Source organism: Haloplanus salinarum, assembly GCF_009762275.1.
In the GTDB taxonomy this organism is placed as follows: Archaea; Halobacteriota; Halobacteria; order Halobacteriales; family Haloferacaceae; genus Haloplanus; species Haloplanus salinarum.
Window position 1 is genome coordinate 1,283,071 of the sequence record NZ_CP034345.1, and the last position, 115,343, is coordinate 1,398,413.

Sequence of the window (115,343 nt, forward strand, 5' to 3'; positions counted from 1 at the left end):
CTGCCATCGCGTTCGGTCTTCCCGCTGGCGGGTGGGCCGTGTCATCGCGTTTTTATACTCGTAGTTGGCGGTTACTTAAACCCTTGGTCGGTGACGGATGGTAGCGTTGCGATAAGGAACGAGGCGGTCAAAGATGTGAGTGATCTATGCTCTCGTTCGACCGCCTCAGTGGCGATAGCGGTTGCATCGAGTTAGAATTTCTGGAGCGAGAAGCGACACCCGAGCCGGCGATGAAGCTCGGTATCCGACTCCACTTGGCTGGACTATCACTTTCGGATACCGTCTCGATTCTTGAGAGGTTGGGTGTCGAACGCCATCGAAGCACCGTGCATCGATGGGTGCAGAAGGCCGATTTACAGCCGACAGACGGTGCTGACCCGAATCACGTTGCGGTCGATGAAACCGTGATTCAACTCAACGATGAGCGATATTGGCTGTATGCTGCTGTCGATCCCGATACCAATCGCCTGCTCCATGTTCGACTCTATCCGACGAGAACCACCGCGATCACCTCGATGTTTCTCTCCGAACTTCGCGAGAAACATCAGGTAGACGACGCAGTCTTTCTCGTCGACGGTGCACCGTGGTTGCAGGCGGCCTGTCACCGACACGGGCTCCGATTCCAGCATGTTACACATGGGAATCGGAATGCCGTCGAACGTGTCTTTCGTGAAGTAAAACGGCGAACTAACCAGTTTTCAAATACGTTTAGTCACGTCGACCCCAGTACCGCTGAAAACTGGTTACAAGCGTTTGCCTTCGCATGGAACCAGCTTATCTAGACACTACCTGACGGATGGCGACCGAACGGCCGCCACGACCCGGTCGTGGCCCTCCAGCGGGCCGGTACGGCCGTCACTCCTCGGCGTATCGGTCGAGCACGGACGCGCGACACCGAAGGAGCGTCGGAAGGTGATCGGCACCCTCGATGACGGTCAGATCGGCGGTCGGGAGGCGATCACACAGGCGTCTCGCGCCCGCGATGGGCGCGTTCGCGTCCCGGTCCCCGTGTCGGCAGTGGACCGGCACGTCGACGTCGTCGAGGGGCAGGTCCCACTCCCGGGCGAGCAAGGCGAGTTCGGTGACTGCGCCCCGCCGGTGGGCGTCGAGGGCGGTCACGAAGTCCCGGTGGACGCGCTCGGCGACGCCCGGTGGCAGGTCGCTCGGATCCGTCGTATACTGCGAGACGACGATCCGTGGCGGGAGCCGGTCCGCGGCCCACGCCTGCACGCCGAGGAGGCCGTGGAGGAATCGGGGCGAGACGCGGGCGAGGGCGCTCAGGAGTCGCTGTGGTGCCGGCGGGGGAGACGCCAGAGAGGGCGGCGGCGCCCCCGCGACCACGTCGACGGCGTCGACGCGGTCCGGGTGGGTTGCCGCGAGGGCGAGGGCGTGGGGGCCGCCACCCGAGAAGCCGACCACGCCGGCCGTCTCGACGCCGGCGTCGTCGAGGACGGGCGTGAGGAAGGCGCCGGTGTCGGCCAGGGTCCGCGTCGGCCACGGCGTCGAGCGAGCGTGGCCGGGACGGTCGGGGGCGAGAAGGCGGACTCCCGCCCGCTCCGCCGACGCGGCCAGGAGGCCACCGAGAACGTGCGATCCCGGCGTGCCGTGGAGGAACAGGACCGGAACGCCGTCGGAATCGCCGTACTCGGCGTACGAAACGTGTCGGTCGGGATCCGTCCGGACGGTTCGGAGGGTAGCGTCGTCGTCGGGGACCATGGCCGAGGCTGGTCACGAGGGTCGGAAATAGGTGCCGGACCGACGGTCGAGGGCGCGGACCGTCGGGGCCCGGACGGAACGAATCGCATTTGAGTGGGTCGTCCGAAGTGGGCCCGATGCCGACCATCGACTGTGACCCCGAGACGGCGCGCAGCCGGCTGGAGGAGGCCGGCGTCGCCGTCGAGGCGGGGAACACCGACCACGAGCGCTGGCGGGCCGAACGCGGCGACGCGGTGGCCGTCGCCTACGACGACAGCGTCGTCGTCCAGGGGGCCCGGCCAACCGACCTGACCGCGCTGCTCTCGACGGCCGGCGGCCGGGCGCACGTCTACTTCGACGGGGCGAGCCGCGGCAACCCCGGACCGGCCGCCGTCGGGTGGGTCATCGTCTCGGGGGACGGAATCGTCGACGAGGGCGGCGAGACCATCGGCGAGACGACGAACAACCGCGCCGAGTACGAGGCGCTGATCCGCGCGCTGGAGGTGGCCCGGGACCACGGCTTCGAGGCGGTCGACGTCCGCGGCGACTCGGAGTTGATCGTCAAGCAGGTGCGGGGGGAGTGGGACGCGAACGACCCCGGCCTCCGGGAGCGGCGGGTGACGGTCCGGGAGTTGCTCGCCGGGTTCGACCGCTGGTCGCTGGAACACGTTCCGCGGGAGATAAACGACCGGGCCGACCGACTGGCGAACGAGGCACTCGACGATGACTGATCTGCCACGGGAGGTACGCGACGAAGCCGAACGGCTCACCCGCCTGGCCCGCCGGGCGGTCGACGAGAACGAGGCGGCCGCCTACGAGCGCGACCGGGACGAGCGTCTCGCGGCGTTCGACTACACCGCCCGCGTCCGGGAGGACGACGACACGCTCGTCCTCCACCCTTCCGAGTGGCTGGAGGGTGAGACGGCGCGGATAGAGCGCATCGAGGACACCGACCGCGCGGTCGAGATTCCGCTGTCCGGGAGCGGCGACGCCTCGGAGTGGGAGTCGGTGGAGCGCCACAACGCCGAGGTAGTCGAGCGCGTGCGCGAGCGGGCGGACGAAGTACACGCGGCCAACGCGAGGGCGTTCGCCGATTTCATGGGCAACCACTACGCCCGACGGGTGGAGACGGCGACGGCGGCGGAGCTACGGGAGTTCCTGACGGAGTATTTCCCGCGGAACGCGTGGCCGAGCGACGAGCAACGCGACGCAGTGGAGCGGTCGCTCGAACACGTTTACGCCGTGACGGAAACCGAGATGCCCGAGTTCAGTTCTGCGCGTCGATGAGGTCACGGACCGAGTCCGCCCGGTCCTCGTCCGTGACGAATTTCGAGAGCACCCAGTCCATCCGGGTCAGGACCGCCTCGTGGCCCTCCTCGGTCAGTTCGTACTGGTTCGTCCGCTTGTCGAGTTCGCTCTTCTCGACCAGGTCCATCTCGACGAGGTTGTCGAGGTTGGGGTAGAGACGCCCGTGGTTCACTTCGGTCCCGTAGTAATCCTCGAGCTGGCGCTTGATCGCCAGCCCGTACATGGGTTCCTCGGAGAGGATGACGAGGATGTTGTGCTGAAACGCAGTCAGATCACGAACGATACCGGGGCTGCTACTTACTGCTTGTGCCTCTGACATACTTGAAGACATGTCACGGAGATATTTAACCCTTCTCAACTCGTTCTTGAATGTGAGAATTAGGGCTCGTAGCGCCGGAATCCGACATTACCGATTTAGGACATGTGTCTAATCGAACATGTAAGTGTTCGACCGCCTCGTGACGGCGACTGCCCGGTCGCCGTCGGTCGCACGTCGTTGCCCGGAGAGATACGAACGGATCGGGACTGCGTCGACCGCTCGCACCTGTCACGTGGACTCGGTGATGGCCGTTCATGTACTTTTTCATTCGTGTTGCCGTGTGTCGTCCCGAAAGGCCTATTTGGCGGTTCGGCCGTCGTATCACTATGGTAAACCTGTGGGAAGACCTGGAACCCGGCCCGAACCCGCCCGAGACGATCACCGCCGTCGTCGAGTGTCTCAAGGGCGAGCGGAACAAGTACGAGTACGACAAGGACGTGCCCGGCGTCGTCCTCGACCGAGTCCTCCACAGCAACGTCCACTACCCGAGCGACTACGGGTTCATTCCCCAGTCGTACTACGACGACGAGGACCCCTTCGACGTCCTCGTCCTCGTCGAGGACGGAACGTTCCCCGGGTGCATCGTCGAAGCGCGGCCCATCGCCCTCATGAAGATGGACGACGACGGCGAACAGGACGACAAGGTCATCGCCGTCCCGACCGAGGACCCGCGGTTCGACCACTACCGGGACCTCGACGACATCCCCCAGCAGACCCTCGACGAGATCGACGAGTTCTTCTCGACCTACAAGAACCTCGAGGAGGGCAAGGAAGTCGAGACGCTGGGCTGGGAGGACAAGGCCGCCGCGAAAGACGCCATCGAACACGCCATCGACCTCTACGACGAGAAGTTCGCCTGAACTGATTCCCGTCGGTTATCCACCCAGTCCCGCGCATGAATTATGCGCATGGGTAATCTTTTGGGCACGAGTCCCGTACGGACTCGTATGAGCGACACCAGCCATCCCGGGCTCAGTCACGTGACCGTCGTGCCGTCGAACTACGACGGGGACGACGACGCCCAGTCGGCGTCGCGTCGGCCGGACGACGCGACGCACTGAGCACCCCGCGACCGGATCGGCGACCGCCCCCATTTTTATCGACCCCGCCACTACGCAGGGGTAATGGCTCAGTGCGACGAGTGCGGCAGTCACGAGAACCTGCCGTACCAGTGTCGGCGCTGTGGCGGGACGTTCTGCTCGGAACACCGACTCCCGGAGAACCACGACTGTCCCGGGTTGGACGAGTGGAACGACCCGGACGGTGTGTTCGATAGCGGCTTCGACGACAGCGTTCGAGCCGAGAGCGGGGGGAGCGGGAGCGTCCTCGACAGGCTTCCCAGCCTCGACGGGTCGGTGACGGGCACCGGCGGCCTGCTCGGTTACTTCCGGGGGAACGTGGCGTACCTGTTTCTCGCGCTCATGTGGGTCACCTTCGCGCTCCAGTTGCTGATCGGGGGCGTGTTCGGCCGGGAGGTGATGGCGTCGTTGTTCGTCCTCCGGTCGGACCACCTCGCCTACGTCTGGACGTGGATCACTTCCGTCTTCGCCCACGGTGGCCTCTATCACATCGCCGGCAACAGCATCGTGCTGTACTTCTTCGGCCCGCTCGTCGAGCGGTACGCCGGGTCGAAACGCTTCGCCGCCCTGTTCCTGCTCAGCGGCGCCCTCGCCGGGCTCGGGTTCGTCGGGGTCAGCATCCTCCTCGGCTCGCTCGGCCCGACGGGCGTCGTGAGCGTCGTCGGAGCCAGTGGCGCCATTTTCGCCGTCCTCGGGGTTCTCACGGTGCTCAACCCCGGGCTGCGGATCTACCTCTATTTCATCATCCCCATCCCGCTGTGGCTGTTCACGGCCGGGTTCGCCGTCATCTCCGTGCTCTTTTTCCTCTCGCCGCAGTCCGCGTCGTCGGTCGGGCAGGGCAACGTCGCCCACCTCGCACACCTGATCGGCCTCGTGATCGGACTCGCCTACGGCAAGCGACTCAAACGCCCGCGGAACGTCCCCGATCAGTTGACCTTCGGGGGCGGACGAGGGCCCGGTGGCCCCGGCGGACCGGGCGGCCCCGGCGGTCCGGGCGGCCCCGGCGGTCCGGGACGGCGGTGACGCGGCCGTGACCCCCGTCCGCCCCGAGTTCGTCCCCGACCCCTCGCAGTCCCGTGCGGAGATGGAGGCGCTCCAGCGGCGTGTCGCGGACGCGGCGCGGTTCGCGGACGACCTGGAGTTCGATCCGGCGGCCGTCTCGCTCGCGGACGACGCGACCCTCGCCGGCGACCGGCCCGTGGTCGCCGGGGTGGATCAGGCCTTTCTCGACGACCGGGCGGTCAGCGCCGTCGTCTGTCTCCGGGGCGGGACAGTGGTCGAACGCGTCCACGCGGTGACCGACCTGTCGGTGCCGTACGTCCCGGGACTGCTCTCCTTCCGCGAGGGCGGCCCGATACTCGCGGCGTTCGAGCGGCTGGAGGCGACTCCCGACGTCGTCCTTTTCGACGGGAGCGGACGCATCCACTACCGGCAGGCCGGCCTCGCGACGCATCTCGGCGTCGTCCTCGACGTGCCGAGCGTCGGCGTCGCGAAGAACCTGCTCTGTGGCCGGATCGAGGCCGACGTGGACGGGCGACCGGCGGGCTGGCGGGCGCCGGTCGTCGCCGACGCCGACCTCGACGCGCCGGACGGGACCGTCGTCGGCTACGCCTACCAGTCGCGGCAGTACGACTCGAACCCGGTCATCAACCCGCTGTACGTGAGCCCGGGCCACCGCGTGAGCGCGGGGACGGCCGTCGACCTCGTCGCGGCGCTCTGTGACGGCTACAAGCTCCCGGAGCCGACGCGGTTGGCCGACGCGTACGCCGAGGAGTGCAAGGCCGAACACGGGTAGTCGCCGACGCTCCGCACGTTTTAAGCCGTATCTCCGTCACCTCCCGGTAATGAGCGACGATCAGGAACTCGGGATCACCGAGTCGAAGGAACACAGCACCGGCGAGTGGTACGCCGAGGTGGTGCGCAAGGCGGGCCTGGCGAACTACGGCCCCGAGGGCATGAGCGGCTTCATCGTGACGCGCCCGCGCGGGTACGCGCTCTGGGAGTCCATCCGGAACGAACTCGACGCCCGCTTCAAGGCGACCGGCGTGCAGAACGCCTACTTCCCGATGTTGATCCCCGAGTCGTACCTCGAACGCGAGAAGGACGTGGTCGAGGGGTTCGACCCCGAGGTGGCGTGGGTCACACAGGGCGGCTACGAGGAACTGGAGGAACGGCTCGCCGTCCGGCCGACGAGCGAGAGCATCATCGCGCCGTATCTGAGTCAGTGGATCCGGAGCTACCGGGACCTCCCCATGCGCGTCAACCAGTGGTGTAGCGTGATCCGGTGGGAGGCCACCGAGACGAAGCCGTTCTTCCGCACCAAGGAGTTCCTCTGGCAGGAGGGCCACACCGCCCACGCAACCGAGGAGAGCGCCTGGTCCGAGACGATCACCCGCCTCGACCAGTACGAGGAGGTGTACGAGGACGTCCTCGCGATGCCGGTCCTCCGCGGGAAGAAGCCCGAACACGACAAGTTCCCCGGGGCGGACACCACGACGACCGTCGAGGCGCTGATGCCGGACGGCAAGTCGGTCCAGGGCGCGACCAGCCACTACCTCGGTCAGAGCTTCGCCGAGGCGTTCGACATCACGTTCACCGACGAGAACGAGGACGAGCGGGTCGCCCACACCACCTCGTGGGGGCTGTCCTGGCGGGCGCTCGGGGCGCTCGTCATGACCCACAGCGACGACCAGGGGCTCGTCCTGCCGCCCGCGATGTCGCCGGAACAGGTCGTGATCGTTCCCATCTGGCAGGAGGAGACGAAAGACGACGTGCTGGCGTACGCCGAGGGCATCGCCGACGACCTCCGAGCGGCGGGCGTCCGCGTCGAACTCGACGACCGCGACGAGCACAACCCCGGCTTCAAGTTCAACGAGTGGGAGCTGAAGGGAGTCCCGGTACGGATCGAAATCGGTCCCAACGAGGTCGAGGAGGGGACGACGACCCTCGTCCACCGACCGGACGGCGAGTCCGCCGAGGCCGACCGGGAGGGCATCGTGGGTACCGTTCGGGACCACCTCGACACCGTCCACGCCAAGCTCTACGCCGCCGCCGAGGAGAACCTGACCGAGAACGTCCGCGAGGCGTCCGACCGGGCCGAAATCCTCGGTACGATCGGCCAGCACGGCGGGTACGTCAAGGCGCCGTGGTGTGGCGACGAGGACTGCGAGGCGAAGATCAAAGAGCAGGTGGCCGCCGAAATCGTCCTCGTGCCCTTCGAGGGCAGCGAGAGCGACACCGACCCGATCCACGACGGCGAGACCTGCGCGCTCTGTGACGACGACGCCGTCGAAACCGCCTACTTCGCCCGCTCGTACTGATATCGCCGGCTAACCGTTTCGAGGCCGGGACGGCGACCATCCTGATCGACGTCCGCCCGTGCGTGTGACGTCCGCGGTGAGTTTCGGCCAGGGAGTATCGACCACGATCGTTCGTTATTTTTATCCGCTTAGGTATACAGTGGAATTAATATGGTATATATTACCTTGTATGTGACTAATGAAGCCTTACACTAACAGGAACAGGCTAATAAGTTGGAACGTGGTATGTGTCGTATGACCAAGCCGCGGAGAGACGCCCACGCCGATCAGCGGGGGCTGGCGAACCCCACGGACGAGCGATCGAACTGTGGTGTAGGCGTCGTCCTCGATTTGGAGGATGGCGACTCCCACCAGACGGTCGCCGACGGCATCGACCTGCTCATCAACCTCGAACACCGCGGGACGACCGGGGCGGAGGAGGCAACGGGCGACGGCGCCGGCATCATGATCCAGCGACCGGACGAGTTCTTCGAGGCCGTCGTCGACGCCGACCTGTCCGATCCCTACGCGGTCGGGTCGGTGTTCATGCCCCAGGACGGGGCGGCCCGGCAGGGGCTGATGACCATCTTCGAGCGGACGCTCGCCGAACACGGCCTGGAGGTGTTCCACTGGCGTGACGTCCCGACCGACAATCACGAACTCGGACAGACGGCCCTCGACTCCGAGCCCTACGTCCAGCAGCCGTTCGTCCGCCCGACCGAGGGGATGGACGAAGACGCGTTCGACCGCACGCTCTACGTGGCCCGACGCGCCGTCGAGAACGCCATCGAGGAACTCGACTCGGCAGGCGCCGGCCGGTTCTACATCTGCTCGCTCGACCGCGAGACGCTGGTCTACAAGGGACTGCTCAAGGCCACACAGCTCCCGACGTACTACCCGGATCTCGTCGACGAGCGCGTCAAATCCACGCTGGTACTCGTCCACGCCCGGTTCTCGACGAACACGCTCGGCGCGTGGCACCTCGCACACCCCTACCGGAACATCATCCACAACGGCGAGTTCAACACCATCCGGGGGAACATCAACTGGATGCGCGCCCGGGAGACGGACCTCGAACACCCGGACTTCGGCGAGGATCTCGAGACGCTGAAGCCGATCATCAACGATCCCAACCAGAGCGACACCGCCTCCGTCGACAACGCCCTCGAACTGCTCGTGCAGGGCGGGCGCGACCTGCCCCACGCGCTCCGGATGCTCATCCCCGAGGCGTTCCGCAAGGACGAGGAGATGAGCCAGGAGCGCAAGGACTTCTACGACTACCACGCGAGCCTCGTCGAGCCGTGGGACGGTCCGGCGCTGGTCGTCGGCACCGACGGTGACCGGATCGCCGCCGCCCTCGACCGCAACGGGCTCCGCCCCTGCCGATACGACGTGACCGAGGACGGGCGCCTCATCATGGCCAGCGAGGCCGGCGCGCTCGACATCGACCCCGCCGACATCGAGGAACGACACCGGCTCCAACCCGGGCAACTGCTCGTCGCCGACCCCGAGGAGGGGCGCGTCATCCCCGACGACGAGGTGTTCGACGACCTGACCGACGAGAAGTACGGCGAGTGGGTCGAGCGCGAACAGCGCCACCTCGCGCCGGAAGCGAACGACGACTTCGAGCCCCGCGACCGCGTCGAGTCGCTTCGCGCCCATCAGTCGGCCTTCGGTTACACGCACGACCAGTTGGACCACCTCATCGAGCCGATGGCCGAGGACGGCAAGGACCCCGTCGGCTCGATGGGCGACGACACGCCGCTGTCCGTGCTCTCGGATTTCAACCGGCCGCTGTTCACCTACTTCAAACAGCTGTTCGCGCAGGTGTCGAACCCGCCGATCGACTACATCCGCGAGGAGCTCGTGACGAGCCTGGAGTCCCGGCTGGGACCCCAGCGAAACCTGCTCGACGAGACGCCGGAACACGCCCGACAGCTGGTGGTCGACTCGCCGGTGCTGACCGACGCCCAGACCGCCGCGATCACGGACCTCGACGGGGAGTTCGACTCGGCCGTCGTCGACATGACCTACGAGGAGGGCAGCGACCTGCGGACGGCGGTCGAACGCCTGCGTCGTGACGCCCGCGAGGCCATCGAGGACGGCGCAGACATCGTCGTCCTCTCGGATCGCAACACCGGGACGGACCGCGTTCCGATCCCGAGCCTGCTCGCGACCGGCGGGGTCCACCACGCGCTGGTCCGGAACGGGCTCCGTAACCACGCCGGCCTCGTCGTCGAATCCGGCGATCCGCGGGAGGTCCATCACCTCGCGACGCTGGTCGGCTACGGCGCCGACGCCGTCAACCCCTACCTCGCCTACCAGAGCATCTCGGACATCGTCGCCGGACCAGACGGCGCCGACGAATCCGAGGCCATCGCCCACTACAAGAAGGCCCTCGAGGACGGCCTCCTGAAGACGATGGCGAAGATGGGCATCTCGACGGTCGAGAGCTACCAGGGCGCCCAGATCTTCGAGGCCGTCGGCCTCTCCTCCGATTTCGTCCGCGAGTACTTCGAGGGGACGGAGATCCGCACCGAGGGGATCGGCATCGAAGAGATCGAGGAAGACCTGGAGACGCGTCACGCTGTCGCCTTCGAGGACGACCCGGACCTCGAACGCCAGGGCGAGTACGAACACCGCTCGAACGGGATCCATCACCAGTGGAACCCGAAGACCGTGGGAACCCTCCAGCAGGCGGTCCGCTCGGGGAGCTACGAGAAGTACCAGGAGTTCGCCGAGCTGATCAACGACCAGCAGGAGAACCTCCAGACCCTGCGCGGACTCCTCGAGTTCGACAGCGACCGCGACCCGGTCCCGCTCGACGAGGTACAGCCGGTCCACGAGATCGTCGAGCGGTTCTCGACGGCCGCCATGTCGCTCGGCTCGCTCTCGCCGGAGGCCCACGAGACCAACTCCATCGCCATGAACCGCATCGGCGGGAAGTCGAACACGGGCGAGGGTGGCGAACCGCCCGAGCGGTTCGACACCGAGAAGGAGTGCAACATCAAGCAGGTCGCCTCCGGCCGCTTCGGCGTCACCTCGAACTACCTCTCGTCGGCCGATGAGCTCCAGATCAAGATGGCACAGGGGTCCAAGCCCGGCGAGGGCGGTCACCTCCCCGGCAAGAAGGTCAACGAGATGATCGCGCACGTGCGCTACTCCACGCCGGGGGTCGGGCTCATCTCGCCGCCGCCGCTACACGACATCTACTCCATCGAGGACCTCAAACAGCTGATCCACGACCTGAAGACGGCCAACCCCGAGGCCGACATCAACGTGAAACTCGTCGCCGAGGCGGGCATCGGTACCATCGCGGCCGGCGTCGCCAAGGCCAACGCCGACGTGGTCCACATCTCGGGCCACTCCGGCGGCACCGGCGCCTCGCCGAAGACGTCGATCAAGAACGCCGGTCTCCCCTGGGAGCTCGGCGTCGCCGAGGCCAACCAGATGCTCCGCGCGACGGGACTGCGCGACCGGATCCGCGTCTCGACCGACGGCGGCCTGATGACGGGCCGCGACGTCGCCGTCGCGGCGCTGCTCGGCGCCGAGGAGTACGTCTTCGGGACGGCCAGCCTCATCACGTCGGGCTGTGTGATGGCGCGGATCTGTCACACCAACAACTGCCCGACCGGCGTCGCCACGCAGGACGAGGACCTCCGGGAGCGGTTCTCCGGACAGCCGGATCACGTCATCAACTACATGGTCTTCCTCGCGGAGGAGCTGCGGGAGATCATGGCCGACCTCGGGTTCCGGACGGTCGAGGAGATGATCGGCCGGCCGGGGCTCCTCGAACAGGTCGAGAGCGACCACCCCAAGGCCAAGCATCTCGACCTCTCGGCCATCATCGCCGAACCCGAGGGTGGCGAGCGCCGGAAGACCCGCGAGCAGAAACACGCGGACGTCGAGACCCACCTCGACCGCGACCTGATCGGGGCGGCGACCGACGCCATCGAGGAGGGGGAGCCACTCCACCTGCGACGGGACATCTCGAACGGGGACCGCGCGGTGGGTGCCATGCTATCGAACCGCATCTCGCGACGCTACGGCGAGAGCGGTCTCCCCGAGGACACCATCTCCTGTACGTTCGATGGCATCGCCGGGCAGAGCTTCGGCGCCTTCCTCGCGAACGGCGTGACGATGGAACTCGTCGGCGCCGCCAACGACTACGTCGGCAAGGGCCTCTCGGGTGGCAAGGTGATCGTCCGGACGCCCGAGACGGCCACCTACGAACCCGAGGAGAACATCCTCGTCGGCAACGTCGCCCTCTACGGCGCCACGCAGGGCGAACTCTACGTCAACGGACTGGCCGGCGAGCGCTTCGCCGTCCGCAACAGCGGCGTGAAGGCCGTCGTCGAGGGCGTGGGCGACCACGGCTGTGAGTACATGACCGGCGGCGTCGTCGCCGTCCTCGGCGACACCGGGCGGAACTTTGCCGCCGGGATGTCCGGCGGCGTCGCCTACGTCTACGACCCCGAGAGCGACTTCGAGGAGCGCGCCAACACGGGCATGGTGACCATCCACCACGACCTGGAGGACGCCGACGAGGCGATGCTGCGCCGGCTCGTCGAGAACCACGCGGAGTACACCGACAGCGACCGTGCGACCGCGCTGCTCGACGACTGGGGCGTGGAGGTACGGAACTTCACGAAGGTGATGCCGGACGCCTACGCGGAGGTCATCGCCGAGGAGAGCCGCGAGGACGTGCGCAACGAACTCCCAGAACCGGCGGCGGCGGCCGGAAGCGGCGAGATCGGTGCGGGAACGGCCCAGACCGGCGACGACTGATCCGGTCGGTTACGATTCGTCGTCGTCGCTTCGCCCTTCGAGTCCGGGAATCTCCTCGCCGAGCCACTCGCGGAACCACTTCACCCGCTTGAGCCGCTGGTGGGCGATTCCCTCCGCGGCGTCGCTCTCGACGCGCCGTGCGGCGTCGCGGCCGCGTTCGAGGACGCGGTCGATCATCTCGCCGGCGTCCATATGCGTGCGCGACTCGTAACCCATGCGGAGAAGCATCAATACGGTGCCGTTGGCGCCGACTTTGTCGAGGATATCGCCCTCGATGAGACACCGCGTCTCCAGGGAGACGTCCGAAAGTGGGCCCTGATAGGAGTGTTCGCGGATCGACTGTGTCACCTGATCGACGAACGACTGGGGGTAGTCGCCGTGCGTGGCGAGATACTCGCGGGCGACGCGAGCCCCCTCGTCGGCGTGGCGCTCCTGTTCGGCTTCGAGTTTCGCGATGTCGTGAAAGAGCGCGGCGACGCGGACGACGTCGATATCGGCACCCTCGCGGTCGGCGATCTCCGTCGCCAGGTCCACCACGTTCAGCGTGTGGTTGAAGCGATACTCGGCGCTGTGCCACGGATACCACCGCATCCGCCCGCCGTCGCGCTCGTTCTCGACGCTCGCCACGAGGTAGTCCGAGACGAACTGCTTCATCTCCGCGAACTCCTCGTCGGAGACGGCCGACTCCTTGATCTCAACCCCCACGGTCCCACCTCCGTTGCGTTCGTGTGTATCTCATTGTCGAAAAAAAGACTGTTCGACTATTAGGCGTTACGACAGTCAGATCACTCCGATCGAAACCAGGACGACGAGCGCGTAGAGATAGACGAGCGAGACGAGCACGTTTCGCTTCGGCGCCCGCGGCCGCATCCCGGGGACCCTGACGATCCAGAACCCGAGCGCGGCGGCGGGCATCGTCCACAGCGGTCGGGAAGAGCCACGGAGGGCGCCGACGAACCGATTGACGACCCGAGACAGTTCGCGACCACCGGACGCCATCGTTATCCGGATCCATCCTCCGAGGAACTACCGTCCGATCCGGACGAGCCACCATCCGAGCCGCCGGACGAATCGCCGCCGCCACTTGACGAGCCACCATCCGAGCCGCCGGACGACGAGTCACTGCCGCCGGACGACGAGTCACTGCCGCCGGACGACGAGTCACTGCCGCCGGACGACGAGTCACTGCCGCCGGACGACGAGTCACTGCCGCCGGACGACGAGTCACTGCCGCCGGACGAATCGCCGCCGTCACTGGACGAGCCACCGCTCGACGAATCGCCGCTCGAGTCGCCGTCCGACGAATCACCGCTCGAGGTGTCGTCTCCACCGCTCGTCGAGTCACCGCCGTCGCTGGACGAATCCCCGCTCGTCGAGTCGCCGGAAGTGTCACCGCTGGAGTCGCCGCCGTCGTCGGTATCCGAACTCGAATCGTCACTCGACGACCCGTCGCCACCGGTGTCGGACTCGTCGCTCGACGATCCGTCGTCACTGTCGGAGTCGTCGTCGCTGTGGGAGTCGTCCGTCGAGTCACCGTCCTTGCTGTCGGAGTCGTCGTCGCTGTCGGACTCGTCCGTCGAGTCACCGTCCTCGCTATCGGAGTCGTCGTCGCTGTCGGAGTCGTCGTCGCTGTCGGACTCGTCCGTCGAGTCATCGTCTTCACTCACGGAGTCCTCGCTGTCGGAGTCCTCGCTGTCGGAGTCCTCGCTGTCGGAGTCGTCCGTCGAGTCACCGTCCTCGCTATCGGAGTCGTCGTCGCTGTCGGACTCGTCCGTCGAGTCATCGTCTTCACTCTCGGAGTCCTCGCTGTCGGAGTCCTCGCTGTCGGAGTCGTCCGTCGAATCGCTATCTTCGGTCGTCTCGTCGCTGTCGGAGTCCTCGCTGTCGGAATCCTCGCTGTCGGAGTCGTCGTCGCTGTCGGAGTCCTCGCTGTCGGGGTCCTCGCTGTCGGAGTCGTCGTCGCTGTCGGAGTCCTCGCTGTCGGTGTCCTCACTCTCGGTGTCCTCGCTGTCGGACTCGTCCGTCGAGTCATCGTCTTCACTCTCGGAGTCCTCGCTGTCGGAGCCGTCCTCACTATCGGAGTCGTCGTCGCTGTCGGACTCGTCGTCGCTGTCGGACTCGTCCTCGCTGTCGGAGTCCTCGCTGTCGGAGTCCTCGCTGTCGGAGTCCTCGCTGTCGGAGTCCTCGCTGTCGGAGTCCTCACTCTCGGAGTCCTCGCTGTCGGAGTCCTCGCTGTCGGAGTCCTCGTCCGTCGAATCACCGTCGTCGGTCTCCGACTCATCACTCGCCGACTCGTCGTTGTCCTCCGCCGAGCCATCGTCGCTCGGCGTACCGGCGTCGGTGTCGCTGTCGTCGGAACCACTCGGGGCACCGGAGCTGCCAGCTGCCCCGGTTTCGGACGTGTTGTCCGTCGGTGCGGACCCGTTCTCGGAGCCCGTCGTTGACGAGTTCTGCACGGGGTCGTTCGATCCCGTTTCGTTCGCCGTCCCGTCGGTCGGCGTCGCGTTCGCCGTCGTCCCGTTGACCGGCTCGTCGGCCGTCGTGGAGTTGACCGTGGTGTTCGTCGTCCCGTTGATCGTCGTCCCGTTCTGGACGGTGGTGGCCGGTCCGGTCGGGACGGCCACCGCGAACGGACTGAACTTGTCGGTGAACGCCGAGAAGGACAGGAGTCCGAGATCGGTCGACGAGACCGTCGTGTTGAGTTTCCACCAACCGCCGTCGTGTTTGTGCATCAGGGCGGCGTCGTCGGGCGATTGGTTCGTTCCCTCGAACAGCGACGGGCTGAGCCAGAACGTGATGCGCGCACAGGTCTCCCGCTCGGCCACCTCCTCGGAGTCGAGGACCTCGACGTTCGTTATGTCCACTTTCGAGGGATCGTCGGATCTGATAGTCGGTGAACACTGGACGGGGGTGACCTCGACCATCCCGTGTTGGACGTTGGGTTGGATCGTCACGTTCGCCGAGACGTTCTCGTCGTCGGACAACACCGTGTACGTCCCCGCGCCGGTCGCGGAGGCGACGACCACGAACATGGCGACGAGTGCGACCACGGCCGTCCAGTCGAATCCGGGTTGGTCGAGCGAAGACATGGTCAACGATCACCTCCGAACGGACCGGGCAGCAACGACTGTCGGGAGGCGTCGTCCGACGCCTCCCGGCAGTCCTCCCACCCGCCCGGCGTGCGGTCCGGGAACTCGTACTTGCAGCCGCCCAGCCCGTTGCAGAAGCTACTGCTGTCCCAGTCGCCGTCCTCGCCGGTGTCGACGTTCGTGTATTCGTTGCCGCCGGTCTGTTCGAAGGTCGCCACGGCGTCGTCGGTCCCGACCTCGACCGCCTCCTGTCCCGTGTGTTCGAAGACGTCGATGTACGTGCCGTACTTGACACCGATCCGCTCGACGTCGTCGGGGACGGTGTAGTCGTCCGTCTCGAGCAACAGGGTCCGTTCGTCGTCGCTCCGCTCGGGGGTGAACTCGCGGTCGAAGTCCGGATCGCCACAGAACGACACCCAACTGATCGCCGGCAGCCCGGCGGTCTCCACACCGCAGGTCCGATCGCAGCCCCACGGCGGTTCGACCGTCGACGGATCCATCACGTGACGTCGCTGGGTAGCGTAGAAGTCGAACTCGAACGTGGCGGAGTACTCGTCGGTGACCCCCTCCGCGGTCGTCCACTCCACGAGGAGCGCGGCGTCGCTACTCGGATCGAACTCGCCGAGAAGGACGCCGTCGACGAATCGATCCCGCGCCTCGCGGAGCGACAGGTAGCCGTCCGCGGTTCCGTCGAACCCGTCGAGCCACTCGATGGAGCCGTCGCGGTCGATCCCGAAGCGGACGGACAGTTCCTCCTCGACCGCGGTACACTCCTTGCATTTCGTCCCGAACCAGACGTACGAGGGGTTGCCGGAGAGGGCGATATCGATCCGTTGCGAGCCTTCGTTGCTCGACACCTCGAACGAGGAGTCGCTCCCATCACCGCTGGACCAGGACGTCGTCAGATCGAGCGTGCCCGCGGTTAACGTCGCTTCGAAGCGGTTGGAGTCCTTGAACACCGCGGCCGTGCCACCCCCAGTCGACGCCGCAGCTCCGACGGTCGCTGCCGCCCAGAGGAGTTGCCGGCGCGAGAGGAAGCGATCGTCGGTCACGAACCGCCACCTCCAGTCGTCGACTCGTCGGTCGACACCCGGTCGTCCTCGGTGCCGGCCGCCTCCACCGTCACCCCGCCGTCCGTCTCGGGGGAGGTGCGGTGCAGGTACAGCGCGTCGTCCCGAGCCACGTAGTACGTGTCCTCGTCCTCGTCGTAGATGACCCAGTTGTCGCGGTCGAGCGCCATCTGGACAAGCGACTCGATCGAATCCAGCGGAACCGTCGTCCGTTCGCCGATCCGTGCCGGGAGTTCGCCGTGGCGGACGATGCCGTCCGTCGATCGGGCCACCGTCGGCTTCGAGTCACTTCCCGCGCCGCGACTAGCCAGATAGATCACCAGACAGAACAGGAGCGCGATCACGGTTCCGGTCGCAGCGGTGATCGCCCACGCCTCCCGGATCGTGTACGCAACGTAGGCGCTGTACGGGGCGTACAGCACCAACAGGAGCAAGATCAGTTGGAGGCTCGAACGGGTGAGTGTGAATCCGCCGCTCTCCTCGTCGGTGTCACCGGTCGCGCCCGTTCCGACGTCGGCGCCAGCGGCCGTCGAGGACGCCGACGTGACCGACTGCTCGTCGGTCGCCGTCGTCGCGGCCGGCGTATCCGGCTCACGGACCGACTTCGCCAGCTCCCAGAGTTCCGAGAGGACGAACAACACCATCGGGGTGAGCACGAGCGCGAGGAACCCGACCTGGGTGTTCGCGAACTGGACCACGTGACCGAGAAGCGGGATCACGAAGATCACCTCGCCGACCACGCGACTGTGTGCAACGGTCCCCCTATCGGGTTCCTCGTTGGCGTCACCCTTGGTAACGTAGGCGGTGCCCTCCTCCGTCTGCTGGATCTCGATCACGCGGTGGGTCGTCGGCGTGTCGGAGCCCTCCCGCTGGAAGGTGATGACGTCCCCCGTTTCGATCTCCGACGGCGGAACTTCGCGGACGATGACCGCGTCGCCGGGACTCATCTTCGGCTCCATGCTGCCGGACAGGACGACCAGTCCGTGGTCGGCGCCGACGACGCCCGGCACCGCGTACACGATAAAGGGCACCACGACGGCGACGATGATCAGCACGCCGAGGACGTTCATCGCCATCCGGAGCGTGTTCCGATCGCTCAGCGAACGCACGTTCATCGCCGCCACCTCGCGCTCGGAACCGGGGTGTGTCGATGCGTGGCGATCATCGAAGGCACCTCCCGAAGTGACTCGATCCCCCGTCGGTCTCCCCCGTCGTGTCCATCACTACTATCCTCCCCTGTAACGGTCTTAGTTATCCGCTCGTTTGACACGACACGGGCGCGGGTAAGCCGTCCCTGAACGGAACGTAACGAAGGAGTGACCCAGCGATGGCTCGTTCCGGAGTCAGAGGCACCGAATCGACCGGCATAGCCGGTTTCGTTCACCCGCACGGACCCCGCTAATCGGTCATTAACTCCACGGATCAGCATGGTTAGCCCCCCGGGCACGGCCTCGGATCGAAGCCGAGTTGGAAGACCGCCGAATCCCCCTGGATGATGTTGCCGACGGTCTCGGGAATGTGCCACTCGAATGAGACGTACACCGTGGCGCCTGGCGAGAGACACGTCTCGCCGTCGACGGAGAGCTGGTATCCCCCCGTGTTCGCCTGCGGGTCGCCGTCCAGTTGCGAGGTGTCGACTTCCGCGAGCGTCCCCGAAGCGACGGGGTCGTCCCCGATGACCGGCAGCGTACTCAACTCACCGTCTCCTCCGAGAAGGCCGTCGTCGATCCAGACGCTGATCTCGGTGTAGTCATCGAGTTCGCCGTCGTTCGGCGAGGTGTCCCCGGCCTCACGCTCGGGGTCGTTGATGCCGTTCTCCGCCGTCTCGGTGAGTCGGTAGACCAGGTACAGCTCCGCGTCCTGGGTCTCCGTGTCCCGTTCGAGTAGCTCCGCCCGCATCGTCACCGCCCCGCTGTCGCCCGGCACCACCGCCTCGTCGACGATCAACCCCACGCCACCCGTCTCGGCCACGTCGTCCGTGGTGTCCTCCCGGACCTGGCCGTTCACCACCTCGCGCCACGAGAGCGCGATCCGCGGCGGCGCGTCCGTGAACTCGTGTTCCCGGGCGTACGTTCCGTTGACCGTCCGCTGATTCAGCTCCACCGGGTCGCCGAGGATAGCACCGGCTCTGTCGGCGCCGAGATAGAGGGCGCCAACGCCCCCGACCGCGGCGAGGAGTCGCCGCCGACTGACTGAATCGAGTGGCATCGAGGCCCGCCGGCGGAGTCGAACCGCCGGGGAGTCACCGCGTGACTCCCGCGACCGGCGCGGGTGAGGGATGGGGAGCGGGCGGTGGTTCAGGCGTCGGTTTCCGCGGGCGTGACCTCCTCGTTGTTCATGCCGCTGCCGTCGTTGTGGCGGCACTGCTCGGTGTAGAAGCCGATGTCGAAGGAGACAGCGTCGGACTGGACTTCGTTGCCGTGATTCTCCGGGAGCCACCACGAGAAGCCGAAGCACGACGTGTGTGACGACGAGAAGCACTCACGCGATGCCGCATCTTCGGGATCGTTGAGTTCGTCGAACGGCGTGTCACGATCCGCGTCAAGCGGGATGCCGCGACCGCCGTTGGCGGTGAGGGCTTCTGCCGCTTCGCCGAGCGTCCCGCTGAAGATCACCTCGTCGCACTCCTCCTGCGTCCCGCCGGCGATTCGCTGGGCGATCGCGTCGGCAGTCTCTTGAACGCTGTCCTCGTCCGCTTCGGGGTTGAACGCGGCGTTGAAGAAGAAATTCGGCTGTGCAACCGTCTGGTCGCCGTCGTCGCCGGCGATCACGTCACGCAGGAAGTCGTCGGCGCCTGAGGAGGCCTGATCGAGGCTGACCCCGGCGACGATGATCGGTATCCCGGCCTGCTGGATGGCCTCGGCGACGTCCGCGGTCTCGTCCCGCTCCGTCTGGGAACTGACGCCGTCAGCGGTGCCCGGGTACCCTTCGGACGTGTAGGTAGCTCCACTGCCCGCGAGGGGGCTTCCTTCAGCGTCCTCGACGGTGTAGGGGATCGTCGACGAACTCTCGTTAACGTAATCGGGCAGACCGTCAGCGATGAGGACGATGAGCTGGGTTGCGTTAGGTCGGCCCTGATCGTCGAGGACCTTCTTTGCCAGATCCAGGGCGTGTGGCGTCGGCGTGTTGCCGTTCCCCGTGTCCGGGAGGAACTCGCCAGTGTTGGCGTTACCGTCACCGTCCGTATCGAACTGATTGAGTGGACCAAGACCCGCACGCAGTGCCGGTCGATCGAACGTCCGCGGTTCCCCGTCCTCGCCCCCGGCGTCGCCCGGACCGTTGAACGTCAGGAGGCCAGCTCTGATCTGATCCGAATTCGGGGCGGCACTGAGTTCGTCGACGAAGGTGTTCGCACCCGCTCGGATGAGGTCGATCTCCTCTTGTTGGTCGGTGTTACTGAGGGATCCCTCGATGCTGCCGGAGGTGTCTGCCACCGCCATGATATCGACCTCCTCATCACAGGTGATGAGGTTGTCACAGTTGTTGTCGTACCAGATCGTGGTCTGGAGCTTTTCGACGAGTTCGACGACACCGTCCTCTTCGTCCGGGTCGTCGGCTTCGGGCTCCGTCACGCCGTTCTCGCTCGCGTCCAGCCCGTCCGGCATGTTCATCCAGAGGTAGCCGTCGTTGTCACAGATGTGCGTGCTGAACGTGATTTCGCCGAAGTCGCCCGGCTTCACGTCCTGCAAGTTGATGAGGGGTGCCGGCTCCTCGTTGTCGAGGCGCGTATCGTCGTTGTCCGTCCGGCCCAGCGGATCGCTGTCCGGGTCGAGCCCTTCGTCGTCGTCACCCACGTCAGCTAGGTAATTACACGGGTCCCGACCGTTCATCTCCTCGATCGGGTACTCGGCGATACCGTCGTTGTTCGCGTCGGGGTACGCTTCGATGGACGTGTTGTCCATGAAGTCGTCGACGTACGCGTTCGGCACCCAGATCAGCGGGTCCGAAGCACCTGGCGGGAACGCCCGGTACTGACCCGGGTTCTCGGGCTCGTCCATCAGCACCTCGAACTCCCCCGTACCGTCGTCATCTTCGGATTCACCGCCATCCTCCTCCTGCCGGTCCGTATTCTCGTCCGCGGACCAGTCGGAGTAGTGCTCCTCCCAGTCCATCTTCAGGTCCAGCTCGCCGGCCACGAGCCGGTTGTTCTCGAACGTTTCCTGGTCGCTGAAGTACGCACTCGTGCCGAGTCCGGCCCCTGCCGAAGCGACGCCGATCGTGCCGAGCGCGGCCAGCGCCTTCCGCCGTGAGATGTCGAATTCGCCGTCCGTCATGGTGTCACTCCCCATCCGGGGATGCCCACCGGCGGAGTCGAACCGCCGTCGGCGTCGGGGGACGCCGTCTCCGAGTGGGTCTTGGTCGCGGGCGACTACGAGGGGGGCCGGGGTCTAGGTTTCCTGATCGTCGTCCGCCTCGCCGCCGACGTCCTCGTTGTTCATGCCGCTGCCGTCGTTGTGGCGGCACTGCTCGGTGTAGAGGCCGAGCGTGAACTCCGCGGAGTCGGACTGGATCTCGTTGCCGTGATCGACGGGCACCCACCACGCGAACGCGATGGAGTGTTCGTCACCGGCGGAGAAACAGCCCCGATCGCCGGTCCCGCCGCCCTCGGCATCTGTGATGTTGCCGTTGAGACCGGTGCCGTTGGAGCCGCTGGCGAGGGGACCCTCCATGCCCAGGATATCGCGGAGGGAGCCGATCGCGATCGGCGTTTCGTCGCCGTCCTGATAGTTGTCGCCGTCGTCGACCCACACGGCCGCCTGGACGACGTCGAGGAGTTCGACGACCCCTTCCTCCTCGTCGGGGTCGTCGGCCTCGGGTTCCGTCACGCCGTTCTCGCTGGCACTCTGGAGTTCGCCGTTGACCCACACGTAGCCGGGATTGTCACAGAGCACGAAGTCGAAGGTGATCTCGCCGAAGTCACCCGGCTTCACGTCGTCGAGTGCGACTACCGGCTGCGGGGCATCGTCGGCCTGAACGTTCGCCTCGAGGGCGCCCTCGCCGTTGTCGACACACTCGACGGGGCCCTGTTCGCCGTCATCGTCCTCGGGATAGACGCCGGTCAGGGTGTTGTCGAGGAAGACGTCCGGGTCGGTGACGGCGATGAGCCACGCGTCGTTCGCCGGGAGTCCGGTGTACTCCTCGCCCGGAAGTTCGCTTTCGGTCCCCGTCTCGCCGGCCGGCCCGTCGTACATGACGACGTCGCCGACGCCCTCGCCCTCGTCGTCGGACCAGTCCGAGTAGTGGGCCGTATACCCCACGCCCATATCGAGCGTGCCGGCCACGAGCTGGTTGTTCTCGAACGTCTCCTGATCGGAGAAGTACGCGCTGGTCCCGAGCCCCGCACCGGCCGAGGCGACGCCGATCGTCCCCAAGGCCGCGAGGGCCTTCCGCCGTGAGATGTCGAATCGTTCGTCCGTCATTTTTTGTTCCCCCCGTGAGGGGATGCCCACCGACGGAGTCGAACCGTCGTCGTGAACCGGTGTGGGTGACTCACATGGATCACATACCACCCACTATCATAGCTAATCGCCAATTCGCTCACATAACGTCGGACTAACGCGAGTAAAGCCACGGTTACTGAGGCCGAACGTCCGGCGCGGGGCCACGGGAGCGCCCGTGCCCCCCTGATGGGGGCGTTAATCAGTTGTTAACGTTCTAGAGGCCCTGAAACCCCAGAATTTTCCCAGTGGTAAGGACACCTAACCGGGAATTAACGTCGTTCACAGACTCAGCCTTCGATCGATTAAGATACTGATAACTATGCCTCCCTGTTGTGTTAGTGCGAGTGAACCCGGGCGCCACCCATGAACATCGGACTACTCAAGACGGACGACGTACTTCCCGAAACGGACATCCACGACATCCTTCGGAACGACCGACGGCGAAACGTCATCAAGTGTCTACAGGATCGGGGACGCGAGGTGTCGCTTCGGGATCTGGCAGTCCACATCGCCGAGATCGAGACCGACGAATCGCCACCACCGAGTAACATCCGCGACAGCGTCTACGTCTCGCTCCACCAGACCCATCTGCCGAAACTGGACGACGCGGGCATCGTCGACTACGACAGCGACCGGAAGACGATCATCCTTCGGAAACCGGCCCGACAGGTGGACCTGTATATGGAAGTAGTCACACGCTACGGCGTCACCTGGGCGACGTACTATCGTGCCGTCGGCACGCTCTCCTTGCTCACGATCGTACTCGCGTCGACCGACACGCCCCTCGTGTCCGCCGTCGATCCGCTCCTCTGGGCGTCGTTTTTCCTCCTCGCCATCGCCGCCTCGACGCTCTACCAGTTCTGGTCCCGCCGCTGGCTCTATCTCCAACAACTCCTGTGAGATTTATAACGTTTTTCCGGGTTCAAATATCGAACGTGATAGCGAAAAGCTGAATAGATCGTATGTCAATGGGGCTCATAGAGCCGAAAAGCGAGCGAATCAACCGGAGATGGTTACCCGCGATATCACAGGTGAGAATTTCGTGGGTAAACTTATCGCCGAGTCCATCAGAGTCGGAGACGTAAATGAAAGAAACTCCCCCCACCCAAGCACAACTGCCGTCACTTCCCGAAGACGTCGAACGGTCGGCGTCCTACATGGCCGAACAGCTCTGTAACGGATTCATTCATCACGACCAGCGCCGGCGTGAAGCGTCGATCAAAGCGTTCGGCGCCGTCGACGCCCTCCAGTTTCCGGATTTGGACGAGACCGAGGCGGTTCGGGCGGCCCTCGGCTACGTGGACGCCCTCTGGGTCAAAGACGAAATCGAGGAATCCTGCCGCGTCAACGGTAGCCTGGATCCCGAACGCCTCGAAGCGGCCGACTGGTCCCCGATGGAGGACGCCTTCGAACGCCGGGCGGAGGTCGCCGACATCGATCCGCGGTACGCCGAACTGACGACGACTGCCTGGATAAACCACAAGACCGGCGAGGACTACTGGTCGCCGATGATGCAGGCCCAGATGCTCGAACTCCGTGCGGCCCTCGGGAACCCAGCCTATCCCGAGAAGCCCCGCCACGGACAGGACGGGTTCGGCCCCGAACCGACGCGCTACGCCCTCGGGGTCGAACTCCACGACATGCGCCGGTGGGACGAGGCCCGCGACGCGATGACGCCGTACTTCCAGTACATCCTCGACGAGCAGGAGTAGGGATATCCGCTCAGTCCGCGGCCATCGCCTCGGGCGAGAACTGCGCCTCGAAGACCCGCGCTTCACAGTCCTCACAGGTGGCCGCGATCACGTCGATGGAGCGACAGCAGGACTCCACCGTATCCTCGCCGAGCGTCACCGGACCGTCACAGGACGGGCAGCGCTCCAGCCACAGTCGCAGGGAGCCGAGCACCTCCGTCCGTGCGTCGAACCCGAGACGGTGCCAGCCCGCATGGCGGTCGCGGAGTTCGCCCTCCGCCGCCAGGTCGGCGAGGTAGGCCGCCCGCGACTCCCACTGGCCCACGCGCGTGTCGTCGATATAGGCCTCGTAGGCGTCGCCGTAGGACTCGACCCGCACCCGTTCGGTGTCGATGTCCAGGCCCTCGAACAGGGCGGCGATCCCCTCGTCCTCGTCGCCGCGTTCGCGGAGTCGGTGGATGCGCTCGTTCCAAGCCGTCCGGAACGCCTCCGTGAGACAGAGGTCGGTCCCGTCCCGACACTCCTCGACGGCGTCGACTTCGATGAGGAACGACTCGATGTCCGCCTCGTCGGCGATCGCCGGCGGGTCGGGGTCGTGCTTGTCGAACAGTTTCAACACGGCGTCGGGGAGGTATCGTTTCGTCAGCGTCGGCGTCCCCGGAACCAGATAGCCCCGGAGATAGATCGCAGCGACTGAGCCCGCGAACACGGCGACTGCCAGCGGCGGGGAGACCATCGCCACGAGACCACCGAGCAGGGCCGCGATAGCGAGGTTGACCACCGTGCACGGAACACAGCGGTTCTCACCGGTGTACTCTGGCTGTCGGAGGTGGTGTACTCGGTCACTGAAGGACATGAGTCGGTCGTACTCACACCACGCTCGCTCATAGATAATCGCCCGTTAACGGCCGTATGGCCGTCGTTTCTCGGCGGTGTCAGCGCTCGACGGTGGCGCGTTCCCCCGAGCTGACCATGCGCTCCGTGATTTCGACGCTCTCCTCGCCACCGCCGATCCGGTACGTGCCCGGATAGGCGACCGTCGCCTCGAAGGTCCCGTCCGTTACCGGTGCCCGGCGGACGTACTCGAAGTCGGCACCCGGAATCGACACCTCGGTGGCGAGACGGACGTCGTCCTCGCCGGTCGGTGCCGGCCCGCGGACGGTCGCGCCGGGGACGGGCCGGAACACCTTCCGCGCCCCATCGTCGGTGGCGAAGACGGCTCGGAAGTGGCCGACACCGCTGATACTGCGGATCTCGGCGCTCCCGAACCGGTCGTGGAGCGTCGACTGAACCGTCGACGAGGCGATCAGCCCGAGGTGGGGCAAGTCGCGGGTGACGACGAATCCGACACGCCCGTCGAACTCCGCGTACCAGTCGGCCTCGGTGTTCGCGTTCGAGAACAGGAAGTCCTCGTAGTGGCGTCGCGCGTAGCCGTACGACGCCGCCTCCCCGTTCACGAAGTAGTTGTAGACGCGGTTTCGCCCCCACTTGCTGAGGACGTAGCTCTCCGGATACGCGACGTCGTGGTCGTCGACGTAACCGGCAATCCACCGGGCCGCCTCGTAGGTCGCGTCGTCGATGACGAGGCGTCGGTCGATCAGCGCGGAGTAGAGCCCGCCGGCTCCGACGGCGACGCCCGCGAGGCCGCCGAGCAGTGCCACGCGCGTCCGGTCCGGGACGGCGAGGTCGGCGCCGTCACCGCCGTCGGCGGCGACGGCCGGGGAGACGGTGTCACCCTCGGTTCGCCGGGGCGCGGGTGCCCGCACGAGGTCGAACCACGACGCGAGCATCACGAACCCGACGCCGCCGAGGATGGCCGCGAAGGGCGCGAGTTCGCCGGCGAACCGCCGCTGGAGCGCCGCCAACACGCCGAAGTGAACGGTGTAGACGCCGACGACGAACCAGCTGGGTTCGAGCCGTCGCCACCCCCACGTGACCGCGAGGGGAAGCATCGGCGCGGCGAGCACGGACGCGAACCCGAGGAGGACGAGGACGCCGACCGCCCCGTAGTTGGCACCGACGCCCGTGAGTTCGGCCGCCTGCGTCGAGGAGAAGAAGGCGACACCGGACTGCAGTTCGGTCACGAGCGGCCGAGTCGACCGGACGGCGACGGCGGCGGCGACACCGAGACCCGCCTCGGCGGCCAGGAGCCACATCCACGAGCCGTCGAGTCGGCGGACGGCGACGACGATCGCCACCAGACCCACGCTCCCCAGCGCCAGCAGGTCGAGCGCGTAGACGACGGCCGCGTACTGCCAGCCGAGCAGGACGTGAACCAAGTGGGCGAGCGCCGCGCCCCCGACGAGGCCGGCGGCGACCGGCACCAGCCGCTCGGGACCCGGCCGTCGGATCTCCACCAGCGCCGCGAGTGCGAGCCCCGGAACGAGCGGGAACAGGAGGAGCGGTGCGGCCTCCCAGGAGAGCGACTGTCCCGCCACCGCGACGGCGAGGGCGGCCGCGGCGAGCCACGTGCGGCGGTCACGCTCCCCCCGCGTGAGCAGTTCGATCACGGCCAGCGCGGTCAACGCGAGCCACACGAAATCGAAGGCGTGGTGGTCGGCGACGCCGAGCGCGGTCCGGTAGGCGTGCGCCGGCGTGACGGCCAGGAGCCCGGCGGAGGCGAGGCCGACGCGGACGTCGTCGGTGAGTCGCGTGGCGGCGCCGTAGACGAAGGCCGCCGTGGCGACGGCAGCGACGACGGGGTACCACGCGACGACGAACCCCGAGCCCCACGTTCCCGCGCCGAAGGGCCACGTCGCCACCGCGAGCGTCGCGACGAGGAGCGGTTCCCCCTGGACCGCCCGGTCCGGAAGCGACGGGAGCGGGCCGTCGAGCAACGCTTGATCCGCCAGGTACCGGTACATGTAGGGATCGTTCGAGACGAGGACGACCCAGTCGTCGCGGAAGACCGCCTGGATCGTGGGCAGGCGGACGAGGACGACGAGCAGGAGGGCGAGAACGAGGGCCGTCCGGACGCGGATTCGGCGGCGGTGATCGACCGAGTCACGGCCGTCCGTCTCACTCATACACCACACCTCCCGGACGCGACCGACCGGCACCGACCGTGTGGCCGATCGAGAGACACGCGGAGACGTGTCGTCGACCGGTGGATCGATCGCTCACGATCGTGGGACATGTCACCGGAGGACCGACAAGGCGTCGGTAAAGGCCATCCACAGCTGTCGGAGGACGATACGGAGGTCGAACCAGAACGACTGGTTGCGGATGTACGCCACGTCGTAGCGCAGTTTCTCGTCGGGGTCGGTACTCGTCACGCCCTGTATCTGTGCGAGACCGGTCAGCCCCGGTTTCACGAACCACCGCTGACGCCACGAGTTGAGCTCGGATTCGATTGCGACCTCCTCCTCCACCCACGCCGCGCGCGGGCCGACCACGCTCATCCGCCCCCCGAGGATCGTCAGGAGCTGTGGGATCTCGTCGAGGTGGGTCTTTCGGAGGACCCGACCGACGCGAGTGATGCGGTCGTTCTCCTCGTCGTCGACCGGCGCCGGGGATTCGCCCTCCGGCACCATCGTCCGGAACTTGTAGACGGTGAACGTATCGCCGAATTCGGCGGTCCGCCGCTGTGCGTAGAGGATGGGACCCCCGTCGTCGATTTTGATCGCGGCAGCGATGAGGAGCATGATCGGTGCGAGAAAGAGCAGGCCTGTCAGCGCAAAGACGATATCGAACGCACGTTTGAGGACGTGGCTCCGCCACTCCCAAGGTTCGACGTCGATGTCGACCAGTTCGCCGGTTTCGAGACCCGTTGTCAGAACCGTATCGGCGTGCCGGTGGTGAACTTTGGCGTTGACGCCCATCCGGTGACACGTATCGAGCGAGCCGAAGAACTCCTCTTGATCCGGAAACTCGAAGGCGAAGACGACCGTGTCGATATCGCGTTCGACGAGCACGTCTTCAAGGCGGGCGAGGCCGCCGAGACACTCCTCTTCGGGGATGGAATCGGCACTGACGGTCCCACCGTCTGGGGTCGCGATGGGCGTCTCGCTTCCATGAGACGGATCCCGGAACCGGGAAGCGAACGAGGAGATATATCCCTCGACCGGCACCTCGGTCTCCCGAATCACCTCCGTGATGGTTTCCGGGTCGTCGCCGACGACGACCGTCCGCTCGGGGTCGACCCGTGGACTCCGGCGGATCGCGACGAACCACGCCGGCAGGACGACGCCCATGCCGATGGTCGTGAGGACGAGCGTCGTCCGCGGGAGCCGGTAGGTGTAATCGAAGTAGCCGACCGCGGCGAGGGCGACGGCGGCGAGGGCAACCCGCTTCTCGACGAGGAGGATCGTATCGAGCACGCGTCGCGGGCGCGGCTTGAACAGCGGGACGAGGGCACCGAGCACGACGAACAGCGTCGTCGCGATGGCGAGCGAGAGGTCGCCGTTGGAGAGTGTCGTCGACGGCAAGCGGTCGAACACCGGAACCACCACCGCCAGTCGCTGCGCGATCGGGTGGTTCGCGGCGGCGACACTCCCCGCCGCGAGCGCCGTGGCCCCAACCCCACTGACGAGCCGGTATCGCCACCCGGAGAGCATTACCAGTGGCGTGGACGCACATCTATTTGATTAGTTACTTGTTAATACATCACACCCGAGGGGGCGGCCGATCCACCCGAGAAGGTAATCCGGTCCTACCGGGCTACAGGGTGTGCGTTCCGACCCCTCGACGGCGCTTAACCGACGGTTAAACGGCCAGGCCACCGAGGATGGCCAACCCGCCGAGCCCGACACAGAGTATCCAGACGGGCACGTGGCGGACCACCCGCATCAACAGGTCGATGGTCGCGTAGCCGACGACGGCGGCGACGGCGAGTGCGACGAGCCCCGCCGTGGGAGAGACGCCCACGCCGCCCGTGCGGACGACGCCGACGCCGCCGCCGATGAGGGCGGCGGGAATGCTGAGGAGGAAGGACAGCCGGAAGGCGGCCGCGCCCTCGTGTCCCCGGAGGAGGAGCGCGCTCGTGGTCGTCCCCGACCGGGAGACGCCGGGGAGGATGGCGAGTCCCTGCAGGCCGCCGACGAGGACGGCGTCGACAGCGTCGGGGGTGGACCGGGTCGCCAGGGCGTAGGCACCGGCGAACCGCTGGAGTAACCCGGTCGCGACGAGCAACGCGCCGACGAGGGCGACGAAGGCGCCGCCGGTGAGTTCGGAGACGACGGCGTCGAGGACGGCGAGGGCGACGAGGCCGACGGCGGACGCGGCGGCGGTGGCGAGGACGACGAACGAGAGCGTCGCCGTCTCGCCGTCGAACGCGTCGCCGACTCGGACGTCGGACCACGACGCCAGCGCCGTCCGCACCTCCTCCCGGTAGTACACCGTCGCCGAGACGGCCGTCCCGAGGTGGAGAAAGAGGGCGTAGGAGACGGCGACGTCCGGACGTTCGCCGAGCGCGGTCAACGCGATGGCGACGTTCCCTTCGCTGGAGATGGGGAGCCACTCGAACACCCCCTGAAGGATGCCCACGACGACGGCCACCAGATGTGGATCCATACGGGGGACAAACTGTCAGCCCATATAGAACGTCGGAATCCGGAACGCCACGAACGGTGACGAGCGCACCGCGGTGTCACACGCGGTGGCTGCGCCCGAGGTGGCCGGCAGCGAGAAGGAGGCCGACGACCGGAGCGACGGGGTGGAGGAGGGCGAGCGCCGAGACGACGGCAAGGACCACGGGAAGGGAACCGCTCGTGGCGTGGTCGACGAGACGATCACAGCGGGGACGCGTGCGGGGTGACGTGTGGTGCATCTGCGGGGAGCGAGTGGGCCGAAGCGTGTGTCGCACGGACCACGGGGGAGGGGGTCCGGCGTCGGTGCGGTGGAGTGAGCCGTCTATTCTGTTTGTTCGGCTCATTCCGAACGAACAGACCGAACAGTTTAATACTTACGGTTCGTCACGTACGGCCGTGAACGAACGGTGGACCGACCCCCCAGCCGGCGGGGGGCGACGATGAGCGGGGACGGGTCGGCGGCCGCTCGGGAGGAAGTCATCGAGTCGATGGAGCGGTCGGCCGAGGTGTACGGACTGAGTCGGAGCGCGGGACGGGTGTACGGCGTCCTCTATTTCGCGGCCGAACCGCTTTCGATCCCGGGGCTGGTCGAGGAGACGGGGTACGCGAAGTCGACGATCAGCAACGTGACCCGGCGACTCACGCGGATCGGGCTGATCCGCCGACGCTCCTCGGGCGGCGGGGGACGGCGCGTCCGGTTCGAACCCGAGACGGATCTGTGGTTCGTCGTCCGGGACGTCCTCCAGCAACACGTCGCCCGGGAGATGGGGTCGACGCGACGGACGCTCGACCGGTCCCTGTCCCGCGTCGACGACGGCGACACGGCGACACGCGCACACATCGAGGACCTGGCGACCACCTACGACGAGTTCGAGACGCTTCTCGAACTCGCGATGGACCACTCGGTCGAGGAGCTGATCGACGCCATCGAGGCCTACGAGCGCGACTGACTACCAGGACACGGTGAAGACACAGGCGTCGTCGCCGTCGCGGCGACACCGGTCGCCCCGTTCCTCGACGAAGACGAACGACTCGACGGGGGCGTGGTTCCGGGCGACGGCACGGATCAATCCTCGGTCGAACGGGCAGGGGTAGGGGTTCCGGCAGGTAACCTCGGCCTCCCGGTCGCCGACCGCCTCGAACCGATAGGATCCGATGTCGCCGCCGCGGTGATTCCGGCGGTAGGCGTCGTCGATGGCGCGGAGTCCCTCGGGGACCGAACCGGGGTCGTCCGGCCACTCGGCCACGTCGGGGATCTGTTCGCCGACGCGGTCGAGGATGTGCGGTTCCAGCTCCGACGCGATGACCTCGAACGTGTCCAACCAGGCCTGCTGTGGGTACCACTCGTCCGGCGACGGATCGTCGATGCCGTGTTCCGCGAGGGCGTCGCGTGCCGCCCCCCGATAGGACTCGGCGAACCGGGCGAGCGCGTCGTCGACGACGCTGAGGATCGTCCGTCCGTGGACTTCCACGTTCTCGTCGAAGGCCTCGTAGGGAGCCATCCCCTGAGCCTGCGCGTGGCGCCGGGATATAGGTTGGTGGGACGGGGCGACGCGGGGTTTTCAACCCTGATACTCGCATCCGAACGGTTATTCGCCCGTTCGTCGTACGGCCGCCGATGAGCTGGGACCCCCCCGATCCCGTTCGCGTCCTGCACGTCGACGACGACCCCGATTTCGCCGAACTGACCGCGACGTTTCTGGAACGCGAGAGCGACCGACTGACCGTCGAGACGGCGGACGACGTCGACGAGGCCCTCGAACGGCTCCGGGCGGGCGCGTACGACTGTGTGGTCTCGGATTACGACATGCCTGGCCGGAACGGGATCGAGTTCCTGGAGACCGTCCGCGAGACCGACCCCTCGCTTCCGTTCGTCCTCTTTACGGGCAAGGGCAGCGAGGAGGTCGCGAGCGACGCCATCTCCGCGGGCGTGACCGACTACCTCCAGAAGGAGGCGGGCACCGACCAGTACGCCGTCCTGGCCAACCGGATCGTCAACGCCGTCGGACACGACCGCTCGCAGCGACTGGTCGAGCGCAGCGAACGCCGCCTGCGGGAGATCGTCGACTCGCTGCCGCACTTCCTGTTCGTCGTGGACCGCGGGGGGACGTACCTGCTCGCGAACGAGACCCTCGCGGCGTTTCACGACACCACGGTGGACGAAATCGAGGGCGCCACCGTCGACGAGGTCCTCGGCGCGGAGGCGGCCGAACGGGTTCGGGGCGACGTCGAGGAGGTCCTGCGGACGGGGGAACCGAAGCGCGTGACCGACGTCGAACTCCCCGACGCCGCGGGGCGGACGCGCGTCCTCGAACCCCGACTGTTGCCGTACGACCTCACGGACGGCGACGAGGGGGCGGTCCTCGGTATCGCGGTCGACGTCACCGAACGCGAGCAGCGAAAGCACGAACTCGAACGGGCACGGGAGCGGATGCAACTCGCACTCGACCGGACGCAGTCGGTCGTCTTCGAGATCGACCTCGACACCGGGGACGTCGTCCGCCACGGCGCGTACGAGCAGTTCTTCGACCACCGACCCGCGGAGGTGCCGACGTGGGAGGACCACTGCGAGACCGTCGTCCATCCGGAAGACCGGGCCGCGTTCCGGCGTTTCCATCGGGAGTTGATCGACGGGGATCGGGAGCGTGGCGAGATCGAATACCGGACGACGCCCGACCCCGAGACTGGCGGCCACCGCTGGCTCAGGGCCACCGTCGACACCGACGGGGCACCGGACCGGCGGGCGGTCGGCATCTCCCGGGACATCACCGCGTACAAGGAACGCGAGGCGGAACTCGAACGCAAGGAGCGACGGTACAGGGCGGTCTTCGAGGATCCGAACATCCTCGTCGGGCTACTCGACACCGACGGGACGGTGCTCGACATCAACCGGACGGCGCTGGCCTACGTGGACGCCGACCGCGCCGACGTGGTCGGGCGGCGCTTCTCGCGGACGCCGTGGTTCGACGAGGGGGGCAACACCGCGTCGCGGATCGAGGAGTGGATCGGCCGCGCCGCCGCCGGGGAGTACGTCGAGTTCGACCTCGAACTCACGGGACCGAACGGCAACCCGTACTCGATCACGGGCGTCTTCCGCCCCGTCACGGACGACGACGGCGAGGTGGTGTCGATCATCATCTCGACACGCGAGACCAGCGAGCGCAAGCGCAACCGGCGGGCGCTGGAACGGACGAACACCCTCCTCTCGGCACTCGTCGACACGCTCCCGGTCGGCGTGCTCGCGGAGGACGAGAACCGCAACGTCCTGAAGACCAACGAACAGCTGTTCGATCTGTTCGGGATGCAGGGGACGCCCGCCGAGGCGGTCGGCGAGGACTGCGAGCGACTCGCGGAGGCGGTCAGCGCCATGTTCGAGGACTCCGAGGGGTTCGTCGACGGCATCGAGGCGGCGGTGACGGGCGATGACGACGCCCGCGACGAGTCGCTCACCCTCCGTGACGGCCGGACGTTCGCCCGGAACTACCGGCGGATCGGCCTGCCCGACGGCGACGGCCACCTCTGGGTGTATCGGGACGTCACCGAGAGCGCCCGGCGCGAGCGCCGACTCGAAGCCCTGAACGAGACGACGCGGGAGCTGATGGCCGCCGAGACGCGGGAACGGATCGCCGAGGTCGGCGTCGAGACCGCACGGGACATCCTCGGACTCGACGCGAACTCGGTCCACCTCCTCGACGACGAGGCGGGGCTCGTCCCCATCGCGTACACGGACGCCCTCGGCGAGATCATCGGCGAGCCGCCGACGTTCGCCGCGGGCGAGAGCATCGCGTGGCGCAGCTACGAGCGGGGGGAGGCGTTCGCGGTCGACGACGTCCACGACGACCCGGACGTCTACGACTCCGACTCCACGCTCCGGAGCGAACTCTACCTGCCACTCGGCGAGGACGGCATCCTGATCGCGGGTTCGACGACTGCCGGCGCCTTCGACCAGCGGGATCTGGTCCTCGGGAAGATCCTGGCTAGTAGCCTCACCACGGCGCTCGAACAGGTGTACCGCCGGGAACAGCTCCGTGCCCGCGAGCGGGAACTCGCCAGGCGGAACGACCACCTGGAGTCCTTCGCGAGCGTCCTCTCACACGACCTCCGGAGCCCACTGAACGTGGCCACGGGCCAACTCGAACTCCTGGCCGAGGACTGTGACAGCGAGCGTCTGCCGCCAGTCCGGCGGTCGCTCGAACGGATGGAGACGCTGATCGAGGACCTCCTGACGCTCGCCCGGGAGGGCACCGAAGTCGGGGAGATGGAACCCATCGACCTGGCGACGCTGGTCCGAACCTGCTGGGAGACCGTCGAGACGGACGCCGCCACCCTCGACGTCCGGACCGACGGGAAGATCGTCGCCGACCGCAGTCGCCTCCGGCAACTGATCGAGAACCTGATCCGGAACTCCGTCGAGCATGGCTCCACGAGCAGTCGACCGAAGGCCGACGACAGCGTGGAACACGGTTCCACGAGCAGTCGACCGAAGGCCGACGACAGCGTGGAACACGGTTCCACGAGCAGCCGGACGCAGTCCGGAGACCGCGAGGGATCTCCGATCCCTCGAGAAGCCGACGACAGCGAGCCACACGACGCCACGGTCACCGTCACCGTCGGCGACTGCGAGGGTGGGTTCTACGTCGCGGACGACGGTCCTGGGATCCCGGAAGCGGACCACGAGGCGGTGTTCGAGGCGGGCTACTCGACGTCACACGACGGGACGGGACTCGGCCTCCGGATCGTCGAGGGCATCGCCACCGCACACGGCTGGAGCGTCTCGGTCACGGAGGGTGCCGACGGCGGGGCCCGCTTCGAGATCACCGGCGTCGAGCACACGTCGAAGACGCCGGTGGACTGACCGCGCCCGGACGGATCGCGGGACCGCCGGCTTCAGCGACCCGGCGGTTCGTCCCGCGCCACGACGAGTTCGGTCGCCTCGACGTCCTCGAAGGCCGCGGCCTGGCCGCCGACGGCGACGTCGCCGTCGTCGGTGCGGACCGTGAGCGACGCGGTCATCCGGCTGCGGTCGCCGGCGACGTCGACGATCCGGCCTTCGACGGTCCGTGGCTCGCCCGTCTCCACGTCGCGACCCCGGACCGTGACGTGGTGGGGACCGTTCCGGTCGCCGAGGTCGTTGACACAGCGCCGGAGCGAGGCGTACCGCCGCGGGGAGGGGCGGTCGTCGGTCCGTTCGACCAGCGTCGTGGCCGACCCCCAGACGACGGTGTTCAGGAATCCCGACACCAGCGACCCCAGCTCCGAGCGGTTGAACACGACGCCGTACCCCGCCGGGCCGGATCCGACCGCCTCGCGCGCAGTGTAGATTGAGTACTCGCCGTCGGCGACGGCGGCGACCGGCGTCGTCACGCCCCGTCGGGCGCGGACGCTCGACGCCACGTCCGTGTAGTCGTACGCGTCGGCCCCGGGAACCTCGGCGGCCGGCGAGAGCAGGAGGTCGACGGCGACGCCCTCGGCGCGTCGCTCGGCGAGTGCGTCCTCGAACCGCGAGAAGAGGTCGGGCGTCAGCGAGACCAGCAGTTCGTACTCCGCGGCCGTGATCACGTCCTCCAGATACCGGAGGATCGTCGGCCGGGACTTGACGAGCGACGCCGCCTCGGTGCCGCGGCTGGGGGCGGTGTACCGGCGTTCGAGCGCCTCCACCAGGTCGGCGAGGGTCGTCCGCACGTCGTCGAACGCCTCCGTCGGGTCGACCGCCACGATCCGCATCGGCCGGGACTCGTGTACCTCCACGAAGCCGTGATCGGCCAGGCTCCGCACGGTGTCGTAGACGCGTGGCTGGGGGATGTCGGTCCGCTCGGCGACCTCGGCCGCCGTCAACTGCCCGTGTTCGAGCACCGTCACGTACGCCTCGATCTCGTACTCCCCGAGGTCGAACGTCTCCCCCACGGCGGCGAGCGTCCGGCGCAGGTCGTCGTCCGTCACGGCAACCACCCCGGCGCGTCGCGAGCCAGTCGGTCCACGACCGACGACGGTCCGGTCATGTGTCGTCGCCGACGCGGATCGCCTGCACCAGCGAGTAGACCGGTACGCCGTCGATGGCGTCGGTCCCCTGCTTGTCGACGAGGACGACGCAGGCCACCGGTTCGCCGCCCCGTTCGCGGATCGCCTCGACCGTCTCGGTCATGGTCGTCCCGCTGGTGATGGTGTCGTCGACGACGTAACACGCCCGGTCGCGGATGTCCGCGAAGTTCCGGGAGAACGTTCCCTCGAACTCCCCGAGGTCGCCTTCCTCCCACTGGTGTTTCCGGGGGGCGTACGCCGCGACGTCCGTGTCGAGTTCCTGGGCGACGACCGTCGCCAGCGGGCCGCCGGCCTTCTCGATACCGACCGTCAGGTCGACCGCGTCGCCCTGCTTCGAGAGGAGGTCGGCCATCGCCTTCGCGACGTAGGTCAGCCGGGCCGAGTCGCGCCCGATGGCGCTCCAGTCGACGTGGATGTCGTGTGGGCCGCCGGCGTCGGTGGGCGCCGGCGGCGCCGACGGGCCGGCGCCGCCCGTCCGCTCGACGAGCCACCTGGCCGTCTCCCGGGAGACGTTCAACTCGTCGGCGATTTCGCCCTTCGAGAAACCGCGCTCGGACAGTTCCCCCGCGCTCTCGATGAGGTCGTCGACGTTCTTCATACGGTATCGAACTCCACGGCCGCCTTTATCGTCGTGTCGGGACCGAACGCCGCCTCGAACCGATCGACCGGCACGAGGTCGGTCACGTACCGATCGAAGAACCACGCGGGGAGCGTCTCGAGCCGGTCGACGGCCGCGTGGAAATGGGTGGGGCCGGCGTTGACGCTCCCGACGACCGCCTTGTTGTGCATCACGAGGTCCTCGTGGAACCGCCCGGCGTCGACGGTGAGTTCCTGGGAGCCGGGGAGACCGAGCAGCGCGGCGACGCCGTTGGGGGCGAGCGCGTCGACCGACTCGACCGCGTGTCGTGGCGCGCCCGTCGCTTCGACGACCAGGTCGACCGGCTCGTGAGCGGTCGGCACCTTCCCGACCGGCGTCTCGCGGGCGTCGACGTAGGTCGCGTCCAGCGACTCGAGGAGGTCGATCGTCGGATCGGGACGGTCGCGCCGGCCCAAACAGTAGACGTCCATCTCGGGGGCGAGGAGGGCGACCGCCAGCAGGCCGAGCGCGCCGTTGCCGAGCACCAGCGCCGTCTCGGGCTCCCAGGTGAACGACGACCGGGACGCCCGCGCCAGGTCGAGTGCCTTCTCCAGAACGCTGATCGGCTCGGCCAGAAAGCCCCACGCCGCGTGGGCCTCGGGGACCGGAATCAGGAACGGCGCGGGACTCGTGAAGTACTCGCTCATGAAGCCGTGTGCGCCGTCGATCCCCCGCTCGACACACGCCGACGGCGGGGCCATGTCGGGTTCGGCGCGCTCGAAGTAGGCGTTGGTTCCGCCGGGCGAGGGCCGACGCACCATCGGGGTCACGACGTCGCCGCGCTCGAAGTCGGTGGTGGTGGGATCCACGACGACGCCGACCGCCTCGTGCCCGAGGACGAGTCGCTCCTCGTCGGCGGGGAAGCCGCCGTGATCGCCGGCGATCACCTCGTGGTCGGTCCCGTCGACGCCGACCCGGAGCGTCCGAACGAGCACCTCGCCCGGCGCCGGCTCCGGGCGGTCCACGTCGAACAGTCGCGGTCGGTCGCCGCCGGACTCGATGCCGATGGCTCGCATGCTCGTCCCCTGGGTTGCTGTCGAAAAAGATTTATCGGTTTTCGAGTTAATACCTCGACGGAGTACGCGGCGCCGATTCGGCCCGACGCGATCCGACCAAGCCATGGAACGCTACGACCAACTGTACCGGCTGTACGAGGAGTTCGACACGGAGCGACTGCGCAGTTACCGGGAGTTCGTCGACCTGTTTCCCCCGGTCGACTCGCCGGTCGCCCTCGAACACTGGCGGAGCGCCGCGGAGGAGCTCCGTGCGATGCGGGAGGAGATCAGGTCCGCGTACGCGGCCGGCGGGGAGACGTTCGCGGAACTGGCGAGCCTCGCGACCCGGGAGCAGGCCTTCACCGGCCTCGACCTCCACTCGGCGTACGGGCGGGCGGTGAACGTCCTCGTCCTCGACGTCGACGAGACGCTCCGCTCGGCCGGCCGCACCGACAACGAGATTCCGCGGGAGACGCTCCACCTCCTCACCCGGTTTCACGACGCGGGCGTCCCCATCGTCATCTGCACGGGCCAGACCCTGGAGAACGTCAAGGGCTTTCTCATCCAGGGGTTGGGGAACGAACTCGTCCACTCTGGGTCGGTGAGCGTCGTCTACGAGGCCGGGACGGGCGTGTTCACGCCCGGGCACGGCGCCCGGACGAAGCGATTGCTCTACGAGGAACTCGACGACGACATCCAAACGACGTTCCGGGAGATCCGATCCCGGGTCCTCTCGGCGGCCCCCGAACGCCTCCGCCACGGCTGTCACCTCCAGGGCAACGAGTTCAACGTCACGCTCAAGCCGAACTTCGAGACCGGAAGCGACCGGGCCCGCGAGGTGATCGACGAGGGACTGGTCTACCTCCTCGACCTGCTGGAGGAGGCCGTCGCGAACGTCGCCGACGTGGACGTCGAGCCGAACGGGTGGGCGCGGGTCCACTACGCCGCGGCGGACCCGGAGATCGATCGGGTGCTCGCGGCGAGCGACGCACGACCCGACGCGGACGCGACGGCCGTCCCGGGGCCGCTGTCGGCGCTCTTCGAGCGGATCGACGTGGCCTACTACGAGGCCGACGCGGCCGAGGTCGGCAGTCGCGAACTCAACAAGGTCGTCGGCGTCGAGGCCGCGCTCGACGTCCTCGGCGTCGACGACCCGTTCGCGCTCGTGATGGGCGACAGCAAGAGCGATCTGCGGGTGATGGAGTGGGTCGACGAACACGACGCGGGCGTCGCCGCCGCGCCGGACCACGCCTCGGCCGACGTGCTCGATCACGTCCGCTCGACCGACGACCTCGTGTTCGACCGCGGCGACGCCGCCGAGATGCTCCGGACGGTCCTCGCGCTCGACCGCATCGCCGAACTCGAGTGAGCGGTAGTGTTCGGAGACGTAAGTGAGGGTAGGAACACCCCGAACGCCCCGAGTCGCTGGAGTCCGGGGTAGCGAGGTGGTCACAGTCGTACCGTTCGATCCGGACAGTACCCGAGTGAGCGGTCGGCGTCTTTTTTACGGGGCCGGACCGAACGGGGCGTATGACGGACTCAGCGCCGAATCCGGGGACGGGAGACCCGCTCGACCTTCGTGGCGTCGTCCCGCCGACGGTGACGGCCTTCGACGACGACGGGGCCGTGGATCACGACGCGACCGCCGCACACGCACGGTTCGTCGTCGACGGCGGGGCCCGCGCGGTCTTTCCCCTGGGGACGAACGGCGAGTTCCCGCTGTTGACCGGCGACGAGCGTCGGGCCGTCGTCGAGACGGTAGTGGACGCCGTCGACGTGCCCGTCATCGCGGGCGTGGGCGCCGAGAGCACACGGGAGACGGTCGCCAACGCCGAGCACGCGGCGGCGACCGGCGCCGACGGCGTCGTCGTCGTCACGCCGTACTACTACCCGCTGGACGGCGACGCCGCGGTCGAGCATTACCGGGCGGTCGCCGAGGCGGTCGACGTCCCGGTGTACGTCTACCACATCCCGAGCAAGACGGGCAACGAACTGTCGCTCGCGACCCTCGGCCGCCTCGCGACCCTCGACGGCGTCGCCGGCGTCAAGGACTCCTCGAAGGACGTCCCCTGGCTCGCACAGGCCATCGATGCCCACCCAGAGTTGACCTTCCTCGCGGGGTCGGATTCGCTTCTGTTCACGGGACTTGCGGTCGGCTGTGCGGGGATGGTGAGCGCCGTCGCCAACGTCTTCCCCGAACTCGTCGTCGACCTGTACGACGCCTACGACGCGGGCAGGGAGTCGGAGGCACGACGCCTCCAGTCGCGGGTGTTCGCCGTCAGGTCGGCGCTGAAACGCGGGCCGTACATGGCCGGGGTGAAGACCGCGCTGTCGCTGCGTGACCTCGAGTTCGACGTCGGCGGCCTCCGGGCCCCGCTCCGGACGATGGACGACGACGAGCGGGCGGCGCTCCGGTCCGAACTCCGCGAACTCGACGTGCTGTAGGCCGGGGGCGGAACCACCGGTATTAACCCCCACAGGGGTTTGCAACCGTGTATGTCGGAACTCGTCACGTTCGGCGAAACGATGCTGCGTCTCACGCCGCCCCGGGGCCACCGGCTCTCGCGTGTCGACCGCCTCGACGTCCACGTCGGCGGCGCCGAGAGCAACGTCGCGGTGGGGGCCGCCAACCTCGGCGTCGAGGCGGCGTGGGCGTCGCTGTTGCCCGCGACCGACCTGGGCGAGCGAATCGCCTACGCGCTCCGCGGCGAGGGGGTCGAACCCCTGGTCACGTGGACGGAGACGGGTCGCGTCGGCACCTACTACTTCGAGCGCGGGGGGATGCCCCGCGGCCGCGACGTCATCTACGACCGCGAGGGGGCGCCGATCAGGGAGGCCACGCCCGCCGACGCGCCCCTCGACCGGATCCGCGACGCCGAGGTGTTTTTCACCACGGGCATCACGCCGGCGCTCTCCGAGGGTCTGGCCGAAACGACCGGCACCCTCCTCGAGACGGCGCGGGACGCCGGCGTCACGACCGCCTTCGACGTCAACCACCGGGACAAACTGTGGACCCCGGAGACGGCCCGGGAGACGCTCGCCGGCCTGTTCCCGTCGGTCGACGTCCTGTTCGTCGCCGAACGTGACGCCCGCGAGGTGCTCGCGCTCGACGGCGACGCCGAGCGGATGGCCCGCGACCTGGCCGCCGAGTACGGCTTCGAGACGGTGGTCGTCACGCTCGGCGAGGAGGGCGCCATCGCCGTCCACGACGGGACCGTCAGCCGGCAGGGGACGTTCCCGGCCGACACCGTCGACCCGCTCGGCTCCGGCGACGCCTTCGCCAGCGGCTTCCTCGCCGAACGGCTGGACGGCACTCCCGTCCCCGACGCGATGGCCTACGGGGCGGCGACCGCCGCCCTGAAGCGGACCGTCGAGGGCGACATGGCCCGCGTCTCGCCGGCGGAGGTTCGCGCCCTCGTCGAGGAGGGCGGGAAGACGGACATCGAACGCTGACGGAACCGGGGGCCACAGTCGAGCCTACACACTTTTTGCCACCGACGCTAGAGGAGTTGGTAATGAATCACGCGAAGGGACCACTGCTCAGCATCGACGTCGGAACACAGGAGGCGACGGCCGTCGACGTCACGACGGAACTGTCGTCGTTCGTCGGGGGACGGGGACTCTGTACGAAACTGGCACACGACCGGATCCCGTTCGACGCCGACCCGTTCGGGCCGGAGAACCGGATCTACTTCGCGACCGGCCCGCTCCAGCAGTCGGGGATGTCGTTCACCGGACGGATGAACTGCACGGGCCTCTCGCCGCTGACCGACGGCCTCCTGTCGACGAACGCCGGGGGGTACCTCTCGCGGAACTTCGTCGCGACTGGCCATCCGGCCGTCGAGATCACCGGCGCGTCCGACGAACTCCTCGTCCTCCACGTGACCGACGAGGGCGTCGAGTTCGTCGAAGCGCCGGAGCTGGCGGGTGCGACGGTACCCGAAGTGACCGAATACGTCAAGCGCGAGCGGGACCTCGACGCCGAGAACATCGCCTGCATCGGCCCGGCGGGGGAGAACCGCGTCCGCTTCGCCTGCGTGATGACCTACGAGAGTCGCGCGTTCGGTCGGGGCGGGATGGGGGCGGTCCTCGGCTCGAAGAACCTCAAGGCCATCACCTTCGAGGGGGACAGCGAACCCGACGTGGCCCTGCCGGAGGACGTCCAGCAGGAGGTCCACAGCGCGGCGGCCACCTCCGACGACCTGATGCGCCGGCAGGGAACCACCGGCGGCACGGAGTTCATCAACGACAACTTCTCCTTGCCGACGCGGTACTTCGAGAAGTACCACTTCGAGGACGCCGACAAGATCGGCGGCGACGCCGTCGAGGAGAAGAAGTACAAGAAGGGGTCGTGTTCGATGTGTGCCTTCGCCTGCAAGCTCCCGACCCGCGACGAGGCGACGGGGCTGGAGACGGAGGGCCCCGAGTTCGAGACGGTGTTCTCCTTCGGGAGCAACTGCGAAGTCGGCGACATCGTCGACGTGATGCAGTCGAACGAGCTCTGTGACGTCTACGGGCTGGACACCATCTCCTGTGGCAACGCCGTCGCCGCGTACCTCGCCGCCGAGGACGAGTTCGGCAACGCCGACCTGATCCACGAGACGATCGAACGGATCGCCACCCGCGAGGGGGTCGGCGACCTCCTCGCCGAAGGCGTCTCCCGCGCGGCCGACGAACTCGGCGTCCGGAACTACACGGTCAAGGACATGGAGTTCGCCGCCCACGACGGCCGCGTCCTCTACGGGCAGGCGCTCAGCTACGCCGTCGCGAACCGCGGCGGCGACCACATGTACTCCACCACCCTCCGCGTGGAGTACGACGGCGAGGTCGACCCCGAGACCCTGGAAGGCAAGCCGGAGCTCGTGATGCGCCGCGAGAACCACGCCGCCTTCCGCGACTCGGGAATCGTCTGTGCGTTCGCCGGCGGCACCGACCACGTGACCGAGGAGACACTGGAGGCGCTCTTCGAGTGCGACTACGAGGAACTCCAGGAGGTCGGCGCCCGGACGGTCGAACTCGAACGACACTTCAACAACGAGCGCGGGATGGACCGCGAGGCCGACACCCTCCCCTACGACATCCCCGGGATGGAGGAGGCGGTCGGGAAGTATTACGACCTCCGCGGCTGGAACCCGGACGGCACCGTCTCCGACGACGTCGTCGCCGAGTACGCCGCCACCCGGTCGTCGACGGCGGACTAACCCCCGACGACCGGCGGCGCGAGCCGCACCACGGCGCCGTCCGAAAGGACCGTCCCGTCGCCGTCCAGTTGCCGGACGTTCCGGCCGTCGACGGTCACCGTCGCCCGCCGGGAGCCGTCCGTCGCCCGGAGGTAGTCGTCCAGTCCGTCGAACGACTCGCGGAGCGATTCCAGCGCCGCGCCGACGGTCGGCGCCTCGTCGAACGTGCGGGTGACGCGCTTGCGGCCGACGGCCTCCCGCATCGGGCCGAAGAAGTCGAAGTGAACCTCCATCGTCGGCACCACGCCCCGAGCCGTCTTGTAGGTGTCCCCGTCGCCGGACGACTTTTGTCCGCCGAGTGCACAGCCCGAGCCATGCGCGTCGACGTCCGGTGTTACGGCGAGGTGGCGGCGGCGGTCGACGACGGCGACGGCCCGCGTACCCTCGATGGGGGCGCGACGGTCGCCGACCTGCTCGCGGCCCTCGATATCGGCGACGCGTCGTCGTTCACCGGCGGGCTGGTCGTGCTGGTGAACGGGAGCCACGCCGACGCGGACGCGACGCTCTCCGACGGGGACACCGTCGCGCTGTCGCAGTCGCCGATGCGGGAGTGAGCCGGCGGACGGAAGGTATCTCCGTCGCGGCCCCGAAGTCCACCCATGCGAGAGACGAACCGACGGTGGCACCTGGCGAAGCGACCCGCGGGCGAACCGGACGCCGACTGTTTCGACCTGCGGGAGGGCGAGCGACCGACGCCGAACCCCGGCGAGCTCCTGGTGCGCGTGCGCTACCTCTCGGTCGATCCGTACATGCGCGGCCGGATGCGTGACACGGCGTCGTACGCGGAGCCGTGGGCCGTCGGCGACCCGCTCTCGGGCGGCGTCGTCGGCGAGGTGGTCGAGAGCGGGAGCGACCGGTACGGACCCGGAGATATCGTCGCGGGTCGCGGGTCGTGGGCCGACTACGCCGTCCTCGACGCCGACGACGCGACCGACGTGGATCCGTCGGTCGCGGACCTCCCCGCCTACCTCGGCGTCCTCGGGATGCCGGGGCGGACGGCCTACTTCGGCCTGTTCGACGTGGCCGAACCGCGGGCGGGCGAGACGGTCGTCGTCTCCGGGGCCGCGGGCGCCGTCGGGTCGACGGTCGGCCAACTCGCGGCGCTCCAGGGCTGTCGCGTCGTCGGCTTCGCCGGCACCGACGAGAAGGTCGACTGGCTCGTCGACGACCTGGGTTTCGACGCGGCGATCAACTACGCCGAGACGGACGACTACCGGGCGGCCCTCGACGACGCCGCGCCCGGCGGGGTGGACGTCTACTTCGACAACGTGGGGGGACCGATCACCGACGCGGTGTTCACGCGCCTCACCGTCGACGCCCGCGTCGCCGTCTGCGGACAGATCGCCCACTACAACGACGAGACGGTGCCGACGGGGCCGCGGAAGCTTCCCCAACTCATCGCGCCGCGGGCGACGGTGCAGGGGCTCCTGGTGAGCGACTTCGCGCCCCGCTTCGAGCGGGCGTCCCAGCGCCTCGGGGAGTGGGTGGCGGCCGGCGACCTGCAACACCGCGAGACGGTCGTCGAGGGGCTGGAACACGCCCCCGAGGCCTTCCTCGGCCTGTTCAGCGGCGACAACGTCGGCAAGCAGGTGGTGCGGGTCTCGGCTGCGGCGTCGAGCTAGACACCGACAATTAATCACCGTCGACGGCGAGAGGCCGGTATGGCCGTTCAGCGAAGCGACGACGCCCGCCTCGACGACCGGGATCGGAACGACTGGACGCTCCGCGACGAGGACGCCCGCGAGTACGTCCAGGGAGCCGTCGACGCGACGGTGACGCTCGTCGAGTCGACGTACGGACCGACGGGGATGGAGAAACTCGTCGGCACGACGGACCGACAGAACCGGGACGACCTACGCCGGATCGACGACGCCGGACGGCTCTTCGAAGCCATCGAGAGCGGCGACGGGTTCGGACATCCGGTCGCGGCGTTGTTCGTCGACGGCGTCGACGGGATGCGGAACCGACTGCACGACGGGACGACGGCATCGGTCCTGCTCGCGGGGGCGCTGATGGACGAGGGGTTCGACCTCGTCGAGCGGGGACTCGCGCCCAGTAGCGTCATCGTCGGGTACGGCATCGCCCGCTCGCACGCCGGCGAAGTGCTCGACGAACTCGCCCGCCCCGTCGACGCCGACGACGAGGAGACACTCGCCGACGTCGCCGCGACGACGATGACGACGGCGCTCGACCGGGACGTACGCCGGGACCTGTCCGCGCGCGTCGCCGCGACCGTCCGCCGGCTCGGCGACGCGGGCGACGGCGACTGGGTCAACACCGACCACGCGAAGGTGCTCGCGGCGCCCGGCGTCGAGACGCGGACCGACGACGGACTGGTGTTGTCCCGTCCGGCGGACGCCGGTCCGACCGGCCGGGGCGTCACGGAACCGATCACGGACGCCCGGGTGGCCATCGTCGACCGGGAGATCGACTTCGAGGAGACCGCGAGCGTCCTCGACGGCGGCGAGGGGGTTCACCTCTCCTCGCCGCAGGCGGCGACCCGCTACCGGACCGAGTTGGCGGCCCGTATCGACGCCGCGGCCGAGCGCCTCGTCGAAGGCGGCGTCGACGTCGTGGTCTCACAGGAGAAGCTCGACGAGTCGGTCGTCACGGCGTTCGAGCGGGCGGGCCTTTCGGTCGTGGACAAGGCCACCTACCCCAAAGAGGACGTCTACCGGCTCGCGACGGCGACCGGCGGGACGGTCGTCTCGAACCTCGACGACCTCACGCCGGATCACCTGGGGCGGGCCGAGCGGGTCGAGGAGCGACGGGCCGGCGACGAGGTCTGGACCGTCTTCGACGGCTGTCCGGGTCCCGTCGCCACCCTCGTCACCGGTGGGGCGACCCAGGCGGAGGTACAGCGGCGGAAGACGGCGGTCGAGGACGCGTTCGAGACCGTCGCCACGGCCGCCATCGACGGCCAGGTGTTGCCGGGGGCGGGCGCGCCGGCCGCGGCGGTCGCCGCCTCGCTCCGCGAGGGCGCGACGACGGTGAGCGGCCGCGAGCAACTCGCCGTCCGCGCCTTCGCCGACGCCCTCGAACGGCTCCCGGCCACCCTCGCCCGCAACGCGGGCTACGACCCCGTCACCGCCGTGACCGACCTGCGGTCGGCGCACGCGTCGGGGCCCACGGCGACGGGACTGAGCGCCGAAACGGGCGAACCGATCGACGCGTGGACGGCGGGAATCGTCGAACCGCGACGGGTGTTCTCCCAGGCGGTCGAGACGGCGGCCGCCATCGTCGAGCAACTGCTCACGATCGACTCGGTACTGTATCCGAACGTCGAACTGTACGGCTACACCCCGCGCCCGGAACGCGAGTAGTCGTCGGTCGGCCGCCCGTCGCCGCCGGTTACGGGGCGCCGTCGCGGGCCGCCTCGGCGTCGGCGTCGGCGTCGGCCGACTCGGTCTCGGGCTCTATCTCCTCCTCGTCGCCGAGGTCGGTCGCGTCGAGTCGCTCGTCGATCCGGATCAGTTGGATCGCCGCCTCGGCGGCGGTCGTCAACACGGCCGCCTTCAGCGACGCGGGTTCGACGACCGGCGACTCCCCGAGGACGTCCGCGGTCGTCCCCGCGAGGACGTCGATCCCGACCGCGTCGCGGCCCTCGGTGCGGGCGACGCGAAGCCGGACCTCCGCCTGCCCCGCGTCGACGCCGGCGGTGGCCGCGAGCGCCCGGGGGACGGAGAGCAGCGCGTTCCCGAAGCCGTCGGCGGCGAGTTGCTGGCGGCCGGAGAGCGACCGAGCCGCCCGGTCGACGGCGCGCGCGGCGGTCGCCTCGATGGCCCCGCCGCCGGGGACGACACGCCCGTCGCGGGTGGCCGCGGCCGTCGCGGCGATGGCGGCCTCGACCGAGCGCTCGAAGGCACGGACCGTCCGCGGGTCGGGCGCCCGACAGAACAGGGTGTGGGTCGGCTCGCCGGCGTCGGACGTGACGAACGTCATGTCCCGGCCGGCCTTGCGCCGGACGTCGACGTCGCCCGTGCCGAGCGTCGCCGCCGACACCTGCTCGAGCGTCGGGACGACCGTCGCGCCGGTCGCCCGCGCCACGCGGTCGACGACGTCGGCGTCGACCCGGTGGACGCCGAGGATCCCCGCCGCGGCGAGCGCCGACTCGACGCGCTCGTTGATCGCCCGCTCGGTGATCACGACGCCACAGCCGGCGTCGACCGCCGCCGCCAGCCGCTCGTCGAACGCCTCGGACTCGCGCTCGCGCAGCGCCTCGCGGTCCTCGAAGGAGTCGGCGTCGAGCGTGACGCGGCGGCTGACCCGGCCGAGTTGACTCCCCGCGTGTGGCACGTCGACCGTCGAGGAGAGGACGGCGATCCCCGTCCCGTGTTGGGATCGGGGCATGGATTCGAGGACCGGCCCCCGCTCGATCACGACCCCCGACACGAGGTCCGTCTCGGCCGTCGCGCCACCGGTTCGGGAGACGACCTGGACCCGGTCGCGTGCCTCGGGGCCCGCCTCGGCGACGGCGTCGGCGACCTGTGCCGAGACGGACCGCCGGACCGCGGGGTTCCGGGTCGCCGTGAGGGCGGTCCTGGCGACATCGTCCGGTTCGTACGCCGAGAGCGGGTGGGCCGCGCCGTCGACCGCGTCGAGCGCGATATCCAGCCCCTCGCGGAACCCGCGTTCGATCGCCGTCGGGTGGAGGCCGCGTTCGGCGAGGCGGTCCGCCTCCCGGAGGAGGGCACCGACCAGCGTCACGACGGTCCCCGTGCCGTCGCCGTAGGCGTCGTGGAAGTCCGACGCGGCGGTGTCCAGAAGCGTGACGGCCGGATCGGACACGTCGAATCGATCGAGCAGCTCCGTCGACGAGGCGGTCGCCGTCACCGTGCCGTCCCGCTGTATCAGCAGTTTGTTCGCCCCGAACGGACCGAGAGCGGTTTCGACGACGTCACAGACGGTACGGACGCCGGTAACCAACTCCTCGTTGACCATGCACGCCATCGTACCCCGCGGGGTGAATAATGTGTCGTATCGGTCGGCCGTACGGTCGGCGACCGTGTGGCACGCGAACCGCCGAACACACGATCGAGAGGGGATTCCACGTGCCGAGCGCGGCACAATCCGTGGGATAGCAGTCGTGTCAGTGGGGATCCGTCGTCCACGTGGGCGGTGGGATCGTCAAAAGAATTATCCCCGCAGTCGTGGTGCTCGGCGTATGATTCACGCCACGTGGGGCGACTGGTTCGTCCGCGAGGAGATCGAGGGGACCGACCCCGACGAACTGATCCTGTGGTATCTCGGCTGCAACGGGTTCGTCCTCCGGTCCCCCGAGGCCACCGTCTACATCGACCCGTACTTCGGCGACGGCGATCCGCCGAACCTCGTCCGCATGATCCCCGTCCCCCTCGATCCCGCCGACGCGACCGAGTGTGACGCGGTGTTGGCGACCCACGAACACATCGATCACATGCATCCGCCGTCGTACGGCCCGCTCGTCGAGGAGTTGGGTGCGGACGTGTACGCGACCACGGCGGCGTACGAGGAGCCCGACTACGACGGGGAGATGCGGGTGCCGAACGAGCGGAAACACGTCGTCGAACCCGGACGCACGTTCACGGTCGGCGACCTCACGATCCACGCGGTGGCGGCCAACGACCCGGACGCCATCGCGGAGGTGGGCTACGTGGTCGAACACGACTCGGGGACCTTCTTCCACGGCGGCGACAGTCGGCCGGCGCCGGAGGCCTTCGGGGCCGTCGCCGACTCGTTCGACGTCGATGTCGGCGCGCTCGCGTTCGGCTCCGTCGCGAACACCTACGACCCCGAGACCGACACGGTCGAACGGAACCGCTGGTACATGGACGAAAATCAGATCGTCGAGGCGGCCACCCAACTCGAACTCGACCGACTCCTCCCGACCCACTACGACATGTGGCGCGGGTTCGGCGCCGATCCGGGCGCGCTCGGCCACCACACCGCCTCGTTTCGGTATCCCCGGGTGATCGAACACGCCGTCGTCGGCGACCGCTTTACCGTCGCCGAACCCGGACGCGTACAGGCGCGGGCGCTGCGCGAGTAGCTGGGGAGGAGGCCTGCGATGGGGAGTGAGGCGGTCGACTGGACCGGTGACGTAAGTGTGTCACGCCCGATCCCTGGCAAGCAGCGCGCCCGACATCGGCCGCGCGATCGCATCAGGATGGGGATCAATGCACACGCGAAAATCGACAGCCAGCGACCGTGTGTGAGACGAGTGGAGCCACCGAACGACCGCCCGACACACTCGCCCAGCCGTCGACAACCGGGCAAGACGGTGGCCGTACACGCCGAATCGGTCGATCGGATCGGCCTGCCTCCCCGCGTCACGATCACGGAGCGCCAGCCTGTTCGGCCCGCTTTCCGGCCAGCAACACCGATCGTGCCGGGGCCACGACGACACGTGCGCCGGCGAGCGACGCGATATGGACCGCTCAACGACGACTGCCGTGTGAGATCGATCGATGAATCGGGCCGCCGGCCGTCGCCGGGGGACGGCATCCGGAACCGGCGGGCACCACGTTTATAGTAATACTCTACACAGTACAACATATATGAGTACAACTAACGGCCCTGCCGACGACGAGGGGAAAATCGTCTCCCTGAGTCGCAAGGGGCAGGCGACCATCCCGAAGGAACTGCGCGACAAGCACGGCATCGAACCTGGTGGCAAAGTGCGGATCAAGGAAAACGAAGCGGGGGAGATCGTGATCGAACCGGTGCCGACGCTTCGAGCGTTCCGCGGCGCTGCCACGACCGACGCCAGCGGGACCGGCATCCTCGAGGAAGAGCGCGAACGTGACGCGGACCGAGCCCGTCGGCTGGAGCGGGACTGATGGCGGACGCCATCGCAATCGACGCCGAACCCCTCATCGCGTACTACTGGGACGAATCCGGGGCCGAAGACGTCGAGGCAGTGATCGACGACGTCGAGCGTGGAAACGTCCACGGCTGGATCAATTCGGTCACGTGTACGGAAGTTCGCTACGTGTGCGGTCGTGACGACGCCGAAAACTCCCGACAGTACGTGAATCGGATTCGGGATTGGTTCGGCGTCGTCACGGCCGAGGACGTGTGGGAGCGAGCGGCCGCGTGCAAGCGCAAGGAGTCGATCGCACTCGGCGATGCGTTCACTATCGCGACGGCTATCGAGAAAGATGCCGTCGCGTACTGTGGCGCAGACGACGACTTCGACGGCATCGACGTGACCGTGCGGCGATTCCGTGAAACGGGCGTGTAGTTCGCAACCAGCCGCAATAGGCTCCCTGCTGGTTATACGCTGAACAGGCGCAATACCACGGCGTTCACGCCATGGATACGCGCCGTCACTTGGGAGAGAATCCACGTTCGACAGCACTCTGGGTTTCGGAACATCGACGTTTAAGTGACAGGCAGCCCTATTCATGGATAGGAATCGGTCGGAACGGAGCGGATTCCGTACCGTCCTTCGGAGGCGGCCTGTCCGCCCGCGTAACGAGGCAGTATCGAAAGGGCAATCGGTGAACGTCACATCCTCGAAGGGTGGGCCCACGTGCCGACTGCTCAAAGCGGGTCAGACGATACCCCCGAATCTGTTGACGCCTGCCGGCGTCCCCGTGGCACAAACAACACCGGGACGCCGTACACGGTCAAGGATAGGGGTAACGGCGGCTTGGCACCGCCAGCAGTCCGCCAGTCCGATACTGTGGGACTACCCGCGCCTGAAAGGGCTGGTAGTCCGATGATTGGGCTGCGAACCTGAAACTCCCACCGCTCGGGATTCCTCCACGTTTACGCGGAGGAGGATGTCAATCTGCGGCAAGTGGTGCGTTCGCTAAAGTCTTGCCCCGCGTGGTGCAATATGCCTTTCGGCACACCGACAACGTTTATGGTAATACAGAGGTAATACAGACGTATGTCCGACGCTGACGCAGGGGCCAACGATGACCCCAACATGACCACTATCACGCTCAAGATTCCGCAGGCGTTCCTGGATGACCTCGATGCGACCTGGCGGGCCGAAGACTTCCCGTCCCGGAGCGAGTTTATCCGGTGGGCGCTCCGTGACGCCGTGAAGCACCCCGCGTTCTCGCGGAAGGGCTGGAAGGACATCGCCGCGAGCGAACACCAGCTGGCGACCGGTGAGGGGCGAACCTACAGCAGTGACGAGATTCGAGCGCGTCTGAACGAGGACACGGATGCCGGCGAGTGACGACAAATGGGACTGGAAGCTCACTGATCCCGCAGAACGTGAGTATGAGAAGCTCCAGCCGCACGAGCAGGAGCGCATCGTCTCGAAGCTCGACGAGATCGTCACCGACCAGTGGCGTGATCCGAGTGACTACCAGGAACCACTCACTGGAGCGCCGCATTCGAAGCTCCGCATCGGCGCGTTTCGTCTCGGCTGTAAGGCAGTCCAGGCTGATCAGATTTTGTGGGTCTACACCATCGAGAAGCGTCCAGGGGCCTACAAACCCGGCGACGACTAATCGGCCTGCCGAGAGCTAAAACAGTCGTCGCACTCCCAATACTCAAACGATTCCTCGTTACCAGTCCATTTCACCACGTCGTGTCCCTCCCATTCGCCTGTCTTCTCGTATTCTCCGTCGCTGTCTTCATCAGGGACAGTAAATTCGCCGAAGTAGTGGCCTCCCTCGTATGTGTTGTCCTCGTAGACCGTGATCTCGATTGTCTTGCCATACTCTATGCAGTCTCGCTCGATTGTGCGTTTTTCTCCGTCTCCATCACTCATCTTCCGAGTCCTCACTCTGTCGTTCCTCAAGCATCTCTTGGAGGCGGTATGCCTCACCGTGGGCGACAGGGTACATCGTGGCTCGAACCAAACTGAGTACCCTTTCAGCCTGTTCTACGAGTTCCAGATCTGGATGGTCGGACTCATCAATATCGCACAGATTCTCAAGCTCCTCTTTGCTTGCTGTGTTTCCCTCGCCGATGTCCCCAATCCCGCGAAGGACACCCCCAGGTACCTCGGGCCGCTCTTCGTTTTCGCCGTCGTCCTCACAGTCGTCACACGTCATCTTCGAGGAATTCCCGCAGTTGCTCTTCAGACAGTTCTCCGAGCAGTTCTTCGTCGTCGGTTTTCACTCGGAGCCCGTCGTCTTGATCGTGCTCCAGAAAGAGGTCTCCGACAGCAAATCCAGCAGTTCCTACCGGAATATAATATTCTTCGTCAAGTTCTTCCAGTTCCTCTCGTATCGATTCCATCACTTCAATGGCTCCCTTGCCCAATTCATCGTAATGGAGCTTCCACCGTGGACGGCCACCTTGGGTGGAGACCATTGATTGCGTGACTTCGACATCAATTCTGACGAGATACCCTTCGACTGAGATCGAGAATTCGTCTTCGATTTTCATGGGTTTGTTTAGGATCTGTCTTCTCTTTCACTTTCCGAATAGTGGTCTGTTCCACCCGGGAAGACGGCCTGATCGACGCTACCTTCATAGCCGCAATCCGGGCAAGCAACGAGTTCGTGGCCAGCATGAAGTGAGCTTCCGACGAAGGCGTTCGCCACTCCCCAAGCCGCTTCGGAGATCCGTTCGTAGTCCTCTTCGTTCCCTACACCGAAGACCCGACGCTCCGGGATTGACTGTTTCTGTTCTTCAGTTTCCGCTTCATCGATCTGCTGAAGACGCTCACGAAGCTCTCCCTTCGTCACATTCTCAGGGTCGTACCGAATAATGGTTTCTCGCAGCTTTCCAGCACCTTCTCCGTAGTAGTTGTCCGTCGGACCGGCGAAACGAGGGCGATCTCCCACCTCTACATCACGCTCAACTGCCTCACGGAATCCCTCTACGTCTTTCATCGCACCGAAACCCTTCATCACGTCTCTGTCGCGGTCACCAGAGTGGTTGTCGTGACTTAGCTCATTCAGAAGCTCCAGAATTGTGTTCAGGAGTTCTTTCGAATGCGCGTGATCAGTGGACAACTCGAAGGCAGGGATCTCATCACCGCAGACCGGACACTCGATACGTTCGTTTGCCTCTGCTTCTAACGCCTCTTTGAGAGTTTCTCTGTTCATTGGTGATCGGGCTCGTGCAGGTTTTGAATCAGGAAGTCGAACACCAGCGGTGAGAGTTCGCTTTGTTCCTTTTTGTCTATACACAGTTCGACCGGTAGAACGTTCGGTGTCCCGAGGGTAGACTCAACCCGGGGTGTTTTCTATCTACAAGGTGGCTCGATCACGTACTCGTTGTCGATGGGGGGCCTCGTCTTCATCTTCCCAAATTTCCTCTGAGGGTCTCGGACCGTGGAAAACTAATCTGACATCCTCCCACGGCTAAAGCCGTGGGGTTCCCGGTCACAGACCGGGCGGTCCACGGCGGAAGGTTCCCCACTCGTTGGCGGTGGGGTTTTGGGCCGTGCCAGTACGGCCCCCGACCGGGATAGCGGGCTTCATTTACCCCCCGCGAAGGGTGCATATCCTTACCCCGGACTCGGCATCACAACCTACGAACGTCTCGATATTCAACGTTTCGCCGGCTGTCGGCTTCATCCCACGACTAACGTCGTGGGCTTTCGCCTCGCTACCCTGTAACAGAGGACGGCGTCGGCCCGATCGAACGTCCACCGGCCGAGCGTCCGGAGGTAGGCGTCGAAAACCCACTGCGGTGCGTTCTGGGAGTAGAGCCCGTGGTTGGTGATCGTGAGTGGCATCCCGCCGAGCCACCGCTTCAGCGCCGCGAGGTTCGTCGAAAAGTAGAGATGCGAGTGGGCGTGGCACACGTCGAACTCCGTCGTGTCGACCCCGGCGAGGTGGCGCGCGAGACCGGCCGAGATGTCGTTCCCGAGAAGCGAGACCGTCGGGGGATACCGGACGACCGTATACCCCTCGCGCTCCTCGACGTGGGGGCGGTCGGAACCGGTACCGACGGTCAACACGGTCACGTCGTGACCCATCGCGGCCTGGTCGCGACTCATCGCGTGAACGTGGTAGGTACCGCCGCCAGGCACCTCGGAGTAGAGTTTCTGGGCACCGCGGAGGATTCGCATCACCGACGACATTAAAACGGATTGTCAAGAGTTCATCAGTCGATTCGTCGCGGTGGCATCGGGCGACCGGGAACTCACTCGGTAGCGTCGGCGTCGGCGAGCCGTCTTTCGGCTTCGTCTCGGTCTTCCGGGTAGCCAATGTCCACGCGCCACCCTTCGAGCCCGATGGCGTCGATCGTCCGACCGCTCTGAATCAGCAGGTGGATCGCCTCCGAGATCTCGTATTCGCCACGGTTCGACGGCTGGACGAGATGGCAGGCGTGGAAGATCGCGGGCGAGAACGTATAGAAGCCCGTCATCACGAGGTTCGAGGGCGGATCCTCAGGTTTCTCGACGACGTCGGTGATCTCGCCGTACTTGTTCGTATCACAGACCCCGTATCGGCTGGCTTCGTCCCAGTCGACCTCCTCGACGAGAAACGCGGCATCGGCGCGGTTTTCGCGTTGACGGCGGACGACGTCCGCGAGGTTCGCCTGGAAGATGTTGTCGCCGAGCATGAGCATGAAGTCGTCGTCGACGTGCTCTTCGACCGTCAGTAGCGCGTGGGCCAGTCCCTTCTGTTCGCGCTGGTGTGCGTACGTGATCGGAACGCCCTCGAATTCGTCGCCGTAGTGCTCGATGATGTCCTGCTTGCGGTACCCGACGACGACGACGAGTTCGTCGGCACCGAGTTCGGCCAGCTGTTCGAAACAGTGGGTCAAGATTGGCTTCCCGTCCACTTCGACCATCCCCTTGGGCTTGTCCTCGGTGAGTGGGCGGAGTCGCGTCCCCTCGCCGGCCGCGAGCACGACAGCGTTCATATCGGATGGACTATCGCCACGGCACGTAAAAGGTGTAGCGCTTCGCGCAGTGGGCTGTCGTGCGTGCCCGCTAGATCGCATCGCCGGATACTGACGACCGTCGCGTTGATAACCAACTGGAGTGGTCCCGAAGGGGAACGCGGCGTTCGAGATCGAAAACGATGACTCAAGAGCGTCGACAGCCTCAGTCGTCGGTGACTGAACGCAGGACCGTTTCGTTCGGTGCGGTTGTGGCGCCGGTGGCGAGTGACACGCCAGCATTGAGGCTCGTGTTAATCCCCGTTTTCACGCCGTCACCACAGACCACACCGAACTTGCGACGCCCCGTCGAAACCTGTTCGCCTTTCACCTCACAGGTGACTGGCATCTCATCATGTCGCAGATTGGCGACTGTGGTTCCAGCACCGAAATTCACGTCCCGGCCGAGAATGCTATCCCCGACGTACGAAAGATGACCGACCGTTGCCCCTCGCATCAGTACGCTATTTTTCACCTCAACGGAATGGCCGACGGTCGTGTCAGGACCAAGTAACGTCGCCCCTCGAACATACGCGTTCGGCCCGACAGTTGTACCGGCCTGCAGAATGGCTGGTCCTTCGATGACAACACCAGCATCGACAGTCGCACCCGATTCGACGATCACATTGCCCCGAAGCTTGGCATCGTCATGGATCTCACCGTTGAGCTGTCGCTGACACTCATCGAGTTTCCACTCATTTGCCTCAAGGAGTTCCCACGGGCGACCAACATCAAGCCAGCGATGTAACGGAACCGCTGTCACCGTCGTCTCTTGACAGGCGCGATTGAGGACATCGGTCAATTCGTGCTCCCCACGTTCGCTTTGCTCGACATCGAGCCAGTCTTGGGCTGGTGCCGGAAAGACATATGCACCAGTATTGATCACGTCTGATGGTGGTGTGTCGGGTTTCTCGACGACTTTCGTGACACGACCGTCAGTAATGTCAAGAACACCGTAGGCACTTGGCTGCTCTACTCGGTAGGAGCCGACACTCGGACCACATTCAAAGAGCCCAGCGAGAGATTCAGAATCGTAGAGATTGTCACCGTTCAACACTGCAAATGGCTCGTCGGCAAGCTTGGCGACGCCTGCCCGCACCGCATCAGCCGTCCCCTGCTGGGTGTCTTGGACCGCGTATTCGACTGGCACACCGTTGAACTCGGTCCCGAAATAGGACCGAACAGCATCGGCTTCATAGCCGACGACAAACACCAATCGTGAGGCGCCAGCGTTGATCGCTGCTGTGGCGGTATGTGCCACCAACGGTTGCCCGGCAACGGGGAGCATCGGTTTCGGTCGCTGTTCGGTTAATGGTCGCATCCGCGTTCCTTGGCCTGCTGCCAGAATGAGTGTCTGCATAGGCATGGCCAGTGTCGGCGTTCCCAAGACACTACCGGACGCCAGTACGGGGGATGAAAAGAGTTGGCTACCGACGCAGGAACGGCCAGCCCAAGACCCATATGCCAACTCAACAGAGGTACCGGCCATGTTTGGAACGAGTGGGATTCGGGGACCGATCGCTGAGGACGTCACCGCCGAGACCGCTCTGTCTGTTGGTCGCGCACTCGCATCCGAGAGATATGACACCGTCGTCGTGGGGCGAGATCCTCGTGATAGTGGCCGGATGCTTGAGAAGGCACTCATCAGCGGGCTAGAGGAATGTGGGAGTGACGTGATCCGACTCGGCCAAGCAGCGACACCAACTGTCGCACGGAGTGTTGGCTGGCAGGAGGCAGATGCCGGGGTGTCAATCACCGCCTCGCATAATCCGCCAAACGATAATGGGCTCAAATTATGGACACCCTCTGGGCAAGCCTTCGATACCGAACGACGAGAACGGATTGCCACACGCATTGAGACGGCAGACTACGAGCTGGCGGCTTGGGACGGAATTGGCGAAACTACCCACTACGAACAGGCCCCAGCCGATCATCGACGGGCGATCTGTCAGTGACCCACCCCTAAAGGGGTGGGCTTGCTGGTGGACTCTCGTTTTGCCGAACAGGGGTGTCGGACGCCACGTCAGTAGCGTTCACCGTCATCACCCCCAGCTTCAGGGCGTACTGACAGAACGCCCCTCCAGCAGGGGACTTCTGCCCCCGCTGGAGTTTCACTGCTAACTTCCGCGCAATATTTTTCGCCGCGTTATAATCCGCGTTCACCGTGTACGAGCAATCCAGACATTCGAAGTGTTGGCCGTCACGGTTCTCTTCGAGCGTACAGCCACACTTCGAACACTGCTGACTCGTGTACTGTGGCTCTACCTTCTCAACCACAATGCCGACAGATTTGGCCTTGTGCTCTGTCTGGTTCTGGAGCGCACGGAACGCCCACTGCTGAAACTTCTTGCCATCGCTAATACGTTCCCGGATCTGCTCTAAGTCCTCGAACGCGATGTGCGTACACCCGTGTTGCTGGGCTTCAGCGACCAGTTCCTTCGAACACTGGTGCAAGTAATCCTCACTCCACCGCCCGAACCTGCCTCCGATACGTTGGAACGTCCAGTGGGCTGCTTCCGTCCCAGTCTGTTGAAGATTAGCGCGGCGTTTCTCGAACTCGCGGCGCTGATGATTCAGATAATCAGCGTTGCCGATGAACTCTCCTGTTGAGGTAACGGCGATGTGGTCGTTAACGTTGCAGTCCACGCCGAGGACTTTCGAATCCTCAGCTTTCTCAGGACTGCTGGCGTCAACTTCCGTTTCCATCGCCGCGTGTAGGTAGAATTCGTCGGCTTCGCTGTCGTAGTGGACAGTGCTCGTCGAGAAGTCGTAGTCGTCGTTCAGCAGGTACTCGCCGTGTGGAGTCCCTTCAGGGTCCTCGGGCAGGTCGTACTCGCATTCGACTCTGCCGTTGACCGTAGCGAGACTTACTTTGTCGCGGTAGTAGGTGGCGGCCCGCTTGTCGTAGACAATGCTGAACGTGTCGTACTCTGGCTTGCTGGTGTTTTCACTCTCTGCAAGCCTGTCCACGCAGTTGTCGATGTCGTTGGTGGCGCGTTTGATAGCTTTCTGAACAAGATTTGCGTGCAGGTAATCAGTTTCTTCCCGAAGGTCGTCGTAAATGGCGTTTTCAGCTTCGCTTTTGCTGGTTATACAGTCTTCGTCGGGATAGCGCCACGCCCAGTTACTCGTACGGTTGGCGCAGTACTGGAATTTGGTGTTGGTGGCGTGGAGGTCACTCTTGCGGTCGTCAGGCACATCGAGTCGAACCCGCACGGTTCGAGTTATCTCCCACGCCATCTGTATCACAGTACTAGCTATTCTTTATTAATATTTTTGAATGTATGGGAAAGTCAGCAATGCAGATTATCGGTTGATGTGTAGTGTGGCTTACGCGCTTCCTCCCACCCCTGAAGGGGTGGGCTTCCGCGCTGCTACCGCTGTGGCGCGTGGATTTGGCCTGCAGAGACACTGTGTCCGGACGGCCCATTGGCGGCCTGCAAACTCGCCGAACTCGTGGCGACCAACGGCCCGCTTGCTGATCTCGTCGCTGAGATCCCGACCTATCCGATCCGACGACAGAATATTGAGGTGGCTGCCCCCGAGAAAGCAACTCTCATCGACAGGGTCGCATCGCTTGTCACCGAGCGCTACGATGCAAGTTCGATCACCACGTTGGATGGGGTCCGAATCGAGACCGAGACGGGATGGATGCTCATTCGAGCCAGCGGGACTCAGCCGCTCGTACGGCTGACTGCAGAAGCCCGAACCGACGATGACGTTGAACGGCTCCTCGCAGAGGCTGAAAACCTGGTTGCGACGGCACGGTCCGAGGAATGAGTGCGAGCGTGGAGAAGGTGGGGACAGCGACGACGCTTTCGTGGGCAGGGACGACATTCCTGATCGGGTGGCATGTCGCATGACTGGCGTCACTCAGCCGCTCGTCCCTGCCGACACCGGCCATCCCCGCAACTGTGTCTCGGAGGTTCTCCGGCTTAAATCCTAGCCGAGCTGATACTTAATCATCGTTCATGGCTGAGTTCGTTTCACAGAGAGACAAGCAGGCACCCACGGTGTTAGCTGTGGGATGAATCCTCCGCTGGACGGACAGTCAGCGAGGGGAAATATGTCTCATAAAAGCCACTATCGAAGCTGATCAGCGACTCAGCGTCGACGACAGCATGGCCACCGATGAGGAAGTCAGCGGCAATGTGCTGGCGTGGCGCCAAGTCGTCTCCGCACGCCTCGCACACACCACGCTGTTTGTGCCCGCAGGTCGGACATTGCAGTCCGTCTGGTCGGCGTGACGTATACCGCTGAAATTGTTGTCCGGCCCGAAACAGGGCGTCGCGGGACGGCTCTCCCAGTCGCAGACTAAAATCGCCAAGGAACTCGTTCAACTCGGATACGGTATCGAAATGGCCGTCAGCGGCGAGTTCGGCATAGACGATCGGCGCGATTACGAGTTTTCCCTCCTGATAGGCCTGCCGGAGGGCCGTCTCGCTCGCATCAGTATGCGTATCATCGTACAGTATTGCGAGCAGTGCGTTCGTATCGACCGCCGTGGTCACGCGTCGCCCTCCGATTCGCCGTCGTCGTCGTCCCGCTCCGTGCCACCGTCACGGGGGTACTCCCTCCGAAGCCGCCGCATCCGCTCGGGCATCGTCTCGTCACTCTCAGCGCTCCCCCGGTACTTTTCGAACGGATCCCCACCCTCGGCAGTCGTCGGTTCGTGCTTCCGGATCGTATAGCCGGTATCGGTCTCTTCGAACACGATCTCGTCGCCGGGCTCAATGCCGAGTGTCTCGCGGATCTCCTTTGGGATCGTAACCTGGCCCTTGGTCGTAACGCGTGGCATCCTACTCCCGTATATGGAGTAATATATTATAGGTATTACTGAGATATTCTTACACCGGAACGTCGACATGCACAGAGAGTGGACTTCCTCCACGGCTTCAACCGTGGGAGGAAGTCAATCAGCGATGGCCTGCCAAGAGATGGTCGTCCCGAACGGATAGTCAATATATTTTGTTCGAAGAAAGAAATATCTGTGTTTAGTCCGATTGTTGAAGCATGACCGACGACACACACCGCGATGGCCCGCCCCCGTTTGATCGGCCATTCGATGACGAGGACACGAAACAACGTGTCTACGGGGCGATTCTCCACGCCCGTGAGCCGATGACGGCCGCCGAAATTGCCGAGCGCGCGGACTGTTCGACGGAGTCGGCACGCACACACCTCGCTTTCTACGCTGACCTCGGCATCGTCATCCACCACGACGGCCGGCCCGCCCGATACGAGCGCAACGACGACTACTTCAAATGGCGTCGAGTGAACAAGTTAGCACACGACCACACGGTTGAGGAACTCCAAGCCCGCGTCTCGGAACTCACCAACCAGATTGAATCATACCGTGACGAGTACGACGCCGACTCGCCCGCCGATGTCAACGTCCTTGCCTACGACGCCGAGGCAGTTGATGACGTGTACGCAGACCTCGGTGCGTGGGCAACAGCCATCGAAGAACGTCGGTTCCACGAGCGCGCTCGACAGAAAGCGACCGGCTCTACCGCTCCGTCGCATAGCTGACGATGACGCCGGCCAACGATGGCACAAGCCCCGCGCCACTTGACCGCGCCGTACTAGAGCGATTGCAGTCGCGGTTCGCTGGCCGTCGTCTGTTCGACTCGGCAGCCCTTGTTGAGGATGGACGGCTGTATCTTCGCGTTGTATTCTCAGAGGCGTATTATCCTCATGACACGTCTGCTCGGTTCGAGATCCGGTGGTATCGCAACGACGACTTCACGGTCCATTATCAGGAAGAACATCGAGATCGTGTGTGGACGTGTCGGTGGGACCGCCACCCGAACACCCACAACTCACGGGACCACTTCCACCCGCCGCCGGATGCAAGTCGCAGCAACGCAGAAGATGCACACTGGCCTCCCGACCATCGTGATGTCTGTCGCATCGTCCTTGATCGCATCGAAGAATGCATCGAGACACTGTGGGAACGGGGGTGACCATGCTTCGGTGATTTCGATTGTCTGACCGCACTCCATACAGTCGCGTTCGATTGTGCGGTTTTCTCTCGGCATCGTATCACTCGCTGCGTGTGACCTCTACCAGTTGGCCGTCAGTGAATTTCGCTTCGAGGCTGACGTAGTCGCCATCGATGGTTCGATGGAACTCGAATATCCCGTGATATTCTGTATCCGACCAACCTTGGTGAATCTTTCTCATGCTTCCTCGAACTCGGTCAATCTTGTTTTCAAACCCACCTATTTCCTCGTTGTATCCGGGACGTTCTTCCTCGGGTACGTGTTCGTACTTGGCGTCTTCTTTGAACAGCCGTCCCTCTGCCGTTACCTTGTAGTTCTCCATCATCGGCTCGTGGCGAGCGATGGACTTCGTCTGCCAGGTGACCTCAAACGGATCGACACCGATGTCAGGGAACTCTACGTCAAGACCGTCTTCGAACGTGAGCCTATCGAATAGCCCCATCGTTACTCTTCCTGGTCTTGAACCGCCTTCTATCAATCCCAATCAATGGCTTGGAGATCGAGGCCCCAGTCATGTGCTTGCTCAAGATGCTTTTCTGTTCGTTCTACGGGCTCAAAGCCCCTTGCCCTCTGATCCCAATACTCAGGGTTCCTCCGGTTTAGCTGAATACAGGCGGTAATCCCCCTTCCTCAACGAGCAGCGCAGTCCGCCCAAGCGGACAAGCAGCGCAGTAGGCAGGGGATACACCGCCGTCATCGTCTCTCAGACACGTGCTTGTTGCCGGATCACAGGCCCACGGGGCGACTACTTTCACTCCGGACGGCCAAGGTTGATACGTCTGTCATGTCTCTCTCGAAGTGCGTGGAATGAACTACAACTACAGGTATCGCCTCAAGCCAACCGAGCGCCAGCGAGAGATGTTGGACTACCACCGCGAACCTGTCGACAACTCTACAACCACGCCCTGTATCGGTTCAACCAGATCCCCGAACACGAGGGCACCGTTAAACAGCGTGTGCGGAAGATTCGTGACGAGCTTCCCGACCTCAAAGACTGGTGGGATGCACTCACCGACGTGTATTCGAAAGTACTTCAGCCCACGGTCATGCGGATTGCCAAGAATATCACCGCTCTCGGGAAGCTCAAAGAACAGGGCCACACCGTCGGTGAACTTCGGTGGAAGTCGCCTCGGGAGTTTCGCAGTTTCACCTACAACCAGTCTGGCTTCGAACTCGACAAGAAGGGTGGTCAGACCGTGTTGTCTCTGTCGAAACTCGCGGACATCCCCATCGAACACCACCGATCGCTGCCTGACGACGCCACGGTCAAGGAAATCACGCTCAAACAGGAGAAAACCGGCGAGTGGTTCGCTATCTTCGGTATCGAGATGGACACAGACCCGCCGGCCAAGCCACCGTTGGAGGATGTTGGCACTGACGAGATGGTCGGGATCGACGTGGGCATCCTGAAATATGCCCACGACACTGACGGAACGGCAGTCGAATCGCTCGACCTCTCGGAAGAACGCGACAGACTCGAACGGGAGCAACGGAACCTCCCACGCAAAGAGTACGAGTCGAACAACTGGGAGAACCAACGTCGGCGTGTCGCTGCATGTCACCAGAAAATCAAGCGCAAACGGCGTGATTTCCTGCACAAACTCTCGAACTACTACGCTCGGGAGTACGAACTGGTGGCCGTCGAAGACCTCGAGGTTAAAGGGATGCTCGAATCACCGCGAAACAGCCGCAATACGGCGTCAGCGGCGTGGAATACCTTCACCGATATGCTCGAAACGAAGTGTGAGCGTGAAGGCACGCACTTCGTGGAAGTTGAACCCGAAGGAACCACCAAAGAGTGCGCTCAGTGTGGCGTCGAAACCGACAAGCCGCTGTGGGTGCGTGAACACTCCTGTCCAGCCTGTGGTTTCGAGGCGGACAGAGACGCAAACGCGGCGTGGAACATTCTTTCTCGCGGACTCACCAAACTAGGAGTGGGCCACTCCGAAGGAACGCCTGTGGAGACTGCGCTCCCTGTGGACACTGCGGTTGTGTCTGCAAAGCGCGTCGTAGAAACAGGAAGCCCCTGCCTCAAGGAGACGCCGAAGGCGGTGAGTAGGCCAGGGGTAGTTCACCCGGAGGAAGATATCGACATGGGTAAAGGATATATCTGTGTGGGCAATAGTGGGTAATATGAAAGTTGATGCAGACGAGCTTCAAACCAACGAAACCGACGACAGGGGGCGCATCTATCTCGGCACGGAGTACGCGAACAAGCGCGTCACGATTGCAGTCGTTGATGTTGAGAACGACCATCCAGAGGAAGTTGCTTTAGCCGCGGCCTACCGTGACGCGTCGGAGAGTGCCACCAATCTTGCCGAGGAGTGGGATGAAGTATCTGATGAAGCGTGGGACGGACTCGACGAATGAGCGATGATCCAGAAATCCGGCGCAGTGATGTCGTAGTCGTCGACCTTGATCCTGCGGAAGGCCACGAAATGAAAAAGACCCGTCCAGCAGTAGTTGTGCAGAACGACGTTGGGAATAAGAATTCGGGAACGACTATCGTCGCGCCTGCAACGGGGACATATCGAGGATATCCCTTCGAGGTATTAGTCGAAGCGGCAGACTCGCCGTTCGAGAAGGATTCGTCGGTCAGGCTCGATCAAATTCGTGTTGTCTCTATCGATGATCGAATTCACTCTGTGTTAGGAAGGCTCGACACGACCACGATGGACGAAGTTGATGAAGCGCTGAAACTGAGTCTGGCGTTGGATTGATATTGAGCCTTGACACCCCACGGGTAAACTACCCCACCCTACTCGCTCACGGCTCCACCGTTCGTGGTTCGAGACGGCTTCGTCGTCTCGTCATCACGAGAGACGCTTCGCGTCTCTCGAACGACTTCGTTGAGGGTGTCGTCAGAAGCGGAGCTTCTGACTGCTAACCAGAACCTTCGGTTCTGGTGATGGGGCTTTCGCGTGGACTCCCGTTCTGGCCGCCGTCGGCGGCAGGCTGGTAATTGCCGTTCACGTTCAATGTCCCGCGATTCAAGCGCACGTTTACGGGTGCGCCTCCGTCCGGCGACTTTTGCGCCGAGCGGAGATACTTCAGACCGATATTCTTCGCCGCGTTGTAGTCCGCGTGTGGTGAGTACCCGCATTTCAGGCACTCGAATACGTCTTGTCCGTCCGAGGCCGGGCGGTTGTTTTCGTGAGTGAAGCCGCACTTAGAACACCGCTGGCTCGTGTATGCGGGACTCACCTGTTCAACCGAGATGCCGACGACTTCGGCTTTGTATTCGACGTACTCGAACAGCCGGCGGAACGCCCACGCGTGGAACTTCTTGGCGTTCGGCATCCGCTCACGAATCCCAGTCAGGTTCTCGAACGCGATTACGTCACAGTCTGTTTTGGCGGCTTCCGCGACGAGTTCCTTCGAGACAGTGTGTAAGAAGTGGTCGTAGCGACCCGTCTCGGTGCGTCCGATCGACTGGATGGTTTCGTGGGCGGCTCGTGTTCCATGCTGTTGGAGCGCCCCACGCCGTTTCTCGAACTCGCGGTGCCAGTGGTTCAACTCCGACCCGTTCCAGAACGAACCTGTCGAAGTGACGGCGACGTTCTCGATGCCGAGGTCAACGCCGAGGACTGTGCTGTGCTCGTCGTTGCCTTTGTCGGCGGTCTCGAACTCCACATCCGCCTTTGTTCGGACGTGAAGGTAGAACTCACCGTCGCGGTAGTGGAGTTCCCCGCCCGTCACTTCGTAGTCATCGTTGAACAGATACTCCGAGTGGGGCGTCTCGCGGCTCTCGTCGGGGAGGACGTACTTGGCGGTGATACGCCCTTCGACGGTCGAGAGCGTCGCGTGGTCGTCGTTGAACGTCGCACATCGCTTATCGTAGACGAGTGTCGGAGCAGAGAAGTGCGGCTTCCCCGCGTAGTCACCTTGCTTCCAGCGGGCGACGACACTCTGTACGGCGTCAGCTGCTTTGTTGCGGGCGTTCTGGACGAGGTTCGCTTGCAGCCGCGTCTCTGCCCGCACGTTGTCGTAGGTTTCGCGTTGGAGTTCGGCTTTGCTCGTGGTCTTGTACTCGCCTTGCCACGCGTGGTCGACGACGTAGTTGGCGGCCCACAGGAACTCGGAGATGGTATCGTGGAGGAGGTCGGCGTCGCTGTCGGCCACGTCGAGCTTGACGGGGACGGTGCGACGTACCTCCATCCGTGGTTCAGATGTAGGCCGGCGTCTTTATACTGGTAACGACTCGGTGGGGAGTCGGCCTTCCATCGAGCGTGGTTGGTGTAGTACCGTGTCGGTTTCCTCTCCGACCTACTCGCTCGCTACGCTCGCTCCTTGAGTTCGGAGGCTCCTCCTTGCATTACGCTGAAGCCGTGGGCTTCCGCCTTGCTACCGCTGTGAGCGACGGGGAAAGTTGGGTCTACTTGCCGACAGCGTTCAGGGCACTGTTCAGTTCGAAGAGCTCTTGGACGACATCGCTCTTCGCGACGCGATACCGGCGCGGGGACGTGTTCGGAACCTCCTCGACCACATCGGTCTCGAGGAGGACGTCGATGTAGTTGCTCACGGTTTGCCGAGTGACGCCGGCGTGATCCGCGAACTCGGTCTTGTTGAACTCTCGACCCGGAGGGAGGGTGAGAATGGCATCGATGAGGATGGGCACGCTCTCATGTTGAAAGAGATGCAGGACGCCGGAGGGGTTCTCAAACCGGGCCTCCTTGGTGTCTTTCCCTTCGGCCGCGTGCTTCCGCGGTGACTCGCTCATGGGTTCAATGTATCCCCTAGGACATTTAGTCGTTTCCTTGAGCGTAAACGCTCGTTAACAAGGGCTTATGACAGACGGAGGAAAATAGGCGACTATGCGAAAGCCGTCGGTGAAATGTGCCCTCCTCGCAGCGATGATAGCCGAACATCGGTGGGGCTCCCCGATCGTCGAGGAGAATCTCCTCTCCATTTCCGCCATCGAGGCGAGTGACTACGACACCGCGAGCGAGGTCTTTGACGAGCTCCGTTCTGTCACCTATATCACCAACCGGGGGAAGCGGGGCATCGAACTCGACAACGGCGAGTTCGGCCAGCTGGCCGACGTCCTCTACCGCGAGTGCGAGTGGGACCCGTTCGAAATCAAGAGCCGGCTGAAACACTATGAGGGCTGGGAGAACCACGACTGGGCGTGAACGGCGAGGTTTCCCGCTTGTATCTTGATGCGGGGTCAGGTCGATGCGGCCGATTCTGACTCTTCACCGCGGGGGAAACCGAACTCAACCTCGATTCGGACCGTGTCGTAGGGGACGTACGGCTTCTTCGCACGGCCGGTCTCTTCGAAGTGGATGATATCGTACTCGGCCAGCAGGTGCAGATCGTCGTGGACGTCGTGCACGTCACGGTCGAGGCGGTTGGTCAGTGCGCGGATACTCTCGGGCGGGTCCTCCATCACTGCTTCGAGCAGCTCCATCCGCCGGTCAGTCAGCAGCTGGCGGAGCCGCGCACGGTCTTCGAAGTTGACGACGTGCGGAACCTCCTCGCCGTCCGCCCACTGTTCGGCGCGCTCGATGGCTGCCGTCTGCGCCTGCTCCGCCGGGAGCGACGTGATGCGGAGGGTCGAAGGGTACTCGACCTCGTTCGGGTCGGGCGTAAATTCGTCGTGTGTGGGTTCGGTGTCAGTCGGGTCGTTGCTCATAGATTTCGGTCATTTGCTGTCACCGGGTCAGTTGGAGGATGCGATACGACGCTCGCGAGTCGCCTCGATCGTATCATAGAGCTGGATTGCCTGCTTGATGAGCATCGCTTGGTGCTCATAGTAGTCCCAATCCTCTGCGTCGTGTCGCCGCTGTCGGCGTTCGGATGCCGGAATATCATCCCCAACCGTTGCCCGAAGTTCATCCGCAGACGCCACATCGTACGCCTCTTTCCACTCGTCGATATCAGCCCGGATTGTATCTAATTCGGCTGTGAGCTCGTCTTTTTCATGATCGTTGACGAGGTCACGGATCTGGTCGAAATACTGGGTGACAGGATCTGGATAGTAGCAGGTCTCACGGCCCCGCTTGATCGTCGTAAGTTTATCCACTTCGACCAATTGTGTGAGATACTTTTCAGCCGTGTTCCGGGCAACACCAGCAGTCGTAGCTATTTCTCCCGCGTTTTTTGGTTCGCGAACCGTCATCGCAACCTCTCGAATCCGGGCGACCTTTGTCGTGTGATTCGTGGTTTCCGAGTCGCTCATACACGTTCTCGGATCTCCAGCATCCTTAGTTTTTTGAATCCTGTTTCAATATATTGAATTAGTCGCGTTTTGGCTAGCAATACCGAAGCGAGACTGGAACCGGTGGAATACCCAGACGAGTCACAGCGTGTGGTTGGCTCACCGTGCTGTCGCTCAGACCCACCCGTTCACGGGGGGCTCCCACGCGCTATGTGTGAGTATTGGGAGTGCGACGACTACTATTGTTCTGCAGACCAATAGACATATTGTATTGGTCTGTAAACCAATAGTTGAGGATGGCCTCACTGACCGACGACGACCTCGATGGCGTGAGTGGGGGGGCGAAAGTACCCCGACGGGACTGTCGTCCGCGTGTTCTGCATGCGGACAGACCGTGACGCGTACCCGTCTGGATGGGCCTACAGGCTCCACTACGGTGCGACGGAGCCGGACCCGCCCCGCACGCTTGACGATGGGACGATCCGTCGGTATCTCGAAAATCTGAGATTTTCGACGACCCGTCGAAACGGCAACGCCGTTTCGAGACGACAACTCACACGAGGACACCAAAGGGCACGAACTGCACGTTGCACCGGACCCCAACCCAGACAGCATCACGTTCCCCGGGATGGTCGAACTCTGGGACCGGTTCTGGAGCGAGATCCCGAAATCCGAGTTCAAGGTCGAGTGAGGCCATCACACACGGTGATTCCCATGAACGATACCACGCCGCCGCTGCACCCGATGGAGCGCGAACAGCTTCGAGCCGAATCAACCCTCGTCGTGACTGTGAAGTCGTCCAGTGAGTACCATGACGACGTCACCGATGGGATCGAGACGCTCGAACGGGGCGACACGGTGGATTCCACGCCGACACTCTCGTTCACCAGCTACGACGATCTGATGGAGACGCTGACGCCGCGTGTCCTCGATCTCATCGAAGCCATCCGCCGGGAAGAGCCACCCAGCATCAACGAGACTGCACGGGTCGTTGACCGGGACGTGAAGAACGTCCACGAGGAACTCAGCCGGCTCGCCCAGCTGGGCATCATCTTCTTCGAGGAAGACGGGCAGTGTAAGCGCCCCGTCGTCTGGTTCGACGAACTCGTCATCACCCTCCCGTTCGATCCAGAAGCTGGCGACACGGCCAGTGCCGCGCCGTAACTCCGAGTCCGCACCGCTTTTGGGTGGGGATAGGAGTACCGGCTGGTTGGCACAGCCCGGAGTCTACCTTCATGACTTGTCCAGCGGATTCCAACCGCAGGAACAAGTGGTAGACTGCAAACCTTAATATCCCAATCCAGCGGCGCGATGCCGTGGGATTCCCCCGCCTTCAGGCGGAGGAGGATGTCAATTTTCCTCTTCTTCGTGAATTCCGACTTCTGCTGGCAGGAGTTGACAGCGGCGTTCAATTGAGAACATGGATGCTCAAGAAGTTACTGCGCACTGGCGATGAGAAACCCTTATCTATGAACGCGATTAAACTATGAATAATGAGTGAGACAGAACCGATAGATAACTCTGAAAAAGAGATCGTCGCCGTCACAAAACACGGACAGGCGACCATCCCGAAGCGGTTCCGCGAGAAGCTCGGGATCGAGGCTCCCGGGAAAGTGCTGTTCCGGGAAACCGAGGACGGCGACGTGATCGTTGAACACGTCCGCTCGCCGAGCGAGATGCGTGGGTTCGCCGCGCGCAGCGAGGCAGCAACTGATACGCCAGCCTCAGAGATCCTCCACGAGAAGCGCGACCAAGACCGCAAGGAGCGCGACGCACAGTTCTCGACAGAGGAGTGATGGGGAGTCCCGATCGGATCGTCTTCGACGCTGAGCCGCTGATTGCACATGCAGACGACGAACCCGGCAGTGACGTGGTTGAAACGTATCTCGATGCTGTCGCAACTGGGGAGACGATCGGCTACGTTAGCTACGTAAACCTCGCTGAGATCCGGTACACAATCGCCCGGAAATACGACCGAAACACCGCCGACGAGTACCTCGACTGGCTTACAGCCCTCGGCATCGAACCTGTAGACGCCGACAACGCTTGGATAGATGTCACAGAGTATATCCTCCAGTACAATCCAGCGCTCGGAGACGCATTCGCATTAGCAACCGCCGAGCACATCGAGGCGACGCTCTTAGTCGGCGGCGACGATGACTACGATGAGATTGGCGACATCCCGATAACGCGATTTCGAGACGGCTCAGCGTAGCCTCGTACTGCTCACCTCTCCGAGAGAGGTTGGGTAACAAGAAGCGGTTCAAGTATCGGGACTGTGAGCATCAGGCCGATGGTCGGATGGGAGTGTCCGACTAACCCACGGGAAGCCTCGGGGCTTGACCCCGAGGCGGTTCACTCTCGCCGTCCGCCCTACTGTTCGTCGCCCTCTGTGTCCCGTTTGCGGCGTTCACGCCGGAGATACCGCGAAAACGCTGTATCGGCATACGCTTCGTGGCCGGACCGATCGGGCACGTAACACGGCGCGCTCTTGGTGGGGGAGAAGACCGCCGCTTCGATATCGGCATCCGGCCGGTCATGTGGGGGGCGACACAGTGTGACTGGCGGCGTGTGCCGAAGAGTCTCCGGGCTGATCGAGTCCCGGTGGATATCGGCTGCCTTGGGTGGCCGCTTGCGAGTCAGCGGTGGGAGCTCGTCACCGTCGAGATCCTCAAGGGTGAGTAGGCGGACGTCGAAGGCCTGAGCGAGTCGCCACGCCCGATCCGTGAGTCTGGAGGTGTGACAGAGGACCGGCATAGCCCGACCCAGGAAGGCAAGCAGACAGAGGCGGATGATCACCGACTCATCAATGGCGCGACTTTGCCAGTCTTTGCATTCGGCGACGAGGTAGTCGGCGGGCTCGTCTCGAGGCTCTTGGCGACAGGCGACGACATCTGCGGTGAGTGCGACGAGCGGTTCACGACGGACGGTGGCATAGCCCCACTCTTCGAGAGCCTGCTGGAGTTGGATCTCGAGCCACACGCCTTGGCCGTGGCCCCGTCCACGGGTGGTATCACGTGGGGGGTCTTGGGGGTGCTCGTCGGCATCGTTATTGTTGTCGTCACGATCGCTCATGGCGTTCCTCCGTCTGTTCGACTGGGTCGTCTGCTGTGGGTGGCAAGTTGGAGGTGTCAGTGGCCCTCTCGTCAGTGCTACTGGCCGCCGATGATTGGCCGTCGTCTGAGGCCGACTCCGGGGTAGTCTCGAGTTGCTCGGCCGCGTGTTCGAGTGCGCGGGCGAGATCACGAGCTTGGGGTGGCGTCAGTTCGGTGGTGGTCGTCCCCCAGTGGCCACCGAATCCGACGAGGAGCGTTTGGTCGGCCGTCGCTGTGGGCGTGACCTCGAGAGTGGCTCTAGAGTATTCGTCTTCGAGCTGGCGGGTGACGCCGGTCTCGACGGTGAAGCCGGTCTCAGTGGTGGGCTGGTCGTCGTCTGGGAGGTGTGTCATTGGTGGGTAGGTAGGGTGGGACTAGCTGGTGCCTGTGCGGGGCTGGGACAGACCGCTTCGAGGGCCCAGGACTGAGGGTGTTGTCGCGTGTGGAGGCCGCGGAGGCCACAGCGATATGCGGCGAGGATGTGCAGCACTCGCGGTGGGACGTGGGTGTCCGGGCCACCGACGATTTCGAGGACCGGGTGGTTGAGGTGGGGATTGTCGGTGCAGATGTCCGTGGCTTGGACGTCCGTGATGGTTCGGAGTGCGTCTGCGCACCGCTGGAGGGTCGCTGTGTGGGTGGTCGGCGACTCGGAGGTGGCTGATTTGTGAGTGGTTCGTGCCGTCTCGGAGTGGATGTGGGGCGTGTCCTGGCAGCTGTGGATCACTATCCGTTCTGGGAGTCCAACGATACCGCAGACGAGACAGCGATGTAGCTCTGAACCGGCTTGGTCGTAGTCCAATGACTGTGCGACAGGTTCTTTATTCGGTGGATCGGAGTTCGTCATGCTTCGTGGGGTTAGCGAAGCACAGGTCGGTGTTGCAGCACCGGCCTCAGTTTCTCTGAGACATCCCGTGCGTCGCACTTGCATGTATTCCCCACTTGTATTTAAAACTTGCTCTATACAACAACCATTACAGAATAGTAAGTCTCTCTCGGAAGCACGAAGTCAACAAAGATTAGATAGCTACAAGCAAAGAAGGGATTGTGTCAACTGGACGTGGGCTACTCACCGACTACGAAAAGAACTGCATTGCAGGTAAGAAAGAAAAGCAACGAGAGTATGAGGCACGCTCTCGAGTCCGTGCGCGAATTGAAGGGCCTCTTATGAACGATATCGCACATTTGAAAAAACACGATCCAGAGTTGCTCAACGAGCTTCGCCAAGTCGTATGTGACGATGAAATTGAGTAGTAGTCTGATTCAGTAGGCCTTATTTCCGCCACAAGCGCCAAATCTCACGGATATCGGGCATTCTTGAGGTGGTTGTAGACGGCAGTTTTGAGTAACACTTCACGGATCCAACCTCCAACTCCACGGGCACACGGTTGCGCTGAGCGCGCACTTGATGCTAGATTAGAGCCGGGTTGTCAGATAAATAAATATCAGAATTAACGGTTCCCCCACACCCCACTGTGTCGAATGTTCTCCAAACGAGGTCGGGGCAGAGTTGGATATCTCCATCAACTGTGACTAGCTCATCCCACCCCACTATGTCGAATGTTTAGTTACATCCAATCCTGGGATAGCGTGGGTTATACAGTCAATTGTGCTTAGTCTGCCTTCTCCAAATCTTCGGACATATTCATTCGACGCACTTGACACAGTGGTTTTATTATCCCTGCATCAAGAGATATGAACAACCGATGCCGACGTTCACTCGAGACACCCATATCTTTCGCGACGAGGATATGCTTCGGGATGATTACCAACCAGAATCAATCATGGCCCGGGAGTCGGAACTCAGTGCGTACAAAACCGCACTCCAACCCGTCATAAATGGTGCCCAACCGCGGAACGTTTTCTTATATGGAAAAACTGGTGTTGGGAAGACAGCTGTCTCACGGTATCTGCTCGAACAACTGCAACAAGACTCAGCCCAGTATGACGATGTTTCTCTGTCGGTGTTTTGGCTTAATTGCACGAATCTCTCTTCGTCGTATCAAGTAGCAGTCAACCTCGTCAATACACTACGTCCAGCTGAGGATCAAATCAGCACAACTGGATATCCCCAACAACGTGTCTTTGATCTCCTGTATGAGGAACTCGATGCAGTCGGTGGAACAGTCTTGATCGTCCTCGACGAGATTGATCACATTGGTACCGACGATGAGATACTTTATGAAATTCCGCGAGCGCGCTCGAACGGCTACCTTACAGCCACGAAACCTGGAGTAATCGGAATTAGCAATGACTTCGGCTTTCGGGATAATCTCTCTCCAAAAGTGAAAGACACACTCTGTGAGGAAGAGATCCATTTCTCACCGTACAATGCGCCCGAACTGGAAGCGATTCTTGATCGACGAGCGGAGGGTGCTCTCTTTGATGATGCCACTGAATCGGGCGTACTCGCGCTATGTGCTGCTATGGCCGCACAAGACACCGGGAGTGCGAGACAAGCGCTTGATTTGTTGTACCAAGCCGGCGAACTCGCACGAGCTGCAAGCCATGACAAAATCACCAAGGACGATGTTCACGAGGCTCGGAACAAACTTGAGCGGAGCCAAATCGAACACGGGATGCGCGAACTAACACGCCACGGACATCTCTCGCTCTTGGCAGTCTTGCAATTAGCTCTTGAGTCAGGGGGACCATTTCGCGTACGGGATATTTACCCACAGTATTGTACAATTTCCGAGCAGTCGGACATCGATCCGCTGGTTCGCCGTCGTATGCATGACCACCTTGCTGACCTCGCAATGCTTGGTATCCTTGACCGTCGTTCTCGCAACGAGGGCCGTTCCGGAGGACAGTACTACGAGTACGAGTTCGCTGTCGGCCTCGATCTTGTTGCTAACGTTGTTAGCGACTTTGAGGGACTTACGCTACCGCGGCGTGTCGTAGAATTGATTCAGTCAATGGAGTAGATTGCCTTGGGGGAAAGTGCCGAGGTCAACAGCTTTTCCAGCTTATAGAACCTCAATCGGAACACTTGACGCGGTGGGGTGTCGGACGTGAATCACAGCATCTGTCCTTGTTTAGACCTTTCGCCGCAAGGTTCGGTAGAGGAACTTTCCTAGGGACTTGCGACCACGGAAACAGAAACGATCCGGCATATGGAACTGCAAGACGTTCAGCGAGGCAACAGAACCGAGCAGCTCTAGGATGAACACTTGACATGGTGGGGTGGTAAAGAGAAAGCTCCGAATAGCTACTCTGAACATTCGCACTCCTGATGAGATCGGTATCGGAAATTGCTGAGAACATTCGACACGGTGGGGTGTGGGAAGATAATCCCAACTCAGTAAGAATTTCTCGTCGCCACTGGATAGCCATCGTTTCTCAATCAGTTCTCGACAGTCACGGTGTCTCCCGACTGGATCATGCGTTCGGTGATTTCGACGGTCCAGTCCTCCGCTCCGATGCGGTACGTTCCCGGGTTGGCCACGGTCACCTCGAACGTGCCGTCCGCGACCGGCGCCCGGCGAACGTACTCGAAGTCATCGCCGGGGATCGACACCTCGGCGACGAGTCGAACTTGGTCCCTGTCCTCCGGTGCCGGACCACGAATCGTCGCACCGGCTACGAGCCGGAACACCTTCCGCCTGCCGTCCTCGGTAGCGAACAGGGCGCGGAAGTGCCTGACACCGCTGATATCGCTGATTTCGGCGCTCCCGAATCGGTCGTGAAGCGTCGATTGAATTGTCGACGAGGAGATCAGCCCGAGATGCGGTAGGTCGCGAGTAACAACGAATCCGACACGACCTGCGAACTCCTCGTACCACTCGTCGGCGCTGTTGGCGTTCGAAAACAGGAAGTCCTCGTAGGTCCGTTGGGCGTAGCCGTACGACGCCGCCTCCCCGTTCACGAAGTAGTTGTAGACGCGGTTGCGCCCCCACTTGCTGAGGACGTAGCTCTCGGGATAAGGAATGTTCCTCTCGTCGACGTACTCGGTGATCCAGCGCGCCGCTTCGTACGTGGCATCGTCGATGACGAGTCGTCGATCGATGAGCGCGGCGTAGAGTGACCCGGACCCGACGGCGACGCCCGCGAGGCCGGCGAGCAATGCCACGCGGGTCCGATCCGGAACGACGAGATCGTCGTCACCCCCATCGGCGGCGACGGTCGGCGCCGTGGCATCGTCCCGGCTGTCCCGGCGCGGGACAGGCGGCCGCACGAGGTCGAACCACGACGCTAACATCACGAAGCCCACGCCGCCCATGATGGCCGCGAACGGGGCGAGTTCGCCGGCGAATCGCCGCTGGAGCGTCGCCAGCACCCCGAAGTGAACGGTGTAGACGCCGACGACGAACCACCCTGGTTCGAGCCGCTGCCACCCCCACTTGGCCGCGAACGGTAGTATCGGCGCCGCGAGCACGGACGCGAACCCGAGAATGACGAGGACGCCGGCCGCGCCGTAGTTGGCACCGACACCGGTGAGTTCGGCGGCTTCCGTCGAGGCGAAGAATTCGAGCCCGGACTCCAGTTCGGATGCCACGGCCGGAACCTGACGAACGACGACGACGGCGACGATACCGAGTACCACCTCGGCGGCCGCGAGCCACGTCCACGACCCCCCGGCCCGCCGGACGGCGACCACGAGTGCCAGTACCCCGAGGCTTCCGAGGGCGAGCAGATCGAGTGCGTAGATAACGGCTTCGAACTGCCAGCCGAGCAGCAGGTGGACGAGGTGTGCGAGCGCCGCGCCACCGGCGAGACCGGCGACGACCGGGGCGAGCCGTTCCGGCCCGTCTCGGCGAATCTCCACCAGTGCCACGAGGGCGAGCGCGGGGGCAAGTGGGACGAGCAGGAGCGGTGCGGCCTCCCACGCGAGCGCCTGCCCCGCCACCGCGACGGCGAGCGTGCCCATGGCGAGCCACGTTCGACGGTCACGCTCACTCCGGGCGAGCAGTTCGATCACGGCCAGCGCCGTCAGTGCGAGCCACACGTAGTCGAAGGCGTGGTGGTCGGCGACGCCGAGGGCAGTCCGGTAGGCGTGCGCCGGCGTGACAGCCAGTAGACCCGCGGCAGCGAGGCCGATTCGCACATCCCCGGTGAGTCGTGTGGCAGCGCCGTAGACGAACGCAGCCGTCAGCACCGCTGCGACCACGGGGTACCACGCGACAACAAAGCCCGACCCCCACGTGCCCGCGCCGAACGGCCACGCAGCCACCGAAAGCGTCGCGGCGAGCAGCGGTTCGCCACGAATCGCCCGGTCGGGAAGTGACGGGGGTGGCCCGTTCGCCAGCGCCTGATCGACCAGATAGCGGTAGAAGTAGGGGTCATTCGAAACGAGAACGACCCAGTCATCGCGGAACACTTCCTGAATCGTCGGGAGGCGAACGAGGATGACGAGCAAGAGGGCGATCGATAGGGCTGTTCGGACAGGGATGCGACGTTGTTGGTCTGCCCGATCCGCTGGCTCGTCGGACCGCTCGGCTTCGCTCATCTCTTCTCCCACTCAAAATAGTCTGGGCCCTTCACAGCTATTCGACCAGACTATAGGGAGAGACATACATATAGCCACTCGTCTGCTGAGATATGACCGCTAACGGTCACTTCGGGGACAACAACGGCGCTTTCGTGGGGCAGGGAAATATTCCAGGTTGAAATGGCATGCCGCAAGCCCGGCGTCACTCAGCGTCTCGTGCCTGCCGACAGCGGCCGTTTTCACAACTATTTCTCGTGTCTTGGTGGGGAAATTAAATATTATCCAATTTGATATCTGATTCTCGTTCGTGATTGATTCCGTTTACGGACTATCAGAGACATCAACATCGGGGTCGCATTACTCACTCCTCGAGAAGAACACTGAAATCGCGAACTGGCTATCGAAACCTGACCTCATCGATCTATCGGTTAAGATACTCGCCGGCCGTCGCTGTCGAGATATGGCCGTCTGCCACAAATCGTACTGAGAGACCGATAGATCCGGCCACATTGACCACACACTGTTTTGAGGCCCGTGCATCACCGTCGTCGGTGACGATCATGCCATCTACGACCTCTGCGAAGGCCAGAGCCTGTGTTTCTCCAAGATTCAGCGATTTGAGACAATAGCTCTTACAACACTTCTGTTGACGGAGATGGAGTAACTACGGGCTTCTCTTCCTCAAGGACAGCGAGTACGGTACTGATGAGATTAGAGTAGTTGGATTGAAACACCTTGAGAGCCCCGCCTCGCTGGAGTCGGAGAGCCTGCTACGCACGCTTCGCTTGACGTCGTCGAGAGAGCTTTGTTCTCCCAAGCTCACGACGGCCGAGCCGACGTGAACGCCCGTGTCCTCCAGCAGCGAGGGAGCGAAGCTTTCTCAGGCAATCGGGCGGCGAACCCGCCCAATAGCGAGGCGCACCTTTTTATCCCACCCACGTCAACTGGTCAATCGGCTGCCGCTGGGTGAAACTGGAAAAGATCGGTCTCTCGGCGCACCCGGACGTATACGAGAGCACCATTCTCGTGAGCCAACCAGAACCAATTGGGTCCTGGTGATGTCGTGGTTTTCAAGGTGGCCACAGTTTCGCTTGCTTATTTCAACACTACTGATGCCAAGATAATTAACGTAATACCATAGAACCGACGGTATTATTCAAGTCGAACGCGGACACAAACATAATTGACGGATATGTCACATCCAGATTCCGAAACGGTCTCAAGACGTGAGAAGATTAATGCCCTTCTTGATGTCTCAGGGTATAACCCCCAATTTACTGCTGGGATCGTATCGCTTGGGATATTAGCAGCGATTTTAGAAGGGGTTGGCCTAAGCTTCATTCTACCGATCGTCGAACTAGTACAACTTGAACGTCCCGCGGCACAGGCAGATGGCCTCCTTGCGGTGTTCGTCACCGCATACCAGATGCTCGGAATCCCGTTCACGCTCGGATATGTGGTCCTAGGGGTGTCAATCGTGATGATTGCGCGGTACACGACAAGTTTCATAGTAGCTTGGCTCCGTGAGGCGGTCCGAACCTACTACATTCGGGACCTCCAAGACCAAGCATTCCGAAATGCGCTTAACGCGAGGGTCGCGTATTTCGATGATCAAGGTTCTGACGATATCTTGAATGCAATCGTGACGCAAACAACGTATGCGGGGCGGGTGATTCAGCGTGGGATCCAATTGCTCCAGCAGGGATTTCTTGCCTTAGCATACTTTTGCGTCGCGTTGGCAATGGCACCCGGTCTGACGATTGCGACTGGGATAGTCCTCGGAAGTTTCACCATTTTTTTCCGACAAGTTATTGAATCTGGATATGACATCGGTGACCGCATCGCTGAGGCAAACGAAGAACGTCAAGAGGCAGCACAAGCTGGAACACAGGGAATCCGAGACGTACGGATATTCGGTGTTGCCGAGGAACTCTATAATGATTTCCGAGACGCGATTGAGAAGTTCACGAGTGAGCGAGTCACCCTCAGACGAAACGAAGCAGCGATCACTAACTTCTACAACCTCGTCGTCGCAGTGTCAGTATTTGTACTCATCTATTTTGCATTAACGTTTGCCAACCTTTCACTCGGATCGCTCGGGGTCTTCCTATTCGCAATGTTCCGTCTTGGACCAAGAGCAAGTAATGTAAACAAACTCATCTATCAAGTTGAAAATGATCTCCCACATCTCGTTCGAACCCTTGAATTCATAGAGGAACTTCAAACACAACAAGAGCCGCAAGATGGATCTCGTCCGGTACCCGCCGAGGTGGAACCTATTGAATTTGATAATGTATACTTTTCATATAATGACGACGAACAGGTACTCCATGGTATCAACTTTAAGGTCGAAAAAAGCGAGTTTGTCGCGTTTGTTGGTCAATCTGGCGCCGGAAAATCAACAATAGTCTCACTTCTTGCCCGAATGTATGAAGTTGATGCTGGAGAAATTCGTGCAAATGGGATTCCGATTGACGAAATGGATATCACCGAGTGGCGTGATCAACTATCCGTTGTGAGACAAGACCCATTTATATTTAATGATACACTCAGATATAATCTTACGATTGGGAACAGGAACGTTAGCGAAGCTGAACTAGATGATGTGTGCGAGATCGCGAAGGTTGATGAGTTCCTGAAAGACCTGCCGGAAGGATACGATACGATGCTCGGGGACGAAGGAGTTCGACTATCTGGAGGCCAGAAGCAGCGGGTAGCGTTAGCACGAGCGTTACTAAAAGATGCCTCCTTGTTAATTCTTGATGAGGCGACGAGTGATCTTGACTCCAACTTGGAGAAGCAAGTCCAACAATCAATTGAAGAGATGGAGCGTGAGTATGCTATCGTGGCGATTGCCCATCGGCTATCAACCGTTAAAAAAGCCGACAAGATATATACCCTTGATAATGGACACATCGTTGAGTCAGGGACACACGACCAACTTATTAATCAAGGTGGAGAATATGCAGATTTGTATGGGATTCAGTCATCGAACGCATAAAGTGTCAGGTTTAAAAATTAATTACGCTACACAAGTAAGTTGTTCATGACACAAAAGATATCCAAAAAAAAAATGTTGGGTGAATCATATACGACGAACTATCTGAAAATAAGACGTGCAACTATATTATTCTCTACTGTCTTGTTCGCATTATACCCGTACAGGATAACGCTTAACTCAATTATTCACATCCCATATGATACAATAATTTTATCTAATTATATTCTGTTGCCAATATTTCTTTTTGTGATTTTTGTTTGTACATATCGACGTATTAGTATAATGAAGGCATCTCTTGAGATCTTCTTCAGTTGCATATTATTATTTGTGTTTATTGGGATTTCTATTGTATGGTCTCCAAAAATTAGTTATAGCTTCCAAAAATACACCTATATTATATTTCAACTTCCAGTATTAGTTTCATTCGTTACATTTGTGATATCTAATAATCGACAAAATATTAGAGCATTTATATTCGCAACTTTGTGTGGAAGTTATATTTTGATGTTAGCTCTGCTGTGGGGATCGATTTTCTCAAATGGGATACACACTATAATAAATGAAGGCACATACATTGGGGTCAATAGGTTATTGGGTGTTGGAATTGTATGCTCAATCTTCGTAATTATGGATGTGAAAAATAATACTCTCCGAATTCTGTTCGGATTTTTTTCGCTTATGAACCTGTTTTTCATGACACAAACTGGTGGTCGAGGTCCTCTGATTGCAGTAATAATATCGCTCATCTTTTCTCTAGTATGGAATTATAATACAGGAAAAGTGCGTGATTACTTGTGGTATATGATAACTTTATTCGTATCTCTAATTATCCTAGTTTTAAATGGGGGAAGAACCATAAACAGATTACTTTCTTTAATTCATGATCCAGGTAGAAGCGCGATAATTCGGATAGATATGGCAATTCACAGTGTGAATTTATTCTTAGAAAGACCACTACTGGGTCATGGGATTGGCTCATTTCCGACCTTGTACAAGTCCGGAACATATATGTACCCGCATAATATTTTCCTTGAAATACTAGTTGAATCAGGAACTATTGGAATTATCTTTCTGTCATTTTTTATATATTATGTATCAATTACTGTAATTAAATACAGAAATCATAATTATCGGCTTGCAGGGCTAATTTCATCACTTATAATATATTCCCTAATAAATGCCTCTGTCTCTTTTGATATTCCCGGGAATAAAGTGTTCTTCATATATTCTGCAATGGTCCTCGCATTATTTGGTTACGATAGTTCGAACGGTAGTGTCTAGATAAGCTGGTTCCATGCGAAGTCAAACGCTTGTAACCAATTTTCAGCGGTACTCGGTCAACATTTCTGAACGATTTGAAACTGGTTAGTTCGTCGTTTTAGTTCACGGAAGACACGTTCGACGGCATCCCCATGTGTAATATGCTGGAATCGTAGCCCATGTCGTAACAGGCTGCCTGCAACCATGGTGCACCGTCGACGAGAAAGATGACGTCGTCGGCCTGATGTTTCTCGCGTAATTCCAGGAGAAACATCGAGGTGATCGCCGTGGTTCTCGTCGGATAGAGCCGTACATGGAGCAGGCGATTGGTGTCGGGATCGACAGTGGCGTACAGCCAATATCGTTCATCATTTAGTTGAATCACGGTTTCGTCGACCACAACGTGATTCGGGTCAGCACCGTCTATCGGCTGTAAATCGGCCTTCTGTACCCATCGATGCACAGTGCTTCGTTAACTATCGACACCCAACATCTCAAGAATAGAAACGGTATCCGAAAGTGATAGTCCAGCCAAATGGAGTCGGATACCGAGCTTCATCGCTGGCTCGGATGTCGCCTATCCCTCCAGAAATTCTAACTCGATACAACCGCTATCGCTGCTGAGGCGGTCAAACGAGAACATAATTCACTCAAATCTTCGACTGCCTCGTTCCTTATCGCATCGCTACCGTTCGAACAAGGCATAGAAAAAGATATTATACACCATACGTGAAAACAAGATGGTCTCAGTCGTGAGTTCAAGAATACTTTTCCACACCCCACAACCGCTTGATAATCTGGATAGCGGCTCAAGTGTCCGTCCAGCGAAGTTGATAGACGCATTTGAACAGATAGGATATAATGTAGATAAGGTGATCGGAGACACCAAGGAACGACGACAACGAATCCAAGAAATCCAACAGAGTGACCGAGACTATCTTTTTTGTTACTCTGAACCAACAACTTGGCCGGTTCATCCACTTATTGACTATCGTTTGTACTGGTATCTTCAATCTAAAAATATTCCCACAGGAGTCTTTTATCGAGATATCCTTTGGAAATTCCCAGAATTATTTGATCACTCTGGATTGAAATACTGGGAAGCTCAAGTCCGATATAGAATGGATTTAGCCGTGATTTCTCGCATTGCAGATCAAATCTATGTTCCCTCGTCTACCCTTGGTGAATATCTTAATATTAATTCTCCAATAAAGCCACTTCCACCAGGAGGAACAGATCAAGTAGCAACAAATGACTCAACGTTACAATTAGAACGCGTAATCTACGTTGGTGGTCTCTCAGGACGTTACAGCTCGGGACTCCTATCAAAAGCTTGCAAATTAGCAGCTAACGAACAAAATGTCACGCTTGATTTAGTATGCCGTGAGCCAGAATATCAGTCGTTACCAAACTCCGTTCGTCAGCGATTCAAATCAGACTGGGTTACAGTACATCATAAATCTGGAGAAGCACTCAACGATCTCTACCAGCGTGCTGATGCAGGCATCATCCCATTTAAACCGACGCAGTATAACAATATGGTTATGCCAGTCAAGCTATTTGAATACCTCTCGTATGGCCTCCCAATCATCACAACAAATATTAAGGAAGTATCAGAATTTGTTCAATCTAATAGTTGCGGAGTAGTTTCCGATTCCAATTATAAAGATTTAGCTAATAAAATTATTTTGCTTTCAAATGATGAAGAACTATATCAAGAAAGAAGAGAAAATGCAGTACTAACTCTAAGACAGAATCGATGGATTGACCGTGCAGAGCAAGTTGCCTCTGATCTGATTCCGCAATAGAAGACGAAGTCCTGCGTCAGCTTAACCGTTAAGTAGGCACCTTTGTATCCACTGTTACGTATGATTCTCCTGAACGAGTCAAACTCACGAGTACCGCCGATATTGATCTGTAGTCTTCGTCGCCGTAGTAGGGCCGCAGGTGGAAGTCCGAAACGGCCTCCACCTGCTCAGGGAGGACATCAAGAACCTCCTTCTGGAGAAGCGTGTTTCCAACTTGTTTGAGCTTCTCTATGTCGAATTTAGTGCGGAGATGGTAGAATACTGAGTTTCTGTGAGGTACATCTTCCCTTCTCTCCAGGGCGTCAAGACCGAGATTTATTGTGACAATTCTGCCAACTATGCCGATCAAAAATCGAATTCTATTCGTTTGTATAAGAATGAAATACATCAACAAGCTTGTCAACGGATATCGATATACTATACTCTGTCCTCACAGTATTTTTTCCATTCATGGCGAGCCTTTTTCGTTCTTCAGGATTTTCAAGGAGGTCCATGATGAAAACTGCTAGCGAATCTGGGTCTCTTGGGGGGACGAGTACCCCATCATATCCATCTGTTATGAGTTCTGGTATTGCAGACACTGTCGTAGATACACATGTCGTTTCAGAGGCCATTGCTTCTTTTAAGACGACCGGCATTGCGTCCCGATCACCATTTTCAGCTACCACGCAAGGCAACAAGAAAATTGATGCTTCCTTCAACTCTTTCTTTAAACTACTATCAGACACATTTCCTAAAAATTTCACATTGTCTTCAATTCCGCTATTTGAAACCTGTTGTTGTAATCGGTTCTTGAGAGGCCCAGATCCAATTATATGATACTCTATATCAATCCCTTGCTTGATGAGCTGATTTACTGCCTCTATCGCAAAAGTAATCCCTTTTTTTTCGATTAATCGCCCGACCGTTAAGATCCTATTTTCAATAGGAGATGTAGCAGACTCAAATTTGTTAATCCGTGTTGTGGCTGGAACTACATAGATACTATTCTGCACCCCTATATTCTCGTCAAGATACTGGCGATTATATTCGGACGGTACAACAATGCCGCTCATATTATTACATATATACCTTATCTTTGCATAGTCCGGTGATTTGAATATCTCAAAGGCATGGGCAGTCACTGTGCAAGGGATATTATTTTCTTTCGCAGCTAATAACGCTGCAACTCTGGTTGCGGTTGCGAAATGGGAATGAATAATGTCAACTTCAAAGTCAAGAGAGTGAATGAAGTCTGCACATTGTTTAGAAAGTAGCAATATTGATCCTATCTCTTTTAAAGATAGACAACTCATATATCCTTTTGGCATGTATTTGGTAAGCTTTTGAATCGAATGAGAAGACACCAATTGAAGGACATCTCGATAAGAGGGGTCAGAATAGTAAACGGGAATATCAATATCTCTATATTCTTGGTGTGTTATTTCTTCTTCCGGGTTTCTTTGCGCAAACACCGCAACGTTGTGACCCCTTTTGTGTAGCTCGGAGATCTCGTTCAAAATGAAACTTTCCGACAATTTGGGGAATAATCCAACATAATATACTACCCCTAACTGGCTCATAATATAGAAAACTCTCTGCATACACTAAACCCAATTGGTCGTCCGTAACGAGATCGTATTTTTGAGTCTATCGAGATATATTGAAAGAAAAGAGCGATACGATTACACATTTTGAACTATTCATAGTCGAGGTGGTACTAGGTTCCCGATAATCACGAGTTATTCGCATCGTAAATTGCTTCGATAAATCCATCAAAGGATCTCTGAATACTCAGACGATGGATTGCATCTTGTTGGATATCTTTTGCTGAAGCATATTTGAGTTCGCCCGTCATTTGTTTGGATATCAAGTGGCTGAGTTCTTGAGGCGATTTATGATCAAATATATGGCCATTAAACCCCTCACGAACTACATCTGGGGCACAGCCACACATATCAGATACAATCACGGGTGTTCCACAAGCCAATGCCTCATTCACAACAAGCCCCCAAACTTCTACTGAAGATGGTAATACCACCAAGTCTGCTTTCGTGTAGTATGGGATAATCTCCTGTCGAGATATATGTCCTTCAAAATTGATTTCTGCTTTGAGATCAGCTGTATACTCTCTCAATTCAGCAAGTAATGGACCATCCCCGACAATATTCACCTGTATGTTTTCGGACTCAATCATTGAAACTGCATTAAATAAACTTTGTACGTTTTTTCGGGGGATGAGTTGGCCACAATACAATATCTCAAAAGAAGCCGAATTTGGCTCAAATCCATTTATATTTGAAGAATATTCTGCATATTTTTTTACATCTACTGTATTAATAGCGACATGTATAGATTCTGGTTCTGCACCCCACGCCCTTAGTGCCTCACTTGCTCTTGACCCATATGCGATCCAGCTCGATCCCCGTTTTGTGTAGATTTCTCGGAGTGTATTAATAAGCCGATTCTCTGTACCGAGACTTCCTGACCAGGTCCCACTCCATGGGACAACGGGGACATCAAATAGAAACGCGTAGAGCAATGTTTCCCAGCATGCGGCATGATTGTATCCTGCGATAACGATCACATCATATGAATTATTATGAAGTAGTCTTGAAACTCCCCCGTGAACCCAAATGATCGGTCAAGTTTATTTGAATAGAGAGATGTTCCGCTAATATACTCATACTCAAATTCAAATATGTCCTCTGTAACTGACCATGAGCGATTCTTTTCAGATTCGTCTATAAAATAAATGGTCAAATCAATTTTTTGTGATAGTCTATTGAATAATGGGATCCTGTACGGAGACGGTATATTCGTTACTATGGCAACATTCATACTTTAGGTTCTGAACTGTTATTATCGTACATTAGGATCATAGACTTGGTGAGAAGTTTTTTCTTTTCGGATTAATCCCCACGTACTAATTTTAACGGCCTCACTCAGAGGATTGTTTGGAACCAGTAGCCTCTTGAAAGAGGTCAAGTGTCTCTCTGGCACACTTCTTCCACGTAAACATCTGTGCTCGTTTTCGCCCACGATCAACTAAGTCTTTACGTAACCCCGGATCGTTCAGCACCTGCTTAATTATAACAGACATCTGATCTGGATCATTAGGGTCAAAATATAGCGCCGCATCACCACCGATCTCAGGAAGAGCTGCGCTTGCAGAAGCAACAACAGGCACTTCAGCAGCCATTGCTTCCAACATAGGTAACCCGAAGGACTCAGTCAGTGAAGGAAAGACGAACAAGTGGGCATTATTGTAGTAGGCCTTAACTTCGGGAACGGTAGCGCGGCCAACAAGCGAAACATGCTCTGTAATCCCCAAATCTCTCAATAAGGATTTAACAGTCTGTGTGTAGTCTTGTTCAACCGTCTTGCAACCGACAATTATAAGAGGATGTTCGCGACGCAACTCGGGTGAGAGTTGGGAATAAGCCGCGACCAAGTTATGTATGTTCTTATGTTTATACACTGTGGACACAAGGAGGATATACTCACGTTCTTCTAATTGTCCGCTTACTACCTCAGTAGATGCATCCCTAAACGCTGAATCAACTCCATGATGTATTGAGTACGTATCATCTTCAGAGAGGTCTAACTCACGTACAGCTTTTCGTTTTGAGGATTCTGATACGAAGATCGTAGCTTCGGAGAATGACTGCGATATCTTCAATGCCCGGGCGAGCATCATCTCTCGAACTTGCTGTCGGAGGGGTTTTTTTATTTTAATATTGTAGTACAGGTTGGAATTCTGATTCGCCACAACTTGCTTACATGGACATCCAAAGACAGGGATCTCGCTTGGAGAATACAAGAGATCAATATTCTCTTGAACAATCCGACGAGGTATGCTTGTTTGCTCGTACCACAGGCGGCCCACAGTCCCAGACACATCAACAGACTCAACCGTCAGCTGGTCCTTGTCCACAGGTAGGTTGAACCGGCTACTGATCTGTGACGGAATAAAAAAGTGCAACCTGTGCCCTGAAATTTCCAATATATTGGTGACAAGATTTTGTAGGTATATTACTCCACCTCCGGATTTTGCAGCCAATCCGTTAATTCCGATTTTCATGTTACTTGTGAGTTTAATCCGTCTCGTCACTTAATCAGACCGTCTGGAACGGTGGAGTCTCCAATCCCGATTATGACCACGATATTACGGATTGAATGGAGGAACTAGTATATATTCATTGGTTCGACATCGGGAAAGGAGAGCCAGAAATATCACTCCAATCTAAGCCGTTCCTTATGAAATAGAGAATTTTCATGATTAGCCTCACAATAAGTTATGGAACAGAATCCAGCCAGAGGACCTAACAAAGCACAAAGAACTTGCAGTCGGACGAGATAGAATAGAGAAGATGACTGAACATAAATTTGCGATAGTCCTTGGGACACGACCAGAGATAGTCAAACTGGCTCCGATCCTGAGAGTCTGTGACGAACGTTGCATTTCTTACTCTCTTATTCATACTGGCCAACATTATTCGGACGAACTCGATAGCGTTTTTTTTGAGCGATTAAACCTCCCAAAACCGGACTATCATCTCGATATTGGATCAGATAGTCATGGTAAACAGACCAGTAAGATGCTAACTGGCATTGAAGATATTGTCCAAACTGAAAACGTTGATATTGTGCTTGTACAGGGAGATACCAACACGGTACTTGCTGGTGCAATCGCAACAAGTAAATTGGACGCGAAATTGGGCCACATTGAAGCAGGACTCCGAAGTTTTAACCGCGATATGCCAGAGGAGATCAACCGAATTGTCACCGACCACGTTGGAGACTTTCTTTTTGCCCCGACAGAAGAAAGTGCAACGCTCCTCAGAAACGAGGGGATTGATGAGTCTCGTATCTACGTAACTGGAAACACTATCGTTGATGCTGTCCAAGCAAATAGAGAGATTGCCATTGAAAAGAGTGCGGTACTCAAAGAGCATAATCTCACACCTGGAGAGTTTATTCTCATGACCGCTCATCGAGCAGAGAACGTTGATGACCCAGATCGACTAGCAAGTATTCTCTCTGGAATTGATCGTGTTGCACGCGAATTAGATTATCCGGTGATCTATCCGATTCATCCACGGACTCAGAACCGATTGAATGAATTCAATCTCACGGTTCCAGATACGACCCGGCTTGTTGACCCGTTGGATTTCCTCGATTTCTTGCGGCTTGAAGATACGGCTTCGCTTGTCATCACTGACTCGGGTGGCGTTCAAGAAGAAACGTGCATTTTGCAAACGCCCTGCGTGACTGTTCGTGATTCGACCGAACGACCAGAGACAGTTTCCGTGGGAGCAAACGTTGTCGTCGGGACGGATCCCGAAGACATAGTCAACGGCGCAATAGAACAACTTCACAAATCAACTGACTGGGAGGCTCCCTTCGGTGATGGAACCGCAGCTGAGCAGATTCTAGATATACTTCTGTAGGTATCTTGAAGACCAAAAGATAGTCATAGCATTGCTTCGTCGTAATCGGTGATGGCAACGATTTTAGTTACAGGTGGGCTCGGCAGCGTTGGGTCGCCTCTCGTTGAGGAATTAGAGACACGAGGGCATGATGTGTGGGTGGCAGATCTCCCCTGGTCAGAGCGAGACAAGTACTACCGGTGTGATGTGAGTGAGTATCGGCAACTCGAACGCATCTTCGAGGATCGTGACTTCGAGTTCGTCTATCATCTTGCCGCCGAGTTTGGCCGGATGAACGGCGAGCGATTCTACGAGACGATGTGGAAGTCAAACGCGATTGGCACGAAGCATATGCTCCGTCTTCAACAGGAGCATGACTTCCGGATGATTTTCTCTTCAAGTAGTGAAGTCTACGGTGACTACGACGATGTTATGGAGGAGTCGGTGCCACATGAAAAGAGTATTCGCCAGTTGAACGACTACGCAATCTCGAAGTGGGTCAACGAACAACAAATTCTAAATTCCGCAGACCGGCACGGGACTGAAACGGTCCGTGTTCGGCTCTTCAATACCTATGGGCCGGGTGAGAAATACAGCGAATACCGTAGTGTCGTCGCAAAATTCTGTTATCGAGCGCTCCACGACGAGCCCTATCACGTGTACGAAGATCACCACCGTTCGTTCACATACGTCGGTGACACCGTCACCACCCTCGCAAATATCGTCGACAACTTCAATCCGGGCGAAGTGTACAATATCGCGAATACCGAGTATCATAACATCAAGGAACTCTCCGACCTCATCCTCGAGTATCTAGACAAAGACGACAGCAAAGTCGAGTACCGCGGAACTGAGGAACACAATACGCTGAATAAGCGAGCGAGTGTCCAACGGGCAAAGCGCGACCTCAATCACGATCCCCAGATATCGCTTGAGGAAGGCGTGCCGAAGACGATTGAATGGATGCGTGATTACTACGATGTCGAGTGACCCTACCAATATCGCTCCGATAGATGAAGTCGTCGTCATTGGAACTGGATTCGTTGGGCTCCCACTCGCACTCGTCCTTGCCGAACGGGGCACGCAGGTGTATGGTGTCGATATCGACGAGAATATTGTCGACGCTATCAATAACGCTTCACTCAATTTCAGTAGCGGCGAATTCCAAACCCGTCTCCAAAACGAGACGGTGCAGGCAAATTTAGAGGCCAGTACCGAACCGACTACCGGTGATGCGTTCGTCATTTCGGTGCCGACACCACTCCAAGAGCCATCGAAAAGTCCGGACTTATCCTACGTGGAAGCAGCTATCGAGTCGATTCTTCCATACTTGGATGGGGGCGAACTCATCAATATCGAATCGACGATTCCGCCACTCACGTGTGAACAACATGTCGTCCCTATGCTGGAGGATGCTGGATTCGCGCCAGGGGAGGACATTCAACTAGCCCATTCGCCGGAACGTATCCTGCCCGGAAACGTCTTTGAGGAGATCGTTACGAACGATCGCGTGATCGGTGGGATCAATAGCAAAAGCGCTCAGCGCGCCGCAAAGATCTACGAACCGTTCCTTGAGGGAGAGATATACATCACTAATCTTGTCTCTGCGGAGCTATGCAAACTCATGGAAAACACGTTTCGGGACGTCAACGTCGCACTCGCAAACGAATTCGCGTTGATCGGTGAGGACATGGGTGTTGATATGGATCATGTGATCAGTCTTGCCAACAAGCACCCCCGGGTAGAGATCCTCTATCCTGGCATCGGGGTCGGAGGTCACTGTCTGCCCGTGGATCCATGGTTCCTGAATGAGGTCGATCCCGAGCACACGAATCTTATCACCACTGCTCGGCGAATCAACGATAAGATGCCGAGCGTTACGGCGAAAAAAATTCGTCGAGCCATAGCAGGCTACGACACACCGAAAATTATTGTGCTAGGGGCAGCATACAAACCAAACACGTACGACCAGCGAAATAGTCCGGCCCAAGAGGTCGTGGATTCATTATTACTTGATGGCTATGATGTACAACACTACGATCGGCACGTTGACGGCATGACGTATGAGTCTCTCCAGTCGCTTCTTGAAAAAATACACCCCGACGTAGTGGTGCAACTTGTCCCTCACGACGAAACCACCCACGAAATCAACGAACTCCAAGACTGGCTCACGACGAACGATATCGAACTCATTCGCTTCGGTGAAGCAAAAACACCGACACAGCCACTCTCAGAACTGTGACGACTCAGACACTCGTTATCTCGCATTTCTACCCACCGGAATCAATGGGTGGCGCCCACCGCTGGCAGCGACTGATTGCCGAATTACCGGATGATGTGGACTGTCGTGTCCTCTGTCCACCGCCGTCATTCCCATACGGTGAGTTCGAATCAACATCGCGTCCGATCACTCGAGAGACGATCGATGGCGTGCCGGTAACACGACTCTGGACAGTCCAACCCAGCGAGGACAGTCGAGCACATCAATCGAATCTGGGACGCATCCTAAACTACGTCATCTTCTCGGTCTTTGCCTCACTATACGTCTTGGTGAATTGGTGGCGATATGACTGTATCGTTACTGTCTCTGCGCCACACACAACCTTTCTTCCGGGAGCGGTCGGGAAGCTACTGGGCTGTTCGTGGATCGTCGATATCTTTGATCTGTGGTTGGATAACGCCGTTGACCTCGGCTATGCCGAGCAAGGAACCCTAGCATATCGGTACGTTTGGACCTTAGAGTGGCTTGCAATCACCAAATCAGATAGTGTGACCGTCATCACGGAGACGATGGCCCACGCATACGTCGAGAAATTCGAGGTCTCACGGGACAAATTCACCCTTGTCCCCTTTGGCGTCGACAGTGAGCTATTCACCCCGGCTCCCGAAACAAGTGAGTCAACCCGTATACTCTACGTTGGGAATATGGGTGATGCACACGCACTCCGGCCGTTCATCGAAGCCTTCCAGCAACTGCCAGCAGCATACACACTCGAACTCGTCGGGGACGGTAAGCGCCGGGCTGAACTCGAAGCCTTCACCGAACAACTGGGTATCACTGATCGAGTCACGTTCGTAGGATATGTTGCGCGAGCGGAAGTCGCCCGCCGCCTCCAAGACTCCGCCTTGAGTATCGTGCCGCTTCAACAGGACTTCCAGCTGGATTACGCACGACCTAATAAACTGCTAGAGAGTATGGCTGTAGGGACGCCGTATGTCGCAAGCAATATTCAAGAGATACGACGTGTGAGCGAGGAATCGGGCGGCGGACTCGCTGTCGCGAACGAACCTGATGCCATCGCCAATGCCATTAAAGAGCTAATGAGCCATCCATCAAGACGGGAAGCGATGGGCAAAGCGGCTGTCTCGTATATTGATACCCACCACCGATGGCCGCTGCTCGGCGAGCGCATTGCAGACTTAATAGACACTGCTTGCTGATCCTACTCACCCTTAATTTCAACACTGTCTCCGATTAGCACATCGACACTCCTACTCGGAATTCCGTGTTTAGATAAGGATGGAACAGACTGACGAAAAAAAACGTAGCAGTGATACAGTTGATGAATCCGCGAACGGTACGCCAGCGAGTTTAGTAACTGTAGAAAGAGTAGGGGAGCAGCCTCCTCAAAGCCCTCTACATGCCATGGAATACCTCATCACGGTTATAACAACAACTGGAGGCACTACGCCGGTTAGTGTGAACACTTTGTCTGAGACGGCTTTGTTGAAATCCTCAGCAGCTGATAGTTTTCACCCCAATCGCTCAGTACAGGGTACATATTTCGCACTCTAGTCAGTAGTGTATTGACACGGGGTTCGTTACAATTACAGCAGTTTCAGACGGGATTCGTTGTAGTGAAGCAGGGGGATAGTACACTTGGATGATGGCCAACTGCTAGGTCCTGTTAGTATGGCCTAATGCTGAATTCGCAGTTCTCATCGATCGGCTGTTTCAGGTACAATTCTGTCTGAAGAATAGGATTTCAACAGAGCCTCTGAGACGTATTCCTCCTCGTGAATCACTGTTCTGTGATCATGATCCATCGTTGAGACTGTAGATCCTCTCTGACCAGACTTCTCCCAACGGCTATGACAGGTCTTCAACCTCTTTGATTACTGGACTATGTTTATCCTCGAATTCCTTTTCTTCATCAGCAGAGGCTAACCAAAGCACGTCGCGGCACGCCGCGGCGAGCATCACCTCATCTCCTTTCTCACCCTTTAGTGCGTCCGACCGCCCTCTGGCAACCCCCGCGAAGAAGCCCGTCCGTAGTGGGTTGCGATCCTTGCAGCCTGAATACACTGCTGAGTTTCATCGACTTGCGGTGGCCGGTCAAGGGTGTGATTGATATACTCCCAGACGATAGAAATCCACGCTGGAACGTAGCTTCTACGTCACAGGTTACCGAGCGAATCGGGTGAAAACTATGATCGAGAAGAGCAGGAATTTGTTTGCAGCTGAGCAACAAATCAGCGTGGAAAACGGAGGTGGGGAGGAACTCTCTGGAAGCGAATTTCCCGTCATAGAACGGCGTTGCAAGGGTATATGTACTCATGAATCCGTCCGCGATATAAAGTACAGTCAAGATCGTTTTACGTTCGGATAACTGTAGCTTGGGGGCATCACTGACGATAGCGTTGAGCGGTTGGACCAAAATTTATAAATTATCATATATAACCTCTGTTAGAGTACTGTCTAATTAGGCAATTTGAGAAGCGAGTAGGTCTTAGAGTTTGGTTGGGACGGCGCTCGCGAGCGTAGCTCAGCGAGGTTTCGTAGCGGATTTCGGAGAATGTTGGGATCGTGAGCGGACAGCGACGTCCGTCAGGGCGTTCGCCGTCCGCCTCCATGCAACCGGTTGTTGGCTCAGAGAGACAGCAGCAATTCTGCGCTCGATTGGCGTAGAACATCCTCATCAAGCGATTTGGCAGTGGGTACATCGATACGACCTCTCAAATGCCGGATTTCTCGTTGATAGCTTTGTCTATCTGATGCCCTCTTTCGAGTAGATTTGAACGGGCATCTCGACTACGGCGACCGAAATCTCATCGAAAAATAATACACACGCTCAAAATTAGGATCGTCCAAATCCATCACCCGTGGGACGGCAATCGGGGTGCCGTCGCCCAGTGGCTTGCACTGTTCGCGTACTGCTATAACTTCCAACAACCACATCAGGCGCTTGATGAGCGAAGGCCAGGTGAAGCCGTTAACTAGACAGCACCTATAATTCCATTCTATTTCAATATTTATATGGTTGGTACTTCGTGTTTAGTTAAGCGTGAAGAGTAAGGCGTGGTGATTTCGTAGTGATCTATGCCAGAAATCACACGCCTAAGTGGGAATAGCGACTGGATTGATTTGGATTTTGTGGAGCGAGAGCGGACAATCGAGCCGGCGATGAAGCTCGGTATTCAGATGCATTTAGTTGGTCTATCACTCTCGAGTACCGTCTCTGCTCTTGATAGTCTGGGTGTCGAATGTTCTCGAAAAGCGGTCCACGATTGGATGCAGAAGGCCGATCTACAGCCAGTCAGCGGGAAGGCTCCGAATCAGTTGCGGTTGACGAAACGGTGATTCGCATCAACGATCAGCAGTTCTGGCTGTACGCCGCCGCGAATCCACAGATCAACGAATTACTCCATCTGCGGCTCTTTTCGACCACTACAATCGGTCTCACCGAACTCTTTCTCAACGAACTACAGAAACACGATGTCGAATCTGCCGTGTTTCTCGTCGATGGCGCCAAATACCTTCAAACAGCACTCCGACGGTCTGGCCTCCGATTTCAGACGGAACGCCATGGAAGTCGGAATGCCATCGAACGTATCTTTCGAGAAGTAAAACGACGAATCTCTTGGCTTTCAAACTATTTTAGTCAAGTCGAACCGGAGACAGCTGAAAACTGGTTGCAGAGTTTCGCTTGCTGGCACAATGCTCAAACTATAGTAACCGTTAGAACTTTTTACTCAGGAATTGTTGCAGTAGCTAGTGAATCATCTCGACGAGATCTCCGTCGAGGAATTGCAAGACGCCCTCGATAACGTGGACGGAAAGAAGCCGACACAAAGACTCTTAGCGGCAATTGCGTACAAAAACGGTGTGACGCAAACTGAGTTAGCCGAGTGGTACGACGTGCAGCGGCGGACGATCTACAGCTGGCTCACGCGACTCGACACCGACGAGTCGCTTGAGCAGGCTGTATCTGATGATAAACGAACTGGGAGAAAACGAAAGCTCTCAGAAATACAGCAAGAGAAATTTGAAGAAACCGTTCACGAACCACCCAGCGAGGTCGGGATCGACGCGCCGGCGTGGACGCCGGCGCTTGCCCAAGACTTTCTCGAAGAAACGTACGGCGTCGAGTATTCAATCCCGAGTTGTCGGCGGTTGCTGAAAGAAGCGGGGTTGAGTTATCAAAAACCGCGTCGTTCAGCCGCCGAAGCTGACGAAACCGAGCAAGAGGAGTTTCACGATGAACTCAAAAAAAGCGGCGGGAGATGGACGCCACCGTAGTCTGTATCGACCAAACCAAGAAATCCGTGCAAGTCGAGCCGCGTGCCGCGTGGTTTCCGCGCGGCACGCGGCCCTCCGTCGAACTCTCTGGCCAACGCGACTGGACGTGTCTGCTGGGCGCGATCACCGAGAACGGTGATCGCTTTTTCTCCCGGTTCACCGAGTACGTCACCGCCGAACACGCGAAATATTTCATTTTAGCATTATGCGAAGAATTCGAAGATAACTTGATTGTCGTTCTAGATTGAGCGCCATATTTCCAGGCGTCGGCCGTCACGGACCTAGCGGCCCGTGACGACCTCGCCTTCGTGACGTTACCGTCGTACTCGCCGGAACTGAACCCTGTTGAGGAGTGCTGGAGACAGCTTCAAGCGTCTCTTAGCAACCGCTTCTTTGACTCACTTGACGAGCTGACGACAGCGATTGATACAGCTCTCGACCAACTCTCAATTCCAAAAGTGAGCAACTATTTCTAATTACTACTATAAACACGAAGGTTTGGTAAGACTGCAAATTTAAGATGAAATATTGAGAGGCACAGGATGGCTGTAGGTTGGTTAAATACGAACGTATAACTCTCATCAGAAAGAAAGCAGGAATATGCAGACTAAGCATATCAAGAATTGTGATATCGGTGAGGGGACAAGAATCGGCGCTTTCGTCTCGATTGAAGACTCTGAAATCGGCTCCAACTGTCGAATTTGGCGGTTCGTCAATATGTATGGTTGTAAAATTGGATCAGGGTGCATGATCGGAAGTTTAACCGAGATTCAGAAAGATGTGGTTATTGGGTCAAAAACACGAATACAATCACATACATTTATTTGTTCAAAAGTCGAAATAAAAGAGGACGTCTTCGTTAGCCACGGTGTTAAGTTTGTTAATGATCGTTATCCTCCAAGTGGCAGTTCAGACGCTTGGGAATCAACAACAATCCATCAAGGGGCCTCATTGGGAACCGGTGCTGTGATCATGCCTGTCGAAATTGGAGAGGGCGCAATGGTTGGAGCAGGTGCTGTCGTTGTTGACGATGTCCCACCGAAGGCGGTTGTAGCAGGTAATCCAGCAGAGATCATCGATTATAGAGAATGACGTAGATTGTCTATTTTATTCAGACAATTGATCCATATTAACAGAAACTGCCTTATTTGTTTGTTCTGATTCAGCAGCTAATTCTAAAAGCGAGACTGTTTCAGCCCCTATTTGCCCATTAGCAAGAGGAGATCGATTTTCTTTGATCGCCGTGAGGAAATCTTCAACTTCCTCCCGAAGAGGCTCTACGTTCCGTGTCTCATGAGTTATCTGACCTTCATCTGTCGCACGATACTCGTCATTTTCACGTTGGACTCGAGTATCATATATTTCGAATTCGGTATCTTTGAGATAATCGAGATAAGCAGATCTCTCCGTGCCGATAATAATAAGTTCTCGTTTCTTCCCAAATACAGGTATCTGCCACGATTCGTTAATAGTCCCGATAGTGTTTTCGTATTTGAGTGTCAGAGTTGCGGTTTCCTCAATATCATCTCGGACCCAAGAACTAGTAGCGCAGAATAGTCGATCAGGATGTTCCCCCAAAAGATAGCGATAAATATCTAGATCGTGAACAGCTAATTGATGTAGGACACCGCTTGATTTACGTGGAACACGGAAAGAGTATCGATTAGTATGGAGGTATTTGATCCGACCAAGTTCTCCCCGGTCAATTCGCTTTTTAACAGCTTGTAACGCAGGATGATATCGGAAAATATGGCCTACTGCGAGGGTCCGGTCGTTTCGGTCCGCCGTATCAACGATTTCCCACGCCGTGTCGCTATGAACCGCTAATGGCTTCTCTACAAGACAATCAACGCCGTTAGAGAGGAGAGAAATGGCTATATCTCGGTGAGTATGCGAGGGAGTAGCGATAACCGCAGCGTCCACTTTTGAAATTAACTCTCGATAGTCCGTGACGAATTCAACCCCGTAGTTGGACGCAAGTTCTGAGACTCGGCCTTCATTAATGTCACAAAATACGACCTTTTCCAAAAGACCATTCTCTTCAAGTTCTACAGCGACTCGGGCGTGGTTCGTCCCCCAATAGCCAGTTCCGATCACTCCGAGCCTCATTGAAAATACCCCTTAACATTTTTGCATACATATCTAATATCTTCCTCACTCAATTGTGGATGCATAGGTAGTGAAACTGTCCGGGAACAGATCTCCTCAGAGATGGGAAGTGAAGTGGTTCCGACTCGATCACGAACCGCTTTATGTTGGTAAACTGCATATTCGTAGTGGATTCCTGTTCCAATCCCGTGTTCATCTAGATGCGCTCTGAACTCTTCTCGATCATTTGCTGGTACCAATATGGGGTAGTGATGATACACGTGAGTTGATTGATCGTACTTTTCTGGAGTGGAAATTTCTTCAACATTTCGAAGTTTTTCATCATATTGTGAGGCAGCGTCTCGGCGGGCCTGTGTCCAATCAGGCAGATGTTTGAGCTGTTTTTGCCCAACCGCTGCCTTAATCTCATCTAATCTGTGATTTAATCCTAGATATGTGTGTTTCCCGTTCTCATTGCGGCCATGATTTCTGAAAGCGCGGATTTCGGTTGTAAACTCTGGATTATTAGTCGTGATCATACCACCATCACCGCCAACAGTCATATTTTTTGTAGGATAAAAAGAAAAACATCCAAGATCGCCAAATGATCCAACTGGTTGACCATTATACGTCGCTCCATGTGCTTGCGCCGCGTCCTCAATAACTGCAAGTTCGTATTCATCCGCAATCTCAAGGATAGAATCTATTTCTGCTGGTTGACCGTGCATGTGTGTAACAACCACTGCTTTTGGATTCTCAACCCTGGTTATGGCTTTATTCAATTGATCAGGATCCATTGTATAACGATCAGGGTCAATATCCACGAATACAGGTTCTGCCCCAAGTTCAAGTACAGGGCTAACTGTTGCGAAGTACGTATGTCCCGGAACGAACACGTGGTCCCCTTCACCAATATTAAGCGCCTTCATTGATAGCAGAAGAGCGGCAGTCCCATTTGAGACACCGACTGCATAGTCGGTCGAACTTAGATTAGCAAATGAATTTTCCAGAGCCTTACATTCTGGGCCCTTCACAAGACGCCCACTCTTAAGTACAGTTTCAGCTTCAGAAATCATTTCTTCATCAATTGTGATGTCCACAAAAGGAACTTCATCTGCCATGGTTAACGACCCGTTCTTAGCAACTTATCATCTTCGGAGGTGGCCAGTCTAGCAAAGCTCTCTTCTAATGAAGATTTAGTGCTTCCCAAAGCCGGTTCGTTGAGGGGTTTGCATGCTAAAGAGAGGTCTAAGCAACCACAGCAAGCAGGTGGTGAAATTAACGAGGATTACCCTTGTTACTTCCCGAATGAGTCGGGAGAGTGTTGCCTGAACGCCACGAAACAGTCATTTTCTGTATTTTTGACGGCCCTCTCGGCTGCCACCGCGGAGTAGATTGGGACAGTTCCAATTCACCGCCTAATGGACAGGCCGTGGGCTGACTCCAGTCAGCCTGCGACCGACGCCTGTGACGCCGACACACCAACCTCCGTTCGTTTTGATCTTCCACCGCCGACGCAACTCCCCTTCCAGCTCATGACGAACCCAATCACAGAATATCTTGAACATGAACTCTTCGGGGTGGTAGCGCCTGTTCCACCGCAGGTGGGCGACAACCGCTCACCTGAGAGCCAGCCACAGGTTCGATGGTACAGCCAGCGGTGGGCCTGTCCGAGAAATCCACGGGTAGAGTACGCCCGTAAGAGCGGGCGAACCGCGAATCATAATATCCCAACGCTTGGGGACCCCCGGCGTAAACGCCGGGGAGGATGTTGGTTGGCCTACTCGCTGGATACTACGACTTCACGGGAATCGGCGACAACAGACAGTCACGAGCCAGTCGATACGAATCCGACGACTTGGCTTTCATCCCCGATGCCCGCGCTACTATCCTTGCTTGCGTTGGTAGCTGGGCTCTTCGTTACTCTCCTGAGTTTGATTGTCTTCAGCTTTGTGTTGCGTCGCCGATTGCAATCGGAAGTACTCTCTTACATGGGCACTTCTGTCGATTGGACTTGCTAGCAGCAATGTTATAATTGCCACCCGAGTGCGGCAGTTGCTGCCTACGTTTGACATAGAGATGATCTAAGAATCCGGTCCAAGCTTGGCGGCTTGAATAGAGTGGCGCTGTGTGGATCGCAAACTGGTAGCGAGCCCTTTGAGGGGGTTCGTACGCGCGGGGTCCGTCGGCCCTCATCGTTGGGAGGATGCCCCTCCGCGAAACTCTTGAGTACTTTGACCGGTTCAGAGTCAAAATGCAATAGAATAGCGAACTGAAAAGCCCTGTACGTATTATCCATCTCGTCGGAATAGACCCCCAAGCGAGCCGGTTCGTTAGACATTTCATGAGTGGAACTAGTCCAAGTAATATGAAAGCAGTTGTACTTGCAGCTGGCGAGGGAACACGGCTCCGGCCACTCACCGAGGACAAGCCCAAGGGGATGGTTGAAGTCGACGGGAAGCCAATCTTAACACACTGTTTTGAACAGCTCGCCGCACTGGGTGCTGACGAACTCGTCGTCGTCGTCGGGTATCGCAAGCAGGAGATCATTGAGTACTACGGCGATGAATTCAAGGACATTCCGATTACGTACACTCATCAGCGTAAACAAAAGGGACTGGCACACGCACTGTTGACAGTCGAAGACCATATCAACGACGAATTTATGCTCATGCTCGGCGACAACATCTTCCAGGCGAACCTCGAGGATGTGGTCCGCCGTCAACAAGAGGAGCGCGCTGATGCCGCATTCCTCGTCGAGGATGTCGACTGGGACGAAGCCAGCCGATATGGCGTCTGCGATACAAATAAGTACGGCGAGGTTACCGACGTGATAGAGAAACCTGAGGATCCTCCCTCAAATCTTGTGATGACTGGTTTCTATACGTTCACTCCTGAAATTTTTCATGCCTGTCATCTCGTACAGCCATCGAACCGCGGTGAGTATGAGATCTCGGAGGCAATCGACCTTCTGATTCAGAGTGGCCGAACGATCGACGCCATCGCGCTTGAGGGGTGGCGCATAGATATTGGCTACCCCGAAGACCGAGAGGAAGCTGAAGCACGACTCGCTGAGGTCAACAACATTATTGATTAGCCTGCCACTCCGCATCGCACGTTGAAGTGGGAGAGTGACTATGCGGTAGCAAGAATTGCTAATGCCGTACAGGCACGAGCTGTCCAGAATATCCGGGCTATTTATTATGAATAAGTACAAGATGCACTCTATGTTTGAATCACGGATTACTGCGGTTGAGAGATTCAGGCGAGCGAGAGAGATTTATCGGGAAGACGGAATACATACGCTGTCCAATAAAACTAAGAGATATTTAGCGAGAAATATTACTGATTCACTTGTAGAGAAGTATGTTATGCCAGATTATCATCAATATTTAATTAGATCTGAGGATTTAAAAAACCAAGCCACTCAAGTATGGGATCTTAACTACAATGGCGGACTAACAATTCAAGAACAGCGGGATTTGATCCCGTTCTCAAATGATAGAAAATTACAATTCCGCAACCTTCCAACGTATACATTTGATGATCCTTTCGTAGCAGAGTTACAAGATGCATACTTAGTTGGTGAAATCCCACTAGCACTCACTACAGAGGGGAAGATAATTAGTGATACAATCTATTTTAATGCAGATTGCAAAGTTGGAAAGAAGCGGATTCAACGGCGGATAAAGAGTGCTATGAATGCTTCACCGCTTCAAATGGGAAAAACACTAAAGACTGACTCAGTTAGATATAATCCACCAAAAATATCAATTGCATCTCTGGTGTATACGTCATATAATAATTTTTGTCTCTGGATGGAGAGAGAATTACCCAAATTAAGAGGAATTGAAAGATATGAAGAGGAAACAGGCGAAAATGTCAAACTAATCATACCCAATTCAGCACCAAAGTATGTCTATGAAGCTCTTGATATATTAGGTCGTGATAATTATATGGAATGGGATGGGGAATCGCTCTCTATCGAGCGGCTGATTGTTCCCTCATATCCCCAACCATATCCTGCAACTCTGAAGTGGTTGCGAAAAAATCTACAGCCAAATGATATGCAATCACCGGTGAATGCAGATTGGATATATATCTCTCGACAACAATCGAAAGGGCGTAAGGTCGTTAATTTTGACGAAATAAATCAGGTGCTGGATGAATTTGGAGTCGAAGAAGTTTCTCTAGAAAACATGAATTTACAAGAACAAATCAGTACATTCCAACAGGTTGATGGCATTATTGGACCTCATGGGGCAGGCCTTGTTGGAATGATCTGGACTAAGAACTTATGCGTTATTGAGATATTCAATGAGATGATTAATGCACCTTTCTATATTCTTGCTCATATTCTTGACCATGACTATGAAGCACTCTTGGGGAAAGGGATTGGTGATATAAGAAGAAATCAAAATATAGTATTAAATAAGTACGAGTTGAGAAGTATATTAAAAGAGTCTGTCGATAATACATCTTCAAAGTAGTTCTTTTCTCTACAGGCTGATTTCTGTCAATTATCTTAGTTTTATATACCATTCGTCTTTACTTGATCCTGGTGATATTTAATCAAAGGCTCTCGCGCAGCATATTGTTGATTTCAGAGCGTTGCTCGGATAGTGGTTTGAGAACGTCTTATCCCGGTCATCCATATAACTCTCGCCGCAGTTGAAACGCCTTGAGAGACTGTGTCAACTTGTCCCCCGCGAACCTGTTGCAGCCGCTGCGGCCGATTCCGAACCAAACATACGTCCTGCGGAATTATTCGTGTTGGGTACCGCGTCGGCGGTGCCCCTGTCCTCTTCGATCCCACAACCACCCCTCAGTAGTATCAACAAGTACCTACGCAACTGTGATGTGGCTACGTTTGTATCATATGGGACCTCAACCTACTTATTACCTTTTATAAACACCTCGCCGCCTCGATTTTCTACTTCTTCAACGGTAAATCCATACTCTCGTAACTGAGATTTAATATCGTCTAAATCTGTATCGAAATCATAAATCGAAGGGCGGCGGTCAACTTTTTTAATGTGAACTTCACAATACACTAATCGACAATCAGAATCAGAGAGCGTGTCTTCTAAGCCATCGATAACGAGAGGTTCTGAACCTTCTACGTCTATCTTTACTATATTAGGGATTGGCAGATTATTTTCTGAAATCAAGTCATCTCCTGTTCTTGTTGGCACTTCTATTGAACTACTTGTATCTGAATCCACAATAGAAGAAGACCCGTACCCAACATCATCTTCAACTGGCTGTTCGAATGAAATCGTTCCATTCGAATCAGAAAGCGCTATTTCATATACTTCAACGTTTGATATACCGTTTTGGGAGATATCTCTCTTTAACAACTCATAATTTGGAGGATATGGTTCAAATGACACCACCATTGAGCAGTTCTTTGCCGCAAATAGTGTATATAATCCGGTATTTGCGCCAATATCATAGAAAACATCGTCTCTATCTAATTCTTGAATTATCTCACCAATTATATTATTTTCGGAGAAGAATCTTGTCTTGTTCCTTTCCACAACCGTCATATCCGGGGCAGAAAACAAAATTTCCGTATTATTAGTAGAGAGGGTGTACCTCTTCTTGAATTTCCAATAGCTGTTCTCGAATAGGTATTTTGAACCCTTACGAACGAGAGAGATCGGGCCTTCCTCTGTTAAAACCCGGTAGGCTCGTGACACCAGACTCATACTCCAGCGTTGACTACGTAACCTGATATAGTTTCACCTCTATAAGATTGGGTTGGGGATTTCGAGGTATCCTCAGTTTCCCCAGACTTATATGAACACTGCTGTGCCATCCAGTCGTTGTCCCCATCTCGCCCGTCACAGGCAAGATTCGGGAGTACCTTCTGTCGGATGTTTTCTGCTCCGGTCACGTCTGCATTGGCGACCAGTCCACACTCCTCACAGACGTGCAGCCCGCGGTCAGCGCGCTGGCTGTCGTCCTTCATGAAGCCCACGATTCAAGATGTCACCTTCGTCTACACGCTCGACGCTGATGTCACGTTCGGCGGCGTTGTATTCCAACATCGCAACGAAGCGGTCGAAGGCCCGCCCGTGCAAGTCGAGATTGCCGTTGTCGCCCCCGTCGGTTCCCTCGCGGATGCCCGACAGGTCACCCACGGCAATCGTCCCGACGTTGGGGGCGGCACACTCAGCCACTACATCCGTCGAGACGGCGTGCAAGAAGTGGTCCCGCTGCCCCCGACGCTTGTGGTCCAGTCATCGTGCTTGGCGGGAGTCGGTGTCGCCGCATTTGGCCCGCTGTTTCTGAAAGTAGTAGTCGTCCTCTTTGAGCGCCCCGCCGGGATACAGCAGGGCTTCGTGACCGATCGTGACGGCGGCGAAATTGCAGATACCGAGGTCGATACCCGCCACCCGATCGCCGGGAGGCTCCGGTTGTGTCTCGACACGACAGACAATGTGCAACTCCCACTCGTCGCCGGTCCAGATGGCCCGGACCTGCTGGACGTTCTGTACGTCCACGTCTGGGTCGACGGCGTACGCACAGAGAACGAAATCCGACCATGATTCTTGCAGGTTCGCACCTTTCGAGAGTCGAATCCGGTCGTGGTCGGAGTCGGGCTTGAAGCTGTCCTCTTTGAACGTGACCGTTGAGCGTGGGTGGTCGTCACCATGCTTACCGTAGGGGCGGGTTCGCTCCTTCGTTACCGTTCGTGCAGTAAGCGTACCACGAGTCGAACGCTTCAGCCAATTCTTCGAGAATTGCCTGACTGGATTGTGCGTTCAAAGTTGTTGCTCGGTGTCGATCTCTTTGATCAACAAGGCATCGATCCACCGACAGAGTTTCTTGAGCAACTCACCGAGAAACACGATCTCTCAAACGCCGAGTTTCTCGTCGACGGCGACAGCTATCTGACTGCAATCTTTCGAGTAGATTTGAGCGGTCATCTGGACTACGTGGACTGAAACCGCATCGAAAAGTAGTTCACTGGCCTGCTATGGAGGACAAGTCGACGGAAAGAGTGGGAGGTGTGACATTACGGATAGTCAAACCAAAGGCAACGATATGGTGTAAGACTAATAATACCGTAGTACATATAATACTCTATGGGAAGTGTCAGTTTTCGTGTCCCCGACGAAGTGAAAGCACGGATGGATGAACACGATGACGTAAACTGGAGTGCAGTGCTCCGTGACCACATCGAGGAGGAACTACAGAGTCTGGAATCGCGGAACCTCGCCCATGCAGTTGCGACCAGCGAGCGATTGAGCGGTGCCATCGACGCCGACAAGGTAGCGACGACGAACACGGCAGAACAGATTCGTGAGTTCCGTGACACCCGATATAGCGAGGAGCGACCCTGATGGCCGATGTCGTCGTCGACACTAGTACTGTCGTCAAGTGGTACATTCCCGAGCAGCATCACGAACAGGCCCGAGCACTTCGTGACGAGTTCCTCAACGGCAAACACGACCTGTGCGCACCGGCGCTCATGCCTTTCGAGGCGGTCAATGCACTCAAGTACAGCGGCCACTACGATGGCGAGCGACTCCACGAAGCCGCAAACTCGCTTGACAACTACGGTATCGAACTCGTTTCGTTTGGATCAGTCGGCTCCATCGCGGAGATCGCGAACACCGTTGACATCACGGCCTACGACGCTGCCTACGTCGCACTCGCCGTCGAACGGGATGCGACAGCCTACACCGCCGATGGGAATCTCTTGCAGGAGTTAGATGGGAGTGAGTATGAGGGCACCGTCGCCCACATCCAGACCTACTGAGCGATGAGTTGCGTTTTCTGCTGCACACAGCCTCTTCCTCCGCAAGTTCAGAAGAGTAATACAAAGATTAAAGTATTACCGAGAATCCTCATTACTCATGAGCGAGTCTGAAGACGGGACGACCGTAACGGTCACCAGCAAGGGGCAAGCAACGATCCCGAAGGAGTTCCGTGACAAACTGCATATTGACACCCCAGGCCGGGTCCGATTCGTCGAGAATGAACAGGGCGAGATCGTGGTTCGCCCGGTCAAGCGTCCGGCTGAGCTTCGAGGCGCACTTGCATCCGAAGATGAGACAGAGCAAGCGCAGTCGGCCATGGAACAGCTTCGTGCCGAACGAGAGCGAGACAAGAACCAGACCGATGAGAAGTACGGACTGTCCCAGCACGATAGATGACGATCGTCTTCGATGCCGAGGCACTGCTTGCCTTTTCCTTTGACGAACCGGGCGCAAGCGAGGTCGAACACTGGCTCGACCGCGTGTACGACGGCGAACGCGACGGATACATCGCCACGATCAATCTCGCGGAATTCCGGTACATCGCCACTCGAAGAGCATCTGTCGAACAGGCTGACGCCCATATTGACGCCCTCCGAGATATGGGCGTGGCCGAATACAACGTCGACCCCCTGTGGGAAACTGCGGCAGACGTGAAAGCCACGTACAGCCCAGCTATCGGAGACGCATACGCCATCGCCGCCGCCAAAGACCTCGACAACAACAGTGATCGGACTGTCATTCTCCTCGTTGGTGCTGACGACGACTATGAGGTGTTCGAGGACAAAGACGGGTATAAGCACCTCATCGAACGCTTTCGTGACGAGGCCGCTTGAACTCCCACCGCTAAAGCGGTGAGTAGCTCAAATCCGCGCAATCAGACGCGCCCAAGCGTTGCCGAATTTGGCGAGGCCCTGCATAGTGCGCCGGAGATCGAGACCATAAAAAGAGGAGACTGGGCGGTAATCCCGGATCGAGCTTGGCGGTTCCCGGTCACCTACGAACGCTGACCGGACCGGCACGCAACGAGTACCCGGAGTCTCATTTTTCGATACCTAGAGAGAGTGAGCCGGTGTCTGCAGCGTACGTCAATCGACCGAGTAGGTTCAACCAGCGTTACCCACGTCGTTGTGGAGCATCTCGACGCGTTCGGTGATACGGTCGAGAACCGTGAACAACACGTCGAGATGGTGGGCGCCAAGCGCTGATGGTTCCGCATCGCCGGCGTCCGGGGGTGGATGAACATGTGTTCTGGGTGCGTCCGTCTTCGGATGGCGGTTCCATCGGCACTGGTATCGAGATGTGCCACGAGTCTCGACGTAATGGACGTAGTAGTCGTTCGTCACGAACCAGTGGATGTCGATCCGTGCGGCGTCAACCGTCGGGATACGCGGTCGAGTCGAGCGAGATCGCGAGCGAGCGCGGCGAGATCGAGTCAGGCTCGAACGCCCACGAATCGACGAGCGGATGTGTTGCGGCCCGTTGACCGAGCGTCCGCATCGTCGTCCGGTCGAGTCGACCACCGACAGGCTCGTCATCCGGGGATGGTTCATCCGACATGTCTTTCGAGGTCAGGCCGACGCATCGAGGTCGCTACCGTCACGTTGCCGATCGGCTGCCCGCGAGACGGCCTGCTGGAGCAGTTCGATATCACGTCGGACCGTGCGCCACCGAGACAGCGACTCGAGTCGATCGTGGACAGCTGCGTGTTCACCGTTCTCGATCCGAGCGACTTCGACAGAATCGGGCGTGGGGACATCGAACGACCGCTGGAGGTCAGCATCCTCTTCGAGGAGCTGATCCAAGCGCTCCCGGAGTTCCGCATAGGTGTGTTCGTCGGCTAGCCGTTCGACGCGTTTCCACTGAAAATACGACTCGTTGCGTCGATACTCCACAGGACGGGTCCCACGTTTATCGATGATTCCCATCTCGACCAGTTGGGTGAGCGCATCTCGAGCCCCGTCAGTAGAGCAATCCGCGCGATCGGCGATTGCGCCCGCATCCATATAGTCTGTGACGCCGGTTATGACGTCGTATACCCGCTGAAACGTGGTTCGCTTGCGTGTCCACTGTTGTCGCGTCTCCTCATGCCCGTCCGACGACGCCGGGTCCCACGTAGAGTCCCCTGACATACGCTCGAAGACGATCTTAACAGATATATGTCTTTGGTAGTAGAAATATATCTATCTCTTCAGTGGGATCGTCCGAGAACGACCGAGGCAGTGACACAGCGAGCAGTCGGACGAACGCCGGTGAATCGCAGATCGTGAGACGTAGTCTGTGCTCACCGGACCTGAGCAACTCGCTCGCCCGTCCCATGTCCTCCGGCATGTTCACGTTCACCTTTCTACAAGCGGGAAACCCCGCCGTTTACGGCGGGGAGGAACGCGACACGGTGAGAAACAACCGCCGTTCGGTGGCCGACCGACTCCCCGCATCAAACGCAACCTGTATGAATGTGAGGTTCTACATATGAAATATGGCGGAGGTGCGTCGCACGGTCGTCGTCAAACTCGATATGGACGACAGCGACGCGACTCTCCTCCACGAAACCGTCGAGGAGTACCTGTGGGCGTGCAACTACGTCGTCCGAGACGCGTGGCAAGACGACTACAAGCCCACCTCGAAAACCAAACTCCACGACCGGACGTACTCCGACGTGCGCGAACAGACACAGCTTCAAGCCAACCTCGTTCAATCCGCACGCAACAAAGCCGCCGAAGCCATCAAGGGCGTCGTTGCCCGTTGGCAAAACGGCAAGAAGGCGTCGCAACCGCACTTCACGACCCCATCCGTCCGATACGACAAACGGAGTGCGACGTTCCACAACGACCGCGTATCCCTCTCCACGGTGAACGGACGTATCGAAGCCGACTACGTCCTTCCACCAGATGGAGACAACCCGCACACGAAGCACCTCCGCGACAACGACTACGAGGTCACGGGTGCGACGCTTCAGTACCGCGACGCGACGGACACCTTTTTTCTCCACATCGGAACGAAGGCCGACGTGGAGTCCGAGATGCCGGACGAAGGCGACGCCGAGAACAGCACAGTCCTCGGCGTGGACCTCGGTATCGAACAGATTGCCGTCACGTCAACCGGGATGTTCTGGAGCGGCGACTACCTCAATCACCGCCGTCGGGAGTACGAGCGGGTCCGTGGCGACCTCCAACGGACAGGCACGGAATCAGCCCATCGAAGTATTGAACGGATGGGCGACCGAGAGACACGGTGGGTCGAAGTTTACCTACACCGTATCTCAAAAGCCATCGTCCAAGAAGCTGTCGCGCACGGGTGCGACCGGATAGCCTTCGAGGAGTTAACGGACATCCGCGACCGGATGCCGGGCGCAAAGAAGTTCCATGCGTGGGCGTTCCATCGCTTGTACGACTACACAGAGTACAAGGCCCAAGCGGAGGGTATCGACGCCACACAGGTAGACCCGGCGTACACGTCCAAGCGGTGTTCGAAGTGCGGGACGACGCTGGACGAGAACCGTCCGTCGCAAGCGAAGTTCTGTTGCCAGAAGTGTGGCTACGAGGTCAACGCAGACTACAACGCGGCGAAGAACATCGGATTTCGGCTACTCCGTGCGGGGCAAAAGTCTCCGCACGGAGGGGCGACACGTCACCTCGCCCTGAAGTCGGGGACGCTGAACGTGAACGGCGGCTACTCGCCTGCCACCCAGTAGGGTCGGCCAGAACGGGAGTCCACCGACAAGCTCCGCCCTTTAGGGCGGAGAAGGTGACACCCCGCTCGGACTAGAACGGAAACCGACAAGCCCACTCCTGAAGGGGTGGGTTAGTGATTGAGAAGTCACACGCCTCGTCGGCAAACATCCGGTCCACACGATGCTTTAGCATCAACGGGAGGCCTCGTGGCTTGGCCACGAGGCGGTTCACAACCACTGCTCAACATCAAACTCATGCGGAGACGTATCGGCAAATGGAAGATCGGGGGATGTCACACCACGGGGCCATCGCCATGTTCAATCTTTGATCTTATCGACTTTCCCCGGTTCATTCTCGCGATTGTTCGATTTCTTTTCGGCATGTTGCCAGAGCGCACGGGCCGCTTCTTTCATTCCGGGAACCTTCCGACTCGTCTGGGGTTCATACAGTTCGCGTTTTAACACCGAGATCGCCTCTGTTTCAGGATGTCACAATCACGGACGGGAATCGTGTTGTCATTGATAAGGATCCGAAAGGCAGCGATGTACCGGTTCCGTTTTCCTCCATCGTCGGTGTAGTCCCAGTCGGACTGATAGTCAGCAAGTTCGTACATGACGACTTCTGTGTCCCTTCGCTCATACCGGATCGTACTGGTGGCAAGGGAGGCACGAAGGACGGATGGCTGCGTGTTCGGCCGTCTGGGACCGACCGTTCGTGAATAATATGTTTCTTAGTTATAGGTCGAGGCGGATTCCGTAACGGACTCACCCGCAATCACCCTGCAAGTGACCTCGAACGTACACCACAGCGGATCTCTTGGGTTTCGGCTTGAATATCTATTAATTCGCCAACGGTAACGAGGGCGCACGGACGAGCGAACACAGCAAGATGAGCGAAGTGGGGTCAAGGGTAGGGTAGTTGAGAGTGAGCTACTCTACAATTCCCTTCTCGCAGTGTTACGTTCCTAATATGAGGGCGAATCGAAGACGAGAGTGGGGGGCGTGTGATCAGAAATGGTCAGAGCAAAGGCAACGAGATAGATAGCCATGAACAGAACGAAGCCAAGGAGCGCAGAGTGAGATGGGAGAGCGGTGAGATAATGAAGGCACCCGGTAAGAGCAGCTGCGGCGATGGTGATTAGGGCCGGATTAGGTGGAGCTGGCCTGTCCCACTCGTGACGTGCTGAACACTGCGGCGTGGAAGAGTCAGGTTGGGAGGCAGATTCGAACTCCGGATGCGCCGCTGAGTAAGCGTCGACAGTCTCTGTACCAGAACTGGTGTCAGGCGTTGCTGTGGCTGGCTCCGACTGAGGGTTGCTACCCACTGAGGAGAGGACTGCACTTGCGTCTCGCGGCGTACCAGTTGATTGGAACCCCCCCTGACGGGGAGACGGCGACCGATAGCAGTTCACCTCCCGAGTGGGAAAGTATCCGCCGACAGCGACGCCACGGGGGGACAGGACAGATCCAGCGAAGGTCCATGCTGGGCCGCAGTCACCAGTCGGTGTCGTAGGTAGATCGGATGGTGGAATAGAGTGGGGCGTGTCGTCAGACGGGCCCGAGTCGGTATCTTGGTCAGGAAGATCGATCATATAATAATATCTCGAAGGGAGTTCTTTGATCGTTATGAGACCGGCGTCAGCAAGCGATTCAGTGATACGGTCGATTTGAGCGGCATAAAAATCTAATTCTGCTTCAAGCTCGCTCCGGTCACATTCGTCGGTGAGAGCCCGAATATCGTTGTCGCACAGATACTTAAGAAGATCATATTCTTCAGAGGTGATTGTGGCATCACCAATCGCGGCTTGCAGTTCATCAGGAAAGTCAGCAAGACCGCTGTCTGTAACAATTATAGTACGTTTGCTCGGCATTATTGTAGCAAAAACTGGGGGCAATAAAAGAAGTTTGGGCAATTGTCGGGTAGTGTTGCGATACGAAATGAGGCGGTCACAAATGAGTGGCTTATGATCTCGTTTGACCGCTTCAGCGGCGATCGTCGTCAGTCCACAGCAATATATAAAAAATATATGAATCTGTCGCTATTTCGAATCGATTTCACGATCACAAAATCAGTTCTAATTATCAACCCGTTCATACTCCCTCTGCCCCGATGAGAGCATGCAATGTGCGATAGGCACACCGACGAGCGACACTCGGGGAATCCCCGCGACGATGTCAGTCTCGTCCACGACACACTCGCCCCCGACGAATCAACCACTGAAGACAGTATCATTACAGAGGCTGGTGCCCGCAAGCCGGGAGAGTTCGGCCGGCGGCTGAAAGCGGCCACCCAGACGGGCTCGACCACGCGCGTGATCGTCCCGAACAAACACGTCGCCAGGGCGGTCCATGAATTCACAAAAAACCCCGTGAAGGCCCAAACCGACAGCGGGGCCGTCCCGTACCGGACCCTATCGGCGCTTCGGACACCTGCTGGCGACCGCCTCGTCCGAGAGACAAGCACACCCCCGGCCACGGTTGAGTTGCCCGCCACCGGAGGGGCCGAACTCACCGTTGGCACGGAGACGCTTCGACTGCCGGGCGGTGAGGCTTCGATCGACGCTGACACCGACCTGCCGGATGGCGTCTTCATCGCAAAGGATGAGGACGGTACGGCTGAAGTGAAACTCAAGGGAGGTAGCAGGAAAACCGTCGCTACCCTCGACTCGGAGGCCGAACTCAGGGCGTCCTATGCCCCCATCCAGGGCTGGTTCAGGCCGGATCGTCTCAGCTACCGGTGCGACATCACGATCCACTACCGGGATCCAGCCGACGGCGACACACTCTGTACCTACACCCAGCCGGAGCGAGAATCGACTGCGGCAACCCGAGCCACGCTGACTGCATTCTTTGAGCAGTTCTCAGTCAGCGTTGAGGATCATCAGCTGGAGAAAGCTGAGTTCCGCAGTCGCTACAGGGCTTGGCTGAACGCCACGAATCAGACGCGCCCAAGCGCTGCCGAATTCGGCGACGCCCTGCATGATGCGCCGGAGATCGAGATCATAAAAAGAGGAGACTGGGTAATCCCGGATCGAGCTTGGCGGTTCCCGGTCACCTACGAACGCTGACCGGACCGGCACGCAACGACGGCCCGGAGCCTTATTTTTTGGACACTTTGAGATATTGAGCTGGCGTCCACAGCGAACACCAACCGACGGAGTAGGTTCAGGCGAGGATAGATATCGTACTTCACAGTATTCGTGGGGGATTAGGGATCAAACTCGGGCAGATCACCACCTGTGAAATCCACATTTCGGAGAGGTCACACGCCTTGTCGGCGAACATGCGGTCCACACGATGCTTTAGAATCGCTCGCAGTTCCGCGGCGTCGTACGGATCGAAGGTCAACTGTTCGCCGGTACGCTCGGTGGGATGGCCGGGCAAGATCCATCCGACTCCGTCGGAGGCAACCTCAACGACACGATCCGAGATGAGAGAACGGACGGGTCGTCCGTCTTCAGCCGTAACACTTCGGGTGCCACGAACCGTGCAGCCCAGCAGGCTGAACACCCTGCCGACCGCTTCGCGGTTGCCTGCCACGTGCAGGTGGGAAGGCCGCTTTGACCCGGCTACACGCGCTGGAAAGCACGCCCTCGGTAACAATTGGGCGGCGACCGTTGACGCTGGTCACGCGAAAGCGTATTTGAGCCGCCGAGGAAACGCGCAACCCTAATATCCCCATCGGGGAATCCCACGGCTTCAGCCGTGGGAGGAGGTCAAGCTCGTTGAGGTCTACGCCGACCACAGATCAAGGATTCTCTGTCATCGGAACCGAATCAGTAAGGTCAATACACAGAACAGCCGGGTCAGGCCACCACTCCGCAACGTACCGCGTTGTAGTCGTATGGTGGTAGTTATGTTGCTGGAGAAACCGCCGACAAGTTATTTCACCGGTATAGCGGGTATCATCTATCTTGTAGGCGAACTCGGTAACCTCCTTAGATGGATCCTCAGTCTCAACGGTTACCGGTCGCACGAAAATCAGATCCAAGTTCGGGTGTGTCCCGAGGCGAACGTACTCTGTATTGGTGAAATGTGGCTGGTACACGCCTGCGTTCAACCGTAGTTCATCGTCCTGAGAGACAGTAACTGTCTTGCCAGCCGAGCTGTTGGGAGCAGTTTGGTCGGTCATTGGAAGGGAGAGTGCAACAGATGATCAGATAGCGATATTAAATATCAGTATCCAAACTATCTGCGGTCTTCGATTTAACTTCACTCCGATCGTCGAGCCCGTAGATCAGCGGCTCCCGGAGCACGTCTTCAGCAGCGATGTTCCAGCGATCGGGGAAGATTGGCTTGGTGTCGAGTCCAGGCAGGTCTGGGGAGACGAGCCCGCGTGGATAGCGGAATGAGACACCAGGATAGCTAGGCTCCATTCCAAATTTCGTTGAGATCCGCTTACGCGGGTAGTAATCTTTTCTGTAGTTTCCGAAGATATTATTGCCCGGATGATCGTGAGTGCTGAGCTGCGCGATCCAGTCTTTGATAAACGGTCGACACTCCCGCTCGAGGATCGGGTCGTCGTTTTCGTGTTCGACGAGGAACGCTTCAAACGCCTGCTGATGGCTTTTTTCGTTTCGGGTAGAGGCTTGTTCGACATCCCACTGTGCGGTCATCTCTTGTTGGACGAGTTCTTTGGTATTAGGATCATAACAGTAGAGCGCCTCCACGAATCGGAGATAACTCAGATCAACCGGCCGATGGCACGGGCGTACTCTGGTGTTTTCGATGTTTGAGTCATCTTCGTATGTCTGGACGGTCTTCCCATATTTGTTTTCGACGACGTAGTGGTCGTCTTCCTTGTAGTATCGCGGGAGATTGAACTCAAATGCCTCGAACGGCTCCGTCGCGTCCCCGCGTGCGAGTATTTTGCCGTCGTGAACGAGCAAAAACTCGGCTTCACAGGTCACCCACCAATTGGATTCAGAGACCCCCTCAGGCAACAGCATCGTTTTGCCATCGACAACGATCGTCCCTGTACCGTTGTGAAGCTGTGTTTTGGTTGGGTCGCGATGTTCCATCGGGACCGCAAGGCTCTTAAGTGCCCACGTGCCGAGCGTATCGAGTGATTCAGTATTCCCGTCATCATCTTTTTGGGCTACTATTACAGAAATGGTCTTATATCCCCAGACAGCCTGCCGGATGAGATTCGTATAGACGCTCGCAGGTTTAGATCTCGTTTGGCATTCGACTTCGACGGCGAAGATTTCGCCATCATCACGACGAACCCACAGATCTGGACGCGATCTCGTATCTTGGACGACGACCCTGACGTCGTACCCTTCGCTTTTGAAGGCAATGGCGACATGTTTGATTGCTTCCCGGTGGGGTTTACTGCCGTCGTTGGCAGTCGCTAGGGCTTGATCAAACTCGCTATCCTCTATTGGTTCATTGACGCCGATTGTCATTTTTTCCGGGAGCAGTTCTTCGGGATCGGCACCGATATCGTCAATATCCAAGCCGATCGCCTGCGGGGCCTTTTGCCAAGGATCGACACCCGGATCGATTGTACCGAGTCCAACGTAGTGTTCGAGATCGACCTCCCGAGCAAGAAGGCTCGTATACGCACAGCGATCCTCAAGCAGATCGGAGGCACCGTACTGACCTCGCTGCATCTTTGTGAACTCCTTTTTGCCGGTGATAAGCGATTGTCCCGCAGTAAAATGCGGGAGCCCGCTCTCCCGATCGGGCATCACTACATCATCATCAAGCCACGAGACGTTATACCCGTCATCAATTACAGCGAGACTCGATGAGACTCCAAGGTCCGCAAATGAGTCAGCAGGGTCGCATTCTCGACCGAACCGAAGACAGCGGGCGTATTCACTTTCGGTGCTGATCTTATATTTCGGATTAAATAAGAAGATCCGAACGGTAACCTGATACTCGTTGCTTTCTGGGAGCTTGCTCGACTGGCGGTATAGCACGTGATAGAGGAACGGTTCTCCGGCAAGATCTTCGAAAAGAGCGTTTGCGTCCGCCTCGGATACTTTTTCGCGACCAGCAGGCTTCTGATTTTTGTCCTCCATCACAAGTCGTGTTCCAAGCGCTGGTGACGACCCGAAAAGTCCCAGCGGGAGTGTACCGATACGTATCTTGAGTGCGTCCGGCAACTCAATACTCAGTGTCTCATAGACCGTTTGTAGCGGCTCTGGAAGCGGTTCACCGTCTGCTCCGCTGGGTTGTACACTCTTCTGTGTCGTCGATTGGACCGTCGAGTTGTATGCACGAAAAGCGTACATCAGCCCGTCAGCGACGGGCCAGGTAAACTGTTGAACGTCGTCAACCTCGTTTCGATCTTGCGCGAAGATGTCTGCAAGTGCGATCGTGCCTTTCGTTGGCCCGGACTCGAAGGTACTTTCCATCGACGCGGGGACTTTGACGAAAACGACCCTCTCGCGGTCGAATTTGGTCTCCTCAACGGGCGGTTGACGAATACCGATTCCGAGATGGGAGTCCGAATCGTCGGTTGTTGCCATGGGTGTGTGCGTGGTGAGTGGTGAGTAGTGTTTCGCGAGCCGTTCGCGACATATTGTTGGCCACCCCATCGCTGACTTGATCCGCTCGGGCGGCGTCACTTCAGTCCAGCTGGCAGGGGGAGACTCACAGACGTTTGTCAGGGGAGTGTCTGTCTTGCTGAGAGGCCCTACGTCGCGGGATGGCTATGTCGCTCAGTCGATAGTTTTTGGTTGACTTTCATCGTGGTAATTGGAGGGGCATATAATACAAATTGTTAGAGTTAGCAATTCTATCGCGTATTTCCGGGGAGAATTCGGAAGTTCAAGAACAAAGACAGCTCATCCCAGATACATCGATCCAAAAAAGACAATAGTTGTACTCGCTATCTTGCCACAGAGCCAGTTTGTTCGGGCCCTCAGGTTCGACTCACTCATGCCGAACATTCGACTGAGAGTCCAGCTGCACTCCATCGTGAGCATGTTGAGAGAGACCTCAGCAGGATCCGTGAGCAACCTCAGTTCGGCCCCAGAAGGGGAACAAATGTTCACCAAGACAGGATTGGAACAGCGACAACTCTTGATCAAGATAGCGACAGGGATTCAGCCAGCGCTCCACCAGGATAGAAACAAGAGATCCTTCACCAAGACGGCGATAGGTCACCCAACTCTCCACCAAGACAGAGACAGGGAAACACCCAACTCTCCACCAAGACAGAGACAAGGATACACCCAGATCTCCACCAAGACAGAGACAAGGAAACACCCAACTCTCCACCAAGACAGAGACAAAGTTCACCCAACCCTCCACCAAGACAGAGACAAAGATACACCTTAACGACACCCTGTCCTACTATTGGGGGAAACCACCAAAGCGTAAGCCGTAGATTCGGATAGCTGTCTCAAGAATCGCTGCCGGGTCCTTGGGGACACACCGCTTGCACACTCGCCCACCCCATGCGAGTCACTCGTTCGCCCACATCAACAGACAATCAAGAGCGGACGCTGGACGAACCCTCTCCTAATCTCGTCCATCCGACAATGGGGAGCAAAATCACCCTGAGTGATCCCCTCTCCGAAGACTGAGATGGGATCACTACGGCTCGTGATTGCCTCTGTGGGGACCGCTCAGAGAGGTGATTGATGACCATTCTAGACCGGATCTCAGACCACAGCCAAGACGTCTGCAGTCACGTTCGTCTCGATCATAGGTTCCTCGCAGGACCACTCCTGGGGAGCGGAGATGAAGATTACGCAGGGCTCGAAACGCTTCGCAGAGAAGCACTATCCATCTCTACCTCAAATATAAGCGGTATCGCAACACAGCAACCATTAACAAGAGACGGCGTCGTCTAGGTCCCGTATCGTTGGGATGACCCCCAGCATCGACACCGAACGGCATGGTGTGAGGCACGGTGAGCGGCACCGCTCAGACTGGGCGGCACGTCCCTGCCTAATCGGCAGACGGCAGCAGGTGTGTGGCACACAGCACCGACTGATATAATACTAATAGCCATGCGTAACATCAGTGGTTGCCACCATCCACTCGGGCCGCCCAGGAGGGGCCCCAAGTGCCTCGCCACCGGCGGCTCTTGGCTAGGACACGACCCGGAAAAATCGTCGCAAGACCTGTCCGTGGCGTGGCTCCCACCACGATACTAGACCCTCGTCGATACCAACCAACCGTGTTGATGAAACCGATAGTGTGTCCGGACCGACAGGCCTCCAAAATCACCGACCATCACTGCACCGACAACGGTGGGACACCAGTAATCGATCGAGACGCGTTCTGTGTCCGCGTTCCGAACCGGACGTCCTACGACCGTCCCAAAGTCGAAGCAACACCGACTCGGAACACCCCGCCGATCACACCACCCCGAGTGCTGACCAGGCTACCGGGCGCGGGAAGATGATCGCGATTATCGATCGGGGAGAAACATATTGGGTCCATGGTCATCGTTGCTGTGTCCGCCCGAGTCAGGCGCTGGGTGGACCGCGGCCGCGGCGACGAGCGCGGCGTCGCGACTCAGTCTACAAACTGGTGGGAGCACGCAACGACATCGAGTCGAGACCGGACCACGACAGTGACTAGTTGGCTCAAGCAGCGTCTCGGATCTGTCGGTGGGAGACAGTAGCTCGGACCACGGTGGGTGGACGTGGCAGTAGAGGTTGGGAGAGACACTCGACGCAACCCGATACAACAAAGAGACCGATGGGTGGATTGCATCGGCCCCCTACGTGTGGCGGGCCCCGTCGACAACGGAATGCCGCACCCGGAAGTGTCGCTACGTGTCTGTGTGACCGGACCACCAGTCTCGGAGAGAACTCCGCCCCCGAGTAGTGGCGACCGGACAGCGTCTCGTGTGTTCTACATACACACCGACGAAGCGATCCACCACTCTACCGACAAACATCTCATCGACTCGCCTCGGATCGATACCAGAGAGATCACCCCATCATCCGTGTCCCTTGGCAAACTATCTCATGCCAGCCACTCCAGTGGGTGTGGATGTGGATATGTGTGTGACGCTCAAAGTACAGATGGGACGATCGCACACAAAGGTAGGATACATAATTAGTCCAACTGATTCGTAGTTCAGTAAATTGACCACTCAGCGGAATAAAATATCTATGATAGAAATTGATTGGGACAGACTACTCT

Annotated in this window: 101 protein-coding genes and 15 pseudogenes (2 of these 116 only partly in view); 60 read left to right on the forward strand and 56 right to left on the reverse strand. The window is 59.5% G+C overall.

The window, feature by feature from the left end; all coding sequences use genetic code 11:
- Positions 1–45: the start of a transcription initiation factor IIB gene (locus EI982_RS07915; protein WP_157689150.1), read on the reverse strand. It extends 924 nt beyond the left edge of the window; the window shows 45 of its 969 coding nt (coding positions 1–45); it begins with the start codon at positions 43–45; the stop codon falls past the left edge of the window.
- Between the two features lie 101 nt (positions 46–146).
- On the opposite strand from EI982_RS07915, the gene EI982_RS07920 reads away from it, so the two are divergent.
- Positions 147–782: an IS6 family transposase gene (locus tag EI982_RS07920; RefSeq protein WP_157688177.1), complete on the forward strand. Its 636-nt coding sequence runs from the start codon at positions 147–149 to the stop codon at positions 780–782.
- A gap of 73 nt (positions 783–855) precedes the next feature.
- Here EI982_RS07920 and EI982_RS07925 read toward each other — a convergent pair whose 3' ends face one another.
- Positions 856–1,716: an alpha/beta fold hydrolase gene (locus EI982_RS07925; RefSeq protein ID WP_157689152.1), complete on the reverse strand. Its 861-nt coding sequence runs from the start codon at positions 1,714–1,716 to the stop codon at positions 856–858.
- A 116-nt stretch (positions 1,717–1,832) separates the two neighbouring features.
- On the opposite strand from EI982_RS07925, the gene rnhA reads away from it, so the two are divergent.
- Together rnhA and EI982_RS07935 are read left to right on the forward strand one after the other, a co-directional pair.
- Positions 1,833–2,426, forward strand: coding sequence for a ribonuclease HI (gene rnhA / locus EI982_RS07930; RefSeq protein WP_157689154.1), 594 nt, complete (start codon positions 1,833–1,835; stop codon positions 2,424–2,426).
- Positions 2,419–2,982 carry a DUF7108 family protein gene (locus tag EI982_RS07935; RefSeq protein ID WP_157689156.1) on the forward strand — a complete coding sequence of 188 codons (564 nt, stop codon included), beginning with the start codon at positions 2,419–2,421 and terminating at the stop codon, positions 2,980–2,982. The genes rnhA and EI982_RS07935 overlap by 8 nt, the downstream gene beginning before the upstream one ends.
- Here EI982_RS07935 and EI982_RS07940 read toward each other — a convergent pair.
- On the reverse strand, positions 2,963–3,322 hold the full coding sequence (locus tag EI982_RS07940; RefSeq protein WP_157689158.1) for a PadR family transcriptional regulator: 360 nt from the start codon (positions 3,320–3,322) through the stop codon (positions 2,963–2,965). The two genes, EI982_RS07935 and EI982_RS07940, sit on opposite strands and share 20 nt — an antisense overlap.
- Positions 3,323–3,648: 326 nt before the next feature.
- On the opposite strand from EI982_RS07940, the gene EI982_RS07945 reads away from it, so the two are divergent.
- The 5 genes from EI982_RS07945 (at position 3,649) to gltB (ending at position 12,488) form a co-directional block, all read left to right on the forward strand.
- Positions 3,649–4,182, forward strand: coding sequence for an inorganic diphosphatase (locus EI982_RS07945; protein ID WP_157689160.1), 534 nt, complete (start codon positions 3,649–3,651; stop codon positions 4,180–4,182).
- A 264-nt stretch (positions 4,183–4,446) separates the two neighbouring features.
- Positions 4,447–5,424, forward strand: coding sequence for a rhomboid family intramembrane serine protease (locus EI982_RS07950; RefSeq protein ID WP_157689162.1), 978 nt, complete (start codon positions 4,447–4,449; stop codon positions 5,422–5,424).
- A 7-nt stretch (positions 5,425–5,431) separates the two neighbouring features.
- Positions 5,432–6,196, forward strand: coding sequence for an endonuclease V (locus EI982_RS07955; protein WP_199243801.1), 765 nt, complete (start codon positions 5,432–5,434; stop codon positions 6,194–6,196).
- Positions 6,197–6,245: 49 nt separating this feature from the next.
- Positions 6,246–7,721, forward strand: a complete 1,476-nt coding sequence (gene proS, locus EI982_RS07960) for a proline--tRNA ligase (RefSeq protein ID WP_157689164.1) — start codon at positions 6,246–6,248, stop codon at positions 7,719–7,721.
- Between the two features lie 234 nt (positions 7,722–7,955).
- Positions 7,956–12,488: a glutamate synthase large subunit gene (gltB, locus tag EI982_RS07965; RefSeq protein ID WP_157689166.1), complete on the forward strand. Its 4,533-nt coding sequence runs from the start codon at positions 7,956–7,958 to the stop codon at positions 12,486–12,488.
- Between the two features lie 9 nt (positions 12,489–12,497).
- Here the strand turns inward: gltB and EI982_RS07970 are convergent, their stop codons facing one another.
- Both EI982_RS07970 and EI982_RS07975 read right to left on the reverse strand, forming a co-directional pair.
- Complete coding sequence (locus EI982_RS07970; protein ID WP_157689168.1) at positions 12,498–13,193, reverse strand: HD domain-containing protein; 696 nt, start codon at positions 13,191–13,193, stop codon at positions 12,498–12,500.
- A 75-nt stretch (positions 13,194–13,268) separates the two neighbouring features.
- Positions 13,269–13,487 (reverse strand): hypothetical protein, encoded by a 219-nt coding sequence (locus tag EI982_RS07975; RefSeq protein WP_157689170.1) that lies wholly within the window; start codon positions 13,485–13,487, stop codon positions 13,269–13,271.
- 999 nt (positions 13,488–14,486) lie between these two features.
- Between EI982_RS07975 and EI982_RS19140 the strand changes: the two are divergent.
- Positions 14,487–14,672 (forward strand): annotated as a pseudogene (locus EI982_RS19140) (hypothetical protein); the annotation flags it as partial.
- A 494-nt stretch (positions 14,673–15,166) separates the two neighbouring features.
- Here EI982_RS19140 and EI982_RS19145 read toward each other — a convergent pair.
- The 6 genes and pseudogenes from EI982_RS19145 to EI982_RS08005 form a co-directional block, all read right to left on the reverse strand.
- Positions 15,167–15,577, reverse strand: a pseudogene (locus tag EI982_RS19145) (hypothetical protein); the annotation flags it as partial.
- A gap of 2 nt (positions 15,578–15,579) precedes the next feature.
- Positions 15,580–16,629, reverse strand: a complete 1,050-nt coding sequence (locus tag EI982_RS07985) for a hypothetical protein (protein WP_157689174.1) — start codon at positions 16,627–16,629, stop codon at positions 15,580–15,582.
- Complete coding sequence (locus tag EI982_RS07990; protein WP_157689176.1) at positions 16,626–17,756, reverse strand: signal peptidase I; 1,131 nt, start codon at positions 17,754–17,756, stop codon at positions 16,626–16,628. Before EI982_RS07990 ends, EI982_RS07985 begins: the two co-directional genes overlap by 4 nt.
- Before the next feature lie 322 nt (positions 17,757–18,078).
- Complete coding sequence (locus EI982_RS07995) at positions 18,079–18,855, reverse strand: hypothetical protein (protein WP_157689178.1); 777 nt, start codon at positions 18,853–18,855, stop codon at positions 18,079–18,081.
- A gap of 89 nt (positions 18,856–18,944) precedes the next feature.
- Entirely contained in the window at positions 18,945–20,921 is a 1,977-nt protein-coding gene (locus EI982_RS18690) for a vWA domain-containing protein (RefSeq protein WP_233255304.1), read from the reverse strand.
- 114 nt (positions 20,922–21,035) lie between these two features.
- Positions 21,036–22,067: a SipW-dependent-type signal peptide-containing protein gene (locus EI982_RS08005; RefSeq protein WP_157689180.1), complete on the reverse strand. Its 1,032-nt coding sequence runs from the start codon at positions 22,065–22,067 to the stop codon at positions 21,036–21,038.
- Between the two features lie 384 nt (positions 22,068–22,451).
- Here EI982_RS08005 and EI982_RS08010 point away from each other — a divergent pair, with 384 nt between their 5' ends.
- Together EI982_RS08010 and EI982_RS08015 are read left to right on the forward strand one after the other, a co-directional pair.
- Positions 22,452–22,988, forward strand: a complete 537-nt coding sequence (locus EI982_RS08010) for a DUF7344 domain-containing protein (protein ID WP_157689182.1) — start codon at positions 22,452–22,454, stop codon at positions 22,986–22,988.
- A 185-nt stretch (positions 22,989–23,173) separates the two neighbouring features.
- Positions 23,174–23,800 carry a hypothetical protein gene (locus EI982_RS08015; RefSeq protein ID WP_157689183.1) on the forward strand — a complete coding sequence of 209 codons (627 nt, stop codon included), beginning with the start codon at positions 23,174–23,176 and terminating at the stop codon, positions 23,798–23,800.
- A 10-nt stretch (positions 23,801–23,810) separates the two neighbouring features.
- Here EI982_RS08015 and EI982_RS08020 read toward each other — a convergent pair whose 3' ends face one another.
- The 4 genes from EI982_RS08020 to EI982_RS08035 all read right to left on the reverse strand — a co-directional run bounded on the left by EI982_RS08020 (position 23,811) and on the right by EI982_RS08035 (position 29,290).
- Positions 23,811–24,560 (reverse strand): DUF8054 domain-containing protein, encoded by a 750-nt coding sequence (locus EI982_RS08020; RefSeq protein WP_233255305.1) that lies wholly within the window; start codon positions 24,558–24,560, stop codon positions 23,811–23,813.
- Positions 24,561–24,714: 154 nt separating this feature from the next.
- Entirely contained in the window at positions 24,715–26,805 is a 2,091-nt protein-coding gene (locus EI982_RS08025; protein WP_157689187.1) for an STT3 domain-containing protein, read from the reverse strand.
- 111 nt (positions 26,806–26,916) lie between these two features.
- Entirely contained in the window at positions 26,917–28,335 is a 1,419-nt protein-coding gene (locus EI982_RS08030) for a sugar transferase (RefSeq protein WP_157689189.1), read from the reverse strand.
- Between the two features lie 148 nt (positions 28,336–28,483).
- Positions 28,484–29,290, reverse strand: a complete 807-nt coding sequence (locus EI982_RS08035; protein WP_157689191.1) for an undecaprenyl-diphosphate phosphatase — start codon at positions 29,288–29,290, stop codon at positions 28,484–28,486.
- Between the two features lie 85 nt (positions 29,291–29,375).
- On the opposite strand from EI982_RS08035, the gene EI982_RS08040 reads away from it, so the two are divergent.
- Both EI982_RS08040 and EI982_RS08045 read left to right on the forward strand, forming a co-directional pair.
- Positions 29,376–29,534: a hypothetical protein gene (locus EI982_RS08040; RefSeq protein ID WP_157689193.1), complete on the forward strand. Its 159-nt coding sequence runs from the start codon at positions 29,376–29,378 to the stop codon at positions 29,532–29,534.
- 213 nt (positions 29,535–29,747) lie between these two features.
- Positions 29,748–30,257 carry a GbsR/MarR family transcriptional regulator gene (locus EI982_RS08045; RefSeq protein ID WP_157689195.1) on the forward strand — a complete coding sequence of 170 codons (510 nt, stop codon included), beginning with the start codon at positions 29,748–29,750 and terminating at the stop codon, positions 30,255–30,257.
- Here EI982_RS08045 and EI982_RS08050 read toward each other — a convergent pair whose 3' ends face one another.
- The gene (locus EI982_RS08050; RefSeq protein WP_157689197.1) at positions 30,258–30,809 is read right to left on the reverse strand and encodes a hypothetical protein; all 552 of its coding nucleotides are present in this window, start codon (positions 30,807–30,809) and stop codon (positions 30,258–30,260) included.
- A gap of 116 nt (positions 30,810–30,925) precedes the next feature.
- Here EI982_RS08050 and EI982_RS08055 point away from each other — a divergent pair, with 116 nt between their 5' ends.
- Positions 30,926–34,162: a hybrid sensor histidine kinase/response regulator gene (locus EI982_RS08055; RefSeq protein ID WP_157689199.1), complete on the forward strand. Its 3,237-nt coding sequence runs from the start codon at positions 30,926–30,928 to the stop codon at positions 34,160–34,162.
- A gap of 32 nt (positions 34,163–34,194) precedes the next feature.
- Here EI982_RS08055 and trmB read toward each other — a convergent pair whose 3' ends face one another.
- The 3 genes from trmB to EI982_RS08070 are packed head-to-tail and all read right to left on the reverse strand — an operon-like array spanning position 34,195 to position 36,999.
- Positions 34,195–35,247 (reverse strand): HTH-type sugar sensing transcriptional regulator TrmB, encoded by a 1,053-nt coding sequence (gene trmB, locus EI982_RS08060; protein ID WP_157689201.1) that lies wholly within the window; start codon positions 35,245–35,247, stop codon positions 34,195–34,197.
- Positions 35,248–35,302: 55 nt separating this feature from the next.
- Positions 35,303–35,944 carry a transcriptional regulator GfcR gene (gene gfcR / locus EI982_RS08065; RefSeq protein WP_157689203.1) on the reverse strand — a complete coding sequence of 214 codons (642 nt, stop codon included), beginning with the start codon at positions 35,942–35,944 and terminating at the stop codon, positions 35,303–35,305.
- Positions 35,941–36,999, reverse strand: coding sequence for a glucose 1-dehydrogenase (locus EI982_RS08070; protein ID WP_157689205.1), 1,059 nt, complete (start codon positions 36,997–36,999; stop codon positions 35,941–35,943). The genes gfcR and EI982_RS08070 overlap by 4 nt, the downstream gene beginning before the upstream one ends.
- A 103-nt stretch (positions 37,000–37,102) precedes the next feature.
- On the opposite strand from EI982_RS08070, the gene EI982_RS08075 reads away from it, so the two are divergent.
- The 4 genes from EI982_RS08075 (at position 37,103) to EI982_RS08090 (ending at position 42,179) form a co-directional block, all read left to right on the forward strand.
- Positions 37,103–38,347, forward strand: coding sequence for an HAD family hydrolase (locus tag EI982_RS08075; protein ID WP_157689207.1), 1,245 nt, complete (start codon positions 37,103–37,105; stop codon positions 38,345–38,347).
- A 161-nt stretch (positions 38,348–38,508) separates the two neighbouring features.
- Positions 38,509–39,423: a dihydrodipicolinate synthase family protein gene (locus EI982_RS08080; protein ID WP_157689209.1), complete on the forward strand. Its 915-nt coding sequence runs from the start codon at positions 38,509–38,511 to the stop codon at positions 39,421–39,423.
- A gap of 51 nt (positions 39,424–39,474) precedes the next feature.
- Positions 39,475–40,431, forward strand: a complete 957-nt coding sequence (kdgK1, locus tag EI982_RS08085) for a bifunctional 2-dehydro-3-deoxygluconokinase/2-dehydro-3-deoxygalactonokinase (protein WP_157689211.1) — start codon at positions 39,475–39,477, stop codon at positions 40,429–40,431.
- Between the two features lie 62 nt (positions 40,432–40,493).
- Positions 40,494–42,179, forward strand: coding sequence for an aldehyde ferredoxin oxidoreductase family protein (locus EI982_RS08090; protein WP_157689213.1), 1,686 nt, complete (start codon positions 40,494–40,496; stop codon positions 42,177–42,179).
- Here the strand turns inward: EI982_RS08090 and EI982_RS08095 are convergent.
- Positions 42,176–42,451, reverse strand: coding sequence for a MoaD/ThiS family protein (locus tag EI982_RS08095; RefSeq protein WP_157689215.1), 276 nt, complete (start codon positions 42,449–42,451; stop codon positions 42,176–42,178). The genes EI982_RS08090 and EI982_RS08095 overlap by 4 nt on opposite strands.
- A gap of 81 nt (positions 42,452–42,532) precedes the next feature.
- Between EI982_RS08095 and EI982_RS08100 the strand changes: the two genes are divergently transcribed.
- The 3 genes from EI982_RS08100 to EI982_RS08110 are packed head-to-tail and all read left to right on the forward strand — an operon-like array spanning position 42,533 to position 45,541.
- Positions 42,533–42,772: a MoaD/ThiS family protein gene (locus tag EI982_RS08100; protein WP_157689218.1), complete on the forward strand. Its 240-nt coding sequence runs from the start codon at positions 42,533–42,535 to the stop codon at positions 42,770–42,772.
- Between the two features lie 45 nt (positions 42,773–42,817).
- A complete protein-coding gene (locus EI982_RS08105) occupies positions 42,818–43,840 on the forward strand; it encodes an NADP-dependent oxidoreductase (RefSeq protein ID WP_157689220.1) in 1,023 nt (340 codons plus the stop codon).
- A 39-nt stretch (positions 43,841–43,879) separates the two neighbouring features.
- Positions 43,880–45,541 carry a TCP-1/cpn60 chaperonin family protein gene (locus EI982_RS08110; RefSeq protein ID WP_157689222.1) on the forward strand — a complete coding sequence of 554 codons (1,662 nt, stop codon included), beginning with the start codon at positions 43,880–43,882 and terminating at the stop codon, positions 45,539–45,541.
- A gap of 28 nt (positions 45,542–45,569) precedes the next feature.
- Here EI982_RS08110 and EI982_RS08115 read toward each other — a convergent pair whose 3' ends face one another.
- Complete coding sequence (locus EI982_RS08115; protein ID WP_233255306.1) at positions 45,570–47,159, reverse strand: TCP-1/cpn60 chaperonin family protein; 1,590 nt, start codon at positions 47,157–47,159, stop codon at positions 45,570–45,572.
- Positions 47,160–47,382: 223 nt separating this feature from the next.
- Here EI982_RS08115 and EI982_RS08120 point away from each other — a divergent pair, with 223 nt between their 5' ends.
- From EI982_RS08120 to EI982_RS08140, 5 genes are all read left to right on the forward strand, one after another.
- A complete protein-coding gene (locus EI982_RS08120) occupies positions 47,383–48,246 on the forward strand; it encodes an MBL fold metallo-hydrolase (RefSeq protein WP_157689227.1) in 864 nt (287 codons plus the stop codon).
- Positions 48,247–48,754: 508 nt separating this feature from the next.
- Positions 48,755–49,036 carry an AbrB/MazE/SpoVT family DNA-binding domain-containing protein gene (locus tag EI982_RS08125; protein WP_157689229.1) on the forward strand — a complete coding sequence of 94 codons (282 nt, stop codon included), beginning with the start codon at positions 48,755–48,757 and terminating at the stop codon, positions 49,034–49,036.
- Positions 49,036–49,440, forward strand: a complete 405-nt coding sequence (locus EI982_RS08130; protein ID WP_157689231.1) for a PIN domain-containing protein — start codon at positions 49,036–49,038, stop codon at positions 49,438–49,440. The genes EI982_RS08125 and EI982_RS08130 overlap by 1 nt, the downstream gene beginning before the upstream one ends.
- A gap of 654 nt (positions 49,441–50,094) precedes the next feature.
- Complete coding sequence (locus EI982_RS08135) at positions 50,095–50,391, forward strand: ribbon-helix-helix domain-containing protein (RefSeq protein WP_157689233.1); 297 nt, start codon at positions 50,095–50,097, stop codon at positions 50,389–50,391.
- Positions 50,378–50,668: a type II toxin-antitoxin system RelE family toxin gene (locus tag EI982_RS08140; RefSeq protein ID WP_157689235.1), complete on the forward strand. Its 291-nt coding sequence runs from the start codon at positions 50,378–50,380 to the stop codon at positions 50,666–50,668. The genes EI982_RS08135 and EI982_RS08140 overlap by 14 nt, the downstream gene beginning before the upstream one ends.
- Here the strand turns inward: EI982_RS08140 and EI982_RS08145 are convergent.
- The 7 genes and pseudogenes from EI982_RS08145 to glmU all read right to left on the reverse strand — a co-directional run bounded on the left by EI982_RS08145 (position 50,665) and on the right by glmU (position 55,368).
- On the reverse strand, positions 50,665–50,931 hold the full coding sequence (locus tag EI982_RS08145) for a hypothetical protein (protein ID WP_157689237.1): 267 nt from the start codon (positions 50,929–50,931) through the stop codon (positions 50,665–50,667). The genes EI982_RS08140 and EI982_RS08145 overlap by 4 nt on opposite strands.
- The gene (locus EI982_RS08150; RefSeq protein ID WP_157689239.1) at positions 50,924–51,217 is read right to left on the reverse strand and encodes a hypothetical protein; all 294 of its coding nucleotides are present in this window, start codon (positions 51,215–51,217) and stop codon (positions 50,924–50,926) included. Before EI982_RS08150 ends, EI982_RS08145 begins: the two co-directional genes overlap by 8 nt.
- Positions 51,207–51,554 (reverse strand): hypothetical protein, encoded by a 348-nt coding sequence (locus EI982_RS08155; RefSeq protein ID WP_157689241.1) that lies wholly within the window; start codon positions 51,552–51,554, stop codon positions 51,207–51,209. The genes EI982_RS08150 and EI982_RS08155 overlap by 11 nt, the downstream gene beginning before the upstream one ends.
- An 8-nt stretch (positions 51,555–51,562) precedes the next feature.
- Complete coding sequence (locus EI982_RS08160; RefSeq protein ID WP_157689243.1) at positions 51,563–52,219, reverse strand: hypothetical protein; 657 nt, start codon at positions 52,217–52,219, stop codon at positions 51,563–51,565.
- 512 nt (positions 52,220–52,731) lie between these two features.
- Positions 52,732–53,190, reverse strand: a pseudogene (locus tag EI982_RS08165) (glycosyltransferase family 4 protein); the annotation flags it as partial.
- 74 nt (positions 53,191–53,264) lie between these two features.
- Complete coding sequence (gene aglF, locus EI982_RS08170; RefSeq protein ID WP_157689245.1) at positions 53,265–53,990, reverse strand: UTP--glucose-1-phosphate uridylyltransferase AglF; 726 nt, start codon at positions 53,988–53,990, stop codon at positions 53,265–53,267.
- A 184-nt stretch (positions 53,991–54,174) separates the two neighbouring features.
- Positions 54,175–55,368, reverse strand: a complete 1,194-nt coding sequence (glmU, locus tag EI982_RS08175) for a bifunctional sugar-1-phosphate nucleotidylyltransferase/acetyltransferase (protein ID WP_157689246.1) — start codon at positions 55,366–55,368, stop codon at positions 54,175–54,177.
- A 127-nt stretch (positions 55,369–55,495) separates the two neighbouring features.
- Between glmU and EI982_RS08180 the strand changes: the two are divergent.
- Positions 55,496–55,954, forward strand: a pseudogene (locus EI982_RS08180) (phosphoglucosamine mutase); the annotation flags it as partial.
- Between the two features lie 2 nt (positions 55,955–55,956).
- Here EI982_RS08180 and EI982_RS08185 read toward each other — a convergent pair.
- Positions 55,957–57,248: pseudogene (locus tag EI982_RS08185) on the reverse strand (RNA-guided endonuclease InsQ/TnpB family protein).
- A gap of 216 nt (positions 57,249–57,464) precedes the next feature.
- On the opposite strand from EI982_RS08185, the gene EI982_RS08190 reads away from it, so the two are divergent.
- Positions 57,465–57,788, forward strand: coding sequence for a phosphohexomutase domain-containing protein (locus tag EI982_RS08190; protein WP_233255308.1), 324 nt, complete (start codon positions 57,465–57,467; stop codon positions 57,786–57,788).
- A gap of 236 nt (positions 57,789–58,024) precedes the next feature.
- Here EI982_RS08190 and EI982_RS08195 read toward each other — a convergent pair whose 3' ends face one another.
- Complete coding sequence (locus EI982_RS08195; RefSeq protein WP_157689248.1) at positions 58,025–58,519, reverse strand: PIN domain-containing protein; 495 nt, start codon at positions 58,517–58,519, stop codon at positions 58,025–58,027.
- Positions 58,516–58,806 carry an AbrB/MazE/SpoVT family DNA-binding domain-containing protein gene (locus EI982_RS08200; protein ID WP_157691101.1) on the reverse strand — a complete coding sequence of 97 codons (291 nt, stop codon included), beginning with the start codon at positions 58,804–58,806 and terminating at the stop codon, positions 58,516–58,518. The genes EI982_RS08195 and EI982_RS08200 overlap by 4 nt, the downstream gene beginning before the upstream one ends.
- A gap of 215 nt (positions 58,807–59,021) precedes the next feature.
- On the opposite strand from EI982_RS08200, the gene EI982_RS08205 reads away from it, so the two are divergent.
- Positions 59,022–59,540, forward strand: coding sequence for a DUF7342 family protein (locus EI982_RS08205; protein WP_157689249.1), 519 nt, complete (start codon positions 59,022–59,024; stop codon positions 59,538–59,540).
- A gap of 89 nt (positions 59,541–59,629) precedes the next feature.
- A complete protein-coding gene (locus tag EI982_RS19150) occupies positions 59,630–59,974 on the forward strand; it encodes a toxin-antitoxin system TumE family protein (protein ID WP_394352072.1) in 345 nt (114 codons plus the stop codon).
- A 79-nt stretch (positions 59,975–60,053) separates the two neighbouring features.
- Here EI982_RS19150 and EI982_RS08215 read toward each other — a convergent pair whose 3' ends face one another.
- Positions 60,054–60,455 carry a hypothetical protein gene (locus tag EI982_RS08215; protein WP_157689251.1) on the reverse strand — a complete coding sequence of 134 codons (402 nt, stop codon included), beginning with the start codon at positions 60,453–60,455 and terminating at the stop codon, positions 60,054–60,056.
- Between the two features lie 365 nt (positions 60,456–60,820).
- Between EI982_RS08215 and EI982_RS08220 the strand changes: the two are divergent.
- From EI982_RS08220 to EI982_RS08230, 3 genes and pseudogenes are all read left to right on the forward strand, one after another.
- A pseudogene (locus EI982_RS08220) lies at positions 60,821–62,070 on the forward strand (RNA-guided endonuclease InsQ/TnpB family protein); the annotation flags it as partial.
- Positions 62,071–62,146: 76 nt separating this feature from the next.
- Positions 62,147–62,383, forward strand: coding sequence for a hypothetical protein (locus tag EI982_RS08225; RefSeq protein WP_157689252.1), 237 nt, complete (start codon positions 62,147–62,149; stop codon positions 62,381–62,383).
- Entirely contained in the window at positions 62,380–62,733 is a 354-nt protein-coding gene (locus EI982_RS08230) for a type II toxin-antitoxin system PemK/MazF family toxin (protein WP_157689253.1), read from the forward strand. The genes EI982_RS08225 and EI982_RS08230 overlap by 4 nt, the downstream gene beginning before the upstream one ends.
- A 163-nt stretch (positions 62,734–62,896) precedes the next feature.
- Here the strand turns inward: EI982_RS08230 and EI982_RS08235 are convergent, their stop codons facing one another.
- On the reverse strand, positions 62,897–64,171 hold the full coding sequence (locus tag EI982_RS08235) for an RNA-guided endonuclease InsQ/TnpB family protein (RefSeq protein ID WP_157689254.1): 1,275 nt from the start codon (positions 64,169–64,171) through the stop codon (positions 62,897–62,899).
- A 217-nt stretch (positions 64,172–64,388) separates the two neighbouring features.
- A complete protein-coding gene (locus tag EI982_RS08240; protein ID WP_157689255.1) occupies positions 64,389–64,733 on the reverse strand; it encodes a helix-turn-helix domain-containing protein in 345 nt (114 codons plus the stop codon).
- Between the two features lie 94 nt (positions 64,734–64,827).
- Between EI982_RS08240 and EI982_RS08245 the strand changes: the two genes are divergently transcribed.
- Entirely contained in the window at positions 64,828–65,145 is a 318-nt protein-coding gene (locus tag EI982_RS08245) for a hypothetical protein (protein ID WP_157689256.1), read from the forward strand.
- Positions 65,146–65,180: 35 nt separating this feature from the next.
- On the opposite strand, the gene EI982_RS08250 is transcribed toward EI982_RS08245, so the two are convergent.
- Both EI982_RS08250 and EI982_RS08255 read right to left on the reverse strand, forming a co-directional pair.
- A complete protein-coding gene (locus EI982_RS08250; RefSeq protein WP_157689257.1) occupies positions 65,181–65,648 on the reverse strand; it encodes an HVO_A0114 family putative DNA-binding protein in 468 nt (155 codons plus the stop codon).
- Positions 65,649–65,675: 27 nt separating this feature from the next.
- Positions 65,676–66,194: a DUF7342 family protein gene (locus EI982_RS08255; protein WP_157689258.1), complete on the reverse strand. Its 519-nt coding sequence runs from the start codon at positions 66,192–66,194 to the stop codon at positions 65,676–65,678.
- Positions 66,195–66,469: 275 nt separating this feature from the next.
- Here EI982_RS08255 and EI982_RS18695 point away from each other — a divergent pair.
- From EI982_RS18695 to EI982_RS08280, 5 genes and pseudogenes are all read left to right on the forward strand, one after another.
- Positions 66,470–66,864 (forward strand): annotated as a pseudogene (locus EI982_RS18695) (toxin-antitoxin system TumE family protein).
- Positions 66,865–66,887: 23 nt separating this feature from the next.
- Positions 66,888–67,337, forward strand: a complete 450-nt coding sequence (locus tag EI982_RS08265) for an HVO_A0114 family putative DNA-binding protein (RefSeq protein WP_233255310.1) — start codon at positions 66,888–66,890, stop codon at positions 67,335–67,337.
- Positions 67,336–67,464 (forward strand): annotated as a pseudogene (locus EI982_RS18700) (RNA-guided endonuclease TnpB family protein); the annotation flags it as partial. The gene EI982_RS08265 and the pseudogene EI982_RS18700, both read left to right, overlap by 2 nt.
- Positions 67,465–67,666: 202 nt before the next feature.
- Entirely contained in the window at positions 67,667–67,969 is a 303-nt protein-coding gene (locus EI982_RS08275; RefSeq protein ID WP_157689259.1) for an AbrB/MazE/SpoVT family DNA-binding domain-containing protein, read from the forward strand.
- Entirely contained in the window at positions 67,969–68,388 is a 420-nt protein-coding gene (locus EI982_RS08280) for a PIN domain-containing protein (protein ID WP_157689260.1), read from the forward strand. Before EI982_RS08275 ends, EI982_RS08280 begins: the two co-directional genes overlap by 1 nt.
- A gap of 158 nt (positions 68,389–68,546) precedes the next feature.
- Here EI982_RS08280 and EI982_RS18335 read toward each other — a convergent pair whose 3' ends face one another.
- Positions 68,547–69,248 (reverse strand): hypothetical protein, encoded by a 702-nt coding sequence (locus EI982_RS18335; protein ID WP_199243765.1) that lies wholly within the window; start codon positions 69,246–69,248, stop codon positions 68,547–68,549.
- Positions 69,235–69,621 (reverse strand): hypothetical protein, encoded by a 387-nt coding sequence (locus tag EI982_RS08290; RefSeq protein ID WP_157689262.1) that lies wholly within the window; start codon positions 69,619–69,621, stop codon positions 69,235–69,237. Before EI982_RS08290 ends, EI982_RS18335 begins: the two co-directional genes overlap by 14 nt.
- A gap of 1,350 nt (positions 69,622–70,971) precedes the next feature.
- Between EI982_RS08290 and EI982_RS08295 the strand changes: the two genes are divergently transcribed.
- Complete coding sequence (locus EI982_RS08295; RefSeq protein ID WP_157689263.1) at positions 70,972–72,192, forward strand: orc1/cdc6 family replication initiation protein; 1,221 nt, start codon at positions 70,972–70,974, stop codon at positions 72,190–72,192.
- Between the two features lie 419 nt (positions 72,193–72,611).
- Here EI982_RS08295 and EI982_RS08300 read toward each other — a convergent pair whose 3' ends face one another.
- Entirely contained in the window at positions 72,612–74,714 is a 2,103-nt protein-coding gene (locus EI982_RS08300; RefSeq protein ID WP_157689264.1) for an STT3 domain-containing protein, read from the reverse strand.
- Positions 74,715–75,888: 1,174 nt separating this feature from the next.
- On the opposite strand from EI982_RS08300, the gene EI982_RS08305 reads away from it, so the two are divergent.
- Positions 75,889–77,697 carry an ABC transporter ATP-binding protein gene (locus EI982_RS08305; RefSeq protein ID WP_157689265.1) on the forward strand — a complete coding sequence of 603 codons (1,809 nt, stop codon included), beginning with the start codon at positions 75,889–75,891 and terminating at the stop codon, positions 77,695–77,697.
- Positions 77,698–78,201: 504 nt separating this feature from the next.
- Entirely contained in the window at positions 78,202–78,978 is a 777-nt protein-coding gene (locus tag EI982_RS08310) for an O-antigen ligase family protein (protein WP_157689266.1), read from the forward strand.
- Here EI982_RS08310 and EI982_RS08315 read toward each other — a convergent pair.
- Positions 78,975–79,600 (reverse strand): annotated as a pseudogene (locus EI982_RS08315) (IS6 family transposase). The gene EI982_RS08310 and the pseudogene EI982_RS08315 overlap by 4 nt on opposite strands.
- Before the next feature lie 97 nt (positions 79,601–79,697).
- Between EI982_RS08315 and EI982_RS08320 the strand changes: the two are divergent.
- On the forward strand, positions 79,698–80,765 hold the full coding sequence (locus EI982_RS08320; RefSeq protein WP_157689267.1) for a glycosyltransferase: 1,068 nt from the start codon (positions 79,698–79,700) through the stop codon (positions 80,763–80,765).
- A 112-nt stretch (positions 80,766–80,877) separates the two neighbouring features.
- On the opposite strand, the pseudogene EI982_RS08325 reads toward EI982_RS08320, so the two are convergent.
- The 4 genes and pseudogenes from EI982_RS08325 to EI982_RS08340 form a co-directional block, all read right to left on the reverse strand.
- A pseudogene (locus EI982_RS08325) lies at positions 80,878–81,060 on the reverse strand (ISH3 family transposase); the annotation flags it as partial.
- Positions 81,061–81,124: 64 nt separating this feature from the next.
- On the reverse strand, positions 81,125–82,327 hold the full coding sequence (locus tag EI982_RS08330; protein ID WP_157689268.1) for a glycosyltransferase: 1,203 nt from the start codon (positions 82,325–82,327) through the stop codon (positions 81,125–81,127).
- 152 nt (positions 82,328–82,479) lie between these two features.
- Complete coding sequence (locus EI982_RS08335; protein WP_157689269.1) at positions 82,480–83,331, reverse strand: glycosyltransferase family 4 protein; 852 nt, start codon at positions 83,329–83,331, stop codon at positions 82,480–82,482.
- A gap of 354 nt (positions 83,332–83,685) precedes the next feature.
- Positions 83,686–84,828: a glycosyltransferase family 4 protein gene (locus tag EI982_RS08340; protein WP_157689270.1), complete on the reverse strand. Its 1,143-nt coding sequence runs from the start codon at positions 84,826–84,828 to the stop codon at positions 83,686–83,688.
- A gap of 289 nt (positions 84,829–85,117) precedes the next feature.
- Between EI982_RS08340 and wecB the strand changes: the two genes are divergently transcribed.
- The 8 genes and pseudogenes from wecB to EI982_RS08380 all read left to right on the forward strand — a co-directional run bounded on the left by wecB (position 85,118) and on the right by EI982_RS08380 (position 93,788).
- Complete coding sequence (gene wecB, locus EI982_RS08345) at positions 85,118–86,197, forward strand: non-hydrolyzing UDP-N-acetylglucosamine 2-epimerase (protein WP_157689271.1); 1,080 nt, start codon at positions 85,118–85,120, stop codon at positions 86,195–86,197.
- Between the two features lie 51 nt (positions 86,198–86,248).
- Positions 86,249–87,166, forward strand: a complete 918-nt coding sequence (locus tag EI982_RS08350; protein ID WP_157689272.1) for an NAD-dependent epimerase/dehydratase family protein — start codon at positions 86,249–86,251, stop codon at positions 87,164–87,166.
- Positions 87,156–88,418 carry a nucleotide sugar dehydrogenase gene (locus tag EI982_RS08355; RefSeq protein WP_157689273.1) on the forward strand — a complete coding sequence of 421 codons (1,263 nt, stop codon included), beginning with the start codon at positions 87,156–87,158 and terminating at the stop codon, positions 88,416–88,418. The genes EI982_RS08350 and EI982_RS08355 overlap by 11 nt, the downstream gene beginning before the upstream one ends.
- Positions 88,419–88,462: 44 nt before the next feature.
- Positions 88,463–89,617 carry a glycosyltransferase family 4 protein gene (locus EI982_RS08360; RefSeq protein WP_157689274.1) on the forward strand — a complete coding sequence of 385 codons (1,155 nt, stop codon included), beginning with the start codon at positions 88,463–88,465 and terminating at the stop codon, positions 89,615–89,617.
- 1,296 nt (positions 89,618–90,913) lie between these two features.
- Positions 90,914–91,397: pseudogene (locus EI982_RS08365) on the forward strand (hypothetical protein).
- 99 nt (positions 91,398–91,496) lie between these two features.
- A pseudogene (locus EI982_RS08370) lies at positions 91,497–92,119 on the forward strand (IS6 family transposase); the annotation flags it as partial.
- A 52-nt stretch (positions 92,120–92,171) separates the two neighbouring features.
- Positions 92,172–93,172 (forward strand): annotated as a pseudogene (locus tag EI982_RS08375) (IS630 family transposase).
- A 124-nt stretch (positions 93,173–93,296) separates the two neighbouring features.
- Entirely contained in the window at positions 93,297–93,788 is a 492-nt protein-coding gene (locus EI982_RS08380; RefSeq protein ID WP_157689275.1) for an acyltransferase, read from the forward strand.
- Positions 93,789–93,803: 15 nt separating this feature from the next.
- Here EI982_RS08380 and EI982_RS08385 read toward each other — a convergent pair whose 3' ends face one another.
- The 3 genes and pseudogenes from EI982_RS08385 to EI982_RS08395 all read right to left on the reverse strand — a co-directional run.
- Positions 93,804–94,793, reverse strand: coding sequence for a Gfo/Idh/MocA family protein (locus EI982_RS08385; protein WP_199243766.1), 990 nt, complete (start codon positions 94,791–94,793; stop codon positions 93,804–93,806).
- A gap of 8 nt (positions 94,794–94,801) precedes the next feature.
- Complete coding sequence (locus tag EI982_RS08390; protein ID WP_157689277.1) at positions 94,802–95,905, reverse strand: DegT/DnrJ/EryC1/StrS family aminotransferase; 1,104 nt, start codon at positions 95,903–95,905, stop codon at positions 94,802–94,804.
- Between the two features lie 326 nt (positions 95,906–96,231).
- Positions 96,232–96,439: pseudogene (locus EI982_RS08395) on the reverse strand (ISH3 family transposase); the annotation flags it as partial.
- 713 nt (positions 96,440–97,152) lie between these two features.
- On the opposite strand from EI982_RS08395, the gene aglF (EI982_RS08400) reads away from it, so the two are divergent.
- Both aglF (EI982_RS08400) and EI982_RS08405 read left to right on the forward strand, forming a co-directional pair.
- Positions 97,153–97,881 carry a UTP--glucose-1-phosphate uridylyltransferase AglF gene (aglF, locus tag EI982_RS08400; RefSeq protein ID WP_157689278.1) on the forward strand — a complete coding sequence of 243 codons (729 nt, stop codon included), beginning with the start codon at positions 97,153–97,155 and terminating at the stop codon, positions 97,879–97,881.
- 130 nt (positions 97,882–98,011) lie between these two features.
- Positions 98,012–99,274: a glycosyltransferase family 61 protein gene (locus EI982_RS08405; protein WP_157689279.1), complete on the forward strand. Its 1,263-nt coding sequence runs from the start codon at positions 98,012–98,014 to the stop codon at positions 99,272–99,274.
- Between the two features lie 402 nt (positions 99,275–99,676).
- On the opposite strand, the gene EI982_RS08410 is transcribed toward EI982_RS08405, so the two are convergent.
- The 4 genes from EI982_RS08410 to EI982_RS19025 are packed head-to-tail and all read right to left on the reverse strand — an operon-like array spanning position 99,677 to position 101,293.
- Entirely contained in the window at positions 99,677–100,495 is an 819-nt protein-coding gene (locus EI982_RS08410) for an FkbM family methyltransferase (protein ID WP_157689280.1), read from the reverse strand.
- Entirely contained in the window at positions 100,492–100,758 is a 267-nt protein-coding gene (locus EI982_RS18340) for a zinc ribbon domain-containing protein (RefSeq protein WP_199243767.1), read from the reverse strand. Before EI982_RS18340 ends, EI982_RS08410 begins: the two co-directional genes overlap by 4 nt.
- Positions 100,733–100,969: a hypothetical protein gene (locus tag EI982_RS18345; RefSeq protein ID WP_233255311.1), complete on the reverse strand. Its 237-nt coding sequence runs from the start codon at positions 100,967–100,969 to the stop codon at positions 100,733–100,735. The genes EI982_RS18340 and EI982_RS18345 overlap by 26 nt, the downstream gene beginning before the upstream one ends.
- A gap of 60 nt (positions 100,970–101,029) precedes the next feature.
- Positions 101,030–101,293 (reverse strand): transposase, encoded by a 264-nt coding sequence (locus EI982_RS19025; RefSeq protein ID WP_157689281.1) that lies wholly within the window; start codon positions 101,291–101,293, stop codon positions 101,030–101,032.
- A gap of 261 nt (positions 101,294–101,554) precedes the next feature.
- Between EI982_RS19025 and EI982_RS18710 the strand changes: the two are divergent.
- The 5 genes and pseudogenes from EI982_RS18710 to EI982_RS08445 form a co-directional block, all read left to right on the forward strand.
- Positions 101,555–101,734: pseudogene (locus EI982_RS18710) on the forward strand (IS6 family transposase); the annotation flags it as partial.
- A gap of 189 nt (positions 101,735–101,923) precedes the next feature.
- A complete protein-coding gene (locus EI982_RS08430; RefSeq protein ID WP_157689283.1) occupies positions 101,924–102,136 on the forward strand; it encodes an AF_0619 family ribbon-helix-helix protein in 213 nt (70 codons plus the stop codon).
- A complete protein-coding gene (locus tag EI982_RS08435) occupies positions 102,136–102,555 on the forward strand; it encodes a type II toxin-antitoxin system VapC family toxin (RefSeq protein WP_157689284.1) in 420 nt (139 codons plus the stop codon). The genes EI982_RS08430 and EI982_RS08435 overlap by 1 nt, the downstream gene beginning before the upstream one ends.
- Before the next feature lie 97 nt (positions 102,556–102,652).
- A complete protein-coding gene (locus EI982_RS08440; protein WP_157689285.1) occupies positions 102,653–102,952 on the forward strand; it encodes an AbrB/MazE/SpoVT family DNA-binding domain-containing protein in 300 nt (99 codons plus the stop codon).
- A complete protein-coding gene (locus EI982_RS08445; protein WP_157689286.1) occupies positions 102,949–103,389 on the forward strand; it encodes a PIN domain-containing protein in 441 nt (146 codons plus the stop codon). Before EI982_RS08440 ends, EI982_RS08445 begins: the two co-directional genes overlap by 4 nt.
- Positions 103,390–103,659: 270 nt before the next feature.
- Here EI982_RS08445 and EI982_RS18350 read toward each other — a convergent pair whose 3' ends face one another.
- Both EI982_RS18350 and EI982_RS19220 read right to left on the reverse strand, forming a co-directional pair.
- On the reverse strand, positions 103,660–103,899 hold the full coding sequence (locus EI982_RS18350; protein WP_199243769.1) for a toxin-antitoxin system TumE family protein: 240 nt from the start codon (positions 103,897–103,899) through the stop codon (positions 103,660–103,662).
- 225 nt (positions 103,900–104,124) lie between these two features.
- Entirely contained in the window at positions 104,125–104,685 is a 561-nt protein-coding gene (locus EI982_RS19220) for a DUF7342 family protein (RefSeq protein ID WP_157689287.1), read from the reverse strand.
- A gap of 347 nt (positions 104,686–105,032) precedes the next feature.
- Between EI982_RS19220 and EI982_RS08460 the strand changes: the two genes are divergently transcribed.
- Both EI982_RS08460 and EI982_RS08465 read left to right on the forward strand, forming a co-directional pair.
- The gene (locus tag EI982_RS08460) at positions 105,033–106,247 is read left to right on the forward strand and encodes an RNA-guided endonuclease InsQ/TnpB family protein (protein WP_157689288.1); all 1,215 of its coding nucleotides are present in this window, start codon (positions 105,033–105,035) and stop codon (positions 106,245–106,247) included.
- 2,102 nt (positions 106,248–108,349) lie between these two features.
- Positions 108,350–109,294, forward strand: a complete 945-nt coding sequence (locus tag EI982_RS08465) for a hypothetical protein (RefSeq protein ID WP_157689289.1) — start codon at positions 108,350–108,352, stop codon at positions 109,292–109,294.
- Between the two features lie 121 nt (positions 109,295–109,415).
- Here EI982_RS08465 and EI982_RS08470 read toward each other — a convergent pair whose 3' ends face one another.
- The 3 genes from EI982_RS08470 to EI982_RS08485 form a co-directional block, all read right to left on the reverse strand.
- A complete protein-coding gene (locus tag EI982_RS08470) occupies positions 109,416–109,766 on the reverse strand; it encodes a hypothetical protein (protein WP_157689290.1) in 351 nt (116 codons plus the stop codon).
- Positions 109,767–110,395: 629 nt separating this feature from the next.
- Positions 110,396–112,705: a hypothetical protein gene (locus EI982_RS08480; RefSeq protein ID WP_233255313.1), complete on the reverse strand. Its 2,310-nt coding sequence runs from the start codon at positions 112,703–112,705 to the stop codon at positions 110,396–110,398.
- Between the two features lie 2,631 nt (positions 112,706–115,336).
- Positions 115,337–115,343 carry the 3' end of a helix-turn-helix domain-containing protein gene (locus tag EI982_RS08485; protein ID WP_157689292.1) on the reverse strand. 548 nt of this gene lie beyond the right edge of the window, so only the last 7 of its 555 coding nucleotides appear in the window; the start codon falls outside the window, past its right edge; the stop codon is at positions 115,337–115,339.

Coding starts and splice junctions, on each gene's coding strand:
- EI982_RS07920 (WP_157688177.1), top strand. CDS start 147: ATGCTCTCGTTCGACCGCCTCAGTGGCGATAGCGGTTGCATCGAGTTA.
- EI982_RS07925 (WP_157689152.1), bottom strand. CDS start 1,716: ATGGTCCCCGACGACGACGCTACCCTCCGAACCGTCCGGACGGATCCC.
- rnhA (WP_157689154.1), top strand. CDS start 1,833: ATGCCGACCATCGACTGTGACCCCGAGACGGCGCGCAGCCGGCTGGAG.
- EI982_RS07935 (WP_157689156.1), top strand. CDS start 2,419: ATGACTGATCTGCCACGGGAGGTACGCGACGAAGCCGAACGGCTCACC.
- EI982_RS07940 (WP_157689158.1), bottom strand. CDS start 3,322: ATGTCAGAGGCACAAGCAGTAAGTAGCAGCCCCGGTATCGTTCGTGAT.
- EI982_RS07945 (WP_157689160.1), top strand. CDS start 3,649: ATGGTAAACCTGTGGGAAGACCTGGAACCCGGCCCGAACCCGCCCGAG.
- EI982_RS07950 (WP_157689162.1), top strand. CDS start 4,447: ATGGCTCAGTGCGACGAGTGCGGCAGTCACGAGAACCTGCCGTACCAG.
- proS (WP_157689164.1), top strand. CDS start 6,246: ATGAGCGACGATCAGGAACTCGGGATCACCGAGTCGAAGGAACACAGC.
- gltB (WP_157689166.1), top strand. CDS start 7,956: ATGACCAAGCCGCGGAGAGACGCCCACGCCGATCAGCGGGGGCTGGCG.
- EI982_RS07975 (WP_157689170.1), bottom strand. CDS start 13,487: ATGGCGTCCGGTGGTCGCGAACTGTCTCGGGTCGTCAATCGGTTCGTC.
- EI982_RS07995 (WP_157689178.1), bottom strand. CDS start 18,855: ATGCCACTCGATTCAGTCAGTCGGCGGCGACTCCTCGCCGCGGTCGGG.
- EI982_RS18690 (WP_233255304.1), bottom strand. CDS start 20,921: ATGACGGACGGCGAATTCGACATCTCACGGCGGAAGGCGCTGGCCGCG.
- EI982_RS08005 (WP_157689180.1), bottom strand. CDS start 22,067: ATGACGGACGAACGATTCGACATCTCACGGCGGAAGGCCCTCGCGGCC.
- EI982_RS08010 (WP_157689182.1), top strand. CDS start 22,452: ATGAACATCGGACTACTCAAGACGGACGACGTACTTCCCGAAACGGAC.
- EI982_RS08015 (WP_157689183.1), top strand. CDS start 23,174: ATGAAAGAAACTCCCCCCACCCAAGCACAACTGCCGTCACTTCCCGAA.
- EI982_RS08025 (WP_157689187.1), bottom strand. CDS start 26,805: ATGAGTGAGACGGACGGCCGTGACTCGGTCGATCACCGCCGCCGAATC.
- EI982_RS08030 (WP_157689189.1), bottom strand. CDS start 28,335: ATGCTCTCCGGGTGGCGATACCGGCTCGTCAGTGGGGTTGGGGCCACG.
- EI982_RS08035 (WP_157689191.1), bottom strand. CDS start 29,290: ATGGATCCACATCTGGTGGCCGTCGTCGTGGGCATCCTTCAGGGGGTG.
- EI982_RS08045 (WP_157689195.1), top strand. CDS start 29,748: ATGAGCGGGGACGGGTCGGCGGCCGCTCGGGAGGAAGTCATCGAGTCG.
- EI982_RS08050 (WP_157689197.1), bottom strand. CDS start 30,809: ATGGCTCCCTACGAGGCCTTCGACGAGAACGTGGAAGTCCACGGACGG.
- EI982_RS08055 (WP_157689199.1), top strand. CDS start 30,926: ATGAGCTGGGACCCCCCCGATCCCGTTCGCGTCCTGCACGTCGACGAC.
- gfcR (WP_157689203.1), bottom strand. CDS start 35,944: ATGAAGAACGTCGACGACCTCATCGAGAGCGCGGGGGAACTGTCCGAG.
- EI982_RS08070 (WP_157689205.1), bottom strand. CDS start 36,999: ATGCGAGCCATCGGCATCGAGTCCGGCGGCGACCGACCGCGACTGTTC.
- EI982_RS08075 (WP_157689207.1), top strand. CDS start 37,103: ATGGAACGCTACGACCAACTGTACCGGCTGTACGAGGAGTTCGACACG.
- EI982_RS08080 (WP_157689209.1), top strand. CDS start 38,509: ATGACGGACTCAGCGCCGAATCCGGGGACGGGAGACCCGCTCGACCTT.
- kdgK1 (WP_157689211.1), top strand. CDS start 39,475: ATGTCGGAACTCGTCACGTTCGGCGAAACGATGCTGCGTCTCACGCCG.
- EI982_RS08090 (WP_157689213.1), top strand. CDS start 40,494: ATGAATCACGCGAAGGGACCACTGCTCAGCATCGACGTCGGAACACAG.
- EI982_RS08095 (WP_157689215.1), bottom strand. CDS start 42,451: ATGGAGGTTCACTTCGACTTCTTCGGCCCGATGCGGGAGGCCGTCGGC.
- EI982_RS08100 (WP_157689218.1), top strand. CDS start 42,533: ATGCGCGTCGACGTCCGGTGTTACGGCGAGGTGGCGGCGGCGGTCGAC.
- EI982_RS08105 (WP_157689220.1), top strand. CDS start 42,818: ATGCGAGAGACGAACCGACGGTGGCACCTGGCGAAGCGACCCGCGGGC.
- EI982_RS08110 (WP_157689222.1), top strand. CDS start 43,880: ATGGCCGTTCAGCGAAGCGACGACGCCCGCCTCGACGACCGGGATCGG.
- EI982_RS08115 (WP_233255306.1), bottom strand. CDS start 47,159: ATGGTCAACGAGGAGTTGGTTACCGGCGTCCGTACCGTCTGTGACGTC.
- EI982_RS08120 (WP_157689227.1), top strand. CDS start 47,383: ATGATTCACGCCACGTGGGGCGACTGGTTCGTCCGCGAGGAGATCGAG.
- EI982_RS08125 (WP_157689229.1), top strand. CDS start 48,755: ATGAGTACAACTAACGGCCCTGCCGACGACGAGGGGAAAATCGTCTCC.
- EI982_RS08130 (WP_157689231.1), top strand. CDS start 49,036: ATGGCGGACGCCATCGCAATCGACGCCGAACCCCTCATCGCGTACTAC.
- EI982_RS08135 (WP_157689233.1), top strand. CDS start 50,095: ATGTCCGACGCTGACGCAGGGGCCAACGATGACCCCAACATGACCACT.
- EI982_RS08140 (WP_157689235.1), top strand. CDS start 50,378: ATGCCGGCGAGTGACGACAAATGGGACTGGAAGCTCACTGATCCCGCA.
- EI982_RS08145 (WP_157689237.1), bottom strand. CDS start 50,931: ATGAGTGATGGAGACGGAGAAAAACGCACAATCGAGCGAGACTGCATA.
- EI982_RS08150 (WP_157689239.1), bottom strand. CDS start 51,217: ATGACGTGTGACGACTGTGAGGACGACGGCGAAAACGAAGAGCGGCCC.
- EI982_RS08155 (WP_157689241.1), bottom strand. CDS start 51,554: ATGAAAATCGAAGACGAATTCTCGATCTCAGTCGAAGGGTATCTCGTC.
- EI982_RS08160 (WP_157689243.1), bottom strand. CDS start 52,219: ATGAACAGAGAAACTCTCAAAGAGGCGTTAGAAGCAGAGGCAAACGAA.
- aglF (WP_157689245.1), bottom strand. CDS start 53,990: ATGAACGCTGTCGTGCTCGCGGCCGGCGAGGGGACGCGACTCCGCCCA.
- glmU (WP_157689246.1), bottom strand. CDS start 55,368: ATGCAGACACTCATTCTGGCAGCAGGCCAAGGAACGCGGATGCGACCA.
- EI982_RS08200 (WP_157691101.1), bottom strand. CDS start 58,806: ATGCCACGCGTTACGACCAAGGGCCAGGTTACGATCCCAAAGGAGATC.
- EI982_RS08205 (WP_157689249.1), top strand. CDS start 59,022: ATGACCGACGACACACACCGCGATGGCCCGCCCCCGTTTGATCGGCCA.
- EI982_RS08215 (WP_157689251.1), bottom strand. CDS start 60,455: ATGGGGCTATTCGATAGGCTCACGTTCGAAGACGGTCTTGACGTAGAG.
- EI982_RS08225 (WP_157689252.1), top strand. CDS start 62,147: ATGAAAGTTGATGCAGACGAGCTTCAAACCAACGAAACCGACGACAGG.
- EI982_RS08230 (WP_157689253.1), top strand. CDS start 62,380: ATGAGCGATGATCCAGAAATCCGGCGCAGTGATGTCGTAGTCGTCGAC.
- EI982_RS08235 (WP_157689254.1), bottom strand. CDS start 64,171: ATGGAGGTACGTCGCACCGTCCCCGTCAAGCTCGACGTGGCCGACAGC.
- EI982_RS08240 (WP_157689255.1), bottom strand. CDS start 64,733: ATGAGCGAGTCACCGCGGAAGCACGCGGCCGAAGGGAAAGACACCAAG.
- EI982_RS08245 (WP_157689256.1), top strand. CDS start 64,828: ATGCGAAAGCCGTCGGTGAAATGTGCCCTCCTCGCAGCGATGATAGCC.
- EI982_RS08250 (WP_157689257.1), bottom strand. CDS start 65,648: ATGAGCAACGACCCGACTGACACCGAACCCACACACGACGAATTTACG.
- EI982_RS08255 (WP_157689258.1), bottom strand. CDS start 66,194: ATGAGCGACTCGGAAACCACGAATCACACGACAAAGGTCGCCCGGATT.
- EI982_RS08265 (WP_233255310.1), top strand. CDS start 66,888: ATGAACGATACCACGCCGCCGCTGCACCCGATGGAGCGCGAACAGCTT.
- EI982_RS08275 (WP_157689259.1), top strand. CDS start 67,667: ATGAGTGAGACAGAACCGATAGATAACTCTGAAAAAGAGATCGTCGCC.
- EI982_RS08280 (WP_157689260.1), top strand. CDS start 67,969: ATGGGGAGTCCCGATCGGATCGTCTTCGACGCTGAGCCGCTGATTGCA.
- EI982_RS18335 (WP_199243765.1), bottom strand. CDS start 69,248: ATGAGCGATCGTGACGACAACAATAACGATGCCGACGAGCACCCCCAA.
- EI982_RS08290 (WP_157689262.1), bottom strand. CDS start 69,621: ATGACACACCTCCCAGACGACGACCAGCCCACCACTGAGACCGGCTTC.
- EI982_RS08295 (WP_157689263.1), top strand. CDS start 70,972: ATGCCGACGTTCACTCGAGACACCCATATCTTTCGCGACGAGGATATG.
- EI982_RS08300 (WP_157689264.1), bottom strand. CDS start 74,714: ATGAGCGAAGCCGAGCGGTCCGACGAGCCAGCGGATCGGGCAGACCAA.
- EI982_RS08305 (WP_157689265.1), top strand. CDS start 75,889: ATGTCACATCCAGATTCCGAAACGGTCTCAAGACGTGAGAAGATTAAT.
- EI982_RS08310 (WP_157689266.1), top strand. CDS start 78,202: ATGTTAGCTCTGCTGTGGGGATCGATTTTCTCAAATGGGATACACACT.
- EI982_RS08320 (WP_157689267.1), top strand. CDS start 79,698: ATGGTCTCAGTCGTGAGTTCAAGAATACTTTTCCACACCCCACAACCG.
- EI982_RS08330 (WP_157689268.1), bottom strand. CDS start 82,327: ATGAGCCAGTTAGGGGTAGTATATTATGTTGGATTATTCCCCAAATTG.
- EI982_RS08340 (WP_157689270.1), bottom strand. CDS start 84,828: ATGAAAATCGGAATTAACGGATTGGCTGCAAAATCCGGAGGTGGAGTA.
- wecB (WP_157689271.1), top strand. CDS start 85,118: ATGACTGAACATAAATTTGCGATAGTCCTTGGGACACGACCAGAGATA.
- EI982_RS08350 (WP_157689272.1), top strand. CDS start 86,249: ATGGCAACGATTTTAGTTACAGGTGGGCTCGGCAGCGTTGGGTCGCCT.
- EI982_RS08355 (WP_157689273.1), top strand. CDS start 87,156: ATGTCGAGTGACCCTACCAATATCGCTCCGATAGATGAAGTCGTCGTC.
- EI982_RS08360 (WP_157689274.1), top strand. CDS start 88,463: ATGGGTGGCGCCCACCGCTGGCAGCGACTGATTGCCGAATTACCGGAT.
- EI982_RS08380 (WP_157689275.1), top strand. CDS start 93,297: ATGCAGACTAAGCATATCAAGAATTGTGATATCGGTGAGGGGACAAGA.
- EI982_RS08390 (WP_157689277.1), bottom strand. CDS start 95,905: ATGGCAGATGAAGTTCCTTTTGTGGACATCACAATTGATGAAGAAATG.
- aglF (WP_157689278.1), top strand. CDS start 97,153: ATGAAAGCAGTTGTACTTGCAGCTGGCGAGGGAACACGGCTCCGGCCA.
- EI982_RS08405 (WP_157689279.1), top strand. CDS start 98,012: ATGTTTGAATCACGGATTACTGCGGTTGAGAGATTCAGGCGAGCGAGA.
- EI982_RS08410 (WP_157689280.1), bottom strand. CDS start 100,495: ATGAGTCTGGTGTCACGAGCCTACCGGGTTTTAACAGAGGAAGGCCCG.
- EI982_RS18340 (WP_199243767.1), bottom strand. CDS start 100,758: ATGAAGGACGACAGCCAGCGCGCTGACCGCGGGCTGCACGTCTGTGAG.
- EI982_RS08430 (WP_157689283.1), top strand. CDS start 101,924: ATGGATGAACACGATGACGTAAACTGGAGTGCAGTGCTCCGTGACCAC.
- EI982_RS08435 (WP_157689284.1), top strand. CDS start 102,136: ATGGCCGATGTCGTCGTCGACACTAGTACTGTCGTCAAGTGGTACATT.
- EI982_RS08440 (WP_157689285.1), top strand. CDS start 102,653: ATGAGCGAGTCTGAAGACGGGACGACCGTAACGGTCACCAGCAAGGGG.
- EI982_RS08445 (WP_157689286.1), top strand. CDS start 102,949: ATGACGATCGTCTTCGATGCCGAGGCACTGCTTGCCTTTTCCTTTGAC.
- EI982_RS19220 (WP_157689287.1), bottom strand. CDS start 104,685: ATGTCAGGGGACTCTACGTGGGACCCGGCGTCGTCGGACGGGCATGAG.
- EI982_RS08460 (WP_157689288.1), top strand. CDS start 105,033: ATGGCGGAGGTGCGTCGCACGGTCGTCGTCAAACTCGATATGGACGAC.
- EI982_RS08465 (WP_157689289.1), top strand. CDS start 108,350: ATGTGCGATAGGCACACCGACGAGCGACACTCGGGGAATCCCCGCGAC.
- EI982_RS08480 (WP_233255313.1), bottom strand. CDS start 112,705: ATGGCAACAACCGACGATTCGGACTCCCATCTCGGAATCGGTATTCGT.